The sequence below is a fragment of the Massilia sp. Bi118 genome (genome assembly GCF_918697865.1).
Taxonomy (GTDB): domain Bacteria; phylum Pseudomonadota; class Gammaproteobacteria; order Burkholderiales; family Burkholderiaceae_D; genus Telluria.
In genome coordinates this window covers 112,062-221,302 of the sequence record NZ_CAKKMV010000002.1, presented here as the reverse complement: position 1 = coordinate 221,302, position 109,241 = coordinate 112,062, and the positions used below count along the sequence as shown (strand labels likewise).

Annotated in this window: 113 protein-coding genes and 2 pseudogenes (2 of these 115 cut by a window edge); 55 read left to right on the top strand and 60 right to left on the bottom strand. The window is 65.6% G+C overall.

Going from position 1 to position 109,241, the window contains the following annotated elements; genetic code table 11:
- The 4 genes from ftsY to rpoH form a co-directional block, all read left to right on the top strand.
- On the top strand, positions 1-640 hold the 3' portion of the coding sequence (ftsY, locus tag LQV39_RS03680; RefSeq protein ID WP_230020388.1) for a signal recognition particle-docking protein FtsY. 590 nt of this gene lie to the left of the window's left edge; 640 of the gene's 1,230 nt are visible here — the last part of the coding sequence; its start codon lies off the left edge, out of view; the stop codon is at positions 638-640.
- Positions 641-646: 6 nt separating this feature from the next.
- Positions 647-1,318, top strand: coding sequence for a cell division ATP-binding protein FtsE (locus LQV39_RS03675; RefSeq protein WP_230020387.1), 672 nt, complete (start codon positions 647-649; stop codon positions 1,316-1,318).
- A complete protein-coding gene (gene ftsX / locus LQV39_RS03670) occupies positions 1,315-2,238 on the top strand; it encodes a permease-like cell division protein FtsX (RefSeq protein ID WP_230020386.1) in 924 nt (307 codons plus the stop codon). The genes LQV39_RS03675 and ftsX overlap by 4 nt, the downstream gene beginning before the upstream one ends.
- A gap of 417 nt (positions 2,239-2,655) precedes the next feature.
- Positions 2,656-3,546: an RNA polymerase sigma factor RpoH gene (gene rpoH, locus LQV39_RS03665; RefSeq protein ID WP_230020385.1), complete on the top strand. Its 891-nt coding sequence runs from the start codon at positions 2,656-2,658 to the stop codon at positions 3,544-3,546.
- Between the two features lie 130 nt (positions 3,547-3,676).
- Here rpoH and LQV39_RS03660 read toward each other — a convergent pair whose 3' ends face one another.
- Complete coding sequence (locus tag LQV39_RS03660) at positions 3,677-4,561, bottom strand: dienelactone hydrolase family protein (RefSeq protein WP_230020384.1); 885 nt, start codon at positions 4,559-4,561, stop codon at positions 3,677-3,679.
- Between the two features lie 97 nt (positions 4,562-4,658).
- On the opposite strand from LQV39_RS03660, the pseudogene LQV39_RS03655 reads away from it, so the two are divergent.
- Together LQV39_RS03655 and LQV39_RS03650 are read left to right on the top strand one after the other, a co-directional pair.
- A pseudogene (locus LQV39_RS03655) lies at positions 4,659-5,066 on the top strand (glutathione S-transferase family protein); the annotation flags it as partial.
- Positions 5,067-5,144: 78 nt separating this feature from the next.
- Positions 5,145-7,064: a DUF4214 domain-containing protein gene (locus tag LQV39_RS03650; RefSeq protein ID WP_230020383.1), complete on the top strand. Its 1,920-nt coding sequence runs from the start codon at positions 5,145-5,147 to the stop codon at positions 7,062-7,064.
- Positions 7,065-7,082: 18 nt separating this feature from the next.
- On the opposite strand, the gene LQV39_RS03645 is transcribed toward LQV39_RS03650, so the two are convergent.
- On the bottom strand, positions 7,083-7,550 hold the full coding sequence (locus LQV39_RS03645; RefSeq protein ID WP_230020382.1) for an MgtC/SapB family protein: 468 nt from the start codon (positions 7,548-7,550) through the stop codon (positions 7,083-7,085).
- A 102-nt stretch (positions 7,551-7,652) separates the two neighbouring features.
- On the opposite strand from LQV39_RS03645, the gene LQV39_RS03640 reads away from it, so the two are divergent.
- Complete coding sequence (locus LQV39_RS03640; RefSeq protein WP_230020381.1) at positions 7,653-7,907, top strand: hypothetical protein; 255 nt, start codon at positions 7,653-7,655, stop codon at positions 7,905-7,907.
- Here LQV39_RS03640 and LQV39_RS03635 read toward each other — a convergent pair.
- Positions 7,867-8,283 carry a DUF2141 domain-containing protein gene (locus LQV39_RS03635; RefSeq protein WP_230020380.1) on the bottom strand — a complete coding sequence of 139 codons (417 nt, stop codon included), beginning with the start codon at positions 8,281-8,283 and terminating at the stop codon, positions 7,867-7,869. The two genes, LQV39_RS03640 and LQV39_RS03635, sit on opposite strands and share 41 nt — an antisense overlap.
- 37 nt (positions 8,284-8,320) lie before the next feature.
- Here LQV39_RS03635 and LQV39_RS03630 point away from each other — a divergent pair, with 37 nt between their 5' ends.
- The gene (locus tag LQV39_RS03630; protein WP_230020379.1) at positions 8,321-8,863 is read left to right on the top strand and encodes a sterol desaturase family protein; all 543 of its coding nucleotides are present in this window, start codon (positions 8,321-8,323) and stop codon (positions 8,861-8,863) included.
- Here the strand turns inward: LQV39_RS03630 and crtB are convergent.
- The 5 genes from crtB to LQV39_RS03605 are packed head-to-tail and all read right to left on the bottom strand — an operon-like array spanning position 8,754 to position 14,730.
- A complete protein-coding gene (gene crtB / locus LQV39_RS03625) occupies positions 8,754-9,740 on the bottom strand; it encodes a 15-cis-phytoene synthase CrtB (protein WP_230020378.1) in 987 nt (328 codons plus the stop codon). The two genes, LQV39_RS03630 and crtB, sit on opposite strands and share 110 nt — an antisense overlap.
- Positions 9,737-11,251 carry a phytoene desaturase gene (locus LQV39_RS03620; protein WP_230020377.1) on the bottom strand — a complete coding sequence of 505 codons (1,515 nt, stop codon included), beginning with the start codon at positions 11,249-11,251 and terminating at the stop codon, positions 9,737-9,739. Before LQV39_RS03620 ends, crtB begins: the two co-directional genes overlap by 4 nt.
- Positions 11,248-12,423: a lycopene beta-cyclase CrtY gene (gene crtY, locus LQV39_RS03615; protein WP_230020376.1), complete on the bottom strand. Its 1,176-nt coding sequence runs from the start codon at positions 12,421-12,423 to the stop codon at positions 11,248-11,250. The genes LQV39_RS03620 and crtY overlap by 4 nt, the downstream gene beginning before the upstream one ends.
- Positions 12,420-13,739 (bottom strand): glycosyltransferase, encoded by a 1,320-nt coding sequence (locus LQV39_RS03610; protein WP_230020375.1) that lies wholly within the window; start codon positions 13,737-13,739, stop codon positions 12,420-12,422. Before LQV39_RS03610 ends, crtY begins: the two co-directional genes overlap by 4 nt.
- A gap of 16 nt (positions 13,740-13,755) precedes the next feature.
- Positions 13,756-14,730, bottom strand: a complete 975-nt coding sequence (locus LQV39_RS03605; RefSeq protein WP_230020374.1) for a polyprenyl synthetase family protein — start codon at positions 14,728-14,730, stop codon at positions 13,756-13,758.
- Between the two features lie 185 nt (positions 14,731-14,915).
- Here LQV39_RS03605 and LQV39_RS03600 point away from each other — a divergent pair, with 185 nt between their 5' ends.
- The 3 genes from LQV39_RS03600 to LQV39_RS03590 are packed head-to-tail and all read left to right on the top strand — an operon-like array spanning position 14,916 to position 17,436.
- A complete protein-coding gene (locus tag LQV39_RS03600) occupies positions 14,916-15,302 on the top strand; it encodes a hypothetical protein (RefSeq protein ID WP_230020373.1) in 387 nt (128 codons plus the stop codon).
- Positions 15,299-17,056, top strand: coding sequence for a gamma-glutamyltransferase (gene ggt, locus LQV39_RS03595; RefSeq protein WP_230020372.1), 1,758 nt, complete (start codon positions 15,299-15,301; stop codon positions 17,054-17,056). The genes LQV39_RS03600 and ggt overlap by 4 nt, the downstream gene beginning before the upstream one ends.
- Positions 17,057-17,067: 11 nt before the next feature.
- Positions 17,068-17,436 carry a hypothetical protein gene (locus LQV39_RS03590; RefSeq protein ID WP_230020371.1) on the top strand — a complete coding sequence of 123 codons (369 nt, stop codon included), beginning with the start codon at positions 17,068-17,070 and terminating at the stop codon, positions 17,434-17,436.
- Positions 17,437-17,443: 7 nt separating this feature from the next.
- Here LQV39_RS03590 and LQV39_RS03585 read toward each other — a convergent pair whose 3' ends face one another.
- From LQV39_RS03585 to LQV39_RS03575, 3 genes are read right to left on the bottom strand one after another with little or no spacing between them, the layout of a single operon-like run.
- The gene (locus LQV39_RS03585) at positions 17,444-18,865 is read right to left on the bottom strand and encodes a hypothetical protein (protein WP_230020370.1); all 1,422 of its coding nucleotides are present in this window, start codon (positions 18,863-18,865) and stop codon (positions 17,444-17,446) included.
- An 8-nt stretch (positions 18,866-18,873) separates the two neighbouring features.
- Entirely contained in the window at positions 18,874-19,758 is an 885-nt protein-coding gene (locus LQV39_RS03580; RefSeq protein WP_230020369.1) for an ABC transporter ATP-binding protein, read from the bottom strand.
- The gene (locus LQV39_RS03575) at positions 19,755-20,147 is read right to left on the bottom strand and encodes a GntR family transcriptional regulator (protein ID WP_230020368.1); all 393 of its coding nucleotides are present in this window, start codon (positions 20,145-20,147) and stop codon (positions 19,755-19,757) included. The genes LQV39_RS03580 and LQV39_RS03575 overlap by 4 nt, the downstream gene beginning before the upstream one ends.
- 140 nt (positions 20,148-20,287) lie before the next feature.
- Here LQV39_RS03575 and LQV39_RS03570 point away from each other — a divergent pair, with 140 nt between their 5' ends.
- Positions 20,288-21,439, top strand: coding sequence for a diguanylate cyclase (locus LQV39_RS03570; protein WP_230020367.1), 1,152 nt, complete (start codon positions 20,288-20,290; stop codon positions 21,437-21,439).
- 126 nt (positions 21,440-21,565) lie between these two features.
- Here LQV39_RS03570 and LQV39_RS03565 read toward each other — a convergent pair whose 3' ends face one another.
- The 4 genes from LQV39_RS03565 to LQV39_RS03550 form a co-directional block, all read right to left on the bottom strand.
- Positions 21,566-22,150, bottom strand: a complete 585-nt coding sequence (locus tag LQV39_RS03565; RefSeq protein WP_230020366.1) for a TerD family protein — start codon at positions 22,148-22,150, stop codon at positions 21,566-21,568.
- 33 nt (positions 22,151-22,183) lie between these two features.
- Entirely contained in the window at positions 22,184-22,882 is a 699-nt protein-coding gene (locus LQV39_RS03560; protein WP_230020365.1) for a TIGR00266 family protein, read from the bottom strand.
- 71 nt (positions 22,883-22,953) lie between these two features.
- The gene (locus LQV39_RS03555; protein WP_230020364.1) at positions 22,954-23,529 is read right to left on the bottom strand and encodes a TerD family protein; all 576 of its coding nucleotides are present in this window, start codon (positions 23,527-23,529) and stop codon (positions 22,954-22,956) included.
- A 121-nt stretch (positions 23,530-23,650) separates the two neighbouring features.
- Positions 23,651-24,721, bottom strand: a complete 1,071-nt coding sequence (locus LQV39_RS03550; RefSeq protein WP_230020363.1) for a DUF475 domain-containing protein — start codon at positions 24,719-24,721, stop codon at positions 23,651-23,653.
- A 109-nt stretch (positions 24,722-24,830) separates the two neighbouring features.
- Here LQV39_RS03550 and nhaR point away from each other — a divergent pair, with 109 nt between their 5' ends.
- Positions 24,831-25,739: a transcriptional activator NhaR gene (gene nhaR, locus LQV39_RS03545; protein WP_230020598.1), complete on the top strand. Its 909-nt coding sequence runs from the start codon at positions 24,831-24,833 to the stop codon at positions 25,737-25,739.
- A gap of 59 nt (positions 25,740-25,798) precedes the next feature.
- Positions 25,799-27,151, top strand: coding sequence for a hemolysin family protein (locus tag LQV39_RS03540; protein WP_230020362.1), 1,353 nt, complete (start codon positions 25,799-25,801; stop codon positions 27,149-27,151).
- On the opposite strand, the gene LQV39_RS03535 is transcribed toward LQV39_RS03540, so the two are convergent.
- A complete protein-coding gene (locus LQV39_RS03535) occupies positions 27,148-27,888 on the bottom strand; it encodes a hypothetical protein (RefSeq protein WP_230020361.1) in 741 nt (246 codons plus the stop codon). The genes LQV39_RS03540 and LQV39_RS03535 overlap by 4 nt on opposite strands.
- Before the next feature lie 164 nt (positions 27,889-28,052).
- Between LQV39_RS03535 and LQV39_RS03530 the strand changes: the two genes are divergently transcribed.
- From LQV39_RS03530 to LQV39_RS03500, 7 genes are all read left to right on the top strand, one after another.
- Positions 28,053-28,919, top strand: a complete 867-nt coding sequence (locus LQV39_RS03530; RefSeq protein ID WP_230020360.1) for an ABC transporter ATP-binding protein — start codon at positions 28,053-28,055, stop codon at positions 28,917-28,919.
- Positions 28,916-30,478 (top strand): hypothetical protein, encoded by a 1,563-nt coding sequence (locus tag LQV39_RS03525; RefSeq protein WP_230020359.1) that lies wholly within the window; start codon positions 28,916-28,918, stop codon positions 30,476-30,478. The genes LQV39_RS03530 and LQV39_RS03525 overlap by 4 nt, the downstream gene beginning before the upstream one ends.
- Before the next feature lie 14 nt (positions 30,479-30,492).
- The gene (locus tag LQV39_RS03520) at positions 30,493-31,566 is read left to right on the top strand and encodes a DUF5694 domain-containing protein (protein WP_230020358.1); all 1,074 of its coding nucleotides are present in this window, start codon (positions 30,493-30,495) and stop codon (positions 31,564-31,566) included.
- Positions 31,567-31,680: 114 nt separating this feature from the next.
- Positions 31,681-32,184, top strand: a complete 504-nt coding sequence (locus LQV39_RS03515) for a hypothetical protein (RefSeq protein ID WP_230020357.1) — start codon at positions 31,681-31,683, stop codon at positions 32,182-32,184.
- A gap of 17 nt (positions 32,185-32,201) precedes the next feature.
- A complete protein-coding gene (locus tag LQV39_RS03510; protein ID WP_230020356.1) occupies positions 32,202-33,239 on the top strand; it encodes a sensor histidine kinase in 1,038 nt (345 codons plus the stop codon).
- Positions 33,236-33,985, top strand: a complete 750-nt coding sequence (locus LQV39_RS03505; RefSeq protein ID WP_230020355.1) for a LytTR family DNA-binding domain-containing protein — start codon at positions 33,236-33,238, stop codon at positions 33,983-33,985. Before LQV39_RS03510 ends, LQV39_RS03505 begins: the two co-directional genes overlap by 4 nt.
- Entirely contained in the window at positions 33,985-35,154 is a 1,170-nt protein-coding gene (locus tag LQV39_RS03500) for an acyltransferase (protein WP_230020354.1), read from the top strand. The genes LQV39_RS03505 and LQV39_RS03500 overlap by 1 nt, the downstream gene beginning before the upstream one ends.
- Before the next feature lie 275 nt (positions 35,155-35,429).
- On the opposite strand, the gene LQV39_RS03495 is transcribed toward LQV39_RS03500, so the two are convergent.
- The 7 genes from LQV39_RS03495 to LQV39_RS03465 all read right to left on the bottom strand — a co-directional run bounded on the left by LQV39_RS03495 (position 35,430) and on the right by LQV39_RS03465 (position 40,790).
- Positions 35,430-35,636, bottom strand: coding sequence for a hypothetical protein (locus tag LQV39_RS03495; RefSeq protein WP_230020353.1), 207 nt, complete (start codon positions 35,634-35,636; stop codon positions 35,430-35,432).
- A gap of 68 nt (positions 35,637-35,704) precedes the next feature.
- The gene (locus tag LQV39_RS03490; protein WP_230020352.1) at positions 35,705-36,775 is read right to left on the bottom strand and encodes an AI-2E family transporter; all 1,071 of its coding nucleotides are present in this window, start codon (positions 36,773-36,775) and stop codon (positions 35,705-35,707) included.
- A 26-nt stretch (positions 36,776-36,801) separates the two neighbouring features.
- Positions 36,802-37,401: an SCO family protein gene (locus LQV39_RS03485; RefSeq protein ID WP_230020351.1), complete on the bottom strand. Its 600-nt coding sequence runs from the start codon at positions 37,399-37,401 to the stop codon at positions 36,802-36,804.
- Position 37,402: 1 nt separating this feature from the next.
- Positions 37,403-38,296 carry a heme o synthase gene (cyoE, locus tag LQV39_RS03480; protein ID WP_230020350.1) on the bottom strand — a complete coding sequence of 298 codons (894 nt, stop codon included), beginning with the start codon at positions 38,294-38,296 and terminating at the stop codon, positions 37,403-37,405.
- Positions 38,293-39,447, bottom strand: coding sequence for a heme A synthase (locus LQV39_RS03475; protein WP_230020349.1), 1,155 nt, complete (start codon positions 39,445-39,447; stop codon positions 38,293-38,295). The genes cyoE and LQV39_RS03475 overlap by 4 nt, the downstream gene beginning before the upstream one ends.
- A gap of 22 nt (positions 39,448-39,469) precedes the next feature.
- On the bottom strand, positions 39,470-40,024 hold the full coding sequence (locus LQV39_RS03470) for a redoxin domain-containing protein (protein WP_230020597.1): 555 nt from the start codon (positions 40,022-40,024) through the stop codon (positions 39,470-39,472).
- A gap of 28 nt (positions 40,025-40,052) precedes the next feature.
- Positions 40,053-40,790 (bottom strand): SURF1 family protein, encoded by a 738-nt coding sequence (locus LQV39_RS03465; protein WP_230020348.1) that lies wholly within the window; start codon positions 40,788-40,790, stop codon positions 40,053-40,055.
- A 36-nt stretch (positions 40,791-40,826) separates the two neighbouring features.
- Between LQV39_RS03465 and LQV39_RS03460 the strand changes: the two genes are divergently transcribed.
- Entirely contained in the window at positions 40,827-41,027 is a 201-nt protein-coding gene (locus LQV39_RS03460) for a twin transmembrane helix small protein (protein WP_230020347.1), read from the top strand.
- Between the two features lie 107 nt (positions 41,028-41,134).
- Here LQV39_RS03460 and LQV39_RS03455 read toward each other — a convergent pair whose 3' ends face one another.
- From LQV39_RS03455 to LQV39_RS03430, 7 genes are all read right to left on the bottom strand, one after another.
- Complete coding sequence (locus LQV39_RS03455) at positions 41,135-41,995, bottom strand: cytochrome c oxidase subunit 3 (protein ID WP_230020346.1); 861 nt, start codon at positions 41,993-41,995, stop codon at positions 41,135-41,137.
- Positions 41,996-42,062: 67 nt separating this feature from the next.
- On the bottom strand, positions 42,063-42,263 hold the full coding sequence (locus LQV39_RS03450; protein WP_230020345.1) for a DUF2970 domain-containing protein: 201 nt from the start codon (positions 42,261-42,263) through the stop codon (positions 42,063-42,065).
- Positions 42,260-42,793, bottom strand: a complete 534-nt coding sequence (locus LQV39_RS03445) for a cytochrome c oxidase assembly protein (protein WP_230020344.1) — start codon at positions 42,791-42,793, stop codon at positions 42,260-42,262. The genes LQV39_RS03450 and LQV39_RS03445 overlap by 4 nt, the downstream gene beginning before the upstream one ends.
- A gap of 1 nt (position 42,794) precedes the next feature.
- On the bottom strand, positions 42,795-42,929 hold the full coding sequence (locus tag LQV39_RS26340) for a hypothetical protein (RefSeq protein WP_290368547.1): 135 nt from the start codon (positions 42,927-42,929) through the stop codon (positions 42,795-42,797).
- A 1-nt stretch (position 42,930) separates the two neighbouring features.
- Positions 42,931-44,538, bottom strand: a complete 1,608-nt coding sequence (ctaD, locus tag LQV39_RS03440) for a cytochrome c oxidase subunit I (RefSeq protein WP_230020343.1) — start codon at positions 44,536-44,538, stop codon at positions 42,931-42,933.
- 24 nt (positions 44,539-44,562) lie between these two features.
- Positions 44,563-45,756 (bottom strand): cytochrome c oxidase subunit II, encoded by a 1,194-nt coding sequence (gene coxB, locus LQV39_RS03435; RefSeq protein ID WP_230020342.1) that lies wholly within the window; start codon positions 45,754-45,756, stop codon positions 44,563-44,565.
- Between the two features lie 347 nt (positions 45,757-46,103).
- Entirely contained in the window at positions 46,104-47,027 is a 924-nt protein-coding gene (locus LQV39_RS03430) for a methyltransferase domain-containing protein (protein WP_230020341.1), read from the bottom strand.
- 423 nt (positions 47,028-47,450) lie between these two features.
- Between LQV39_RS03430 and LQV39_RS26450 the strand changes: the two genes are divergently transcribed.
- The 3 genes from LQV39_RS26450 (at position 47,451) to LQV39_RS03415 (ending at position 50,014) form a co-directional block, all read left to right on the top strand.
- On the top strand, positions 47,451-47,861 hold the full coding sequence (locus tag LQV39_RS26450; protein ID WP_307727833.1) for a phosphoribosyltransferase family protein: 411 nt from the start codon (positions 47,451-47,453) through the stop codon (positions 47,859-47,861).
- A 27-nt stretch (positions 47,862-47,888) separates the two neighbouring features.
- Entirely contained in the window at positions 47,889-48,359 is a 471-nt protein-coding gene (gene trmL, locus LQV39_RS03420) for a tRNA (uridine(34)/cytosine(34)/5-carboxymethylaminomethyluridine(34)-2'-O)-methyltransferase TrmL (protein WP_230020339.1), read from the top strand.
- A 62-nt stretch (positions 48,360-48,421) separates the two neighbouring features.
- The gene (locus LQV39_RS03415) at positions 48,422-50,014 is read left to right on the top strand and encodes a CocE/NonD family hydrolase (protein WP_230020338.1); all 1,593 of its coding nucleotides are present in this window, start codon (positions 48,422-48,424) and stop codon (positions 50,012-50,014) included.
- A gap of 3 nt (positions 50,015-50,017) precedes the next feature.
- Here LQV39_RS03415 and rfaE2 read toward each other — a convergent pair whose 3' ends face one another.
- Positions 50,018-50,500, bottom strand: a complete 483-nt coding sequence (gene rfaE2, locus LQV39_RS03410; protein ID WP_230020337.1) for a D-glycero-beta-D-manno-heptose 1-phosphate adenylyltransferase — start codon at positions 50,498-50,500, stop codon at positions 50,018-50,020.
- A gap of 67 nt (positions 50,501-50,567) precedes the next feature.
- Complete coding sequence (locus LQV39_RS03405; protein ID WP_290368546.1) at positions 50,568-51,749, bottom strand: PilT/PilU family type 4a pilus ATPase; 1,182 nt, start codon at positions 51,747-51,749, stop codon at positions 50,568-50,570.
- Positions 51,750-51,869: 120 nt separating this feature from the next.
- On the opposite strand from LQV39_RS03405, the gene LQV39_RS03400 reads away from it, so the two are divergent.
- The gene (locus tag LQV39_RS03400; protein WP_230020336.1) at positions 51,870-52,820 is read left to right on the top strand and encodes a hydrogen peroxide-inducible genes activator; all 951 of its coding nucleotides are present in this window, start codon (positions 51,870-51,872) and stop codon (positions 52,818-52,820) included.
- On the opposite strand, the gene LQV39_RS03395 is transcribed toward LQV39_RS03400, so the two are convergent.
- Positions 52,798-53,364 carry a hypothetical protein gene (locus LQV39_RS03395; protein ID WP_230020335.1) on the bottom strand — a complete coding sequence of 189 codons (567 nt, stop codon included), beginning with the start codon at positions 53,362-53,364 and terminating at the stop codon, positions 52,798-52,800. The two genes, LQV39_RS03400 and LQV39_RS03395, sit on opposite strands and share 23 nt — an antisense overlap.
- A 143-nt stretch (positions 53,365-53,507) precedes the next feature.
- Here LQV39_RS03395 and ubiA point away from each other — a divergent pair, with 143 nt between their 5' ends.
- The 10 genes from ubiA to LQV39_RS03345 all read left to right on the top strand — a co-directional run bounded on the left by ubiA (position 53,508) and on the right by LQV39_RS03345 (position 59,000).
- The gene (gene ubiA / locus LQV39_RS03390; RefSeq protein WP_230020334.1) at positions 53,508-54,362 is read left to right on the top strand and encodes a 4-hydroxybenzoate octaprenyltransferase; all 855 of its coding nucleotides are present in this window, start codon (positions 53,508-53,510) and stop codon (positions 54,360-54,362) included.
- Between the two features lie 41 nt (positions 54,363-54,403).
- Positions 54,404-54,724: a YqjD family protein gene (locus tag LQV39_RS03385; protein ID WP_230020333.1), complete on the top strand. Its 321-nt coding sequence runs from the start codon at positions 54,404-54,406 to the stop codon at positions 54,722-54,724.
- Positions 54,724-55,119: a phage holin family protein gene (locus LQV39_RS03380; RefSeq protein WP_230020332.1), complete on the top strand. Its 396-nt coding sequence runs from the start codon at positions 54,724-54,726 to the stop codon at positions 55,117-55,119. The genes LQV39_RS03385 and LQV39_RS03380 overlap by 1 nt, the downstream gene beginning before the upstream one ends.
- On the top strand, positions 55,112-55,402 hold the full coding sequence (locus LQV39_RS03375; protein ID WP_230020331.1) for a hypothetical protein: 291 nt from the start codon (positions 55,112-55,114) through the stop codon (positions 55,400-55,402). The genes LQV39_RS03380 and LQV39_RS03375 overlap by 8 nt, the downstream gene beginning before the upstream one ends.
- A gap of 56 nt (positions 55,403-55,458) precedes the next feature.
- Positions 55,459-55,608: a hypothetical protein gene (locus tag LQV39_RS03370; protein WP_230020330.1), complete on the top strand. Its 150-nt coding sequence runs from the start codon at positions 55,459-55,461 to the stop codon at positions 55,606-55,608.
- A gap of 154 nt (positions 55,609-55,762) precedes the next feature.
- On the top strand, positions 55,763-55,930 hold the full coding sequence (locus tag LQV39_RS03365) for a hypothetical protein (RefSeq protein ID WP_230020619.1): 168 nt from the start codon (positions 55,763-55,765) through the stop codon (positions 55,928-55,930).
- Positions 55,931-55,943: 13 nt separating this feature from the next.
- Entirely contained in the window at positions 55,944-57,584 is a 1,641-nt protein-coding gene (locus LQV39_RS03360) for a phosphoethanolamine transferase (RefSeq protein ID WP_230020329.1), read from the top strand.
- 21 nt (positions 57,585-57,605) lie between these two features.
- Positions 57,606-58,133 carry an NUDIX domain-containing protein gene (locus tag LQV39_RS03355; protein ID WP_230020328.1) on the top strand — a complete coding sequence of 176 codons (528 nt, stop codon included), beginning with the start codon at positions 57,606-57,608 and terminating at the stop codon, positions 58,131-58,133.
- Between the two features lie 58 nt (positions 58,134-58,191).
- The gene (locus tag LQV39_RS03350; protein WP_230020327.1) at positions 58,192-58,665 is read left to right on the top strand and encodes an SRPBCC domain-containing protein; all 474 of its coding nucleotides are present in this window, start codon (positions 58,192-58,194) and stop codon (positions 58,663-58,665) included.
- Entirely contained in the window at positions 58,662-59,000 is a 339-nt protein-coding gene (locus LQV39_RS03345; RefSeq protein ID WP_230020326.1) for a helix-turn-helix transcriptional regulator, read from the top strand. Before LQV39_RS03350 ends, LQV39_RS03345 begins: the two co-directional genes overlap by 4 nt.
- Before the next feature lie 373 nt (positions 59,001-59,373).
- Here LQV39_RS03345 and LQV39_RS03340 read toward each other — a convergent pair.
- Positions 59,374-60,036: pseudogene (locus LQV39_RS03340) on the bottom strand (hypothetical protein); the annotation flags it as partial.
- Between LQV39_RS03340 and LQV39_RS03335 the strand changes: the two are divergent.
- Positions 60,035-60,790 carry a DeoR/GlpR family DNA-binding transcription regulator gene (locus LQV39_RS03335; protein ID WP_230020325.1) on the top strand — a complete coding sequence of 252 codons (756 nt, stop codon included), beginning with the start codon at positions 60,035-60,037 and terminating at the stop codon, positions 60,788-60,790. The pseudogene LQV39_RS03340 and the gene LQV39_RS03335 sit on opposite strands and share 2 nt — an antisense overlap.
- Positions 60,791-60,799: 9 nt before the next feature.
- On the opposite strand, the gene LQV39_RS03330 is transcribed toward LQV39_RS03335, so the two are convergent.
- The 3 genes from LQV39_RS03330 to LQV39_RS03320 all read right to left on the bottom strand — a co-directional run bounded on the left by LQV39_RS03330 (position 60,800) and on the right by LQV39_RS03320 (position 63,140).
- Positions 60,800-61,519, bottom strand: coding sequence for a hypothetical protein (locus LQV39_RS03330; RefSeq protein ID WP_230020324.1), 720 nt, complete (start codon positions 61,517-61,519; stop codon positions 60,800-60,802).
- Between the two features lie 89 nt (positions 61,520-61,608).
- Positions 61,609-62,430 (bottom strand): pyrroline-5-carboxylate reductase, encoded by an 822-nt coding sequence (proC, locus tag LQV39_RS03325; protein ID WP_230020595.1) that lies wholly within the window; start codon positions 62,428-62,430, stop codon positions 61,609-61,611.
- 8 nt (positions 62,431-62,438) lie between these two features.
- Positions 62,439-63,140, bottom strand: a complete 702-nt coding sequence (locus LQV39_RS03320; RefSeq protein ID WP_230020323.1) for a YggS family pyridoxal phosphate-dependent enzyme — start codon at positions 63,138-63,140, stop codon at positions 62,439-62,441.
- A gap of 156 nt (positions 63,141-63,296) precedes the next feature.
- Here LQV39_RS03320 and LQV39_RS03315 point away from each other — a divergent pair, with 156 nt between their 5' ends.
- The 3 genes from LQV39_RS03315 (at position 63,297) to LQV39_RS03305 (ending at position 67,413) form a co-directional block, all read left to right on the top strand.
- A complete protein-coding gene (locus LQV39_RS03315; protein ID WP_230020322.1) occupies positions 63,297-64,340 on the top strand; it encodes a type IV pilus twitching motility protein PilT in 1,044 nt (347 codons plus the stop codon).
- Between the two features lie 15 nt (positions 64,341-64,355).
- Positions 64,356-65,492 carry a PilT/PilU family type 4a pilus ATPase gene (locus LQV39_RS03310; protein WP_230020321.1) on the top strand — a complete coding sequence of 379 codons (1,137 nt, stop codon included), beginning with the start codon at positions 64,356-64,358 and terminating at the stop codon, positions 65,490-65,492.
- Between the two features lie 103 nt (positions 65,493-65,595).
- Complete coding sequence (locus LQV39_RS03305) at positions 65,596-67,413, top strand: L-lactate permease (RefSeq protein ID WP_230020594.1); 1,818 nt, start codon at positions 65,596-65,598, stop codon at positions 67,411-67,413.
- A 1-nt stretch (position 67,414) separates the two neighbouring features.
- Here LQV39_RS03305 and LQV39_RS03300 read toward each other — a convergent pair whose 3' ends face one another.
- A complete protein-coding gene (locus tag LQV39_RS03300) occupies positions 67,415-67,870 on the bottom strand; it encodes a hypothetical protein (RefSeq protein WP_230020320.1) in 456 nt (151 codons plus the stop codon).
- 34 nt (positions 67,871-67,904) lie between these two features.
- Here LQV39_RS03300 and LQV39_RS03295 point away from each other — a divergent pair, with 34 nt between their 5' ends.
- Complete coding sequence (locus tag LQV39_RS03295; protein WP_230020319.1) at positions 67,905-68,384, top strand: glutathione peroxidase; 480 nt, start codon at positions 67,905-67,907, stop codon at positions 68,382-68,384.
- 109 nt (positions 68,385-68,493) lie between these two features.
- On the opposite strand, the gene LQV39_RS03290 is transcribed toward LQV39_RS03295, so the two are convergent.
- The 7 genes from LQV39_RS03290 to LQV39_RS03260 all read right to left on the bottom strand — a co-directional run bounded on the left by LQV39_RS03290 (position 68,494) and on the right by LQV39_RS03260 (position 76,083).
- A complete protein-coding gene (locus tag LQV39_RS03290; protein WP_230020318.1) occupies positions 68,494-70,557 on the bottom strand; it encodes a glycoside hydrolase family 97 protein in 2,064 nt (687 codons plus the stop codon).
- Between the two features lie 156 nt (positions 70,558-70,713).
- The gene (locus tag LQV39_RS03285) at positions 70,714-71,295 is read right to left on the bottom strand and encodes a pentapeptide repeat-containing protein (RefSeq protein ID WP_307727832.1); all 582 of its coding nucleotides are present in this window, start codon (positions 71,293-71,295) and stop codon (positions 70,714-70,716) included.
- A gap of 3 nt (positions 71,296-71,298) precedes the next feature.
- Positions 71,299-71,613, bottom strand: a complete 315-nt coding sequence (locus LQV39_RS03280) for a hypothetical protein (protein ID WP_230020317.1) — start codon at positions 71,611-71,613, stop codon at positions 71,299-71,301.
- Between the two features lie 45 nt (positions 71,614-71,658).
- Positions 71,659-72,285 (bottom strand): hypothetical protein, encoded by a 627-nt coding sequence (locus LQV39_RS03275; protein WP_230020316.1) that lies wholly within the window; start codon positions 72,283-72,285, stop codon positions 71,659-71,661.
- Entirely contained in the window at positions 72,282-73,514 is a 1,233-nt protein-coding gene (gene glcF / locus LQV39_RS03270; protein WP_230020315.1) for a glycolate oxidase subunit GlcF, read from the bottom strand. Before glcF ends, LQV39_RS03275 begins: the two co-directional genes overlap by 4 nt.
- Before the next feature lie 2 nt (positions 73,515-73,516).
- Complete coding sequence (gene glcE, locus LQV39_RS03265) at positions 73,517-74,587, bottom strand: glycolate oxidase subunit GlcE (protein WP_230020314.1); 1,071 nt, start codon at positions 74,585-74,587, stop codon at positions 73,517-73,519.
- 14 nt (positions 74,588-74,601) lie between these two features.
- On the bottom strand, positions 74,602-76,083 hold the full coding sequence (locus LQV39_RS03260; protein WP_230020313.1) for an FAD-linked oxidase C-terminal domain-containing protein: 1,482 nt from the start codon (positions 76,081-76,083) through the stop codon (positions 74,602-74,604).
- 74 nt (positions 76,084-76,157) lie between these two features.
- Between LQV39_RS03260 and LQV39_RS03255 the strand changes: the two genes are divergently transcribed.
- Together LQV39_RS03255 and LQV39_RS03250 are read left to right on the top strand one after the other, a co-directional pair.
- Entirely contained in the window at positions 76,158-76,712 is a 555-nt protein-coding gene (locus tag LQV39_RS03255; protein WP_230020312.1) for a cob(I)yrinic acid a,c-diamide adenosyltransferase, read from the top strand.
- A gap of 2 nt (positions 76,713-76,714) precedes the next feature.
- Positions 76,715-77,890 (top strand): rhomboid family intramembrane serine protease, encoded by a 1,176-nt coding sequence (locus LQV39_RS03250; RefSeq protein WP_230020311.1) that lies wholly within the window; start codon positions 76,715-76,717, stop codon positions 77,888-77,890.
- 8 nt (positions 77,891-77,898) lie between these two features.
- Here LQV39_RS03250 and LQV39_RS03245 read toward each other — a convergent pair whose 3' ends face one another.
- On the bottom strand, positions 77,899-79,068 hold the full coding sequence (locus tag LQV39_RS03245; protein WP_230020310.1) for a GGDEF domain-containing protein: 1,170 nt from the start codon (positions 79,066-79,068) through the stop codon (positions 77,899-77,901).
- A 121-nt stretch (positions 79,069-79,189) separates the two neighbouring features.
- Between LQV39_RS03245 and LQV39_RS03240 the strand changes: the two genes are divergently transcribed.
- The gene (locus LQV39_RS03240; RefSeq protein ID WP_230020309.1) at positions 79,190-79,885 is read left to right on the top strand and encodes a 2OG-Fe(II) oxygenase; all 696 of its coding nucleotides are present in this window, start codon (positions 79,190-79,192) and stop codon (positions 79,883-79,885) included.
- Positions 79,886-80,007: 122 nt separating this feature from the next.
- Here the strand turns inward: LQV39_RS03240 and LQV39_RS03235 are convergent, their stop codons facing one another.
- The 4 genes from LQV39_RS03235 to LQV39_RS03220 are packed head-to-tail and all read right to left on the bottom strand — an operon-like array spanning position 80,008 to position 84,000.
- The gene (locus LQV39_RS03235) at positions 80,008-80,952 is read right to left on the bottom strand and encodes an MYG1 family protein (RefSeq protein ID WP_230020308.1); all 945 of its coding nucleotides are present in this window, start codon (positions 80,950-80,952) and stop codon (positions 80,008-80,010) included.
- 13 nt (positions 80,953-80,965) lie between these two features.
- Complete coding sequence (gene dxs / locus LQV39_RS03230; RefSeq protein ID WP_230020307.1) at positions 80,966-82,837, bottom strand: 1-deoxy-D-xylulose-5-phosphate synthase; 1,872 nt, start codon at positions 82,835-82,837, stop codon at positions 80,966-80,968.
- Positions 82,838-83,734 (bottom strand): polyprenyl synthetase family protein, encoded by an 897-nt coding sequence (locus LQV39_RS03225; RefSeq protein WP_230020306.1) that lies wholly within the window; start codon positions 83,732-83,734, stop codon positions 82,838-82,840.
- Positions 83,731-84,000, bottom strand: a complete 270-nt coding sequence (locus LQV39_RS03220) for an exodeoxyribonuclease VII small subunit (RefSeq protein ID WP_230020305.1) — start codon at positions 83,998-84,000, stop codon at positions 83,731-83,733. The genes LQV39_RS03225 and LQV39_RS03220 overlap by 4 nt, the downstream gene beginning before the upstream one ends.
- Positions 84,001-84,334: 334 nt before the next feature.
- Here LQV39_RS03220 and LQV39_RS03215 point away from each other — a divergent pair, with 334 nt between their 5' ends.
- The 3 genes from LQV39_RS03215 to LQV39_RS03205 are packed head-to-tail and all read left to right on the top strand — an operon-like array spanning position 84,335 to position 87,248.
- Complete coding sequence (locus tag LQV39_RS03215) at positions 84,335-85,459, top strand: aromatic ring-hydroxylating dioxygenase subunit alpha (protein ID WP_230020304.1); 1,125 nt, start codon at positions 84,335-84,337, stop codon at positions 85,457-85,459.
- Positions 85,459-86,379, top strand: a complete 921-nt coding sequence (locus LQV39_RS03210; RefSeq protein WP_230020303.1) for a DMT family transporter — start codon at positions 85,459-85,461, stop codon at positions 86,377-86,379. The genes LQV39_RS03215 and LQV39_RS03210 overlap by 1 nt, the downstream gene beginning before the upstream one ends.
- 11 nt (positions 86,380-86,390) lie before the next feature.
- Positions 86,391-87,248 carry a sulfurtransferase gene (locus LQV39_RS03205; RefSeq protein ID WP_230020302.1) on the top strand — a complete coding sequence of 286 codons (858 nt, stop codon included), beginning with the start codon at positions 86,391-86,393 and terminating at the stop codon, positions 87,246-87,248.
- A gap of 79 nt (positions 87,249-87,327) precedes the next feature.
- On the opposite strand, the gene LQV39_RS03200 is transcribed toward LQV39_RS03205, so the two are convergent.
- The 4 genes from LQV39_RS03200 to polA form a co-directional block, all read right to left on the bottom strand.
- On the bottom strand, positions 87,328-87,471 hold the full coding sequence (locus LQV39_RS03200) for a hypothetical protein (RefSeq protein WP_230020301.1): 144 nt from the start codon (positions 87,469-87,471) through the stop codon (positions 87,328-87,330).
- Between the two features lie 75 nt (positions 87,472-87,546).
- The gene (locus tag LQV39_RS03195; protein ID WP_230020300.1) at positions 87,547-88,248 is read right to left on the bottom strand and encodes a ZIP family metal transporter; all 702 of its coding nucleotides are present in this window, start codon (positions 88,246-88,248) and stop codon (positions 87,547-87,549) included.
- Between the two features lie 155 nt (positions 88,249-88,403).
- Entirely contained in the window at positions 88,404-89,243 is an 840-nt protein-coding gene (locus tag LQV39_RS03190) for a dienelactone hydrolase family protein (protein ID WP_230020299.1), read from the bottom strand.
- A 141-nt stretch (positions 89,244-89,384) separates the two neighbouring features.
- Positions 89,385-92,168, bottom strand: a complete 2,784-nt coding sequence (polA, locus tag LQV39_RS03185; protein ID WP_230020298.1) for a DNA polymerase I — start codon at positions 92,166-92,168, stop codon at positions 89,385-89,387.
- 142 nt (positions 92,169-92,310) lie between these two features.
- On the opposite strand from polA, the gene LQV39_RS03180 reads away from it, so the two are divergent.
- The 3 genes from LQV39_RS03180 to LQV39_RS03170 are packed head-to-tail and all read left to right on the top strand — an operon-like array spanning position 92,311 to position 94,576.
- The gene (locus LQV39_RS03180) at positions 92,311-92,796 is read left to right on the top strand and encodes a hypothetical protein (protein WP_230020297.1); all 486 of its coding nucleotides are present in this window, start codon (positions 92,311-92,313) and stop codon (positions 92,794-92,796) included.
- Between the two features lie 53 nt (positions 92,797-92,849).
- Complete coding sequence (locus LQV39_RS03175) at positions 92,850-93,809, top strand: homoserine kinase (RefSeq protein WP_230020296.1); 960 nt, start codon at positions 92,850-92,852, stop codon at positions 93,807-93,809.
- Positions 93,806-94,576 carry a BPSS1780 family membrane protein gene (locus LQV39_RS03170; protein WP_230020295.1) on the top strand — a complete coding sequence of 257 codons (771 nt, stop codon included), beginning with the start codon at positions 93,806-93,808 and terminating at the stop codon, positions 94,574-94,576. The genes LQV39_RS03175 and LQV39_RS03170 overlap by 4 nt, the downstream gene beginning before the upstream one ends.
- A gap of 29 nt (positions 94,577-94,605) precedes the next feature.
- Here LQV39_RS03170 and LQV39_RS03165 read toward each other — a convergent pair whose 3' ends face one another.
- Positions 94,606-96,936 carry a UvrD-helicase domain-containing protein gene (locus tag LQV39_RS03165; RefSeq protein ID WP_230020294.1) on the bottom strand — a complete coding sequence of 777 codons (2,331 nt, stop codon included), beginning with the start codon at positions 96,934-96,936 and terminating at the stop codon, positions 94,606-94,608.
- 175 nt (positions 96,937-97,111) lie between these two features.
- Between LQV39_RS03165 and LQV39_RS03160 the strand changes: the two genes are divergently transcribed.
- Together LQV39_RS03160 and LQV39_RS03155 are read left to right on the top strand one after the other, a co-directional pair.
- Positions 97,112-97,654 carry an SRPBCC family protein gene (locus LQV39_RS03160; protein ID WP_230020293.1) on the top strand — a complete coding sequence of 181 codons (543 nt, stop codon included), beginning with the start codon at positions 97,112-97,114 and terminating at the stop codon, positions 97,652-97,654.
- Between the two features lie 120 nt (positions 97,655-97,774).
- Positions 97,775-98,248 (top strand): hemerythrin domain-containing protein, encoded by a 474-nt coding sequence (locus LQV39_RS03155; protein WP_230020292.1) that lies wholly within the window; start codon positions 97,775-97,777, stop codon positions 98,246-98,248.
- A 139-nt stretch (positions 98,249-98,387) separates the two neighbouring features.
- Here LQV39_RS03155 and LQV39_RS03150 read toward each other — a convergent pair whose 3' ends face one another.
- The 5 genes from LQV39_RS03150 to LQV39_RS03130 form a co-directional block, all read right to left on the bottom strand.
- A complete protein-coding gene (locus LQV39_RS03150; RefSeq protein WP_230020291.1) occupies positions 98,388-100,481 on the bottom strand; it encodes a M13 family metallopeptidase in 2,094 nt (697 codons plus the stop codon).
- Positions 100,482-100,641: 160 nt separating this feature from the next.
- Positions 100,642-101,136, bottom strand: coding sequence for an outer membrane beta-barrel protein (locus LQV39_RS03145; RefSeq protein ID WP_230020290.1), 495 nt, complete (start codon positions 101,134-101,136; stop codon positions 100,642-100,644).
- A gap of 203 nt (positions 101,137-101,339) precedes the next feature.
- Entirely contained in the window at positions 101,340-103,160 is a 1,821-nt protein-coding gene (locus LQV39_RS03140) for a M56 family metallopeptidase (RefSeq protein WP_230020289.1), read from the bottom strand.
- A 283-nt stretch (positions 103,161-103,443) separates the two neighbouring features.
- Positions 103,444-104,550, bottom strand: coding sequence for an S-(hydroxymethyl)glutathione dehydrogenase/class III alcohol dehydrogenase (locus tag LQV39_RS03135; RefSeq protein ID WP_230020288.1), 1,107 nt, complete (start codon positions 104,548-104,550; stop codon positions 103,444-103,446).
- Positions 104,551-104,623: 73 nt separating this feature from the next.
- Positions 104,624-105,259: an ANTAR domain-containing response regulator gene (locus LQV39_RS03130; RefSeq protein WP_230020287.1), complete on the bottom strand. Its 636-nt coding sequence runs from the start codon at positions 105,257-105,259 to the stop codon at positions 104,624-104,626.
- A 349-nt stretch (positions 105,260-105,608) separates the two neighbouring features.
- On the opposite strand from LQV39_RS03130, the gene LQV39_RS03125 reads away from it, so the two are divergent.
- The 3 genes from LQV39_RS03125 to LQV39_RS03115 all read left to right on the top strand — a co-directional run.
- A complete protein-coding gene (locus LQV39_RS03125; RefSeq protein ID WP_230020286.1) occupies positions 105,609-107,189 on the top strand; it encodes a S8 family serine peptidase in 1,581 nt (526 codons plus the stop codon).
- Between the two features lie 85 nt (positions 107,190-107,274).
- On the top strand, positions 107,275-108,534 hold the full coding sequence (locus LQV39_RS03120; RefSeq protein WP_230020285.1) for a hypothetical protein: 1,260 nt from the start codon (positions 107,275-107,277) through the stop codon (positions 108,532-108,534).
- Between the two features lie 86 nt (positions 108,535-108,620).
- Positions 108,621-109,241: the 5' portion of a valine--tRNA ligase gene (locus tag LQV39_RS03115; protein WP_230020284.1), read on the top strand. It continues 2,178 nt past the right edge of the window; the window shows 621 of its 2,799 coding nt (coding positions 1-621); its start codon is at positions 108,621-108,623; the stop codon falls past the right edge of the window.

Here is a 109,241-nt window from a genome sequence, read left to right as displayed (position 1 = left end):
GCTGGAAAAACCGCTGGAACTGGGCCGCCACGAGCCGCTGGTGATGATGATCGCGGGCGTCAACGGCGCCGGCAAGACCACGACGATCGGCAAGCTGGCCAAGCACATGCAGCGCTTCGAGCAGTCGGTGCTGCTGGCCGCCGGCGACACCTTCCGCGCCGCCGCCCGCGAGCAGCTGATGGTCTGGGGCCAGCGCAATAACGTTACCGTGATCTCGCAAGCGTCCGGCGACCCGGCCGCGGTCGCCTTCGACGCGGTGCAGTCGGGCCGCGCGCGCGGCGTCGACGTGGTCATGGTCGATACCGCCGGCCGCCTGCCGACCCAGCTGCACCTGATGGAAGAGCTCAAGAAGATCAAACGCGTGATCGGCAAGGGCATGGAGTCCGCGCCGCACGAAGTGCTGCTGGTCATCGACGGCAACACCGGCCAGAACGCGCTGGCGCAAGTCAAAGCCTTCGACGACGCCCTGCAGCTGACCGGCCTGGTGATCACCAAGCTGGACGGCACGGCCAAGGGCGGCATCCTGGCTGCCATCGCGCGCACCCGCCCGGTGCCGGTGTACTTCATCGGCGTCGGCGAAAAGCTGGAGGACCTGCAACCCTTCAGCGCCGACGAGTTCGCCGAGGCGCTGCTGGGATAAGGCCAGATGATCGAATTCCAGTCCGTCTCCAAAAAATATTCCGCCGACGCACTTGCCCTGCGCGATGTGTCGTTCAGCATCGCCAAGGGCGAGCTGGTCTACCTGGCCGGTCCGTCCGGCGCCGGCAAGTCGACGCTGCTGAAGATGATCGCCGCCGTCGAGCGTCCGACCAGCGGCCGCGTCATCGTCAGCGGCCACGACATCGGCAAACTGAAGAAGGCCGGCGTGCCCTTCCTGCGGCGTAACCTGGGCCTGATCTTCCAGCAGCAGCGCCTGCTGAACGACCGGACCATCCTGGCGAACACCATGCTGCCGCTGATCGTTACCGGCGCCTCGTCCGCGCAGGCCGAGCAGCGGGCACGAGCCGCGCTCGACAAGGTCGGCCTGCTCGACCGCGCCAAAGCGATGCCGCTGGAACTGTCGGGTGGCGAGCAGCAGCGCGTGGCCATCGCCCGCGCCATCGTCAACCGTCCGCAGATCATCCTGGCCGACGAGCCGACCGCGAACCTCGACCGCGCCGCGGCCGACCGCGTGATCGACGCCCTGCACGCCTTCCACTCGGCCGGCGTGACCTGCGTGATTTCCAGCCACGACGAGCAGATCCTGGACGCCGCCGCGCGTGTGATCCGCCTCGAACATGGCGAACTGGTGGAGGCCGCGGCCGGGGGTGCGTCATGAATATCTGGTTCCGCCAACACCGCTTTGCCCTCGGCGCGGCCTTCGGCCAGGTGCGCAAGACGCCGGGCAGCTTCCTGTTCAACGTGCTGGTCGTGGCGGTGGCGCTGGCCCTGCCCTTTGCCGGCGTGACCCTGCTCGACAACGTGCGCCCGATGTCGGAACAGCTCTCGGTCGATCCCGAGATCAGCCTGTTCATGAAGACCGATGCCCCGCGCGAGCAGGCGCAGGCGCTGGCGCCGCAGCTGCGGCAGATCCTGAACGGCAGCCACGCCAAGATCGTTTTCGTGCCGCGCGAGCAGGCGCTGGAAAACCTGAAGGCCAAGAGCGGCCTGACCGACGTCATCGAGACCCTGGGCGACAACCCCTTGCCGGACAGCTATGTGATGAAGCTGGAAGGCTTCACCAGCCGTACGGCCGAGGCTGCCCGCGTCGAGGGCATCGCCGAGCAGATGAAAACGCTGCCGGGCGTGGACTCCGTGCAGGTCGACTCGGCCTGGGTCAAGCGCCTGGCTGCCCTGCTGGGCGTGCTGCGCCTGGTGCTGCTGCTGCTGGCGATCACTTTAGGCGTGGTCGTGATCGCGGTGGTGTTCAACACCATCCGCCTGCAGGTGCTGACCCAGCGTGACGAGATCGCCGTCTCCAAGCTGCTGGGCGCGACCGACAACTTTATCCATCGCCCCTTCTATTACACGGGCGCCCTGCTCGGCCTGTGTGCCGGCGCCGTGGCCCTGGGTGCGGTGTCCCTGGCCCTGCACCCGCTAAATGCGGCCATCGCCGAATTCGCGCGCCTGTATGCCTCGGAATTCCAGCTGTCGGCGCTGCCGCCGCTGGGCCTGGCCGGGCTGCTGGCCATCAGCGCCGGGCTCGGGCTGGTGGGGGCGATGCTGTCGGTGCAGCGGCATCTGGCGCGCTTGAACTAGTTAAATTTTTGTTATCCCATCCGCCGTTGGCCAGAAAAATCCACGGCGGAGACGGGATATACGCCTACAAATGTAAGTGCGCCACTTCACAGACCTCCCACCACAGCGCGCTTAACCTGTCTTCTACCGAATTCAAATAATACGAGCGTCACGATTGACCCGTATCAACGGTAACGCTCACATCTGCTCTACAGTTGAATCGAGACAAAAAATCGATTCCCAGAAGCAATACTTTGGCAGGACTTAAGGACGTCGTCGGGGATATGGAGGCTGCTAGCACTCACCTCAAGAGAGTGCTAATATTACGTCTAACCACTGTCTCGCATCCCGTAACAAGCCGTAAGAATTGCGCCTTCGGGGCACTCTTTCGGGCACATTGACGATGCAGCACAGAATACTCTACGAGGGAATATGACTATGTCCGCACAATCCGCATTGGTTCCCGCTGGCACCCGTGCTCTGGGACTGGGTTTCACCGGCAATCTCGGCAATATCGACGCCTATATCTCGGCCGTCAACCGTCTGCCGATGCTGTCCCACGAGGAAGAGGTCTCGCTGGCAAAGAGCTTGCGGGATAAGAACGACCTGGACGCCGCGCAGAAGCTGGTGATGTCGCACCTGCGCCTGGTGGTCTCGATCGCGCGCGGCTACCTCGGCTACGGCCTGCCGCACGCCGACCTGATCCAGGAAGGCAATATCGGCCTGATGAAGGCAGTCAAGCGTTTCGATCCGAACCAGGGCGTCCGCCTGGTCTCGTACGCCATGCACTGGATCAAGGCCGAGATGCACGAATACATCCTGAAGAACTGGCGTCTGGTGAAGGTCGCGACGACCAAGGCCCAGCGCAAGCTGTTCTTCAACCTGCGCAGCAACAAAGTGGGCCTGGACGCCATGTCGCCGCAGCAGGTCGCCGATATGGCGCAGATGCTTGGCGTAAAACGCGAAGAAGTCGTCGAGATGGAAACCCGCCTGTCGGGCCGCGACATCGCCCTGGAAGCGCCGACCGACGACGAAGACGACAAGTTCTCGCCAATCGCTTACCTGTCCTCGGATCAGCAGGAGCCGACCAAGGTGCTGGAAGCCAACGACGTGGTGCGCCTGCAATCGGAAGGCATCGAAACGGCGCTGGGCAAGCTGGATCCGCGTTCGCGCCGCATCGTGGAAGCACGCTGGCTGGCCAACGACGACGGCTCGGGCGCGACCCTGCACACGCTGGCCGAAGAGTTCGGCGTGTCGGCCGAGCGCATCCGCCAGATCGAAACGGCAGCGCTGAAGAAGATGAAAACGGCACTGGCCGCCTACGTCTAAGCGATCCACTCTCCAAAAGCAAAGGCACCCTCGGGTGCCTTTTGTTTTGCCTCAAATCGGGGTCAGAGCACTTTTTTTGGCAAGATGCGCAGGGATATATCCATAAAAAGTGCTCTGACCCCGAATTAATTTAGCCCAGCTTTTCCTTGAAGAAGGCCACCGTACGGCCCCATGCCAGCTTGGCTGCGGTTTCGTCGTAGCGCGGCGTGGTGTCGTTGTTGAAGCCGTGCTCGGCGCCGGCGTAGACGAAGTGCTGGTAGTTCACCTTGTTGGCCTGCAGCGCGGCCTCGTAGGCGGGCCAGCCGGCCAGGATGCGTTCGTCCTTGCCGGCGTCGTGGATCATCAACGGCGCGCGGATCTTCGCCGCCTCGGCCGGGCTCGGCTGGGAGCCGTAGAAAGGCACGGCCGCGGCCAGCTCGGGCAGCTGGGTGGCCAGGTAGTTGGCGATGCCGCCGCCGTAGCAGAAGCCGACCACGCCCACCTTGCCCGTCGCCTGCGGCAGCGCGGCCAGCGCGTGGAAGGCCGCGATGAAGTCGGCGCGGGTCTTGCCCTGGTCGAGCTTGGGGAACAGCGCGCGCGCCTTGTCCTCGTCGCCGGGATAGCCGCCGAGCGGGAACAGCGCGTCCGGCGCGTAGGCGATGAAGCCTTCCAGCGCCAGGCGGCGGGCGATGTCCTCGATGTGCGGATTCAGGCCGCGGTTTTCGTGCACTACCAGGATCACCGGCAGCTTGCCCCTGGCGTTGGCCGGGATCGCCAGGTAGCCGCGCACCGTCCCGTAGCCCTGCGGCGAAGGAAACTCCTGGTAGCTGGTCTTCAGGCGCGCGTCGCTTGCCGCCACCATGGGCGCGGCGAAGGATGGCGACAGCTGGGCCAGCAAGGTGGCCGCAGTGGCGCCGCCGACCGCGTAGCGTCCCGCGCGCGCGAGGAAGTCGCGGCGCGACAGGCGTCCGTGGACATAGCCGTCGAACAGCTTCAGCACTTCAGGATCGAAATCGGTGGCGGTCAGACGCGGCATCGTTGCACCCTCTCATGATGGTTGAATTGACAAGCATACGCCAACTCGGGTTAGAGTGGCCATCCCTCCGTCCGAACCCTGAAGAAAGCGCCCCCGCCCGGCCGATCCCATGGCCGCGCTGGATGTGCGCTTCCTCGACCGCTTCTTCGACCTGCATGTCATGTCGCCCGTCCAGCATGCCGTCGCCGGCGCCCTGAGCGGCGATGCCGCCAAGCGCAGCGAGGGCCTTGCGCACGCCACGGAAAAGCTGGCCTGGGCCTACGCCTGGCTTGAACAGCGGCTCATCGGCAAGAACTGGGCTGCCGGCGAGGACTTCAGCCTGGCCGACTGCGCCGCCGCGCCCTCGCTGTTCTATGCGGACTGGGTCCACCCGATGACGGCAGACTTTCCCGTGCTGCGCGCTTACCGTGCACGGCTGCTGGCCCGTCCGTCCTTCGCCCGCGCGGTGGACGAGGCGCGCCCGTTCCGGCACCTGTTCCCCATGGACGCGCCAAACCGGGATTAATCGAATAAAGGTGACAAAGCGCGGATTTTCCCCTGGGCAAGACGGGATATCCTTATGTTTTCCCAGCAAGGAGGCAGCGTGACCATTTCCATTCCGCCCATCGGCTCGATCCGCATCGACGGTACGCCCTTCGACGACAGCCTGAAGGGCACCCCGGCCAACGAAGACATCCACGGCGGCGCCGGCGACGACGACATCGTCGGCAATGGCGGCACCGACCTGCTCGATGGCGGCGCCGGCGACGACTACCTGCAAGGCGACAGCGGCAACGACACCCTGCTGGGCGGCGATGGCGACGACTTCCTGCTGGGCGAGGGCGGCAACGACAGCCTCGACGGCGGCAGCGGACTGAACGCCCTGGTCGGCGGCGAGGGCGACGACCATTACGAGATCCATAGCCCCACCGACCTGATCTTCGATTCCGGCGGCCACGACAGCGGCACGATCCGGGTGGACTGGTACAAGACCGACCCGACGATCGAGGACTGGACCTGGGCGCCGGGCGTCAAGAAGCTGCCTTACTGGATCGATGCCCTGGTCTTCGACGGCGTGCCCTTCGTCGCCGCGACGCTCGGGCCGGCGCACACGATCGGCTATGCCTTCGCGCAGACGCCGCCGAGCTTCTTCAGCGCCGACGACGGGAGCGGCTTCAAGCCCTTCAACGCCACCCAGATCACTTATACGAAGGCGGTGCTGGCCTACATCGAGACCGTGCTGAACGTGCACTTCGTCGAGACCACCGATACCGAGGGCGACGGCACCATCGTCTTCGCCAACAACAAGCAGGAAGACTCGGCCGGCTGGGGCTATGCGCTGCAGCCGGCCGGCGCGGGCAGCCGGGTACTGATCGCCACCTCCCCGCTCGCGCTCTCGCCCGCGCTTGACAATGGCCATGAATTCATGCGCGTCGTCACCCACGAGATCGGCCATGCGCTCGGCCTGAAGCACCCTTTCGCCGCCGACGATTCGCTCGGCCACCCGGACCTCGGCCCCTTCCTGCCCAAGGCGGACGACAACGTGCTGTATTCGATCATGAGCTACACCGGCATCGAGCGCAATCCGGGCACCTTCAGCCCTCTCGACATCGCGGCCCTGCAGTACGTCTACGGCGCGGCGAGCGGCTACCATGGCGACGATACGCGCTACACGATCGGCCGCGACTACCTCATGATCGGCGACGGCGGCGGCAACGACACCATCGACGGCGCGGCGCAGACCCAGGACCTGACCCTGTCGCTGGAACAGGGTGACTGGAGCCATGTGGGCGCCAAGGCAGAGACGATCACCGCGCAGGGCCAGATCACGATCGACATCGGCACCGTGATCGAAAACGCGATCGGCGGCTCGGGCAACGATCTTATCCTCGGCAATGCCGTCGCCAACAGCATCGGCGGCGGCGCCGGCAACGACCTGCTGCGCGGCGGCGGCGGCGACGACCGCCTGGATGGGGGCGCCGGACGCGATACGGCCGCCTATGAAGGGGCGCGGGCCGGCTACACGATCGCGCAGGCGGGCGCCGGCCTGCTGGTCACCGACAAGGCCGGCCTCGAAGGCAGCGACACCCTGGCCGGCATCGAGCGCCTGCTGTTTGCCGACGGCGCACTGGCGCTCGACATCGACGGCACCGCCGGCAAGGCCTACCAGCTGTACGCGGCCGCCTTCGACCGCGTGCCCGACGTCGGTGGCCTGGGCTTCTGGCTGTCCGCGCTGGACCGCGGCACTTCGCTGGTCGACGTGGCGACGGAATTCACCAGGGCGCCCGAATTCGTCAAGATGTACGGCGCCACGCGCAGCGCGGAGGATTTCCTGGTCAAGGTGTACGAGCACATGCTGCACCGCGCGCCCGACCCGGGCGGCTACGCCTACTGGCTCGAGGTGATGCAGAAGGGCGCGACCGAAGGCCAGGTGCTGGCGGCGATCAGCGAGAGCCCGGAGCTGCACGATCTGCTGGTCGGCCAGATGCGCGACGGGATCGTCTACCAGCCCTACCTCGCCTGAGCCCTGGCGGGCGGGTGCTCAGTCCTTGTCCTTGCGCCGCAGCAGGGACAGGATCGCGAACGCGAACACGGCGCTGACCACCGCCGTGGTCTCCCGGCCCATCCCGGCCGCCACCCCGACGGCCGCGGTCAGCCACACGCTGGCGGCCGTGGTCAGGCCCTTGATGTCGTTGCGGTCGCGCAGCTTGAGGATGGCGCCGGCGCCGAGAAAGCCAATGCCCGCCGTCACGCCCTGCAGCACGCGCGACAGGTCCTCGATCTTCATGCCGGCCTGCAGCGGGATCAGGACGAAGATCGCCGAGCCGAGCGCCACCAGCATGTGGGTGCGCTGCCCCGCCGGCGCGCCGATCGACTCGCGCTCATAGCCCAGCAGGCCGCCCAGTGCCACGGCGACGATCAGGCGCACCACCACGCGTGTGATGTCGTGGGCGTCGCCCAGGTCCGAGAATTCCTGCTGTATCGTGATCCAGCTTTGCTCCCACCACATCTTCCATTGCTCCCAAGGGTAATGGGGGCAATAATGCCAGTCGTTGCTCGTCCGTGGCGCGCAGGCGCGCTGCACGCGTCTCACTCAACTCAGGAACACACGATGTCCCGGCTCGAAAAAAAGTGGTGGTTCATTCTGGTGGTCAGCTTCATGACCGCTTTCACGACGCGTTATCTGCTCGACGCAGCCGGCCTGCCCCCGCTGCGCAGCTTCCAGCCTGCCCAGTTTGCCGTCTACCTGTTCTGCTTTTTCGGTGTCTGGCGCGGGTTCTCTTTCCTGGGCTGGCTGATCGCCCTGGTCCTCTCGCCATCGCTCGTCAGTGCAGCCGGACCGACGCCACCGTCACCTCATCCTTGACCTCGATGGCCGCGTCGTCGAAGCCCGGCGGCCCGAACTTGCCGCGTGCATCGCGGCTGAAACCGTAATTCTCCTTCGGGATGCCGATCAGGTTGCGGTCCAGCTCAGCGTTGCCGTTCTCGTCCTGGTAGACCAGCACGGCCCAGCTGCCCTTCGGCACATTCGGCACGGCGATCACGTTCTCGCCCTCGCGCGCGGGGCTCGATGCCGTGTAGGCGCACTGCTTGAGGAAGCGTTCCCTGTCGCAGACGGCGACCCTGAGCGTGCCCTTGCCGCCCTCCACCGCCGTAACGCGGACTTCGACGGTGGCGGCCGAGGCGCAGGCAGCGGCGGCCAGGAGCAGAACGCCAGTGAATAGCTGAATGAATCGGGTCATGCGTGTCCTTTTAAACGATTATGGTAGGCTGCTTTCCATGCTGCTCAACGCCCTCATCCTCATCGCTACCGTGGTCCTGATGGAAGTGTTTTCCATCGTCGCGCACAAGTACGTGATGCACGGCTTCGGCTGGGCGTGGCACCGCTCGCACCACGAGCCGCGCACGGGATGGTTCGAGAAGAACGATTTGTACGCCATCGTGTTCGCGGGCGTGGCGATCGCCCTGATCTACGCCGGCGCCACCCTGGGCCGGCATCCGCTGGAGTGGATCGGCGCCGGCATGACGGCCTATGGTTTCCTCTACTTCGTCGCCCACGATGGCCTGGTGCACCAGCGCTGGCCTTTCCGCTACGTGCCGCGCAGCGGCTACCTGAAGCGCCTCTACCAGGCCCACCGCATGCACCATGCGGTGGCCGGCAAGGACGGCGCGGTGTCCTTCGGCTTCCTCTACGCGCCGCCCGTGGACGTCCTCAAGCGGGAGTTGCATGCGCTGCACCGGGGACCGCTTCGCCAGCGGCGCCCGGACGCTGCCACAGGCCGGGCGGACGCGGCCTCCGCGCCTTCACAAGACGCGAACTGAGCGCCTGTACACCCCCTTCCATCAACAGGCGCAGCTTGGCCGCCTTCGAGGTGCCTGCGCGCTCATCCCAGGCCTGCGCGCCGCGCTGCTTCACCACGACGCCGATCTGGCGGTAGACCTTGCGCGCGGCAGCGATCGCCCAGGCGGAGCGCAGCGGCAGGTCCGCGATGCCGGCCAGGGCCGAGTCGTAATACGGCTCCGCGGCATCGACCAGGCGCGCCGCCACCGCCGCCAGCTTGATCCGGTGCTTGGGCAGCGCGATCTCGTCGAGCGGGATGCCCGCCTCGCGCAGCCACTGGACCGGCACATAGCAGCGTCCAACTTGCGCATCCTCGACGATGTCGCGCGCGATGTTCGTCAGCTGGAACGCCAGGCCCAGGTCGCAGGCGCGGTCCAGGACGCGCGGGTCGCTCACGCCCATGATGGCCGCCATCATCAGGCCAACCACGCCGGCCACGTGGTAGCAGTAGCGCAGCGTGTCGGCGATGGTTTCGTAGCGCGCGCCCTCGACGTCCATCGCAAAACCATCCAGGTGGTCGAAGGCGAAGCGCGGCGCGATCCGCGGCACCCCGGCGTGACGCAGCGCGACTTCCTGGAAGGCGGCAAAGGCGGGATCCCGCATGCGTTCGCCCGCGTAGGCGCGGCGGGTCTGCTCGCGCAGCGCGGCCAGCTTGTCCGCCGCGTCGTGCTGCTCGCGCTGCGCGGCATGGAAACCCAGCTCCTGGCCGTCGACCACGTCGTCGCAGTGGCGGCACCAGGCATAGAGCATCAGCACCTTGCGCCGGGTGTCCGGGTCGAACAGCCTGGCGGCGGCGGCGAAGCTTTTCGAGCCGACCGCGATGGTGTTTTCGGCATGGTCAAGAAGATCCTGGCTCATGCACGCACTCCTTCCTGCAGCGCCTGCAGCATCAATCCGGCGGTCGCCTTGGCCGAGCCGATTACGCCGGGCACGCCGGCGCCAGGATGAGTGCCGGCGCCGACCAGGTAGAGATTGGCCAGCTCGGCATCGCGATTGTGCGGGCGGAACCAGGCGCTCTGGGTCAGCAGCGGCTCCAGCGAGAAGGCCGAGCCATGATGGGCATTCAGCTGATCGCGGAAGTCCAGCGGCGTGAAGATGCGGCTGGTGACCAGCTGGCTGCGCAGGCCCGGCATGTAGCGCTGTTCGAGGTAGTCGAAGATGCGCTCGCGGTACTTCGGCCCCTCCTCTTCCCAGTCGATCGCCGCGTTGCCGAGGTGGGGCACGGGCGCCAGCACGTAGTGGCTGCCGCAGCCGGGCGGCGCCAGCGAGGGATCGGTGACGCAGGGGGCGTGCAGGTAGAGCGAGAAATCCTCGGCCAGGGTCTCGCCCTTGAAGATGTCCCGGATCAGCTCGCGGTAGCGCGGCCCGAAGCAGACCGTGTGGTGGCGCAGCTGGCTGTGGTGTTTGTCGAGACCGAAGTAGAGCACGAACAGGGAATTGGAAAACTTCTTCTTCGCCAGCGACTCGCCTTGCGCGAGGCCGCGCGGATGCTGGTTCATCAGCCTGGCGTAGGTATGGACCACGTCGGCGTTCGACGCCACCGCGTCCGCCGCGAAAGCGCGTCCGTCCGCCAGCCGCACGCCGGTGGTACGCATGCCGCTGACCTCGATCTGCGCCACGTCCGCGTTCAGCGCGATGCGCCCGCCAAGATCCTCGAACAGGCGTACCAATCCGCGCACCAGGGCGCCGGTGCCGCCGCGCGGGAACCACACGCCCCACTCGCGTTCGAGCGCGTGGATCAGCGTGTAGATCGAGGAGGTGGCGAAGGGATTCCCGCCCACCAGCAGCGAATGGAAGGAGAAAGCCTGGCGCAGCTGCTCGTCCTGGATGAAGCGCGACACGATGCCGTACACGCTGCGCCAGGCCTGCAGGCGCGCCAGTTGCGGGCCGGCGGCGATCATGTCGCGGAAGGACAGGAAAGGCACGGCGCCCAGTTTCAGGTAGCCCTCCGCGAACACCGCCTTCGAATAGGCCAGGAAGCGGCGGTAGCCTTCGACGTCGCGTGGGTTGCGCGCGTGGATCTGGCGGTCCAGCGCTTCCTGGTCGTTGGCGTAGTCGAAGTGGCTGCCGTCTTCCCAGCACAAGCGGTAGAAGGGCGACACCGGCAGCATCTCGACGTAATCCGCCATGCGCTTGCCGGCCAGCGTGAACAGCTCTTCGATGCAGGAGGGATCGGTGATGACGGTGGGGCCGGCGTCGAAGGTAAAACCCTGCTCTTCGTACACGTAGGCGCGACCGCCCGGCTTGTCGCGCTTTTCGAGCAGCGTGGTCTGTATGCCGCGGGCCTGCAGGCGGATGGCCAGGGCCAGCCCGCCGAAGCCGGCGCCGATGACCACCGCGCGGCGCGTGTCGATATTCCGTGCGTTCATTCTGCGTTTCCGATCTGGTGAGGGTGGATCTTGCAGGCGGCGATGAAAGCCTGGCCCACGGGCACCGGCGGCTTGCCGGACAGGAGGCGCGCCTTGTCCTGCAAACTGAGGCGGCCGGCATAGAAATGCCGGATCAGGGAGGCCGGCAGGCGGTAGAAGCGCTGCATCACGCGCCAGCGGCGGTCCGGGCTGCCCGCCAAAAACAGCATGCGGTTCAACAGGCGGAAGAAGCGCTGGCGCCGCCATTCCTGCGCCGCCTCGTCGCGGATGGCGGCGAACAAGCTTGGCGCATCGAGCGCGCGCATGCTTGCGATGCGCTCGGCGAGGCGCACCGCGTGCGGCAGCGAGTAGCCGGTGGTCGAATGGAACAGGCCGGCGCGCAGGCCGGCGCTGGGCTGGCCGGCCAGGTCGTCCCAGTAGGCGTGAAAATCGCCGGCCAGCACGATCGGCAGCCGGCCCTCTTCCTCGCGCAGTACTTGGTCGATGCGCCAGCCGCGCGCCTGTGCATAGGCGGCGATGTTGGCGCGCAGGCGTTCGGGCTCCCAGGCGGCGCTGTCGACGTAGTGGGTGTCTTCGATCAGCAGGCGGTGCGTATCGAAGGGCAGCACGTAGACGAAGCGGTAGCCGCCCTGCTGCTCGACGCCGGCGTCCATGATGATGGGCGCGCCGAGGCCGTGCGGCGCGGCCAGTAACACTTCCTGGCCGAGGAAGGTTTGCCAGCCCAGCGCCAGCCGCGAACTGGCGCGCATGCCGCGACCGTCGATCACGGCGCGCGCCGCCAGCACTTCGCCGCCTTCGAGCACGACGCTGGTCGGGCTGACGCTGGCGATGCGCGCGCGCAGGCGCAGCGCCGGCCCCAGCGCCGCTTCGACGACGCGTGCAAAATCCTGCGAGGCGATGCTGGCATAGCCGCCCTCCAGGGTGCGCCGCAGCTGCGGAAACACCACCTCGTAGCCCGGCCAGCGGTGCGACAGCAGGGGCGCGATCCAGGCCAGCTGGCCGGCGTCGAGATCGCTGTCGTGGAAGGACCAGGTGTGGTTGCCGCCCAAACGGTCCCCCTGCTCCAGCAGCAGGATGCGCAGCTCGGGCCGGCGCTGCGCCAGGCGCCAGGCGATCAGGCCGTTCGCGAGGCCGCCGCCGGCCAGGATCAGGTCCCAGGGCTGATCGCTCATGCCGGCGCTCTTGTTCCGCTATGCTCGCGCGCCTTCCGGTCCTCGCTGCGGCGCAGGCGCAGGGCCGCCTCGACGATGTCGGCCGCGCGCGGCGTGCCGCCGGCCTGGGCCAGGTCCTGCGCCAGGACCTCGAGCCGTTCGCAGAACTCGCCTTCCCGGAACAGGCGCCGCAGCTGACGTTCGAGCGTGCCGGCTCCGGCCAGGCGCGGCGAGGCCCGCAGGCCGATCCCGGCATGCAGGATGCGCGCGGCGGTGCCCGGCTGGTCGAAGGTGAGCGGCAGCGCCAGGATCGGCGTGCGCGCCTCGACAGCGTCCATCACTGTATTGATGCCGGCATGCGACACCACGGCGTCGGCACGCGCCAGCGCTTCCCGTTGCGGCGCAAAGGCGCAGACCCAGGTGGCGCCCGCCCGGGTCAGGGCATCTTCCTGGTCCGTATCGAGACCGCCGCAATGGGCGACCAGCAGCTGGGCGTCGAGCCGGCGGCATGCCTTGGCCACGCGCTTGAAGATGCCGAAGCGGTGGCCCTGCAGGGTGCCGAGCGAAGCGAACACGAAGGGCCGCCCGGGATCGACCTCGGGCATGGGCATGGGCGCGGCGGCGCCGGCATCGGCGGGCGCCCGCAGTGGTCCGACGTGATGGAAATGCGGCGGCAGCGCACGGCGCGGGAAGTCGAAGGAGGCGATGGTCTGGCTGACCTGGGCCAGCGGCGACAGGCATTCGTGCAGGCCACTGCGCTTGCTTAAACCGAGCCGGCGCGCCTGCTCTGCGATCACCGCACCGTGCGGGCGCATCATCCAGTCGTAGACGCGGGTGCTGCCCTCCGCCACCTGGTAGGCCCGCTCGCTGTTCTCGTACGCGAACGGCATCACGGCCAGCGGAATGCCGGGCTCGCGGTTGACCGGCATCGCACAGGCCACCGAAACGAAAGGCAGGCCCATGGCCTCGCCGACAAGACCGCCCGCCGCTTCCATCTGGTCTGCGATCAGGGCGTCGATGCGCAGGGTCTGCAGCGCGGCCGGCAGTTCGCGGCACAGCATCCCGGTGCCGCGCGCCATGTCGAGGATCACCTGGCGCAGGCCCAGCGGGCCGCCGGGATTGGCCGCGCGCCGCAGCGAGGCCGCCAGCGATCCGGGCGGATGGGTGCCGGCGCCCAGCGCATGGAAGCCGATGCGTGGATCCTTCAAATAGATACGCGCGTCCGCCCGCTGCAGGAAAGTCACGCGGTGGCCGCGCGCAATCAGCTCGAGGCTGAGCGCGGCCAATGCGCTGAAGTGGCTGTAGAAGGCCGGTGCGACCACGCCGAAGTGGGCCATGCCGCTTCCTCCCTTATCAGTGGCGCGCCAGGCTCACCCTGGCGCCGGCCGCATGCAGATGCGCCGGCGTGCCCTGGGCGTTCGGCGCGAAGGCGGCGCTGTCCTTGCTGCGGGCGAACAGGCCGGCGACGAAGCGGCGGGTGTGGCCGGCGCCGCCCAGGGCCGCATGCAGGTGGCGCTCGGCATCCTCGAGGTGGCGGTCGAGCCGGCGCCGCGCCTCCTCATGGCCGAGGGTGTTGACGAAGGTTGGCTTGCCGAGATCCTTGCCGGTGTCCTTGCCCGTGTGGGCGCTGTCGTTGCCGGGACCGTCCTGGAAATCGTCGCGGATCTGGAAGGCCTGCCCGGCCGCCAGCGCAAACGCGCGCAGCGACTCGGCCACGCAGTCGTCGGATTCGGCAATGATGGCGGCCATGTCGACCGCCACGCCCAGCAGCACCCCGGTCTTGAGTTCGTTGGTGACGGCGATCTCGGCGGCGGTGCGGCGCTCGCCATGCAGGTCCAGGAACTGGCCCTTGACCAGGCCCTGGTCACCGACCGTTTCCGACAATTTCGAGACCAGGCGCGCGCGGATCGCCGCCGGAATCTCCTGGGCCGCGGCCAGGATGCCGAAGGCGCGGCTGAGCAGGCCGATGGCGGCGAGGATGGCGACGTCTTCGCCGAAGCGCACGTGGATGGTGGGCTCGCCGCGGCGCAGCATGGCGTTGTCCATGCAGGGCATGTCGTCGAGGATCAGCGAGGCCGCGTGCACCATCTCGACCGCGCAGGCGACGTCTACCAGGGCCTTCGAATCGCAGCCGAGGTCGCGCGCGACCAGCATCAGCAGCAGCGGCCGCATGCGCTTGCCGGCGCCGAGCGCGCCCGCGCGCATGGCCAGGGTCAGCAGATCCGCCTGCTCCGGGCTTTGCACCAGGTGCCCGGCGATGCGTTCTTCCAGTTGCTGGCGCAGTTGGTCGATGCCGAACCCGCCAAAACGCCTACTCTGTGTCGTCATGCGCCTCTCTCTCTGCCGGATCGAATTTGATGAAATTGAGCCCAATCATACCGTAACGTATTAAAAAATAGTCAATATCTCCAACTGTGCGCGGCGGTTCCCCACACGTGCGCAACACGGCCGTACCCTGCTCTGCCTGGCATCTTTGCTATGATTGGCTTTCCGCAAATAACCGGAAAGATGCAATGAGGTTGCTCGCTCCGCTTGTTCTGATTGGCTTGACCGGATGCGCCAGCGCGCCGCTCAAGGACGGCACCTATCCGCTGCAGCCGGGCCAGCGCGTGGCTCTCTCCGGCAACACCACCCTCAGCTACGACAGCTTCAGCGACAGCCGCTGCCCGGCCAACGCGCGCTGCGTCTGGGCGGGCAAGCTGAGCTTCCAGTTCGCGCTGGAAGGACCGGACGGCCGCGAAGAATTCGCGCTCGGACCCGACCAGCTGTCCGCCAGACCCAAGGCCCTGCACGGCGCCCGCGTGGCGCTCGATCCGGCCAGCATCCCGCCCGTACGCAACACCACTGCGACGCGCCCCGGCGACGTCATTCCCGTCACGCTCAACATCACCAGCCCATGACCACATCCGCGAAAGCGCTCGCCGGCGCACTGATCCTGTCCATCGTTCTCACGCCGCCGCTGGCGTTCGCCAGGACGCCGGTCGCCACCGGCACCGGCGGCGCGGTCGCCACCATCAGCGAAAAGGCCTCCGAGTCGGCCATCGCCATCCTGAACAAAGGCGGCAATGCGATCGACGCCGCCGTCGCCGCGGCCGCCACCCTGGGCGTGACAGACCCGTTCAGCTGCGGCATCGGCGGCGGCGGCTTCATGGTCATCTACCTGGCCAAGGACAAGCGCGTGATCACGATCGACCACCGCGAGACCGCGCCCAGCTCCTTCAGCCCGGCCGTGTTCCAGGAAAACGGCAAGCCGGTCGACTTCGACACCGCGGTCGCCAGCGGCGCCTCGGTGGGCGTGCCGGGCACGGTGCGCGGCTGGCACGAAGCCCTGCAGCGCTACGGCACCATGTCCTTCAAACAGGTGCTGGCGCCGGCCATCGCCGTGGCCACGAAGGGTTTTCCGGTCAGTGAAACTTTTCACAAATTGACGGCCGAAAATGAAAGAAAATTTCAGCAATTCACGAGCACCAGCCAGCTCTACCTGAGGAACGGCAAGGCGATTGCGGCCGGCAGCACCCTGAAGAATCCGGACATGGCCAAGGCTTATCGGGAGATCGCCGCCCGCGGCTACAAAGCCTTCTACGAGGGACCGATGGCGAAGGCGCTGGTCGATGCTGTGAACCGACCGCCGCTGGCGAACGGCGCGCAAGCCCGCCCCGGCACCATGTCGCTCGCCGACCTGGCCAACTACGAGGCGCGCATCCGCCAGCCGATCCGCTCGACCTACCGCGGCTACGACATCTACGGCATGCCCCTGCCCAGCAGCGGCGGCATCGCGGTGGCCGAGGCGCTCAACATCCTCGAGGGCTACGAGCTGAAAGGCATGCCGCGCCCGAACGTCGAGCACCTCTACCTGGAAGCCAGCCGCCTCGCCTTCGCCGACCGAAACGCCTACCTGGCCGACCCCGAATACGTGGACGCGCCGGTCGACGGCATCCTGTCGAAGCAGTTCGCGGCCCAGCGCCGCTCGCTGATCCGCGCCGACAAGGCGGCCGCCGTGGTCCCGGCCGGCGACGCCTTTTTATACGAGAACGACCAGAGCTTCCCGCTGCGCCCGCAGCAGAAGCTGATCCAGGAAGGCACGCACACGACCCACCTGACGGTCTCGGACAAGGAAGGGAATGTGGTCTCCTACACCTTCACCATCGAGTCCTGGGGCGGCAGCGGCATCGTGGTGCCGGGCTATGGCTTCCTGCTGAATAACGAGATGACGGACTTCGACTTCACCGGCCCGGCGCCGAACATCCCGGAAGCCGGCAAGCGCCCGCGTTCCAGCATGGCGCCGACCATCGTGCTGAAGGATGGCAAGCCGGCCTTCACCATCGGCAGCCCGGGCGGCGCGACCATCATCACCACCGTGCTGCAGACCATCGTCAACCACATCGACCTGGGCATGAGCATGGACAAGGCGATCGACGCGCCGCGCCTGTCGCAGAGGAACGCGAAGGAGACGTCGGTGGAACCGGGCTTCGTGGGCAGCATGCAGGCCAGGGGGCTGGAGAATTTCGGCCACAAGTGGGAAACCAGCCCTGCGCCGGAAGAAATCGGCGCGGCGAACGCGATCGTGTTCAATCCGGATGGGACCGTGACCGCGGTCAGCGAAGGACACCGCCACGGCATCGGCACGGCGCTGGTGCAGAAGCGCGGACATTGAGGAGACCAAGCATGAGCATGCAGGATTACCTGAACAAGCTGAAGGCCGCGAAGGCGGACTACCCCTTCCAGCGCTGGGGCGAGAGCGGGCTGGATCAGTACACGCCGGAAGCCTGCGCGGCCTTCACGAAAATCTTCGACAAGCTGATCGCCGACCTGGGGAAGCTCGGCGTGAACGCGGACGACGAGGCCAAGCTGGCGGCCTTCGAACAGGCGGTCCTGGCCCTGAACGACATGGACGACGAGGACGACCGCCTGATCGAGACCGAGGAACGCGAGCAGCTCTGCGAACTGGTCAACACCATCGCCACCGCCGCCGGCCTCGATCCTTCGGAATACGGCAACGGCGAGGGGCCGGCCAGCGAATGGCGGGAGTGGTAAGCCTTTCCTAGTTCATCCGCCCAGCCGGGAAGGCCGGGCCGGATGCCATCATCCTGCGCCAGCCCAGCACCAGTATCAGCACGGCGCCGATGATGCCGACCAGCGCCAGCCAGACCGCGAACACGCCGCCCAGCAGGCTGAGGGCGAAGGCGATGCCCAGGTTGCAGGCGGCCTGCAGCCCCAGCATCATGAAGCGCGGCCAGCCGTAGTTCGGCAAGGCGCGCCCGAGGTCGCCCAGCAGGCCGGTCACCGCCAGCTGCCCGCCCAGGCAGCAGAATCCCACGTAGCGCGCCAGGATCTCGCCATTGGCGCCGATCAGCCAGGCCGACAGCAGGATCACGCCCACCAGCATGCCCCAGCAAAGCAAGGCAGTCTTGAGCAGGCCCGCGGCCAGGCGGCGGTTCAGCAGGGCCGTGCCGCCGGCCAGGGGCGTCAGGCGCAGCAAGGCCTGCTCGCCGCCGGTCTTGCGCAGCTGGTAGCCGAGGTGGGCGGTACTGAACATGACCATGAAGGTCGCCATCGACATGCCGAAGCCGAGCAGCCAGTCGCTGCCGCCGTAGGCCACCGGGCGGCCGAACAACAGCGGCACCAGGCGCAGTGCGAGGGCGGCGGCCAGGATGGTGGCAGCACCGACGACCCAGGCGGTCCAGTGGCCCGCGGGGCCGAGCGCATGCATCAGCATTGCGGCGGGCCTGCGCTGGCGGCAGTCGTGGCGCAGCGCCGGGCCGTAGGCAAGGCGGCTGCCCCAGGACATGCCCTGCCGCGGCGCCATCTCGCGCGATTCGACGCGCTTGATGGTCGCGGCCACCTTGCCATGGTCGTCCAGATGGCGGTCGCCACCGGCCGGGTACAGGCGCATCAGGGTCCAGGCCGACAACAGCACCAGCGCCACGCTTTCGATCGCCAGCCCCGGCCTGCTGGTCATGGCTTGCACCAGCTCCACCGGCAGCACGCGCCTGGAGATCAGCGGCCAGTTCGACGCCGTGATAATCAAGACCAATGCCTGGCGCATGCCCGCACGCATCAGGGCTGCGCCGAGCAGGTAGGTGGCGATCAGCGGAAAGAAGCGCCAGCCGCCGCAGGCGAAGGTCAGGCCGGCGGCAATCAGCACCCAGCCGCCGACCGCCATCTGCATCAGGCGGCGGCGCTGGCGCGGCACCAGCCGGGCGTTGGATGCGGAATTCATCAGGATCGAGGCGGGCAGGAACTGGACCATCCAGATCAGCACCAGCCAGCCTGCCGCGGCGCCTGCCTCGAATCTCGCGAAGGCCGCCGCCGGCATCAGGCCGATGAGGCGCGCAATCAGGCCGCAGACCATCACCAGCAGCGCCAGCCAGTTCAGCCAGCCGCCCGTATTCCCGTCGCGGCCGGTCACGGCCGCGGTCCAGATGCTGCGGTAATCCCGCCATGCGCTCATCTGCGCGTTCATGGATGCATTCACTGGTTCACCTCGCGGGTCATCTCGATGAACAGGTCTTCCAGGCTCAGGGACTCGACCCGCACGCCCGGCTTGCCGGCCAGCTGTTCGAGCTGCGCGCCGGCCGACTGCACGATCACGCTGGTCATTGCGCCTTCGTGGGTGCGCCGCAGTTCGCCGTCCAGCCGTCCCGCCGGCAGCGCATGCGGCGCGGCGACGATGCGGCGCGCGCCTTCCAGCAGGGCGTCGGTCTGGCCCTGCAGCGCGATCCTGCCGTCCTTCAGGAAGGCCAGGTCGAAGGCCACGCGTTCGAGGTCGGACAGGATGTGGGTCGAGAACACCACGGTGGTGCCGCGCTCGATCACCTGGTCGACCAGTTCGCGCAGGAAGTCGCGGCGGCCGACCGGGTCGAGCGCCGACACCGGCTCGTCCAGCACCAGCAGCTCCGGCTCGTGGGCCAGTGCGCGGATGATGGACAGGCGCTGCTGCTCGCCGCCGGACAGCTTCCTGATCGGGCTGTTGCGCTTGAGCGCGTCGAAGCCCCAGCGCGACAGCAGGCCCTCGACCTTGGCCTTGTTCCAGCGCGGGTACATGGCCTGGAAGTAGTCCAGCATCTGCACCGGCGTGAGCCACTCGAACAGGTCGGACTTCTGCGGCACGTAGCCGATGCCGGCGCGGGCGCGGTCCGACAGTGCCGCGACGTCGTCGCCGAACAGCTGGATGCTGCCGCCATCGAGTTCGCGCAGGCCGAGCATGCACTCGAGCAGGGTCGACTTGCCGGCGCCGTTGCGGCCCAGCAGGCCGATCACCTGGCCGGGGGCGACCTGCCAGTCGAGGCGGTCGAGCACCTGGCGGGCGCCGAAGTGTTTGGTGACGGACGACATCTGGACGAGCGAGGTACTCATGGAGCTTCCTTCAGGATGGTAGCGAACAAAGTCAGGACGGTGTCAGGGTCGAGCTCGAGCTGGCGCGCCTCGAGGGCGGCCCGCTCCAGCGCGGGGCGCAGCAGTTCCGCGCGGTCGGCCGGTTTAGCCGGCGCGAAATCGGCGACGACCATGCCCAGCCCGCGGCGGCGCGCCAGCACCCCGTCCATCTCGAGCAGGCCGTAAGCCTTGGAGACGGTCATCGGGTTCAGGGCCAGGCTCGACGCGATCTCGCGCACCGAGGGCATGGCGTCGCCCGGCTTGAGCTGGCCGGCGGCGGCCAGGCGGCGCACCTGCTCGACGAGCTGGCGGTAGATCGGTTCGGACGAGCCGGTCGCGATCGAAAACAGGTTGGCGGTATGGTCAGTCATGCTGTCTAGTGTATTAATTGAGTAATACAGTAATACTCGTGATTTGCTTCGTCAAGTTATTTTTGCAAGGTTAGAAAGCGTGATTATTTCTTTACATCAATCTGTCAAAATACCCGCCATCCCGTCGCCCAAGCATCGCCATGCCTTTTTCCTCCCTCGCGAAGATCGATCCGCTGACCGGCGAGTTCGCGTCACCTGCCAGCGAAGCCGCGTTTCTCCACCATCGCCTGCCGCAGACCCAGCCCCTGCTCGGCTTCACGCTGGTCTTCTGCACGCTCTTTTACCTCGCGTTTGCGCTCACCGACCTCGCCGCGCTTGGCTTCGGCCCGGACTTTCTGTCGCTGCTCGGCGCACGCATGGTGGTCGCATTCACGGCCGGCACTTGCGCCTGGCTGGCCTACCGGCGGCCGCTGACCGTGGGCGCGACGCGGCTTGCCGCCTCCGTGTCGGAAGCGGTGGCGCTTGGCTGCTTCATGTTCATCGCGGTGCACCGTCCACTGGAATTCCATTGGCACGCGATGTCGCTGGCGATCATGCTGATCGTCGTGTATCTGTATATCCCGAACAGTTTCGTCAACGCGCTGCTGCTGGCCTTCGCCGCCACTGCTTCCTTTCTCGCCATCGCCCTGCACCTGGGCCGGATGAGCGCCGCCGACGTGGTCACGATGAGCATGCTGCTGGTCCTCGCGAACGCCTTCGGCGCCCTGGCCGCGAGACGCTTCAACCGGGCTTCGCGCGAGGAATACCGCGCACAGACGGCGTTGCAGCACGCTGCAGAGCGCGACCACCTGACCGGCTGCCATAACCGGCGCTACCTGCACGACAAGCTCATGGCGCCGCTGGCGCAGCAGGCCCTGTGCCAGCACGCGCGCGTGACCGTGGTCCTGTGCGACATCGACAACTTCAAGCACATCAACGACAGCCACGGCCACGCCGACGGCGACGAGGTCATACGCGGCTTTGCGCGACTGCTGGCGGCGATGACGCGCGAGGGCGTGGACAGCGTGGTCCGCTATGGCGGCGAGGAATTCCTGGCGATCCTGCCCGGCGTCCCGCTCGATGAGGGCATCGCCTTCGCCGAACGTTTGCGCAGCCGGTTTGCCGCGGCCGTGACGCCATCGGGCGACGGCCTGGAGCGCATCCGCACGACCGCCAGCTTCGGTGTCGCGGCCGGCGCCGCCGACATGGACGAGGGCCCGGCGCTGCGCGACCTGATTGCGGCCGCCGACAAGCTGATGTACGAGGCCAAGCGTGCCGGCCGTGACTGCGTGCGCGCCATGCAGGTGCTTTGAGACCGGAAAAAAAAGACGGCTCCGCAAAGGGAGCCGTAAAAGAACCCGGACGCCAAGCCGCCCGGGCCGGGAACGCGCGGACGGAGACTGGTCCGCGCGGGGAACTACTGAAAACGGTTTATACAGTTACAGATGCGGCGTAATCAGCGGCATCAGGTCGTCGAAGGTGCGGCCGCTACCGTTCTCGCCGATCGCATGCATCTTCCATTCGCCGTTGTGGCGGTACAGCTTGGCCATGATCTGGGCCGTGTGCGAGCCTTGCACCGACAGGTCGTAGCGCGCGATTTCCTTGCTGCTGCCGGTGTCGAAGATGCGGCAGAAGGCGTTTTCCACGGTCGAGAAGTTCTGGCCGGTGAAGCTGTTCACGGTGAACACCAGCGACTTCACCTGCGGCGGCACGCTGCGCAGGTCGACCACGATCTGCTCGTCGTCGCCATCGCCGGCGCCGGTGCGGTTGTCGCCGGTGTGGACGATGCTGCCGTCCTTGCTCTTCAGCTGGCGGAACCAGACCACGTCGACCGGGCGGTTGCTTTCGTCGAACAGGACCACCGAGGCATCCAGGTCCACCGGCTGGCCCTGGCCGCCGCCGAAGCCGAAGAAGCCTTTACTCTTGGCGACGTCCCAGCCCAGGCCCATCGTGACGCGCGACAGCGCGCCGCCGGCTTCCTTCTCCAGCGAGATCTTCTGACCCTTTTGCAGGTTGACTGCCATGGCTTTACTCCTTTATGTATGTGTGAAGTCCGCTCAGCGCGCCGGCGCCTGCATCCAGGCCTTGAATGCGGCGCGGTTGCGCGAACAGACGTAAATCTTGCCGCGACCGGAGAAGCGCAGGACGATGCCTTCGCCGCTGGTCTGGCTGTTGATCAGGTTGCCCAGGAAGCCGCCGCTGGTGCCGGTCGTGATCGAGACTTCGTAGCGCAGGGTCGAGTCCCAGGCCACGACGTGCGAGTTGTCGATGATCGCGTCCTTGCCCGGTTCGACGTCCAGCATGCTCATCGAGCCGAAGCCCGACACCACCACCTGGCCGGTGCCCTGCGTCTCGGTGACGAAGAAGCCGCCGCTGCCCGCGAACAGGGCATTGCCCACGCTCTGGGTGCGCACCTTCAAGTCCACGCCGGAGCTGGCCGCGACGAAAGCGCCGTCGCTGATGATGAACTGGTTGCCGGCGCCGCAGTCGACGATCTGCATCGCCCCCGGCAGGGTCGGCGAGAGCAGGCAGTCGCCGTCGCCGCGGGTCGCCTCGATGTGCTGCTGGAAGAAGGACTCGCCGTTGGCGAAGGTGCGCATCAGGGCACTGCCCAGGCCACCGCGCATCTTGCCCTTGAGGTCGAGCGTCGATTCCATCATCACCATCGCGTCGGATTCGCAGTAGATGGTTTCGCCCTGGCGCATGGCCACGTGCAGGAAAGGGTCGACATCACCGGTCACGGTAAATTTTGGCATAGCTTGGCTTCCTTTTATTTTGGTGTTACCGCCCCGTCCGCGGACTCGAACGGGGCGGCGATAGCTGAGGCTTAAACGTTCACGCCGTAGTTCTTGGCGAGGGGGCCGAGGCCGCCGTTGAAGCCCTGGCCGACCGCGCGGAACTTCCAGTCCGCGCCGTTACGATATACCTCGCCGAAGATCATGGCCGATTCGGTAGAACCGTCTTCGGACAGGTCGTAGCGGGCGACTTCGCTCTGGTTGGCGTCGTTCACGCAACGGATGAAGGCCTTGCCGACCATGCCGAAGTTCTGGCGGCGGGTATCGCCTTCGTGGATGGTCACGGCCAGCACCACGCGGTCGACGTCGGCCGGCACCTTGCTCAGGTCGATGTTGATGCTCTCGTCATCGCCTTCGCCGGCGCCGGTGCGGTTGTCGCCCGAGTGGGTGATCGAGCCGTCGGCCGACTTGGCGTTGTTGTAGAAGATGAAGTCGGCATCCGAGCGCACCTTGCCCGACTGGTTCAGCAGGAACGCGACGCCGTCCAGGTCGAATGCGGCGCCATCGGTGGCGCGCACATCCCAGCCCAGGCCCAGCTTCAGCTTGGACAGGCCCGGTGCTTCTTTCGACAGGTTGACGTTGCCGCCTTTTTGCAGACTGATAGCCATTTGAATCTCCTTTTTGGTTGAACACCCTTGGTACTACTGCTGCGAACTGGTGTTCTGCCGTTCGCTGCAGATTCTTTGCGGATCACGCTGCGTGGGCTCGGGGAGCCCACGCACCACGTTGTCACTTCACGTCCACTAATTCCTTGTGGCCGGCACCCATCGCTTCCATACGCTTGCGGTAGCGGATCGAGCTCCACACCGAGGCGCCGATGAAGGCCACGCCGGCCAGGCCGGTCACCATCTCGGGCACGTGATACTTCATACTGGCCAGCATGATGAAAGCCAGGATGCCGATCGCGTAGTGGGCGCCGTGCTCCAGGTAGACGAACTGGTCGAGCGTGCCCTTGTCCACCAGGTAGACCGTCAGCGAACGCACGAACATCGCGCCGATCGCCAGGCCCAGCATGATGATCACGACGTCGTTGGTGATCGCGAAGGCGCCGATCACGCCGTCGAAGCTGAACGATGCATCCAGCACTTCCAGGTACAGGAAGCCGCCGATACCGCCGCGCTTGACCATGTCGCCAACCTCGCCGCCGCCCTCTTCCGACTTCTCGAGCATGTTCGACAGCACATCGACGCCGACGTAGATCAGGATGCCCCACAGGCCCGACATCAGCACCACCATCTTCTGGCCCTCGGCCACCATGGACAGGCTGGCCATCAGGGCGCCGATCGCGATCATCACCGAGATCGAGGACACCTTGCCCAGCGAACCGAGCTTCTCCTCGAAGTGGCCCAGCCAGTGGTGCTCCTTCTCGTCGTCGAACAGGAAGTTCAGGAAGACCAGCAGCAGGAACATGCCGCCGAAGGCCGCCACTTCAGCATGGTGGTTGGTCAGGTGCATCGAGTACTCTTTCGGGTTCTCCAGCGCCATCTTCCAGACGTCGCCCATGCCCAGGTCGGCCGCCACCGCGACGATCACCAGCGGGAACAGCAGGCGCATACCGAACACGGCGATGATGATGCCCACGCCCAGGAACAGCTTCTTCCAGAACTCGTCCCAGGTTTTCAGCACCGAGGCGTTCACCACCGCGTTATCGAAGGACAGCGAGACCTCCATCACGGCCAGGATGGCGGCGATGCCGACCGCGGTCAGCGCCGTCGCCCAACCGCCATGCGTGTAGCCCCACCATCCCGAGGCAGCCAGGCAGAGTGCGGTGACAATGAATGACACCCTAAAATGTTTCATCTTGGTTAACCCCTTGGTTTTATGTCGTTGTTGATATGGCGCAGTGTAGACAGGTGACGGGAAAGGAAAAAGCGAAGATAATGAGAGTATTACTTCGAAAAATACTGAGATAATGAAGAGTGACCTGAATTTCCGCCATCTCTACTACTTCTGGGTGGTCGCCAAGGAAGGCGGCATCACGCGCGCCGCCGAGCGCCTCGGCCTGGCGGTGCAGACCGTCAGTTCGCAGCTGACCCTGCTCGAGCAATCGCTGGGCAAGACCCTGTTCTCGCAGCAGGGCCGGCGCCTGGTGCTGACCGAGGCCGGGCGGGTGGCGATGAATTACGCCGACCAGATCTTCCTGCTCGGCCTGCAGATGCAGGAAGCGGTGACGGAGGCGGACAGCGGGCGCGTGCGGCTGTCGGTGGGCATCTCGGACTCGCTGCCCAAGCTGTCGGCCTACCGCATGCTGGAAGCGGCGATGAACATCGAAAAGAAGGTGCGCCTGGTCTGCTACGAAGACAATTTCGATGCCTTGCTGGCCGACCTCGCCCTGCACAAGCTGGACGTGGTGCTGACCGACCGCGAAGTGCAGCCGGGCAGCGCGCTGAAGGTGTTCAGCCACCAACTGTTCTCGAGCGAGATGCTGGTAGTGGGCTTGCCCGCGCTGGCGGCCGAGTGGGGAAAAGATTTCCCGAAGAATTTGAACGGCGCGCCCTTCCTGCTGCCGACGCGTAATAATGCCCTGCGCGGCAAGATCGACGAATGGTTCCTGCAGGTCAATGTAAAACCGGACGTGGTCGGCGAATTCGAGGACAACGCCCTGCTCAACACCTTCGGACGGCGCGGCCTCGGCCTGTTCTTCGCGCCGGCGGCCCTGGCCGCCGACATCGAAGCTCAGTTCGGCGCGGTGCAGGCCGGCGCGGTGCCGGGTGTGCGCGAGCAGTTCTACGTGATTTCGAACGAACGCAAGATCAAGCACCCGGCGGTCGAAGCGATTCTCGCAGCGGCGCAGGATGGCCTGAGCGCCGCCGCCTGAAATTGGCGGCTGGGCTGTACAATGGTGCCGGCATTGCCTGTTGATTAACCTACATCTGTATGCAAAATATATTATTTGTCGTTCTGGCGCTGCTGCTGGTGGCGCTGAACGGCTTCTTCGTGGCGGCCGAATTCGGTATCGTCACGCTGCGCAAAACCCGCGTGCGCGCAATTGCGAAAAGCGGCGGCCTGCGCGGCCGCATCCTCTACAAGGTCCATAGCCAGCTCGACGCCTACCTGTCCGCCTGCCAGCTCGGCATCACGCTGGCTTCGCTGGGCCTGGGCTGGGTCGGCGAACCGGCCTTCGCCCGCATCCTCGAACCGGCCTTCGCCCTGCTCGGCGTCACCAACGAACAGCTGATCCACGGCGTGTCCTTCGTGATCGCCTTCGGCGTGATCTCCTTCCTGCATATCGTGGTGGGCGAGCTGGCGCCGAAGTCGCTGGCGATCCGCATCCCGGAAGCAGTGGGCCTGTGGAGCGCGCTGCCGCTGTACGGCTTCTACTGGGCGATGTACCCGGCAATCTGGCTGCTGAACGCCAGCGCCAACATGGTGCTGCGCGTGGCCGGCCTGTCCGGCGCCGGCGGCCACGAGACCCATTACTCGAACGAAGAACTGAAAATGATCCTGCGTACGAACACCAGTACGACAGGCGAAAAGGAAAAGTTCACCCACGACGAGCGCCACATCCTGGCGCAGTCGCTGGAATTCGGCGAGCACTCGGTGGCGGACCTGATGCGGCCGATTAACGAGGTGAGCGCCCTGTACGCGAGCCGCTCGCTCGAACAGAACCTCGACACGATGCGCCGCAACCGCTTCTCGCGCTACCCCTACTTCGATGAGGAAGGCGAGGAAGTGCTGGGCGTGATCCACATGAAGGACCTGTTCTTCGCCCAGCAAGGCGGCAAGACCGTATCAAGCCTGACGGAATACCTGCGCCCGGTCGAGACCATCTCGGCGCGCACCCCGGCCCTCGAACTGTTCCGCCGCTTCCGCACCGGCGCGCCGCACTTTGCGCTGATCGGCGAAAAGGGCAAGCGTCCGGTCGGCTTCATCACGCTGGACAACCTGCTGGGCGCCATCGTGGGCGAGATCCGCGACGAGTTCAAGGTCAACGAGAACGACTGGATCCGCCAGGCCGATGGCACCTTCATCGGCAAGGCCAGCCTGCCCATCGTCTCGCTCGAACGCGTGATGGGCATCGACATCGACAACGAGGCGATGGGCCTCGATGAGGTCGAATCGGTGGGCGGCCTGCTGATGGCCAAGCTGGGCGACATCCCCAAGCAGGGCCAGCGCATCGAGTTCCCGCGCTTCGACGTGGTGGTCAAGAAGACCAACGGCCCGCGCATCCTGCTGGTGAAGGTCATACCGCGCCTCGAGCGGGGCGCGGATGAGGACGACCTGGATTAAACCGTCTCGTGCCAGGTCGCTTCGGACGAGTAAGCGCCCTGCCACTTGCAGTACATGCCGTCGTATTCCGCGACGGTCCTGGCGCCCTGCTTCAGCGTGTAGTGGAACTGCTTGCAGGGCGTCTCGCCGACCGGCTGCTCGCCGATGGCAGTGATGCTCACGCTGTACTTCGTCCCCTTCCAGCCCAGGCTCTTGCCCTTCTCCAGGGCGATCAGCATCTTCGGGAATTCCTTCGCATAGTCGCCGCCGTTCCTGACCAGCGAACGGCCGCCCCAGGCGTCGAAATACTTGCCGCCTTCGCAGTCGTTGCACGGATAGGCGCTGGCTTCGCGGAAAGCGCTCTTCGCGGCCTGGGCCTGCTTGAATTCGAAATCGCCGAAGCGGCCGACCGGGCATTGCGTGTTTTCCGGCCACAGGATGGCGGGCTCGAAATCATCTGGTTTGGGGCCGACGCTGAGGTTTGCCCCCTTGATGCGCTTGCAGCCGGGCGGCAGCGCGGGTGCGGCCGCGACCGTGGGCGCTGCGGCGGCGGCCAGGGCGGCGGCTGGATCGGCGTCCGCTGCGGCAGGCGCCTTCGCCGCCTCGGCATTCGGCGCCATCGCCTTGGTGGCGGAGTTGGTGACGAGGTTCTTGGCCACCTCGCCGGCGGCGGATTTCAGGAAGTCGCCGAAGGACTGGGCCTGGGCGTCGATGACCAGGCAGGTGGCCAGCATCAGGGTCGAGAGATATTTTTTCATACCGCCAGTGTAGAAGCAGGCGCGCCTGAAAGTCCGGCCACACCGAGGGGGGAAATTCGGCGCCCTTGCCGTTCATACCGCAAAACATACAGCCTGTCGCATCGCGGACACCCGGACGCTTGCCCCGGCCTACAGTAGCGTATCCCCACTGGTCGGAGCGCATCATGCTGGAACTGCAGGACGTCACCAAATCCTTCGGCAAACAGGTCACAGCGGTCGCCGATTTATCGCTGCGCCTGGAACCCGGCGTGGTCGGCCTGATCGGCCACAACGGCGCCGGCAAGACCACGCTGATGCAGATGATCGCCACGCTCACCAAACCGACCAGCGGCAGCATCCTGTTCGATGGCCAGGACATCGTCGCGAAACCGGAGACGATCCGGCGCCGCCTGGGCTACCTGCCGCAGGACTTCGGCGTCTACCGCAACGTCTCGGCGCTCGAATTCATGCAGTACTTCGCCGCCCTCAAGGGCGTGCGCGATCCGGCCCGCATCCGCCGCCTGCTCGAACTGGTCAACCTGCACGACCAGGCCGGGCGCCAGGCCAGCACTTTCTCGGGCGGCATGCTGCGCCGCCTCGGCATCGCCCAGGCCCTGCTGAACGACCCGGACGTGCTGGTGGTCGACGAACCCACCGCCGGCCTCGATCCGGAAGAACGGCTGCGCTTCCGCAACCTGCTGGCGGAGCTGGGCTTCAACAAGCTGGTCATCATCTCGACCCACATCGTGTCCGACGTCGAGAGCATCGCCGGGCGGTTGGCCATCATGCGCAACGGCAGCCTGGTCGCCTGCGACACGCCGGATGCGATCCTCGGCCGCGCGCGCGGCCAGGTATGGTCAGCCAACGTCGACCACGACGAATACGAGATCCTGCGCGCCACCACCCACGTGCTGCACGCCGCGCGCCAGGGCGGGCGGATGGCGCTGCGGATCGCCCATCCCAGCCTGCCCTGCTCCGGCGCGACGCCGTCCGAGCCGAGCCTGGAGGAAGCGCTGATGGCGCAACGCTATGCGGTGAAGGAAGCCGCATGAGCGCGTACGCGGTCCGCACGCTGGCCTTGCTGGAAGCGCGGCTGCGCCTGCGCCGGCTGTCGACGCTGGCGACGCTGCTGGTCGTGGTGGCGATCAGCTGGCTGGTGATTTCCGATCCGGCCGGCGGCCACACCTTGATCTCGGCCGGCGGGGCGCGCGTGCGCTACACGAGTTCCGCGCTGGCGCTGGGCAGCGCCTCGCAGGCGACCCTGCTGTTCGCGCTGGCCGGCTTCTACCTGCTGCGCGGACGCATGGGCGAAGACCTGCGCAGTGGCCTGGGCGGCGTGATCGGCGCCAGCCAGGCCGGCAACGCCCTGTGCATCATCGGCCGCTGGTGCGGCGGCGTGCTCTACCTGGCCGCGCTGGCCGGCGCCTTCATGGCCACCGTGCTGGTCTGCCACGCCGTGCGCGGCGAGGGGGCGATCGAGCCGCTGGTCTACCTGCAGACCTATCTGCTGGTGCTGGGTCCGATGATCCTGTTCACGGCCAGCTGCGCCACGCTGTTCGACAGCTGGGCCCCGCTGATGGGCAAGCGCGGCGACCTGCTCTACTTCCTGCTCTGGGTCGGCCAGATGGCGATGCTGCCTGCGGTGACCGAAAGCGCGGGTCCGCCGGCCGCCATTCCCGTCGACTTCAGCGGCATGAGCGCCATCGTCACCCTGTTCTCGCACCACCTGGACATCCACAGCATCATGCTCGGGATCGGCGATTTCGATCCGAAGCTTGCGCCGATCACACTGCCTTCCTGGATGTGGGACGGCGCGACGATCGCGACCCGCTGCGTCACGACCTTGCTGGCCTGCCTGCCGCTGCTGCCGGCGGTGCGCCTGTTCCACCGCTATTCGCCCGACCGCGTCAGGCCGGCACGCTCGCGCGCACGGCGCTCGCCGCTGGCCCTGCTCAACGGCTGGCTGCGCCCGCTGGCGCGCTTGACGCAGCCGCTGTTTGCGCTGTCCGCGCGCCTGCCCGGCATGGCCGGCCAGGCCCTGGCCGACGTTGCCCTGACCCTGGCCTCGGCGCCGGCGGCGATCGCCCTGCTGCTGGCGGCATCGGTGGCGGCGCTGGCCGTCGACCTGCATGCGCTGCCGCCGCTGGCGCTGGCCTGCGTGGCCTGCTGGGGCGTGCTGGTGAGCGACCTGCCGACCCGCGACGGCGATGCCGGCTGCGCCCTGCTTGGCGCCGCCCTTCCCGGCGGCAGCGCGCGCCGCTACTGGCGCCAGCTGGCGGCCATCGTCGTCCTGGGCCTGATGTTCACCGGCGTGGCCATGCTGCGCCTGGGCGCATCAAGCCCGCTGCGCGCCGGCGCCCTGCTGGCCGGCGTGCTCGCACTGGCCGCCCTGGCCAGCCTGCTGGGCCGCAGCAGCGGCACCGGACGCACCTTCCTGGTGCTGTTCCTGCTCGGGCTGTACATCGGCGTCCAGGTCAACAACGTGGCGCTGGCCGACGTCGTCGGCTTCCACGGGACGGCGACCGCGGCCTCGGTGCTGACCTGGCTGGCCGTGGGCATCGCTGCCGCCTGGGGCGGGCATCTGTGTAATCGCCACCGCAACTTCTCATGAAAGGAAACGATCGAATGCTGAAACGAGCAATCGGCCTGCTGGCGGCCGCCGCCATGCTGTGCGCCGCCACCACGCACGCGCAGAACATCTTCGACCCGAGCAAGCTGAAAGGCCCGGCGAAGGGTGTGCAGAACGAGGTGCTGGTGCTGGGTACAGCCCACCTGTCGGGACTGAAGGAGCCTTTTCAACCCGCCAGCCTGCGCCTGCTGAACGAACGACTGGCCGCCTGGAAGCCGCGCATCATCGCCATCGAGGCGCTGTCCGGCATGCAGTGCGACCATGCGCGCCGCTTCCCGCACCGCTACAAGGACACCGTAAGTGACTACTGCTGGGACCCGGCGCCGGCGCGCGCCGCCACCGGCATGGACGTGCCCGCCGCAAGCGCCGAAGCCGAACGCCTGCTGGCCGCCTGGCCGGCCTCGCCTTCCCCATCGCAGCGGCGCCGCCTGGCCGCCGTGTTCCTGGCCGGCGGCGAGCGCGCCTCGGCGCTGGTGCAGTGGCTGCGCCTGCCGGAAGCCGAGCGCCACGCCGGCGATGGCCTCGACGCGACCCTGGTCGCGGTGCTCGAGAAGCAGCGGAGCCGGCGTAACGAAGACACCCTGATCGCAGCGCCGGTGGCCGCCGCGCTGGGCCTGGAGCGGGTGGTCGCGATGGACGACCACACCTCGGACATCATGGTCGCGGACGAGAAGGGCTGGGGCGAGGCGATCGGCAAGGCCTGGAACAACGCCACCAACGCCAGCCGCAAGCAGCGCGACCAGGCCCTGCACGCGAAGCTCGGCGATGCCGAAGGCGTGCTGGCGATGTACCGCGTCTACAACGAGCCGGCCCAGGCGAAAGTCGTGTTCGACGGCGACTTCGGCGCGGCGCTCGAGGAAGGCTCGCCGCAGCAGTTCGGCCGCCAGTACGTGGGCTACTGGGAGACCCGCAACCTGCGCATGGCCTCGAACATCCGCGACGCCATCGCAGGGCAGCCGGGCGGCCGCACCCTGGTCATCGTCGGCGCTTCGCATAAAGGCTACCTGGAGGCTTACCTGAACCAGATGCACGATGTCCGCATCGTCGACGCCTTGCAGGTGCTGCGCTAAGGCTGACCGCTCACGGCGCACCGTTCACCGCAAGCCATGCACGGGTCGGCGCATTCCGCTGGACCGCCGGCCCGCTGCCCTCTAGCTTGGGAACTTTCCACCACAGGAGTTCCCATGCGCGCATTCCTTTCGCCCATCCTCCTCGCCGCCTCCCTGGCCGCCCCGGTGCATGCCGCCGACGCCGTCAAGGACAATGCCCACGCGGCCGATGTCGCGGCCATCAACCAGGTCGTCGAACAGTTCAAGGCGGCCATCATCGCCCACGACGGCAAGACCCTCGGCAGCCTGTTCCTGCAGGACCACGACAGCTGGCTGTCGGTGGCCGCCGTGGACGACGCCACCTGGGCCACCGTCAAGGCGCGCAATCCGAAGGCGCGAAAGGTGATGCCGGACAGCTGGAGGAAGTTCGCCGAGTTCGTGCAGAACGCACCGAAGCCGATCGAAGAGCGCTTCTACAACGTGCGCATCGACACCAACGGCGCCGTGGCCTCGGTCTGGTTCGACTTCGACTTCCTGCAAGACGGCAAGGTCACCAACCGCGGAAGCGAAACCTGGCAGCTGGTGCGCGCGGAAGACGGCTGGAAAATCAGTTCGATGCTGTTTTCGATGGGCCGCTAAGGCATTAGAATCGCTGCATGAAAGTCGAAACGCCGCTGCTCGTCCCCGTGCTCGCCGCCCTGCCGGTGTGCGCCTGCATGGCCATCCTCGGGCTGCCGTCCGTCGGCCACGGCTACGCCACCGCCTTCCGCACGCTCTACTTCGTCGCCTGCCTGGCATGGCTGGCGCCGCTGGCGATGCTGCAGCGGGCGGCGTGGCGGCGCGAGTGGCGCTGGCTGCCGACGGCCCTCGTCCTGCTGGCGGCGAGCTATGCGATGTCGGTCTTCAATTCCCTGCTCGGCCAGCGCCTGGCCATCGAACTCGGGCTGGAAACCGGCTACCAATGGGGCCTGCTGTTCGCGGGGCTGGACAGCTGCTGGCTGGCCCTGATCGCGTTCTGTGCGGTGCACGCGGTGGCGGCCTACTATCTGTCGCTGCAGCGCGCCCAGCTCCACCTGGCGCAGGCGCAGGCGGCGGCCCGCGACGCCGAATTGCGCGCGTTGCGCCTCCAGGTCAATCCCCACTTCCTGTTCAACTCCCTGAACGCGATCTCCGCGCTGGTGTCGAACCAGGCCAACCGCGAAGCCAATCGCATGCTCGCCTGCGTGTCCGACTTCCTGCGCGCCACTCTCGCCCACGACGGCCGCCACGAGCACTCGCTGGCCGAGGAACTGGCGCTGACGGAAGCGTATCTGGAAATCGAAAAGGCGCGCCTCGGCGAACGCCTGCGCCTGACGATGAAGGCCGGCCCCGACCTGCTCGACAACGCCGTGCCCTACCTGATGCTGCAGCCCCTGGTCGAGAATGCGATCCGCCACGGCATCGCGCCCCTGGCCATGCCTGGCCGGCTCGACATCCGCGTCGAGCGCGAGGCCGCTCGCCTGCTGGTCGAGGTGCGCAACGACGGCCGCCAGCCGGTGCAGGAAAGCGGCGGCGGCATCGGCCTGGCGAACGTGGGCCAGCGCCTGCGCCACCTGTACGGCGACGCCCAGCAGGTCGATGCCGGCTGGGACGAGGACGGCCGCTTCGGCGTGCGCATCGCCCTGCCCCTGCGCTGCGTGGACGCCGCCGCATGAAGATCCGCGTCGCCATCGTCGACGACGAACCGCTGGCGCGGCTGGCGGTCAAGGTCCGGCTCGCGCAGCGCGGCGAATTCGAGCTGGTCGCGGAATACGGCGACGGCGACAGTGCCGCCGCAGGCATCGCGGCGCTGCGCCCGGACCTGGTGTTCATGGACGTCCAGATGCCGGGCAAGAGCGGCATCGAGGTGCTGGCCTCACTGCCGCCGCGCCAGCGTCCGATGGCGGTCCTGCTGACCGCCTGGGACAATTTCGCGCTGCAGGCCTTCGACCTGGCCGCCATCGACTATCTGCTGAAACCCGTCGACGACGAGCGCCTGGACGAAGCCCTGGACCGCGCGCTGCGCGCCTGGCCCTATCGCCGCAACGATGCCGCCACCCCGGCGCCGGCGCAATGGACGCGCAGCTTCACGGTGCGCAGCGGCGCGCGCACGCTGCTGGTGCCGGCCGCCGAGGTCGAGCGCATCGAGGCCGACGGCGACTATGCCACCCTGCACAGCGCCGGCAAGACCTGGCTGGTGCGCGAACGCCTGCATACGCTGGCGACGCAGCTCGATCCGCACGTGTTCCAGCGCGTGCACCGCTCGACCATCGTGCGGCTCGACATGATCGCCGAGCTGCGCGCCCTCACCAACCGCGACGCCCTGCTGCGCCTGCGCGACGGCAGCCTGCTGCGCGCCAGCCGCACCTACATGCCGGCGCTGGCGGATGCACTCGACCACCTCAACAAGAAAACCGCCTGATGCACCCTGCTCTAGAAAACACCCGGCTCAAGGGCCTGGACACCTTGCGCGCGCTCGCCATCGGGCTGGTGCTCATGTCGCACTACAACGGCTTCGTCGCCCGCGATTCCATCTTCGGCTTCATCGGCGAGGTCGGCTGGGCCGGCGTCGACCTGTTCTTTGTCCTGAGCGGCTACCTGATCGGCAACCAGCTGCTGACGCCCGCCGCGCGCGGCGAACCCTTGTCGCTGAAGGCCTTCTTCGCGCGCCGGCTGCTGCGCACGCTGCCGAACTATTACGTGGTGCTGGCCGTGTACCTGCTGCTGCCGCACAGCGTCATCTGGGGCAAGACCATGGCGCCGGCCTGGCGTTATCTCAGCTTCACCCAGAACTTCGGCCTGCGGTACGGCGAGACCTTCACGCATTCGTGGTCGCTGTGCATCGAGGAGCAGTTTTATCTTGTGCTGCCGCTGGCGGTGCTGGCGCTGGTGGGCAGGCGGCGTTCGCCGCGCCTCCTGTGGTGCGCCATCGCTGCTGCCATCGCGGCCGGCATGGTCTACCGCGGTCTGGCTTTCATCAACGGCCAGGAAGCTTTTGCGGCGCCGGTGTACTACGCCACCTTCGCCCGCTTCGACGAACTGCTGCCGGGTGTGGCCATCGCGATGCTGAAGAATTTTCATCCACGGCAGTTCGAACGCGTCCTGAAGCACGGGAATGCGCTGCTGGCGCTTGGCATCGCCATGGCGGCGGCGGTGCTGTACGGCGTGAAGAACGAGGCGCCAAGCGCGTACCTGGCCTCGACCTTCGGCTTCTCGCTGGTCGCCATCAGCTTTGCCCTGCTGACCTGCGCGGCGCTCAGCCCGCGCTCGCTGCTCAACCGCGTCCGGATTCCCGGCGCGGCCAGCCTGGCGCTGTGGTCGTATGCGGTTTACCTGGTGCACAAGCCGGTGTTCATGGCGCTGCGGCCGGAACTGGAACGCCGGGGTATCGATCCGGCGGCGCCCTTGACCATCGTGGCGGTGATGGCGGCCGGCGTGTTCGGCGGCTGGGTGCTTTATCGGGTGGTGGAGACGCCGTTCATGCGGCTGCGTGCGCGGTGGTTTCCGGCGGCGGGATCAAAGCCTCTTTCTGTTTCCGCTAACGATTGGGCCGATAATGAGAAAGTGGGGCATGTCTCCAATCCGGGCTGATATGCCGTAGTGAACGATATTGCTGTAGCGGCATGTGTTCCTATGCGCTTGTCCAAGTAGTTTTGCCCGTCCACGTTCCGTGGACATGTGCATAATCTTGGACAAGCGAGCTGAAAAAGTCGAGGTTCACACGTAGTGATCTCTAACGACAAATTTGACGCGACCACGTCGCCCAAGGTGTCAGGTAAGGTTGCCAGGCTGGCGAATTTGCGCCGCGATTGATCAGACAGATACCCAGACCGGCATGGAGGGACCCAGCCTATCCAATTGCTGCCTCAGTCCTTGCGTGCATCGATGCAAAGCTTGAGGACGCCTTCGAGCAAGACCCACCCCAACATCGCGATGCCGAACGCCTGGAACCGCGGCGAGTCCTTGGCCATGAACAGCGCCGCCAACAACATCATCGGACCGCAGCGATAGCGGAAGCTCCTGGTCAGCAGGACGAGTCTGTCAGCGAACGTCGGTTCACTTGGAAATTGCATGCTGTTCTCCTCCGTAGCTCCCAACGATAGCATGCCTTTTACGGGAAAAAATGCACCAAATCTCACGACTAAGGCTCCGCTTGTCCCTCCTGCTTCACGATCGGATTCCGCGTATGCGTCCACCCACTCATCAAGGAATACCCCACCGCCAGCAAAGTCGGCCCAATGAACAAGCCGACAAACCCGAACGCGATCACCCCGCCCAGCACGCCCAGTAAGGTCAGCAGGAACGGCAGGCTCGACCCGCGGCTGATCAGCATCGGCCGCACCACGTTGTCGACGCCGCTGATCACGAAGAAGCCCCAGACCAGCATGAAAATGCCCCAGCCGGTGCTGCCCTGGGCGAACAGCCAGATCGCCGCGCCGCCCCAGATCACGGGCGGGCCGACCGGTATCAGGGATGAGACGAACACCAGCACCGACAGCAGCAGCACGGCCGGCACGCCGGCGATGGCGAAGCCGATCGCCGCCACCAGGGCCTGGGCCAGGGCCGTGCCCAGCAGGCCGTACATCACGCCGCGCACGGTGTTGGCGACGGTGTCGGTGACCGCCTCGGCCTCCTCGTTCATGATGCGCTTCATGGCGGCGGCGATCACGGTCTTCAGCGCTTCGCCGTCGCGGTAGAAGAAGAAGCTCACAAAAGCCGCCAGCGCCATCTGGACGACGCCGGTGCCCAGTACGAGGCCGCCGGCCACCAGTACATTGCGCGCCGGCTCGGCCATGCGCTTCGCGAGCTCCATCATGCGGTCGCGGCTGGCGAGGAGTTCGTTCAGGTAGACGTGCAGCTGTTCGCCGACCAGTGGCAAGCCGCGCACCCACGCCGGCGGGTGCAGGTCACCGGCGCTCAGCTTGCGTAGTTCCTCGAAGGCGGCAGCGGCGTTGTCGGCGAGGTTCCAGGCGACCAGGGCCAGCGGGATCACCACCAGCAGGGTCAGCGTGAGAGTCATGGTCAGCGCGGCCAGCGTGCGGCGGCCGCGCATGCGCAGTCTTAGCCGCAGGTAGAGGGGCCAGGACGAGATGACGACGGCGGCCGCGAACAGGATCGCAGCCAGGAAGGGACGCAGGACATACAGGCAGCCGAGCGTGAGGAGGATGACGGCAGCGGCGCGGGTTGTATTTTTTCCTGGTCGCTGATCCATCCCTTACCCCGATATCGTTGGCGATATCAGGATAATAGCTGCTTGATGTCGTGGACGATTGCGTCAGCCCCACCGCCGTGGCGGATGAACAGGCGCAGCCTGCCGTCCCTGTCGAACACATAGCTGCCGGCCATGTGGTCGATGGTGTAGCTGCCCGGGTCCTTGCCCGGCACCTTCGAATAGAACACCTTGAAGTCCTTGGCGGTCTTCGCGGTCTGCTCCGGCGTGCCGTACAGGCCGACGAAGCGCTTGTCGAAGGCCGGCACATAGCTGGCCAGCAGCGGCTGGGTGTCGCGTTCGGGGTCGAGGGTGATGAACAGCACCTGCACCTGGTCGGCCTGCGGGCCGAGCTTCTGCATCACGCCGGCCATTTCCGCCATCGTGGTCGGGCAGACGTCCGGGCACTGGGTGTAGCCGAAGAAGACCACCACCACCTTGCCCTTGTAGTCGGCCAGGGTGCGCGGCTTGCCGGTGTGGTCGGTGAGCGAGAAGCCCTTGGCGTAATCGAGGCCGGTGACGTCGGTGTTCTGGAAGCTGCCGGCCTGCTTGCCCGGCAGCTTGTCGCATGCGGTGACGGAGAGCGCCAGGGCGCAGGCGGCGACAAGCGTGGGCAGCAGTTTTTTCATCTCAGAACTTGAAGTAGTGGTCGACCAGCAAAGCAGCGAACAGCAGCGACAGATAGACGATGGACCAGGCGAAGGCCTTGCGCGCGATCTGGTCGCTGTAGCGCTTGTGCACCAGCCAGCCGTAGCGCAGGAACACGGCGTTCAGGCCGATGGCCGCCGCCAGGTACAGCAGGCCGCTCATGCCGACCGCGAACGGGAACAGGGTGCAGGCGGCCAGCGCGATCGAGTACAGCCAGACCTGCTGGCCGGTGTACTTCATGCCGTGGGTGACCGGCATCATCGGCAGGCCGGAGCGCACGTAGTCGTCGCGGCGGTACATGGCCAGCGCCCAGAAGTGCGGCGGGGTCCAGACGAAGATGATCAGCACCAGCAGCCAGGCTTCCATCGGCACGGTGTTGGCGACCGCGGCCCAGCCCAGCGCCGGCGGCATCGCGCCGGACAGGCCGCCGATCACGATGTTCTGCGGCGTGTTCGGCTTGAGCAGGACGGTATAGATCAGCGCATAGCCGACGAAGGTGACGAAGGTCAGCCACATGGTCAGCGGATTGACCATCGTGTACAGGACGCCCATGCCCAGGCCGCCGAGAATGGCGGAAAAGATCAGGGTCTGGGTGGTCGACAGTTCGCCCATCGCGGTGGCACGGCGCGCGGTGCGGGCCATGCGGGCGTCCACTTCCGCCTCGATCAGGCAGTTGACGGCAAAGGCGGCGCCGGCCAGCAGCCAGATGCCGAGCGTGGCCCAGAACAGCACGTGCCAGCCTGGGAAGCCGTCGGTGGCCAGGAACATGCCGATCACGGCGCAGAACACGGCCAGCTGGGTGACGCGCGGCTTGGTCAGCGCCCAGTACTGCGAGATGCGGCTGGGCGGTTTATGGGTTGCGGTTTGGGTAATCATGAATGGCCCGCGGACGCCGCTGCTGCGTGAGCATGGGTCGGCGACTTCGATCCGAGTTGATACTGTACCTTGTAGTTTAACATGGTCACCAGCAGGACAAGGAGCGCCGCCCCGGCGTTATGCAGCACGGCGATGGCAAGCGGGAAACTGAAAAACACGGTCGCGATACCCGTGAAGGCCTGCGCCGATAATACTAGAACAAGGTTGCGCGCGGTGCCGTGCAGGCCCGGCAAGCGCCAGGCGCGCCAGGCGGCAAGGCCAAGAACCAGCACCACCACTGCGGCAAAGTTGCGGTGCACCCAGTGGATGGCGGTCAGGGCCGAGAACGGCAGGTAGTGGCCGGCGGCGGTTTTGCCGAGCTCGCGCCACAAAGTGAAGCCGTGTTCGAAGTCCATGTCTGGGACAATTTGTCCTTGGCAGAGTGGAAAGTCGTTGCAGGCAAGCGTCGCATAATTGGTACTTACCCACCCGCCCAGGGCCAGCTGGACCAGCAGAACGGCTCCGGCCAACCAGGCCAGCGGCCGCAAACGGCGGAGTTTCAAGGCATCGGCAGGGGCCAGCGCCGGCGCCGGATGCAGAAGATAATCCTCGCGGCCGCCCAGCCAGGCCGCCAGGGCGAGCAGGGTTATGCCGAACAACAGGTGCAGGGTCACGATGACCGGCTGCAGCTTCAGGGTCACGGTCCAGGCGCCGAACGCGCCCTGCACGCAAACCCAGACGAACAGCAGGGTCGGCAGCCAGGGCGAGGCTGCGCGCCCCTTCGAGCGGCGCCATGCCAGCCAGGACGCCACCATCAGCCCGATGATCAGGAAGCCGATGCCCATCGCCAGGAAGCGGTGGATCATTTCGATCCAGGCTTTCATTTTCGTCACCGGACCGGTCGGCATCAGGGCCTCGGCGGCGGCGATGTGTTCGTGCGCCAGGAAAGGATTCGCTTCGCCGTAGCAGCCCGGCCAGTCGGGGCAGCCCAGGCCGGAATCCGTCAGGCGCGTGAAGCCGCCGAACACGATCAGGTCGAAGGTGAAGAAGACGATGACCCAGGCCAGCTTGCGGTAGCGGCGGGAGCCGGTCGCCATCCAGACCATGGACAGCGGCACGGAAGCGGCCAGGATGCCGGTCAGGGCCAGCAGGATGAAATTCGAGGCTTGCATTCTTGACTCAGTTTCAATGCGCTCAGCCGACCGCGGAAGCCTTCAGCAGCTTGTAGATATCCTTGTGCACCTTGCGCGGCTCCGGGTCCTTCGGGAAGCGCATCATCAGGTGACCCAGCGGGTCGATCATGTAGATGTGGTCGGACACGCCGGTGCCTGGATCCACCGGCAGCCAATTTTTGACGGCCTGCGCATCGGCGCGCAGCATGTGGGTGCCGTCGAATTCGCGGATCACGATGGTGTCGAGCGGCTCGCTATCCGTGATCAGCCAGACCCGTTCGATGCGCTCCATCTCCTTGCCCTGCATGGTGCGCAGCTGGCGCATCGCGAACAGCTGCTTGCGGCAGGCTTCGTCGCAGGCGCCCGGCGCCGCCATCAGCATGATCCACTTGCCCTTGAACTGCTCGAGCGCGGCCGGCTTGCCGTCCAGGGTGGTGGTTGCCATCGCCGGAATCGGGTGCGCGCGCTGGTCGATCAGGGTGCCGTAGTTGTTGCGCTTTTCCGGCTTGAGCACGTAGAAGGTGAAGTACGACGCGATCATCGGCGAGGCGCAGACCAGCAGCACCAGCCAGAGCATCCAGCGGCCGCGCTTGCGTTGTTTGGGTTCAGCCGGATTGTTTGGTTTTGCTTCTTCCACTTCGAAATCCTGTTATCACAAAAAATAGGAAGGCCATCGCGGCCAGTGCGTACCACTGCACGGCGTAGCCCTTGTGGCGGGCTATGTCCGTGCTGGGCGCGGGCCAGTCGCGCAGCAGGCCCTCGCCGGGGGTAGCCGGACCAGTCTGTTCGACCACGACCGGCAGCAGGTCCAGGCCGCTGGCGCGCGCCACCTCGCCCGGCCCGGTGTTCTGCACGATCGCCTCCGGTTGCAAAGGCGCCGGCGTCCCCAGCTGCATCACGCGGGCCAGCTGGCGCACCGCCCTGCCCTCGATCCTCACTGGTCCAGCCGGCGTGGTGTATGGCGGCAGGCGGTCGTGCTCGGCCATATTGCGCGGCAGCCAGCCGCGCGCGACGAGGACGGCCTTGTTCGATCCCGCTATTTTAAACGGCATCAGCAGAATGAATCCGGTGCGGCCTGCCTGCGGCCGGTTGTCCAGGAACAGCGGCCAGTTGGGGACGAATTCGCCCTTTACCAGAACGCTGTGGAACTCGATGCGCGCGGGGTCGACCGGGCTGCCGTCCAGCGTTAGCGGGGCTGCAGCCATGCCCTGCTCGAGCCTGGCCTGCAGTACGGTTTTCTCGGCCGCGCGGCGGGTTTGCCAGTTGCCGAGCGCGATCCCGAGCAGCACGAGAATGAGGGTGGCGAGGAAAGGAATGGTCCTGAAACGGAAGCGAAGTCGCATACAATTGAATATCACTTTGCCATTTCAGGACACACCATGAAGATCGTCGTCGCCATCGCTTTCGTGCTCATCATCGGCAGCCTGGCCTCCGCCCTGTTCTTCCTGATGCGCGACAAAGGCCGCAGCAACCGCACCGTGCAGGCGCTGGCGATGCGCGTGGGCTTGTCGATCACGCTGTTCTTGCTGGTGCTGTTTTCGTACAAGATGGGGTGGATACAGCCTACGGGGATTCGCTAAAAGCCGTCGTCCCCGCGAAGGCGGGGACCCAAGTTCTGCCTGAGCTAACGAAACGCATGCAAACTTGGGTCCCCGCCTCCGCGGGGACGACGTTTTGAAGCCTCGGATTACAGCCAGTACACAACCACGTACAAACCCAGCCAAACCACATCCACGAAGTGCCAGTACCACGCAGCCCCCTCGAAGGCAAAGTGGTGCTCCGGCGTGAAGTGCCCTTTCAGTACGCGGTACAGCACCACCGACAGCATGATCGCGCCCATGGTCACGTGGAAGCCGTGGAAGCCGGTCAGCATGAAGAAGGTCGAACCGTAGATGCCCGAGGTGAGCTTCAGGTTCAGTTCGGTGTAGGCATGGTGGTACTCATAGGCCTGGAAGCCCATGAAGACGGCGCCCAGCAGGATCGTGGCGAACAGCCAGATCGCGGTTTGGGCGCGGTGGCCGGCGCGCAGGGCGTGGTGAGCGATGGTCAGCGTGACGCCCGAGGTCAGCAGCAGTGCGGTGTTGATGGTCGGGATCGGGAACGGGCCCATGGTGTTGAAGGTCTCGACGGTGCCGGCCGGGCCGATGTTGCCCCAGTGGCCCGCGAAGTCCGGCCAGATGACCTTGTGGTCGAGGTCCGCCAGCCACGGCATGGTGATCGACCGCGCGTAGAACAGCGCGCCGAAGAAGGCGCCGAAGAACATCACTTCCGAGAAGATGAACCAGCTCATCGACCAGCGGTAGGAGGCGTCGATGCGGGCGCCGTACTGACCCGATTCCGATTCGCCGATGGCGTCGCCGAACCAGAAGTACAGCACCACCAGCATGGCCAGGATGCCGGCGACGCACACGCCCGGCCCCCAGGAAGCGCCATTGACCCAGCCGGCGGCGCCGGCCATGGTGGCGAGCATCGAAAAGCCGCCAGCCATCGGCCACCGCGAGGGGCCGGGGACGAAATAGTACGGCGCAGCATTGTGTGGCGAACTCATTCTCATCTCCTCAAACGAACTTCTGATTTGTCGAATTTCCGATACCGCTCGATTCTTTACTTTTTACTTATTTGGCGACCGCCATCCGCACCACGAACAGCAGGATGCCGATGAAGATCGCCACGCCGATCAAGCCGCCCAGGATCACATGGACCGGGTTCAGGTTGGCGGCGTCGTGCTCGTAATCCTTGCGCTTGCGGACCCCGAAGAAGGACCAGAACACGGCCTTCATCGTGGCGCCGAAACCGGCTTTTTTCGGCCCGCTCATTGGCTGGCCACCGCGCCGCCCACCTCGAAGAAGGTGTACGACAGCGTGATGTTCTTCACTTCGCGCGGCAGCGCCGGATCGATGAAGAACACGACCGGCATCTGGCGCGCCTCGTTCGGCTTCAAGACCTGCTCCTTGAAGCAGAAGCACTCGACCTTTTTAAAATGCGGCATCGCCGACTGCGGCGCGTAGCTCGGGATGGCTTGCGCCTTCACGGTGCGCGCCTGGGTGTTGACGACCTCGTAGACCACGGTCGCCATCTCGCCCGGGTGCACGTCGATGCTGCGCTGGGTCGGACGGAAGCGCCACGGCCCCTGCGCATTGCCGTCGAGTTCCACGGTGATGGTGCGCGCCAGGTCGACCTGGGTGTTGGCGGGCCGCTCCACCGTGCCGTCCTTCTGCGTCAGCACGTTGATCCCCAACACCTCGCACACTTGGCGGTAGACCGGCACCAGCGCATAGCCGAAGCCGAACATCACGCAGGCCACCACCACCAGCTTGACGAAGGTAGTGCGGTTCAGCTTGTTCATCTCAGTTCAGCCAGAGCCGCTTGACGAACAGCAGCACGAAGAAGAACAGCGCGAGGCCGCCGACCAGCAGAGCGGTGCGCCTGTTCTTCCTGCGCAGCGCCGCGTCGCGCTCGTGGCCATGTTCAGCCATCATCATCTCACTTCACCAGCGGCGGGTTCTCGAAGGTGTGGAACGGGGCCGGGCTCGGCACGGTCCACTCCAGGCCTTCCGCGCCTTCCCAGGGCTTGGCGTCCGCCTTCTGGCCGCCGCGGATGGTCGGGATCACCACGAAGAACAGGAAGTACACCTGGCTCAGGCCGAAACCGAAGGCGCCGATCGACACGATCTGGTTGAAGTCCGTGAACTGCACGGCGTAGTCGGCATAGCGGCGCGGCATGCCGGCCAGGCCCAGGAAGTGCATCGGGAAGAAGGTGATGTTAAAGGTCACCAGCGAGGCCCAGAAGTGCACCTTGCCGCGGAATTCCGGATACATGTGGCCGGTCCATTTCGGGGCCCAGTAGTAGAAGCCGGCGAACAGCGCGAACAGCGAGCCGGCCACCAGCACGTAGTGGAAGTGGGCCACCACGTAATAGGTGTCCTGCACCTGGATGTCGATCGGGGTCACGGCCAGGATCAGGCCGGTGAAGCCGCCCATGGTGAACACGAAGATGAAGCCGACCGCGAACAGCATCGGCGTCTCGAAGGTCATCGAGCCCTTCCACATGGTGGCGACCCAGTTGAACACCTTCACGCCGGTCGGCACCGCGATCAGCATGGTGGCGTACATGAAGAACAGCTGCGAGGTCACCGGCATGCCGGTGGTGAACATGTGGTGGGCCCAGACGATGAAGGACAGGATCGCGATCGACGCGGTCGCGTACACCATCGATGCATAGCCGAACAGCGGCTTGCGGGCGAAGGCCGGGATGATCTGCGAGACGATGCCGAAGGCCGGCAGAATCATGATGTAGACCTCGGGGTGGCCGAAGAACCAGAAGATGTGCTGGTACATGACCGGGTCGCCGCCGCCTGCCGCATTGAAGAAGGAGGTGCCGAAGTGGCGGTCGGTCAGGGTCATGGTGATGGCGCCTGCCAGCACCGGCATCACGGCGATCAGCAGGTAGGCGGTGATCAGCCAGGTCCAGCAGAACATCGGCATCTTCATCAGGGTCATGCCGGGCGCGCGCATGTTCAGGATGGTGACGATGATGTTGATCGAGCCCATGATCGACGACGCGCCCATGATGTGCAGGGCGAAGATCGCCATGTCCATGCCCGGGCCCATCTGGGTCGACAGCGGTGCGTACAGGGTCCAGCCGGCGGCGGTGGCGCCGCCCGGCACGAAGAAGGACGTGGCCAGCAGGATCGCGGCCGGCGGCAGCAGCCAGAACGAGAAGTTGTTCATGCGCGCGAAGGCCATGTCGGAAGCGCCCACCTGCAGCGGGATCATCCAGTTGGCGAAGCCGACGAAGGCCGGCATGATCGCGCCGAACACCATCACGATGCCGTGCATGGTGGTCAGCTGGTTGAAGAACTCGGGACGGAAGAACTGCAGGCCGGGCTGGAACAGCTCGGTGCGGATCATCAGCGCCAGCACGCCGCCCGAGAGCAGCATGGTGAACGAGAACCACAGGTACAGGGTGCCGATGTCCTTGTGGTTGGTGGCGAACAGCCAGCGGCGCAGGCCGGTTGGGTGGTCGTGCGCATGGTCGTGCGCGTGGTCATGACCGTGCAGGTCGTGTGCGTGATCGATGCTGGAACTCATTTCTATGTCTCCGATTCCAAACGCTTATTTGCCGCGGGCGGCCAGGACTTCCGACGGCTGCACGATGTTCTGTTCGGCCTTGTTGGTCCAGTTGTTACGGGTATAGGTGATCACGGACGCGATGTCGGAATCCGACAGTTGCTTCCATGCCGGCATCGCGCTCGGGAACTTGCCGCTGTGCTTACCGTTCAGCAGGACGTTGATCTGTTCGGCTTTATCGCCCAGCACGACCGGCGAGCCGACCAGCGAAGCAAAGGCGTTCGGCACGCCCTGGCCGCTGGCCTGGTGGCAGGCCACGCAGTTGGCGGCGTAGACCTTCTCGCCCTTGGTCTTCAGTTCGTCGATGGTCCAGACCTTGCTCGGATCGTCGGCCAGGGCCGCCATTTCCTTCTTCTTGGTGTTGACCCAGGCGCTGTAGTCCTCGGCCGAGACGACTTTCACGACGATCGGCATGAACGCGTGCTCCTTGCCGCACAGCTCGACGCAATTGCCGCGGTAGGTGCCGACTTTTTCGGCCTTGAACCAGGCGTCGCGCACGAAGCCCGGGATCGCGTCCTGCTTGACGGCGAAGGCCGGGATCGTCCACGAGTGGATGACGTCGTTGGCGGTCAGCACCAGGCGCACCTTTTTGTTCACCGGCACGACGACTTCGTTGTCGACTTCAAGCAGGTAGGTCTCGGTGCGCGCGGTGGTCGGCGCCACGCCCGGCTCGCCAACGGCGCTGCGCGGGGTCGACAGGTTGGACAGGAAGGAAATGCCCTCGCCTTCGCCCTTCAGGTAGTCATAGCCCCATTTCCACTGCATGCCGGTGACCTTGATGGTCAGGTCCGGGTTCGAGGTGTCCTTCATGGCGACGACCGCGTGGGTGGCGGGCAGCGCCATGCCGATCACGATCAGGAAGGGAACGACCGTCCAGGCGATCTCGACGGCGGTGGATTCGTGGAAGGTTGCCGGTTTGTGGCCCAGCGATTTGCGGTGCTTGAACACCGAATAGAACATGACGCCGAACACGGCGAAGAAGATGATCAGGCAGACGATCATCATCCAGTTGTGCAGGCTGTAGATATAGTCGCCGATGCCCGTTACGGCAGGCTGCATGTTGAGCTGGTGTTCCGCCGGCCGCCCGATCACCTCGGGCTCGGCCCACGCCAGGACGGGCAAGCCGGCCCCTGCCGCGAGACCGAAGGTCGCCGCTTTTAATCGCTTTGCATAAGTCATGTTGTCCCCAACCACCCAAAAAAAATGAATTTTCCTAAGAGGCCGGCACTTCCATGAACGAACTGCCGCCGCTCCCGAAATCCTTCCTGCAAACACCGACCATCAGGGACGACACGTACCAAGATGAATCTGCTTGCTCGGGCTCCGGACCGCAAAACACGGTTTCCGAAGCCTTTGGTGTTGCTGCAACCAGTTCGACTTCACGCTGTTTTTGCTTAAGTTTTTAGCGTGATGACTACGTAAGTCGAAAAAAGTGTCATTGATTATACTGAAATCGCTAATTTTTATTCAAGGAAAATTACTCCACCGGCATGGCTGTTGCATGATGCACTGCGGCAAAGTTCCCTTTATTGGGGGCGCGGCGGCTGCGGGCGCGGCTGGAAGCGCACGATGGCTTCCCCTGCGGCCGTGGTCTTCGGCGCCGGTCGGAAGGCGTGGCCGTAGATGAGCTCGAAGCTGAGGCCCAGCTTGCCGTCCGGGCGGCGCTGGCTTTCCAGGGCGTCCAGCATGCGCTGCCAGGCGGCGCGCCCGACCAGGCCGCGGCGGCGCGTGGCCAGCGGATTGCCGCCGAAGGCGCGCACATCCCGCAGCAGCGCCTCGGCCGTGTCATAGGTGACCGTGATCGTTTCCATGTCCATGACGGGCGTGGTGAAGCCCGCCTCCACCAGCTGGTCGCCGAAGTCGTGCATGTCCACGAAGGGCAGCGTGTGCGGGGTTTCGTCCATCGCCGCAAAGGCATTGCGCAGCTCGCGGAAGGTATCCGGGCCGAAGTTCGAGAACATCAGCAGACCCTCCACGCGCAGCACGCGCCGCCATTCCGCGAACACGCGGTCCGGCTGCGGATGCCAGTGCAATGCCAGGTTCGACCATACGAGATCGATCGAGTTCGGGCCGAGCGGCAGTTGGCCGAAGTCCGCGCAAACCAGGTCGATGCCGCTCTTGGCCGGCAGCAGGCGGCTGAGGAAGGAGCGCGGCGCCTGGCTCGCGTCGCCGGCCGAGCGCAGCATGGCCGGCACCGCGTCCAAGCCGATCACCTGGGCGGCCGGATAGGCCTTTTGAAGCTGGGCCAGGTCGGCGCCGGCGCCGCAGCCGGCATCCAGCACCTGCTGCGGCGAATTCTTCACCAGCGACAGGCGCTCGAACATGCGGCCGGCGACTTCGCGGCGCAGGAAGTCGGAGGGAGCCACCCGGGCCGGGTCGGCAAACAGCTGGCAGACGCGCGCCTGGTCGATCGGCGCGCTCATTTTGGAGGGGGTCTGGGATGATGCCATGATTAACTGCGGTCAAATGGGATGATGGCGGAAGTGTACAGGATAGAGCCTCGACCGATCGGACACCCCATGCCTGTGCCGCTTTCCTCACGCCTGCTGCAACTGCTGCTGCCCTCGAGCTGCGCCCTGTGCGGCGGCGGCTGCGCAGGCGTCGTCTGTACACCCTGCCGGGATCATTTTTGCTTGCCAGTCACAAATCGCTGCGCACGCTGCGCCAACCCATTACTGTCATTCCCGCGAAAGCGGGAATCCATACTGAGCCCGCAAAACAACAGTCATGAAAGCACCTGCGAAGTCTGCCAATCCTATCCCCCCTCCTACGACGCCACCATCTTCGCCGTCGACTACACCCCGCCCCTCGACCACCTGGTCCTGCAACTCAAATTCAGCGCCCGCCTCCCCCTCGCCCCCTGGTTCGCGGAGTTGCTGCGTGACGCCATCCTCGCCAGGCCCAGCTTGCCGCTGCCTGACCTGCTGTGCCCGGTCCCGCTGGGCCCCGCCCGCCTGGTCGAACGCGGCTACAACCAGGCGCTGGAAATCGCCAGGCCGCTGGCCAGGCTGCTCGGCGTCGCCCTGCATCCCGCGCTGGCACTGCGCCAGCTGGACACCCGCGCCCAGTCCGGCGTCTCGCCCTACGAGCGCGCCGAGAACATCCGCGGCGCCTTCGCCATCGCCGACCCGGACCTGATCGAAGGACGCCACGTCGGCCTGGTCGACGACGTCATGACCAGCGGCCACACGCTGGAAGAACTGGCGGCCGCCTGCAAACGCTTCGGCGCCGCGCGCGTGAGCAACCTGGTGTTTGCGCGCACGCCGCCGCAACGGTCTTTATAATGGGCGCCTTCACGCAAGGAGAAAGTCTTGTTTCACGTCGTCCTGGTCGAACCCGAGATCCCGCCGAACACCGGCAACGTCATCCGCCTGTGCGCCAACACGGGCGCGCAGCTGCACCTGATCGAGCCGCTGGGCTTTCCGCTGGACGACGCCAAGATGCGCCGCGCCGGCCTCGACTACCACGACTACGCGACCATGAAGGTGCACAAGAACTGGGACGCCTTCCTGGCGGATGCGAAGCCGGACACCTCCCGCATGTTCGCCATGACCACCCACGGCTCGTCTCCCTTCGGCGACGCCGCCTTCCAGCCCGGCGACGTGTTCGTGTTCGGCGCCGAATCGCGCGGCCTCGATCCGGCGCTGCGCGAATCTTTCCCGCCGGCCCAGCGCATCCGCCTGCCGATGATGCCGGGGAACCGCAGCCTGAACCTGTCGAACACGGTGGCGGTGGTGGTGTATGAGGCCTGGCGCCAGAATGGGTACGCGGGCGGCGCATAAGCACCCGGCTGGGCCTGACTGCAAGATTTACCAGCTATACCCAGGAGGGGTCGGCGGCTAGGATGAAGACTTTCCACTTCATCAAGCCGCTACCGATGCACAAACTTCTTGCTTTCCTCCTGCTGGCCGTATCCGCAACGGCGAGCGCCGCCGATATCTTCGTCTTCTCCAACGAGCCGGGACCTTACCCGGTCGGCGTGCAGGTCAAGGCGCAATACGATTACTCCCGGGTCTACCTCCCAGCCATCAACATGGTAACGGGCCAGCCCGAGACGCACGAGCGCGCGCGGCCGATCCAGGCGGTTATCTGGTACCCGGCCAGGGCCAGGGGCAAGCCGCTCACCTGGCGCGACTACGCCGCCACCTGGGCGACCGAAGACACGCCCTGGCTGTCTGCGGCCGAGGTGCAGCGCGCGACCGATTCGGCACTCGCCGGCCTGCCGCCGGCGCTCGCCCGCCAGGCGCAGACCCAGCCGATGTGGGCCAGCAAGGATGCGCCCGCCGCAAGCGGCAAGTTCCCGGTCGTGATCTATGCGGCCAGCCACTCCTCCTATGCGACCGAAAACGCCGAACTGTGCGAATACCTGGCCAGCCACGGCTACATCGTGATTGCCAGCCGTTCGATGGGCGCGCGCAGCAAGGCCATGACGGACGACCTCGAAGGCCTGGAAGCGCAGGCCGCCGACATCGGCTTCCTGATCGGCCAGGCCCATGCCATGCCGCAGGCCGACATGTCGCGCATCGCCGTGGCCGGCTTCAGCTGGGGTGGACTGGCCAACGTGCTGGCGGCCGCCAGGGATGACCGCATTCGCGCGCTGGTAAGCTTGGACGGCTCGGTGCGCAGCTATCCGCACTACGTCGACGGCGGCAAGGACGCCGCCAGGTACGCTACCCCGGCACGGCTGGCGGTGCCGATGCTGTTCGTGGGCCGCGAACGCGAGTCCGTCGAGGAACTCGTGAAGAGCAAAAAGAAGCTCGACTACAGCCTGTTGAACGAGATGACCTATGCGGACATGACCATCGTGACCATGCGGCCGATGACGCATGGCGACTTTGCCTCGGTCAGCCTGCACTTCGCGAACGACAAGCGCTTCAAGGAATATTCACGCGACGAAGTCTCGCTGGCGCACAGCTGGACGGCGCGCTACGTGGCACGCTTCCTCGACGCCTACCTGAAGAACGACGCGCAGGCCATGGCCTTCCTTGACAACAAGCCCCCGGCCAACAAGGCGCCTGCGCACATGCTGTCGGTGGAACGCCGCAAGGGCAGCGGGACGCCGCCGACGCTGGAAGCCTTCGTGCGCACGCTGCAATCGGGCGGCTACGAACACGCGCAGGCGGTCTACGACAGCATGCATGCGGCGAACCCGGCGTTCACGCTCGATCCGGTGTGGTTGAATATCTACGGTTACGACTTGCTGCGCAGCGGCCGCAAGAAGGAATCGGTATCGATCTTCCGGCTCGGCACGAAGCTGGCCCCCGACTGGGACAACATCGCCGATAGCCTGGCCGAAGCCTACGAGGCCGTCGACGAACGCCAGCTGGCGATCGGGCAGTACCGCCGCGTGCTCGAACTGAATCCGGCACATGGGCATGCGATCGAGCGCCTGAAGGTGCTGGGCGCGGGGACGCCGGCCAAGGCCAGCGGCGGTTGAAGCTTATCCGCCGAACTGGCGGATTTTTGCGACCAGTTTTGTGGTCGAGCGGTCGTGCGCAAAGTCGATCGCAACCGCCTTGCCGCCCTGGGCGATGACTTCCTTCCCTTCCGGGATCTCGGTCATGACGTAGTCGCCACCCTTGGCGTAGATGTCGGGGCGGGCTTCCTGCACCACTTCCAGTGCGGTGTCCTCGTCGAATTCGACGACCAGGCTGACCGACTCCAGCGCGGCCAGCACGGCCATGCGATCTTCCATCTTGTTCAGCGGGCGGTCGTCGCCCTTGCCGAGACGTTTGACGGAGGCGTCGGTGTTGACGGCGACGACCAGCGAGGCGCCCAGTTCTCTGGCCTGGGCCAGGTAGGTGACGTGGCCGCGGTGCAGGATGTCGAAGACGCCGTTGGTGAGGACGATGGGTTTCGGCAGCTGGGCGACGCGCTGCTGCAGCTCTGCGCGGGTGGTGAGTTTTTGTTCGAAGGTTGGCATAGGTAGATGAACTTGGATCCCCGCCTTCGCGGGGAGTTGTTTCCGGCAATGCCGGGAACGACAAAAATCAATTATCGCCCTCTTCCTTCTCTTCATCCAGCATCATCGACAGCTCGGCCTTCGACGCGCCGCCTTCGACACCCGGACCGCGGCGTTCGCCCGACAGCTTGATCTGCAGGCGCAGGCCGTTGGCCGAGTCGGCATTGCGGATCGCTTCGTCGTAGGCGATGTAGCCGGCGTTGTACAGCTCGTACAGCGCCTGGTCGAAGGTGCACATGCCCAGCTCGCGCGACTTGTGCATGATCTCCTTGATGGCGTGGAAGTTCCCCTTCAGGATCATCTCGCTGATGGTCGGCGTGGTCAGCAGAATCTCGATGGCGGCCTTGCGGCCCTTGCCGTCCTCGGTCCGGATCAGGCGCTGCGACACGATCGCGCGCAGGTTGGCCGACAGGTCCATCAGCAGCTGCGGCCTTCTCTCTTCCGGGAAGAAGTTGATGATCCGGTCCATGGTCTGGTTGGCGTTGTTCGCGTGCAGGGTGCCCAGGCACAGGTGGCCAGTCTCAGCGAAGGCGATCGCGTGCTCCATCGTCTCGGTGTCGCGGATCTCGCCGATCAGGATCACGTCCGGCGCCTGGCGCAGCGTATTCTTCAGCGCGTTGTGCCAGGAGTGGGTGTCGACGCCGACCTCGCGGTGCGTGACAAGGCAGTTCTTGTTCTTGTGGACGTATTCGACCGGGTCCTCGACCGTGATGATGTGGCCGGCCGAGTTGGCGTTGCGGTAGTCGATCATGGCCGCCAGCGTGGTCGACTTGCCGGAGCCGGTGCCGCCGACGACCAGCACCAGGCCGCGCTTGGTCATCACGACATCCTTCAGCACATCCGGCAGGTCGAGCTTCTCGAAAGTCGGAATCTCGGAGGCGATGGTCCGCACAACCATGCCCACGCTCTGCTGCTGCACGAAGACGTTGACGCGGAAGCGGCACACGTTCGGCAGCGAGATCGCAAAATTGCACTCCATCTCGGCCTCGAACTCGGCGCGCTGGCGCTCGTTCATCAGCGACAGGGCCAGCGCACGCGTCACCTCGCCGGTCAGGCGCTGGCTGCTGAGCGGCTTCATCGCACCCTGGTGCTTCATGCTGGGCGGGAAGTCCGCGGAAATGAAGAGATCGGAGCCGCCTTGCTGCTGCATCACGGTCAGCAGCTTGTGCATGTATGCCTGGGCTTCCGCCGGGCCGAAGGTGGAGGACATGGTGGCCTTTTTATTAACGCTGGGCAACATTGCCCTGGACGGCCCATTATATCGACTGGTTTATCGGTAAAATAGTGCTCAATATCTCAAGCCGGCGGCACTGTTGTAATCCGGAAGCCTATGACCCTGACCGAACTTAAATATATTGTTGCTGTCGCACGCGCCCGCCATTTCGGCCATGCCGCCGAAGCCTGCTTTGTTGCACAGCCAACCTTGTCTGTCGCCATCAAAAAGCTCGAGGATGAACTGGGCGTGACGCTGTTCGAACGCGGCGGCTCGGAAGTCTCGGTGACGCCGCTGGGCGCGCAGATCGTGGCCCAGGCCGAGCGCGTGCTGGAGCAGACCGCCGCCATCAAGGAGCTGGCCAAGCAGAACAAGGATCCGCTCTCGGGTCCGCTGCGCCTGGGCGTGATCTACACCATCGGCCCCTATCTGCTGCCGCCACTCGTCAAGAATTTGATCGACAATGTGCCGCAGATGCCGCTGGTGCTGCAGGAGAATTTCACGGTCAAGCTGCTCGACCTGCTGCGCCAGGGCGAACTCGACGCCGCCATCATGGCGCTGCCGCTGCCGGAACACGGCATGGCGGTGCAGCCGCTCTACGACGAGCCCTTCGTGGTGGCGATGCCGCGCAACCACCCCTGGGCCACGCGCAAGGACATCTCCGCCGAGGACCTCAAGAGCGAGACCATGCTGCTGCTGGGCGCCGGCCACTGCTTCCGCGACCAGGTGCTGGAAGTCTGCCCGGAGATGGCGCGCTTCTCGTCCTCGCCCAGCGCCGGCAACGGCATGCAGCGCACCTTCGAGGGCTCCTCGCTGGAGACGATCCGCCACATGGTCGCCAGCGGCATCGGCCTGACCGTGCTGCCGCGCGCCTCGGTGCCGGACATGAAGGACCCGAACGGCATGCTGACCTTCGTGCCTTTCCAGGAGCCGGCGCCCTCGCGCCGCGTGGTGATCGTCTGGCGCAAGAGTTTTACCCGCCGCGCCGCCATCGACGCCGTGGTCAACGCGGTGGCCGATTGCCGGCTGCCGGGCGTGGAGATGGTCACGCTCCAGGCCGCGGCTTGAGCCTGGTCTGAACGGCCGGGGCCGAGACGGCGGTGGTTGCCGTCGCTGCCGCCGGCTCCGGATGAAAGCCGGGCAGCCGGCAGGCGCCCGGTGCGGCAGCCTTGCGCGCCGCGATATTTTCCAGCAGCTCCGCGCTGCGCCGCGGCGCTGCGATGCCCACCGTACAGCGCACCGGTTCCCACGTCGCGCCGACCTGCCTGAATTCCATCGTCTGCACCTGGTAGCCGCGCCCGCCCTGCTCGACCGCCACCACGGCCGTGTCGCCGTTGACGGCGCCCAGCGCAAAACGGCGCTGCGGCAGGCCGCCCCCGGTCACGTCGCCGGCATTGAAGCGGTCGCCGCGGTCGGCAATTCCGCCCTCCTCGCCCAGCCCCACGCCCAGCAGGGCCTGTACGCCGGCCGGCAACTCGCGCAGCGACTGCGCTTCCGTCCAGTCGGCCTCGATCCGGTCCGCCCTGGCCTCGCCCGACCTGGAGCCCGCATCGGCCAGCGCACAACAGCCTAGCCCGATACCGGCCGCCACCACGATACTTGCGAACTGCATGCCTGCCTCCTCATGGTTTTTTTGCCATCGAAAGCCGGGATCGTAGCCCGGCCGGGTTCGCCATACTTTGTGCATAGTCCATCGTGCGCCATGAACAGGCTAAAATCCTGAGCTTGCAAATTTTCAATTAGATAGAACACGCGATGAACAAGCTGGCGCTCTACTTTCGTCTGATCCGGGCCGACAAGCCGATCGGCATCCTGCTGCTGCTGTGGCCTACGCTATGGGCCTTGTGGATGGCATCGAACGGCCATCCGGATCCGGCGATCCTGGTCATTTTCGTCCTTGGCACCGCGCTGATGCGCTCCGCCGGCTGCGCAATCAATGACTATGCCGACCGCGACTTCGACCGTTATGTGAAGCGTACCGCCGAGCGCCCGCTGACCAGCGGCCGCATCAAGGGATGGGAAGCGATCATGGTGGCGGTGGCATTGGCCCTCGTCTCCTTCCTGCTGATCCTGCCGCTGAACACGCTCACCAAAGAACTGTCCGTGGTGGCCGTGATCGTGGCCGGCAGCTATCCCTACTTCAAGCGCTTCTTCGCGATTCCGCAAGCGTATCTCGGGATCGCGTTCGGCTTCGGCATCCCGATGGCCTTTGCCGCCGTACAGAACCAGGTCCCGGCCGTCGCCTGGTGGCTTCTGGTGGCGAACGTGTTCTGGTCGGTGGCCTACGACACCGCCTATGCGATGGTCGACCGCGACGACGATATCAAGCTCGGCATGCGCACCTCGGCCATCACCTTCGGCCATTTCGATGTCGCCGCCATCATGCTGTGCTATGCCGCCGCGCTCGGCATCGACCTGGTGTGCGGCTGGATGCTGGGCTTGCGCTGGTGGTTCCTCGGCGGCGTGATCGTCGCGGCCGGCATGGCGATCTACCACTACACCCTGATCAAGGACCGCGACCGCATGAAGTGCTTCGCTGCGTTCCGTCATAACAACTGGTTGGGCGCCGCACTGTTCGCAGGTGTCGCGCTAGACTATGCATTCGGTTAATATTGTTAGTAATACACAACCCACATCGACGAGGTTCACCCATGATGGAAAAAATCCCGACCCAGACCGGCGCCCGTGACCAGCTGCTGTCCGACCTGAAGACCGTGATCCAGGACGCCGAAGCCTGGCTGCGCCACAGCGGTTCGCTGACCGGCGAGGAATTCAAGGCCGCCAAGGCCAAGTTCGAGCGCACCATCGTCAAGGCCAAGGACGACATCATCCGCCTGGAGCAGGCCGTGGTCGAGAAGACCAAGGTCGCCGCCAAGGCCACCGACGAGTATGTGCAGGAAAATCCATGGAAGTCGGTCGGTATCGGCGCCGCCGTCGGTGTCGTGATCGGCATGCTGATCGCCCGTAAATAATGGCCTTGTTTTCGGCAGTAGGCCGGATCGCGTCGACCCTGGTGGCCATGGTCGGCACGCGGCTGGAGCTGGCCGCCGTCGAATTCCAGGAAGACGCGCGCCGCCTGCTCGGCTACCTTGCGTGGACCCTGCTCGCGGTCTTCCTTGCCGCAGGCAGCACGATGCTGGTGGCGCTGTTCGTCATCCTGCTGTTCTGGGATACGTACCGGTTGCAGGCGGTGGCCGGCATGGCCGTGCTGCTGGCCGCCGGCGCCGGCCTCATCGTGATGTCGGTGCGTTCGAAACTGAACGCCCATACGCCGCTGTTCGCGGATACCCTGGCCGAGCTGCGCAAGGACGTCGAGTACGTGCGCCACACGGCGGCCACTGCGCACGCGGGAGCGATCGATGAATAAGCCGACTCTGGCCGAGCGCCGCAAGGAACTGATCGAACGCTGCGCCGAGCAGCGCACCGGCCTGGCCTACGAACTGCAAGCGCTGCGTCCTGCCGCCGTGCTGGATCATCCGCTGGCCGGCTACGTGGTTGGCCACAAGAAGCTGGTGCTGGGCGCGCTCGGCGCCGGCCTGGGCCTCACGCTGCTGCGCCGCAAGCGCGTGCTGGCGCTGGCAGGTTCGGTCATGCCGGTCTGGCGCATGGCACAGCGTGGACTGGCGTTGCTGGCGCAGTTCCGGCGCTGAGCCGCCTGCACGCCAGCCTTGACGGTCATGCGTGCTGCGTTGCAAAATGTTGGGCCATGACCGAATCCCTTGCCACGCTCATCCTCGACGCCGCCGTGACGCGCAGCCTTGACTGCGCACGCTTTGCAGCGCAGAGCCTGAAAGCGGTCTCCTATCCCGGCTCAGAGCTTCCTCGCGGCTATTTCTGCTCGGTTACGCCTCCGTAACCCCTTCTTTTTCCGATCCGGGACGCGTTGATGCCGCGCATGCGACATCGACTGCTCCATAGCCTTCCGTTTGTCTCGCCCTGATCCAGTGCCTGGAGCACGGCGCTCATCGGTTTCACGTTTCGCTCGGCCGCATCGGCCGAAAGGTACACGCATGCTCATACAAACCATTCGCCGGGACTGGTTCTCGAATATCCGCAACGACCTCCTTGCCGGGACCATGATCGAGGTTACCGGCCTGAACGAGGCCAGCGCCACGATGGTCGACAAGTTCGCCTTGCACGACAAGGACGGCGCCGCTGGCATGTTGATCGGCCATTGAGAGGAGAATCACGATGGAGAGCGAGAAGAAGATCCTGGCCGGCGCGGCGCCGGCACTGCCCCGCGCCATTATCCGCGCCGTCATCACCATCCTGGGCCTGGCCCTCTACTGGCAGCTCGGCATGCAAGACCTGCACAGCCTCGCCAAGGCGGCAGCGTTCAGCCTGATCGCGAATGCCGGCCTCGCCGGCCTGCAGCTGCTGCGATGCGGCCGCACTCTGGTGGCCGGCCTGGCCATGGCGCTCAACAGCCTGGTCCTGCTGAACGCGGCCGTCGAAGGCTTCCTGTTCTGGCTGTACGGCCTGGCGCCGAAGAACATCGTGGTCGCCGATGCGCTCCTTGGCAGCAACGCCAACGAAGCGCGCGAATTCATCGAGACCTACTGGCTGCACCTGTCGCTGGTGACGCTGCTGGTGGCCGCGCTGATCGCGCTGCTGTACTGGGTGGAGCGCAAGCTCGGTCGCGCCGCAGGCGAAGAAGCCCTTGCGAACCGGCGCGACCGCTGGCTCGGCACCGGCATGCTCGCGCTGTTCGCCGCCCTGCACCTCAACGCCACGATGGCGGAAGAAAATCCGCTCGTCTACTGGCCGGGCTACTTCATGGATTACCAGCAGCAGCGTGTATTCCTGGCCGGGGTGAAGCGCAAGGTTGCAAGCGATCTCGCGGCTGCGCAAGCCTACGCGGCGGCCTACGTCGGGCCGCCCCGGCAGACCCTGGTGCTGGTATTGGGCGAAAGCGTCAACCGCAGCAACTGGTCCCTGTACGGGTATCAGAGAAACACCACCCCCGGACTGCTTGCGCGGCGCGGCGACATGCTGGTATTCAGGAACGTCCTGTCATCGGATGCCGCCACCGTCCAGTCGCTGCTCAAGATGCTGACGCCCGCCACGCTCGACAGTCCCGACGCCTGGCTGACCGAACCCAATGTGCTCGCGCTGGCGCGCACGGCGGGCTACCGCGTGACCTGGCTATCCAACCAGGAGATGGGAGACGGCCCGATCCAGATCATGGCCGAGCACGCGCACGAGCAGGTTTTCGTGAACAAGGGCCATGGCCGCGCGGCGCGCAGCCTGGACGAACGCCTGCTGCCGCACCTCGCCCGCGTCCTGGGTGATCCAGCGCCGCGCAAGCTGGTCATCGTCCACATGCAGGGCGCACATCTGCGTTACGACCTGCGCTACCCGCCAGCCTTCGACCGCTTCTCCGGCGCCGACGATGCCGTGGACGATGCCCTGGATGAGGCAGGCCGCCCATACTGGATCCGCACGGCGCGCAACCAGTACGACAACGCCATGCTGTACACGGACCACGTGCTCTCGTCGATTCTGGAAAAGGCAGGGCAGGCGGAACCGGCAGGACCGGTCTCGGTGCTTTACGTATCCGATCATGGACAGGAAGTGGGACACTACCGCAATTTTGCAGGGCACTCCTCGACCGACCCGAGCGGCTATCAAGTACCGCTGTTATTGTGGACGAATCGGCGTTCGCAACGCCAGGCCCCTCTTCCGGGGATCGAAGGACGCGAATATCGCACCGATCACCTGGACCATACCCTGCTCGGCCTGCTTGGGATACAAACGCACTTTTACCAGCCCCGGCACGACATCCTGAGCCCGCAATTCACGCGCTTGGATGGGTCTTCCGGCCAGCCCTAGCCATTTCAGCCATATAAATACATGCTTCTCTACACATTGACCCATCCAGATGCCGGCGTGATCGACGGCGTGATACGCGAGCGGCAGGCCGTGCGTGCGGTCGTGCTGCATGGCAGGGAGATACTGTTGCTGTACACGCGCCGCTACAACGACTACAGCTTCCCCGGCGGCGGACTCGATGACGGCGAAAGCCCGGAGGACGGCCTCGTCCGTGAACTGCAGGAAGAGACTGGCGCCACGGGAATCGCGGTAGGACCTTACCTGGGGTATGGCGACGAATACCGGCCCCCCCAGAAAGCAGGGCATGACCTGCTCTTCATGCGTTCGCACTTCTACGCATGCCGCGCGGACCGCCTGCTCGGCAATGCCGCGCCTGAAGCATATGAGGTGAAGAACGGAATGGTGCCCAGGTGGGTCGATATCGACGAAGCCATCGCGCACAATGAAGCGGTCTTGCGCGACAGGCCGCCGAGCATGGGAATGTCGATCCAACGCGAAACCTTGATGTTGAAGTATGTTGCGCGGCACTTGCTCCGTGGTGTTCCGTAAGCCCTCGAATCGCTGTTCCGCGCGATACTGAAGTCCCAACTTCAGTATGGAGATCGTCATGACCGCGCCATCCGTCCAGCAAGACAGCTTCACCATCGAGCGTTTTTATCCAAAACAGCCTGCCGCCGTGTTCGCGGCCTTTGCCGACCCCGGGCGCAAGCGCCGCTGGTATGCCGAAGGCGAGACCCACGACGTCGACGACTTTGTCATGCAGTTCGAAGTCGGCGGGCAGGAAAACCTGTCCTCGCGCCTGAACGCCAGCACGCCATTTGCCGGCGTGCCATTGGTACGCCGCGGCAGCTTTCTCGACATCGTCACCGACAGCCGCATCGTGAGCGCGGCCACGATGGAAATCGGCGGCAGGCGCATCTCGGCCTCGCTGGAGACCTTCGAATTCGTGCCGGCCGACGGCGGCACCCGTCTCGTCTTCACCCACCAGGCCGTGTTCTTCGAGGGCGCCGATGGGCCGCAGATGCGCAGGCAGGGCTGGGAACTGCTGCTGGACCGGATGAGCGCGGAACTAGCGCGATGAGCACCGCCGCCGCGTTCCCGCTTGCCGACGCCGACCGCATCTTCATCGCAATGGGCGACGCCACCCGGCGCGCGATCTTCCGGCTCCTGTCCGAAGGACCGCAGTCGGTCAGCGCGCTCGCCAAAGCGCTGGAGATCACGCTGACCGCGGTGGCCCAGCATCTCGAGGTGCTCCAGTCCTGCCGCCTGGTCCGCACGCAGAAGACGGGGCGGGTGCGCCTGTGCGCGATCGATCGCCAGGGCCTCGATGTGCTGGACGAATGGATCGCCATGAACAAGCGCATGTGGGATGCGCGCTTCGACCGGCTTGGCGCCGTGCTGGACGATCCCGCGTAAGCTTCCCTCATCAGGCCAAGGGAATGTCGGCGAGCGAACGATAAACCCGCTTGCCCAGCGCACGGGCGGTGTCGACCATCAGGTCCGCACCGCTCGAGGCGCCGCCGATGCGCAGCACGGCATCGCAGCGCGCCAGCAGGCGCTGTGCGTGCGGGTGGAACAGCGCGTCGTACACGGCGTCGCCCTCGTGCTGCGAACCGGCCAGGCGCACCGTCGGCAGCCCCAGCCACTCGCCCAGCACCGGCAGGTGCCCGGCCTCGTACAAGGGCAGCACGCAGGCTTCCATCGCCGCCACGTTGCGCGCGATGCGTTCGGGATCGCCCTCCGTGCCCGAGCGGTAGGGACCGGCGATCAGGATCATCATGCCGGGCGGCGCGAACAGGTGCAGCTGCGCGTACTGCAGCAGCATGATGGTCTTGCCGTCGACGATGCCGCTGCCGCTACTGTTGCCGATGCGCGCCATGGCCTCGTCGATGCCGAGTTCCAGCACCTCCAGGTCTTCGCCCTCTTCCACCAGCCCGCCGCCGGCGCCGACGCGGTCGCCCGGCTCGTACTCGGCCACGAAGAAGTGCAGGCGCTCGGTCACGCTGCCGGGGCTCATGAAGGCATCCCACAGGCGGCACACGGCGCCGACGCGGTAGCCGGTTTCCTCCATCACCTCTGCGCGGATGCGCTCTTCGGGATGCGCGCCGTCGAGCAGCCCGGCCGCCGTCTCGACCAGGAAGCCGTCGTGGCCGTTCACAAAGGCCGGCAGGCGGAACTGCCGCGTCAGCACCACCTTGCGCCACGCGCGGTTGTAGAGCAGCAGGGTCGCGCCATTGCCGCGGTCATAAGTCTCGCGGGTCTGCTCGGCCCACTCGCCGGCCCGCGTGCGCAGCGCATAGGTGGTTTTCTTCAGCACGCCCCGATCGTCCGACAGCAGCTGAACTTGCCCGATTTTCACACGATCCTGCACGCCACTCTCCTTTGCGCTTGAGTTCTCGTAAACTATCGTGCAAACTCGTGCAAGGTCAAGAATTATATGAAAGCCATCCATGCTGACTAGCCAGCGCAAGAATTACCTGATGGACGTGTTGAAGCGCGACGGCCAGATCGTCGCCACGAAGCTGAGCGCCGAACTCGGCGTGTCCGAAGACACGATCCGGCGCGACCTGCGCGAGATGGCGAAAGAAGGCCTGCTCCAGCGCGTGCATGGCGGCGCGCTGCCGGCCAGTCCGGCGATGGGCGACTTCGCCGCGCGCCAGCACATCGCCTCGAACGACAAGGCGGCGATCGGCCGCGCCGCCGCCGCGATGGTGCAGCCGGGCCAGGTCGTGTTCGTCGACGGCGGCACCACCTGCGCCCAACTCGTGCGCGCCCTGCCGCGCCAGCTAAGCGCGACCGTGGTCACGCACAGCCCCTCGATCGCGATCGAGCTGATGGAGCATCCGAATATCGAGGTGATCATGCTGGGCGGACGTCTGTTCCGCCATTCGATCGTCGGCGTCGGCGCGGCCACGCTGGAAGCGATCGCGCAGATCCGCGCCGATACCTACTTCATGGGCGTGACCAGCCTGCACCCCGAACTCGGGCTGTCGACCGGCGATTACGAGGAAGCCTGCGTCAAGCGCGCGCTGTGCAAGGCGGCCGCCGAGACCATCGTGCTGGCCTCGTCGGAGAAGCTGGCGACGGCCTCGCCCTACCGCATCGTCGGGCTGGCGGAGATCAGCGGGATCGTGCTGCCGGCGCAGACGCCGGACGAGGTGCTGCGGCCGTACCGCGATCGCGGGATCGCGCTGACCCTGGCCTGAGCGGCCGCTTTAGAGCACGGGCTGGCCGTTCAGCGTGTAGCTGATGCGCGCATTGTCGGACCAGGCCTTGTCGCCCAGCGCCGGCTGATGCTTGTCCTTTGCCGCATGCACCAGGCGGCGCGTACCGTCCTCGATCGTCACGGTATCGTATTTCCCGGACGGTTCCTCGACCTTGGCGGCTTCCAGCTTGTCGCAGACCTTGAAGCCGAAAAGGCTTGCCGCCGCCAGCGCAGCCCGGAACTTGAGCCCTTCCGACTTCGCCATCTCCATCTGCACCGAGCAGGCCAGGCGCAGGTCGCCCATGCGCCGCACGCCGTCCGGCAGGCCGGGCGAACGCACCTGCACCAGCGGGTGATTGAATTCGCCTTTCGGGAAATTGCGGTTCACGACCACCATCGAGTCGTCGTCCTCGGCCAGGGTGCCGCGCTTCAGCGCAAAGGTGGTATTGGATGGCATGGGCAGCGGAACGTGGTGATCCGCGCCGACGATCTCGACCTGATTGCCGACCTCTGCCGCATCCACTTTCGGCAAGCGGAACGTCAGCTTCGCGCCCGGCGCTTCTTCGGCCGCGCGCTTCTCGAAGGTGCTCAGGGCTTTTTCCAGCAACTGGAAGCGCCAGGCCATGGGCTTGGCTTCCTCCGAATCGGTGCGATGGCCGATGTTGATCGAATCGGCGGCGTGGGCGCTGCCGGCGGCGGCCAGCAGGATCAAAAAGGAACGGATGCGCATGCGAGAACCCTGGTTGATTAGATGCTGAACATTAACACGTCAGCAACTTATTCAAACAGGGTCTTCCGACGAATGGTTGAATTCGTGGCTTAAACGGCGTCCTTGCCAAGCTCGTCACCCAGCTCGCGGCCGCGCGCCGCCGCCGCTTTCATCGCATCGACGATGGCCTGCTTCACGCCCGCCTGCTCCATGCTGGTGATGGCCGCGTAGGTGGTGCCGCCCTTCGAAGTCACGCGCTGGCGCAGCACCTCGACCGGCTCCTCGGACTGCGCCGCCAGCTGGGCCGCGCCGGTGAAGGTGGCGATGGCCAGCTCCCTGCCCTGCCCGGCGGTCAAGCCCATCTCCAGCGCCGCCTGCTGCATCGCTTCGAGGAAGAAGAACACGTAGGCCGGGCCGCTGCCCGATACCGCCGTCACCGGATCGATGGCGTCCTCGCTGTCCAGCCACACGGTCTTGCCGACCGCGCGCAGGATGCTGTCCGCGGCCTGCTTCTGCGCCTCGCTCACGCCGGCCATCGCCACCATGCCGGTGATGCCCTGGCCGATCAGGGCCGGCGTGTTCGGCATGGTGCGCACGATGGCGCCGTAGCCGCCCAGCCAGCGCGACAGGTCCGTGCCGCGGATGCCGGCCGCGATCGACAGCACCAGCGGGCGCGCCGCCAGTTGCGACTGCAGGCGCAGCGCCACCTCGCGCATCTGCTGCGGCTTCACGGCCAGTACGATCACATCGCTGCCTGCCACCGTGGCGCCGATCTCGGGCGAAGTCGTCACGCCGTACTGGCCGCGCAGTTTTTCCAGCGCTTCCGGGTTCGGATCGATCACGTGGATGTCGCCGGCTTGCGCGACCTTGCCGGCCAGGCCGGCGATGAGGGCGGTGGCCATGTTGCCGCCGCCGATGAAGCTGATTTTCATAGTCATCTCTATTCGTAGTGGCGGGCGCCGAAGATGGCGCTGCCTACGCGCACGATGCTCGCGCCTTCCAGCACCGCCGCGCGCATGTCGCTCGACATCCCCATCGACAGGGTGTCGAGATGGATGCCGGACTTGACGATGTCCTGGGCCAGTTCGCGCAGGCGTGCAAAGGGGACGCGCTGCAGCTCCGGGTCAATCTGGGGTTCGGGGATGGCCATCAGGCCGCGCAGGCGCAGGTTCGGCAGCGCGGCCACGGCCTGGGCCAGCGCCGGCAGCTCGTCGGGCGTGACGCCGCTCTTGCTGGCTTCGCCGCTGATGTTCACCTGCAGGCAGATGTTCAACGGCCCCAGTTCGGGCGGACGCTGCTCGGACAGGCGCTGCGCGATCTTGAGGCGTTCGACCGTGTGCACCCAGTCGAAACTGGCGGCGATCGGACGCGTCTTGTTCGACTGGATCGGACCGATGAAGTGCCATTCGAGACGGGTATCGGGTAGCGCTTTTGCGACAGCCGCGATCTTGTCGACGCCCTCCTGCAGGTAGTTCTCGCCGAAGGCGCGCTGGCCCGCTGCGACGGCTTCCAGCACCGCCTCAGCAGGGAAAGTCTTGGAGACGGCCAGCAGCTGGACCGTCGAACGCGGCCTGCCGGCAGCCTCGCAGGCCACCTGGATTGTCGCTTCGACAGCTTGCAAGTTCCCGGCGATTGTGGACATAATGGTTTTCTACAGGAAATATTTTCGCTCTAGCCGAGCGCTGGACAGACACCGTCATTCCCGCGAAGGCGGGAATCCAAGTTCTGCATGCGCTGACGATACGCCAGCAACTTGGGTCCCCGCCTGCGCGGGGACGACGTTTGATATGGATTATAAATGGACATCTCGGAACTCCTCGCTTTCTCGGTCAAGAACAAGGCCTCGGACCTGCACCTGTCGGCCGGCCTGCCGCCGATGATCCGCGTGCATGGCGACGTCCGCCGCATCAACCTGCCCGCGATGGAGCACAAGGACGTGCACAGCATGATCTATGACATCATGAACGACGGCCAGCGCAAGCAGTACGAAGAGATGCTGGAGTGCGACTTCTCGTTCGCGATTCCTGGTCTGGCGCGCTTCCGCGTAAACGCCTTCAACCAGGAGCGCGGCGCTTCCGCGGTGATGCGTACCATCCCGTCCAAGATCCTCAGCCTGGAAGAACTGAATGCGCCGAAGATCTTCGGCGAACTGGCGATGAAGCCGCGCGGCCTGGTGCTGGTGACCGGCCCGACCGGCTCCGGCAAGTCGACCACCCTCGCCGCGATGATCAACCACCTGAACGAGAACGAATACGGGCACATCCTCACCATCGAGGACCCGATCGAATTCGTCCACGATTCGAAGAAGTGCCTGATCAACCAGCGCGAAGTCGGCCCGCATACCCTGTCCTTCAACAACGCGCTGCGCTCGGCGCTGCGTGAGGACCCGGACGCGATCCTGGTCGGCGAGCTGCGCGACCTCGAGACCATCCGCCTGGCGCTGTCGGCGGCCGAGACCGGCCACCTGGTGTTCGGCACCCTGCACACGTCGTCGGCGGCGAAGACCATCGACCGTATCGTCGACGTCTTCCCGGCCGAGGAAAAAGAGATGGTGCGCGCGATGCTGTCGGAATCGCTGCAGGCCGTGATCTCGCAGACCCTGCTGAAGACCAAGGACGGCTCCGGCCGCGTGGCGGCGCACGAGATCATGATCGGCACGCCGGCGATCCGCAACCTGATCCGCGAAGCCAAGATCGCGCAGATGTATTCAAGCATCCAGACCGGCTCCAGCGTCGGCATGCAGACCCTGGACCAGAACCTGACCGACCTGGTGCGCCGCAACGTGATCTCGTCTGCCGCCGCGCGCTCGGCCGCCAAGATCCCCGAGAACTTCCCTGGCTAAGAATCGAGAACGACGATGGAACGCGACCAGGCCTCAAAATTCATGTTCGACCTGCTGCGCCTGATGGTCAGCAAGGGCGGCTCCGACCTGTTCATCACCGCCGGCTTCCCGCCCGCGATCAAGATCGACGGCAAGATGACGCCGGTCTCGAACCAGGCCCTGCAAGGCGGTCACACGGCCGACCTGGCGCGCGCCATCATGAACGACAAGCAGGCCGCCGGCTTCGAGCTATCGAAGGAAGCGAACTTCGCGATCAGCCCCGGCGACCTGGGCCGCTTCCGCGTCTCCGCCTTCATGCAGATGGGCTGCGTGGGCATGGTGCTGCGCGTGATCACCACCACCATTCCGCGCTTCGAAGACCTCGAACTGCCGGACGTGCTGCGGGACGTGGTCATGACCAAGCGCGGCCTGGTCATCATGGTCGGCGCCACCGGCTCCGGCAAATCGACGACCCTGGCCGCGATGGTCGGCTACCGCAACGAGAACAGCTACGGCCACATCATCACCATCGAAGACCCGGTCGAATTCGTGCACCCGCACCGGAACTGCGTGATCACGCAGCGCGAAGTGGGCGTCGACACCGACAGCTTCGAAGCCGCGCTGAAGAACTCGCTGCGCCAGGCGCCGGACGTGATCCAGATCGGCGAGATCCGCGACCGCGAGACCATGGAGCACGCGATCGCCTTCGCCGAAACCGGCCACCTCTGCCTGGCCACCCTGCACGCCAACAGCGCCAATCAGGCCCTGGACCGCATCATCAACTTCTTCCCGGAAGAGCGCCGGCAGCAGCTGCTGATGGACCTGTCGCTCAACCTGAAGGGCCTGATCTCGCAGCGCCTGATTCCTCGAAAAGAGACCAAGGGCCGTGTGGTGGCGATCGAAATCCTGCTGAATTCTCCCTTGATTTCGGACCTGATCTTCAAGGGCGAAGTCCACGAGATCAAGGAGATCATGAAGAAGTCGCGCGAGCTCGGCATGCAGACCTTCGACCAGGCGCTGTTCGACCTGTACGAGGCGGACAAGATCTCGTACGAGGATGCGCTGCGCAATGCGGACTCCGTCAACGATCTGCGACTGAACATCAAGCTGAACAGCAAGCATGCGAAGAACCGCGATTTGTCGGCCGGGACGGAACATTTAGGCATCGTCTGAGCCCGCCGGTTCGCCGCGCACAATTGAGAAATAACTAAAAGTCCGCTTGCGCGGCACCTAATTTCATACACGTAGACCGATCGATCATCCGAGGAGAGCGATGATGTGGAGTCAAGTGTATAACCCGTTGGGCAACGTCGTCCTGTCGACGCTGGCGGCAGCCGTTCCGGTTGCCGTGATGCTGGTGTCGCTGGCTTTCCTGCACATCAAGGCGCACATCGCCGCCCTGCTCGGCCTCGCCGCCGCGCTGCTGGTGGCGATTTTCGCGTACGCGATGCCGGCGCCCACCGCGCTGGCCGCCGCCCTGTACGGCGCCGCCAACGGCCTGCTGCCGATCGGCTGGATCATCCTGAACGTGATCTTCCTGTACCAGCTCACCGAGCGCAAAGGTTACTTCAAGATCCTGCAGGAATCGATCACCGGCATCACCACCGACCGCCGCCTGCAATTGCTGCTGGTCGCGTTCTCCTTCGGCGCCTTCTTCGAGGGCGCGGGCGGCTTCGGCACCCCGGTGGCCGTGACCGGCGCCATGCTGATCGGCCTGGGCTTCGCGCCGCTGGCGGCTTCCGGCCTGTCGCTGATCGCAAACACGGCGCCGGTGGCCTTCGGCGCACTCGGTTCCCCGCTAATCGCGCTGGCCGGCGTTACCGGCCTCGACCTGCTGCAGCTGTCGGGCATGGTCGGCCGGCAGTTGCCCTTCTTCTCGGTGCTGGTGCCCTTCTGGCTGATCTGGGCCTTCTGCGGCTTTGCCGGCATGGCCGCCATCTGGCCGGCGATCCTGGTGGCCGGCGTCACCTTCGCCGTGCCGCAGTACCTGATCTCGAATTTCCATGGCCCCTGGCTGGTCGACGTCGGCGGCTCGCTGCTGTCGATGCTATGCCTGACGCTGTTCCTCAAGGTGTGGAAGCCGGCTGCCATCTGGACCGATACCGCGGGCAGGCTCAAGGCCGATTCCGGTACCGATGCCTACGCTGGCGCCGGTGCGGGCGCCGCAAGTGCGGGTGCGGGTGCCGGCGCGAGTGCGGGCGCCTACGCTGGCGCCGGTGCAGGTGCGGGGGCTGGCGCCTATGCCGGCGCCGGCGCCGGTGCTGCTTATGCCGATGCGAACGGCAACGGCGGCGGTGCGCCGGGCCGTGCATCGCAAGTCCACAACCATCCGCGCGCGGCCGTGCTGAAGGCCTGGCTGCCGTGGCTGATCCTGTCGGTGCTGGTGTTCCTGTGGGGCATACCCGAGTGGAAGAAAATGCTCGACGGGATTTCCGTATTCAAATACGAATGGCCGGCCCTGCACAAGCTGGTGCAGAAGATGCCGCCGGTGGCCACCAAGCCCACCGCCGAGGCTGCCGTCTACACGCTCAACTGGCTATCCGCCACGGGCTCCGGCATCCTGGCCGCCGCCGTCATCTCCGGCCTGGTCATGGGCTACAAGGTGCGTGAACTGTTTTCCGTGTACTGGGCCACGCTCAAGATCATGCGTTTCTCGCTTCTGACGATCGCCGCCATGCTGGCGCTCGGCTATACCACGCGCTATTCCGGCCTCGACTCGACCCTCGGCCTGGCCTTCGCAAATACCGGCGTGCTGTATCCCTTCTTCGGCACCCTGCTCGGCTGGCTCGGTGTCGCGCTGACAGGATCGGACACTGCCTCCAACGTGCTGTTCGGCGGCCTGCAGAAGACCTCGGCCACCCAGCTCGGCCTGAGCCCGATCCTGATGGCGGCGGCCAATTCCTCGGGCGGCGTGATGGGCAAGATGATCGACGCCCAGTCCATCGTGGTGGCCTCGACGGCAACCAAATGGTATGGCCACGAAGGCGAAATCCTGCGCTACGTGTTCTTCCATTCGATCGCGCTGGCCTGCCTGGTCGGCATCCTGGTCACGCTGCAGGCCTACGTGTATCCCTTCACCCTGCTGGTGAAGTGAACTAGAGCGCCGGCCAGCGCTGCACCAGCCCGAGCAAATGCACCATGCCGTAAGCGAGACAGATGAGCGAGCTCCAGACCACGAAGGGCGTGAGCCTGCCGCCCTTCGCCAGCACCAGTGGCGCATAGCCCAGGCCGCGAACGATGTAGATGGCGGTGATGGCCACCAGCGCCGTCTTCAGCATGGGCAGCGCGCCGATGACCCCGGCGCCGGCCAGGGCGTAGGCAGCCCAGAGGCCGAGCACTGTGGCAATGCCAAGCGTGACCAGCGCCGGGTAGGCCTTGCCCTGTGCGGCCGCGCGCGCGAACTTCTCACCCGCGCCGAAGAAGCGATACCAGGCCGGCCCGCCGGCAATGATGCACAGGTGGAGCAGCGCGGCGATGGCGCTGAGCGCGGCGCCGACGGCGAGCGGAAGGTTCACGGCTGCTTGCATCGTCTCCCTTTCGATTACACTCATGCATGTACATTAACGCACTATGCGGGAGACTGTCATGAACGTATACGACTTCCAGGCCAACGCCCTCGATGGCAAACCGGTCGACCTCGCCCAATACCGCGGCAAGGTCCTCCTCATCGTCAACACGGCCAGCAAATGCGGCTTCACCCCGCAGTACCAGGGGCTGGAATCCGTCTACCGCGAGTTGCACGGCCGCGGCCTGGAGGTGCTGGGCTTCCCTTGCAACCAGTTCGGTTCGCAGGAGCCGGGCTCGGAAGAAGAAATCGGCGCCTTCTGCGAAAAGAACTACGGCGTGAGCTTCCCGATGTTCGCCAAGGTCGACGTCAACGGCGATGCCGCGCATCCGCTGTGGAAGCATTTGAAGGGCGAGGCGCCGGGCGTGCTGGGCACTGAGGGGATCAAGTGGAACTTCACCAAGTTCCTGATCGGGCGTGACGGCAAGGTGGCCAAGCGCTATGCGCCGACCACCAAGCCGGAGGAGATTGCGGGGGATATCGAGAAGCTGCTGGGGTAGTACTTGCTGCGCACGCTTGGGTGATCAACAAAGCATCTTGATCGTCTTGTTCATATTTTTCCCCCGTTCACGTTACGTGAACGGGGGAAATTGTTGAAAACTTTGCTTATCACTTCGGCGACAACCTGATCGCCTGCCCGCCACCCGGCGCCAGCTTCAGCTGCAGCACATCCTTCGCCGTCACCGTGCGCGTCTCGGTGACGAGATCGAAGCGGTGCTCATTCCGGTAATCCGCCGCATCGCCATCGCGATAGATCTCGGCCACATACTGCTTGCCCGAATCGAGGAAGGACAAAGGCAGCGACAAAACGCGCGCCGCCCCATCCGTCACCGCGCCCACATACCAGTTGTCCGACTTGCGGTCCTTGCGCGCGATGCTGGCGTATTCGCCCACCGCGCCGTTGATCACGCGCGTCTCGGCCCAGTCGGTCGGCACGTCGCGGATGAACTTGAAGGCGGCCGGGTACTTTGCGTAGTTCTCCGGCAGGTCGGCCGCCATCACGATCGGCGAGTAGATGAGGACGAAGTTGGCCAGCTGCTTGGCCTGGGTCGAGTTGAACACCTTGCCGTCCGCGCCTACCAGGCTGAGGATGCCCGGCGTGTAGTCCATCGGGCCGCTCAGCATGCGCGTGAAGACCAGCTTGGCCTCGTGGTCGACGGCGTTCGGCGGGTTGCCCCAGGCGTTGTATTCGACGCCGCGCGCGCCCTCGCGCGAGATCCAGTTCGGATACGTGCGGCGCAGGCCGGTGTCCTTGATCGGCTCGTGGGTGTCGACGGCGATCTTGTAGCGGGCAGCCTCGGTCACGGCCTTCACGAAGTGGCGGACGCCTTCCTGCGAATCGTAGTGGCCGTAGTGGACCTTGCCGTCCGCACCCTGGAACTGCATGCTGCCGGCTTCGTGCACGTAGCCGGACTTCACGCTGTCCACGCCCAGCTTCGCATACAGTCTATAGGCCGCATCCATCTGCTTTTCGTAGGCCGGCAGGTTGGCGCCGGTCTCGTGGTGGCCGATCAGGCGCACGCCCTTCTCTTTCGCGTAGGCGGCCAATGCCGGCAGGTCGAAGTCGGGATAAGGCTTCGTAAAACTGAAGTCCGCGCCGCCATGGCCCCAGTCGCTTTCCCAGCCCTGGTTCCAGCCTTCGACCAGCACGCCGCGGAAGCCGTTCTGCGCGGCGTAGTCGATGTACTTCTTGACGTTGGCGGTGTTGGCGCCGTGCTTCGGACCCGCGTTCCAGCTGGTGTGCTGCAGGTGCATGCTCCACCAGACGCCGACGAACTTCGACGGGTGGACCCAGGACACGTCGCCCAGTCTGTTCGGCTCGTTCAGGTTCAGCTCGAGGTCGGACATGTAGAGGCTAGGGGCGTCGTCGGCGATGCGCAGCGTGCGCCACGGCGTCGTGAAGGCGCCATGCTTCACTACCGCCGGTCCGATGCTCGACGGCGCCAGCTGCGCGCGCAGCTTCTGGCCTTCGACCTTGCGCACCCACATCGAGGCGTAATCGACCAGCGCCGCCTCGTGCAGGGCGACGTGGGTGCCGTCCGCCAGGCGCAGGGTCAGCGGGGTGTTGGCGGTGCCGATTTCGGCCAGCGGCGCCTTCTGGATCTGTTCTTCGAGGCCGGGCAGCTCGCCGGCCGGAATCCACCAGGCCGTGGCCGGCTGGGCGACCGCGAATTCGGTCAGCTCGTCGAGGATGGCAGTGTCCTTCAGCTGCGGCTGGGCCGGGAATTCGTAACGGAAGCCGACACCGTCGTCGTAGATGCGGAAGACGATCGTGAGTGCGCGGCCGCTCCGGTTCTTCTGTTCGACGTCGACCCGAAGTTCGCGGTAGTGGTTGCGCACGTAGCGGCGCTCGCCCCAGGGCTGTTCCCAGGTATCGTCATGCTCGCTGGTCTTTTGCGCTTTCAGGCTGAAGCCGCCGTCCAGCTTGGGGGCGTTGGCGAGGTTGAAGCCCAGGCGCGACAGGCCGATGACTTCCTTGCCGCGGCGCTTGATGTCGTAACCCAGCTTGCCGGCGCCGTCGATCTGGACCTCGACCTGCAGCACGTCCCCGGGCGAGGCGGCGCTGGCCACCACGGCCTGCGCCCATGCGGCCTGGCTGCTCAGGCTGAGTGCGGCCACCAGGGCCGCGGCAAGCGAAGGGAAATTCGGTTTGAAGCTGGGACGAACGCGCATCGCTGACACCTCCATTGAAGAGATGTAATTTTACTACAGCAACTGCGTGAATAACTCAGGCGACGTTCAAGCCGAGTGTGCGCACCAGCTCTGCTGCCTGGCGCGGCGAGATGGTCGCCCCGGCAAACTGCTTGGCATTCAACAATTTGAGTCCGCCTACATCGGCCTCGCGCAAATCGGCCTGCTCGAAGCGCGTGTCCTTGATGTGGGCATCGCGCAGGCTGCCGCCTCGAATACGGCTTCACGGAAGTCGCAGCCCGACAGGTCGGCATCCGAAAAATCCAGCCCGGCGAGCCTGGCCTTCCTGAAGGACATGCGCCGCAGGTCGGCGCCGACCAGCAGGCAATCGTCGAAGGACAGGCCCAGCTGCGACACTTCCTCGAAACTGGCGCCGGTCAGTTTGCAGCCGCGGAAGCTGCATGAGACCAGCTTGGCGCGGCGCCAGATGGCGTTGTTCAAATCGCAGGATTCGAAGCGGGCGTCGACCAGGTCGGCGGCCTCGAAATCGGCATGGCCGCCGCGGCAGCGCCGCCAGCGCGTGCGCGCCAGCCTGGCCGCGTAGAAGGAGGCCTCGAGCACGGCGCAATGGGAGAAGCTGCAGTCCTCGAGGTTCAGTCGCGACAGGTCGGCCTGCTGGAAATCGCATTCCTCGAACGCCAGCAGCACGCCATCGGCGAGCAGCTGTTCGATGCGGGCGCGGGTGATGGTTTCGCCGCTAAGAGTGATCGTTTTCTGCATGCTTTAACGGGTCTCGACGCGTGCCGACGAATGAATGGTGCAGCCGCGGTGCACGTTCTCCAGGAAGCGAATCGCCTCGCCCAGGCGCGCCGTGGCGGGCAGCATGCGGCCCAGCGCTTCGTTGTCGGTCAGCTGGTCGATGCCGAAGGCCATGGCCCGCGACACCTCGCGCGCCTCGCGGCCGTCGCTGTTGTAGAGCGCATCGTAGACGCCGATCTCTTCCCACAGCGAGACGTAGCCGGGGCCGATCGAATCCTGGAACGCAACCGAGGGCGCCGCGTCCTCGTCCTGGGAGATCAATCGAAACACGAAACTCATGGGCACCTCCGCCTTACAGCTTAAAAATATCGGGCGCAGATGCTATCACGGCGTCCGTTTTGGCGTCGGACGCGCCCGTGCCTTCGGCGGGCCGTCGTCGGCAACGATCGCCACCGACCCCAGCGCCTGCAGCTCGGCCTTGGGCGAGGCCGAGGTGGTCAGCATGAATTCCATCTTGCGGCGCGCGCCCGGCGGCGCCCAGGTGGACGAGACGGTGCGCATCTTGAGCTTGTCGAGGCTCAGCTCCTCGCGCACCGGCCCGCGCTTCGCCACCATCGGCTTGGGGGCATCGGCGACGATGTCGAGGAAGCCTTTCTCGACCGCGACGGTATTCGCACGGTGCGCATGCAGCAGGCACAGGTTCTTCCCGGCCGGCAGGGCCAGCACGAAGTTGCCCATCTTGCCCTTGTACGGCACCGGCCACGCGTCGCCCGCCATCCCGGACAGGAACAGCTTCGCGTGTTCCGGCGCCAGCTTCGGCACCTTCTCGCGCAGCAGGCGCGCGCGGAAGTCCTCGAGATCGCCGAAGTGGCGCACGCAGATTTCGACGTAGAGGTTCAGGAAGCCTTCCGTGTTCTCACTGGAAGGCGCCGGCTTGTGCGGCTTCTTGTCCGCTGCGGCGGCAAGACTGCAGGAGACGGCCAGCAATACGGCGACCAGGCGCCGCATCATGCCGCCACGCCGGCAAGCGCGCGGTCGACCAGCTCGATCCAGTGCCTGACCGGCGTCCCGGTCCCCGATTGCAAATGGCCGATGCAGCCGATATTCGCAGACACGATCTCCTTCGCGCCGGTGGCTTCCAGGCTGGCCAGCTTGCGGTCGCGCAGTTCGTGCGCGATCTCTGGATGCAGCACCGAATAAGTGCCGGCCGAGCCGCAGCACAGGTGGCTGTCCGCGCACAGCACCACGTCGACGCCGGCGGCGCGCAGCACGCCTTCGACCTTGCCGCGGATCTGCTGGCCGTGCTGCAGGGTGCAGGGCGGGTGGAAGGCGATGCGTTCCTGGATGCGGCCGGCCATGCGCGCGTTCAGTTCGCCCTCGAAGTCCTGCATGATCTCGGACAGGTCTTTCGTCATCGCCGAGATGCGCTCGGCCTTGGCCGCATACGCCGGGTCCTGCGCCAGCAGGTGGCCGTATTCCTTGACGGTGACGCCGCAGCCGGAGGCCGTCATCACGATGGCTTCAACTTGATCGACATACGGCCACCAGGCGTCGACGTTGCGGCGCATGTCATCGAGGCCGCCGTCCTGGTCGTTCATGTGGAAGCGCACCGCGCCGCAGCAGCCGGCCTTGGGCGCTTCGAGCAGCTGCACGCCCAGCGAATCCAGCACGCGCGCGGTGGCGGCGTTGATGTCGGGCGCCATCGCCGGCTGCACGCAGCCCGCCAGCGCCAGCATCTTGCGCGCGTGCTCGCGGCGCGGCCACGGACCGGCGGGACGCGCCGGCTGCAGCTTGTCGCGCAGGCTGGAGGGCAGCAGCGGCCTTACCGCCTGCCCTGCCTTGAAGGCCGGCTTGAACAGCCCGCCGCGCGGCAGGAACTCTTTCAGCGTCGTGCGCTTGACGCGATCCTTGAACGGGCGCGGCACGCGTTCCTCGACCACCCTGCGGCCGATGTCGGCCAGGCGGCCGTACTTCACACCGGACGGGCAGGTGCTTTCGCAGTTGCGGCAGGTGAGGCAGCGGTCCAGATGCAGCTGGGTCTTGCGGGTCGGCTCCACGCCTTCCAGCACCTGCTTGATCAAATAGATGCGGCCGCGCGGGCCATCGAGCTCGTCACCCAGCAGCTGGTAGGTCGGGCAGGTAGCGGTGCAGAAGCCGCAGTGCACGCAGGCGCGCAGGATGGCTTCCGCCTCCTCGCCTTCTGGCGTGCCCTTGATGAAATCGGCAAGGTTCGTTTGCATAATCAGTACATCCGGCCGGGGTTGAAAATGTTCGACGGATCGAATCCGGCTTTTAAACGTTCATGGATTTTCACGACGGCCGGCGCCAGCGGCTGGAACACGCCGACGCTTTTATCGCCGCCGCGGAACAGGGTCGCGTGGCCGCCGCATGCCGTCACGGCGGCGCGGATACGCTGAGCGGTAGCGGCATCGCCGTCCGCGCGCAGCCAGCGTTGCGCCCCGCCCCATTCGATCAGCTGGGGACCTTCGATCCCGATGGCGGCAGCGGTCGATGGCACCGACAAACGCCACAGCGGCGCGTCGCCCTCGAAGAAGGCATGACGCTGTTCGCGCAGCGAGGCCCAGAAAGCGGCGCAGTCCGGCATCGGTTCGCCGCCATGCGCCGTGCCCAGCGTGCGCACCGCCGCGTCGACCGCGGCCTGCGCGCCCGACAGGCGCAGCGCCAGCACGCCGTCGAGCCAGCAGCTGCCCGAGATCGGCAGCGGCTGGCCGCCCCATTCGTTCAGCTTGCGGATGGCGTCGACCTCGCTCATCGCAAAGCGCAGCGTGGCTTCGCGGTAGGCGACCGGCAGAACTTTCACCGATACCTCCAGCAGCAAGCCGAGCGTGCCCATCGAGCCGGCCAGCAGGCGCGAAACGTCGTAGCCGGCCACGTTCTTCATCACCTGGCCACCGAAAGTCAGCACCTCGCCCTTCCCGTCCAGCAGCTTCGCGCCGAGCACGAAGTCCCGCAGCGCGCCGCTGTTGGCGCGGCGCGGCCCGGACAGGCCGGCGGCGATCGCGCCGCCCAGGGTCGCGCCATCGCCGAAATGCGGCGGCTCGAAGGCCAGCATCTGCTTGCGCTCCGCCAGCGCGGCTTCGATCTCGCCAAGCGGCGTGCCGCAGCGCGCCGTGATCACCAGCTCGGTCGGCTCGTAGTCGACGATGCCGGCATAGGCGCGGGTGTCGAGGGTCTCGCCCTCGAGCCGCTGCCCGTACCAGTCCTTGGTGCCGCCGCCGCGGATGCGCAGCGCGCGTTTTTCAGCGGCCGCGGCGCACACCTGTGACTGGAATCCTTCAAGAATCTGCTGCATGTTGGTTCGGTCTTTCAAAAACGCGGCAGGTCCGCGAACGGCAGCATGCCGCCGCTGACCCGCATCTTGCCCATCTCGGCGCAGCGCTGGAGCGTCGGCACCGCCTTGTTCGGATTCAGCAGCATGCCTGGATCGAAGGCGCGCTTGACCGTGAAGAAGGCTTCCAGCTCCTTCGCGCCGAACTGCACGCACATCGAATCGATCTTCTCGACGCCGACGCCGTGTTCGCCGGTGATGGTGCCGCCCACTTCCACGCACAGGGCCAGGATGGCGGCGCCGAAGTCCTCGGCGCGCTGCAGCTCGCCCGGCTTGTTGGCGTCGAACATGATCAGGGGGTGCATATTGCCGTCGCCGGCGTGGAACACGTTCGCGCAGCGCAGTCCATAGGTGTCCTGCATCTCCTCGATGCGGGACAGCACGTGGGCCAGGTGCTTGCGCGGGATGGTGCCGTCCATGCAGTAGTAGTCAGCCGAGATGCGGCCCGCGGCCGGGAAGGCGTTCTTGCGGCCGGACCAGAAGCGCAGGCGCTCGGCCTCGTTCTGCGACACCGCGATGGCGCTGGCGCCGGCCTGCTGCAGCACTTCCGTCATGCGTTCGATTTCCTCGGCCACTTCGAGCGCGGTGCCGTCCGCTTCGCACAGCAGGATCGCGGCTGCGTCGAGGTCGTAACCGGCCTTCACGAAAGGCTCGACCATGCGCGAAGAAGTCCGGTCCATCATCTCCAGGCCGGCGGGGATGATGCCGGCCGCGATCACGCTGGCCACCGCATTGCCGCCCGTGACCACGTCGTCGAAGGAAGCCATGATGACCTGGGCCAGCGCCGGCTTCGGCACCAGTTTCACCGTGACTTCGGTGACGATGCCGAGCATGCCCTCCGAGCCGATGAAGACGGCCAGCAGGTCCAGGCCCGGCGCATCGAGCGCTTCGCCGCCCAGCTCGATGACGTCGCCATCGATGGTGCAGACGCGCACGCGCAGCACGTTGTGCACCGTGAGGCCGTACTTCAGGCAGTGCACGCCGCCCGAGTTCTCGGCGACGTTGCCGCCGATGGTGCAGGCGATCTGCGAGGACGGGTCCGGCGCGTAGTACAGGCCGAAGGGCGCGGCCGCTTCCGAGATCGCCAGGTTGCGCACGCCGGGCTGGACCACGGCGGTGCGCGCATAGGGCTCGACGCGCAGGATGCGGTTCAGGCGCGCGGTCGAGATCACCACGCCATCGGCCAGCGGCTGGGCGCCGCCGGAGAGGCCGGTGCCGGCGCCGCGCGGCACGATCGGCACGTTCAGCTCGCGGCAGACTTTCAGGATCGCCAGCACCTGCTCCTCGTTGTCGGGCAGCGTGACGACCATCGGCAGCTGGCGGTAGGCCGCCAGGCCGTCGCATTCGTAGGGCCGGGTGTCTTCGGGATCGTGCAGGACGCAGCGCGCAGGCAGTACGGCGCGCAGGGCTGAGGCCACCTGCCGGCGGCGCTCGGGGTCGACGGGAATCGCAGAGATCATAAGCCGATTGTAAGCACTATTGCACTTTTTTGGCGTATGCTCGCGCTATCTTTTTTTATAGGCGGGGCATAAGCATGGGCAATCGACTCTCGAAAATCGCGACCCGTACCGGCGACGACGGCAGCACCGGTCTCGGCGACGGCAGCCGCACCGGCAAGGACAGCGCGCGCATCGCGGCGCTGGGCGACGTCGACGAGCTCAACTCCTTCGTCGGCCTGCTGCTGTGCGAAGACATGCCGGCCGAACTGCGCGAGGAGCTGGTCTCGATCCAGCACGACCTGTTCGACCTGGGCGGCGAGCTGTGCATCCCGGGCTACCAGATGATCAAGGACGAACACGTGGCGCGCCTCGACGGCCTGCTCGAGAAATACAATGCGGACCTGCCGATCCTGAAGGAGTTCATCCTGCCGGCCGGTTCGCGCGCCGCCTCGCTGTCCCACGTGTGCCGCACCGTGTGCCGCCGTGCCGAGCGCAGCATCGTCGCCCTGTCGAAGTCGGACACGATCAATGCCCAGCCCCGTCAATACGTGAACCGGCTGTCGGACCTGATGTTCGTGCTGGCGCGCGTGCTGAACCGCCATGCCGGCGGCAGCGACGTGCTGTGGAACCACGAGCGCAAGCGCGGCTGAGAATGACGCTGGCTGTCCAGGAAAAGGCCGAGGTGTTCGCGGTCCGCTTTTACCGCGGCGGGCCGAACTGGCCGTCGAATCCCTTCCGCCTCCAGGGCCCGGGGCAGCTGGTGGTCGAGGCCGACTTCCTGGTCCTGCGCGGCAGCATCCACCGCAGCTTCCGCTTTCCGAAGAAGGCGGAGCAGCGCCTGCGCAAGGCCGACGTCGTCAACGTGCGGACCTGGGGCGAGGACGTCATCTTCGACCTGGTCGACGTGGACGGCGCGCAGGAAGTCGGTTTTTCCGCCGCCGGCCGCGAAGCGGCGAAGACCATCGCCGCCGCCCTCCCCGTGCGCCGCACGCCCGAATTCGAAGCGGAGGCGCATGCCGAACGCGAAGCCTTCCACGACCGCATCGACTACTGGAGTCCGTCGACGCCGGTGATCTGGACGCTGCTGGGCGCGAACATCGCGATCTTCGTCCTGATGTGGCTGGAGCGCCAGGGCTTCGGCGCGCCGACGTTCAAGCCGCTGCCGGGCTGGAGTTCGGCCGTCGGCTGGCAGGGTCATCTACAGTTGTGGAAGCAGGGCCTGCTGAATGTGATCGGCGGCGGGCAGTGGAAGCTGCAGCTGGCGTCCTTTACCGGCTGGGGCCCGGAAGTGCATCCGACCCTGCCCCAGCTGCAGCTGGTGAACTGGGGATCGAACCTGCCGAGCCGGACACTGCGCGCCGGCGAATGGTGGCGCATGTTGACTTCGGCTTTCCTGCACGGGAACCTGCTGCACCTGGCGATGAACATGTTCACGCTGTGGCAGGCGGGCCAGCTGGTCGAGCGCATCTTCGGCAGCCTGCGCTTTGCCGGCCTGTACCTGCTGGCCGCGATCGGCGGCAGCGCGGGCAGCCTGCTGTGGGGCCTGTTGTCGCACCACCCGGTGAACAGCGTCGGCGCCTCGGGGGCGATCTTCGGCATCATCGGCGGCCTGTTCGCCTTCATCGGCCGCGAGCACAGCGGCGTGCCGCCGACCGTGGTACAGGACCTGCGCGCCTCGGTCGGGCCCTTCCTGTTATTTAATATCGGCGCCGGCTTCCTGTATCCGCACACCGACAACGCAGCCCACATCGGCGGCCTGGTCGGCGGCTGGCTGGCCGGCCACCTGCTGGCGCGCTCGCTGCACGTGCCCGGGCAGCGCGCGGCTTGAGGACAGGCTTACGATACCAGCTGCTTGCGGTGGCGCTTCGAGGCATACATGTCCTGGTCGGCCTGGTGCAGCAGTTCGCCGGCGCTGGCGGCGTCGTGCGGACACAGCGCGGCGCCGATGCTGACCGACACCCGCAGATGCTGTCCCTGGTACTCGACCGGCTCGGCGATTGCGGCGCGCAAGGCGGCGCTCATGCGGCGCACCACCAGGTCGCCGTTGGCGTCGGCCAGCGGCACCGCCACCACGAACTCGTCGCCGCCCAGGCGCGCGGCCAGGTCGGAGGTACGGATCGCACCGCGGATACGCTCGGCGATCACGGCCAGCATATGGTCGCCGGCGGCGTGGCCGTGGCGGTCGTTGACCGGCTTGAAGCCGTCGAGGTCGAGGAACAGCACCGCCACCGCGGCCGCGCCCTGGCGCGCCGCCAGCAATTCATCCAGCCGGCGCAGGAAGCGCACCCGGTTGGGCAGGCCGGTCAGCGGGTCGTGCTCGGACCGGTGCTGGCTCTGGCGCTTGGCTTCTTCTTCGAGCTTCAGGTCGTGCGCCAGCGCGTTCTTGAGCAGGAAGGCCTGGCGTGAAAAGCGTTCGCGCAGAACCAGGGACGTCATCCCGACCAGGTTCGCGACCGCGAGAAAAAAACTGTTCTGCACCAGCAGCGGCCATTGCCCGCGCTCGATCATCCCTTGCACGAAGACGGCTTCCGCCACATAGCTGCCGACCACGGCGATGCCGGTGATGGCCGCGTACAGCGGGCGCAGGTAGGTCCAGGCATACAGCGCCATCGACACGATCAGCAGGCCGGCGTAATACGTGCCCCAGGCCAGGTCGGAGGGACTCGACTGCGTGATGATGGCTTCGATGCCGACGCTCCAGCCGATCGCAGTCGCGCACATGCAGAGCGTATAGTTGCGCAGGAAGGCCTGTGGCCGCAAGCGTACGGCGGCCGTGACCACCAGCGCGGAGATCACGACGATGGCGCGCACTGTCCAGGCGCCGCGCACATTGCTCGGCAAGGTGACGGCGTCGAGGCAACCGAAGCACAGCACCAGGACAGAGCACAATATACTGGCGACATACAGCATGCGCACCTTGTCGCCGGCCAGGTCGGCCTGGTAGGCGTCTTCGAGGGCTGGCGCAAACCGCGCGGGGGTAGCAAAGGACTGGATGAACCGGAGCACGGAAAAAGGCATAACGGCATGAAGGGAATCCATAAGCGTAACGCATAGCGAACATGCAAGCTATCTCAACCGGCCTGAACGTGACGTTTCCGACACAACACTTATAATTCTTGAAAGAATCATGACTGACGACTTCATCGGCATCTACGACCATGCGCTGAGCGCCGCGCAGTGCGCTCACATCCTCGAGCGCTTCGAGGCCAGCGACAAGGTCGTGCGCGGGCGTACCGGCAACGGCGTCGACGTCGCCAAGAAGGACAGCTGGGACCTCACCCTCACCCAGCACCCGGAATGGCAGGACGTGGCCGGGCTGATGTCGGCCGCCGTGCGGCGCCACCTGGCGCAGTACGTGGACCGGTACCGCGCGCTGGTGCTGGGCGCGCTGTCGCCGATGGTCGCGCATCCGGAAACCGGCCAGCCGGTCGCGCTCTCGCTCGACAACTTCGACGCATGCGGCCGCCCGCACCTGGACGCGCTGGTGCAGGCGATGTACCGTTGCGGTCCGATCAACCTGCAGAAGTACCTGCGCGCCAGCGGCGGCTACCACCACTGGCATTCCGAGATCTATCCGCAGAACGCCAGCTGCGAGACCCTGCACCGGGTGCTGCTGTTCCAGTTCTACCTGAACGACGTGGCCGAAGGTGGGGAGACGGAATTCCTGTACCAGGGCAGGAAGGTTGAAGCAAGAGAGGGCAGACTGATCATCGCCCCGGCCGGTTTCACGCACACGCACAAGGGGCATGTGGCGCATAGCGGGGACAAGTATGTGGCGACTTCGTGGATTCTTTACCGGCGGGCGGAGGAATTGTTCAAATAACGTCGTTCCCGCGCAGGCGGGAACCCAAGTTTGACGAACACTTGCAAACGCTAGCGGTTTGCCACGAACCTGGATTCCCGCCTTCGCGGGAATGACGGCTTATGGTGCGGGGAACGACGGGATTAAATTTCGACTTCTTTCAACGCCTGCAAGGCCATCGCATGAATACCCTCATACGACTTGGCAGCCGCAATGAAGCGCCCGTTATGGCAGAAGCCGGCGTCCGCCACGCCGGTGACGGCAGCCAGGTCGGCGTCGCGCAGGCCGGCCCAGGATGCCGGCAGATCGGCGCGCGCTTCGAAGGTGTCGACCGTGGCCGGCACCGTGTGCAGCATGTAGCGCTGCTCGCCGATGTTGTGGCTGATGACGAACAGGACCTTCGGCATCTCCTTGCGCACCACCGAGCTCCAGGGCAGCGCGCCGTTCTTCAGGTACAGCAGGCGCCCGTCTTCCAGCGTCTCGGCGCCGCGCACCTGCTCCAGCGCCAGCATGGCGCCGACGCGGTACTTGACGGCGTTGGCCATCACGTCGGTGAGGAAGTCCATCGCGCGGTGGAACTGGCTGAGGCGGTAGACGTCGGCGGCCTCGCCGTAGCCCAGCCTCTCCTCGTCCATCCAGTTCAGGTTATAGCCGGAGACCACCGCCGACATGCCGTAGCCGCCGGGCGCGTTCTTGGCCGCGCCGACGTCCGACAGGTCGAGGTATTGCACGATGTCGGCATCGATGGCGTAGGCCATCTGCTGGGCGGTGTCGTCGCTCAACTGGTGGCCGGTGTGCTTGACGGCCAGCGCGGCGACGCAGCGGCCGCCGTATTCGCGCCAGACCAGGCCGGCGCTGGCATAGGGCACGCCGCTGGTGCGCGCGCCGCTGAAGCCCTTCTGGTGGTGGTCGAAGCGGCCGGTTGCCGGGTCCCAGATGCCGCCGACGTCGATCACGATGTCGCCGCGGTCGATGATGGCCTGGTCGCGCGTGCGCACCAGTTCGGCCTCGGGATGCAGGACCTTGATGACGGCGACGGCCCAGGCGTCATCCGCATGGAATTTGCCGCCGTGGGTGACGATCAGCATGGCTGGGTGCCGCTCAGTTGTTGTTGACCACGAGACGCGGCTCGCCGATCCCGAAGCGCTCGCGGATCGATTTGCCGATGCCGTGCGCGTCCAGGCCGACGGAGGCCAGCAGCACGCCCGGGTCGCCCTGGTCGATGAAGGCGTCCGGCAGGCCCAGGATCAGCAGCGGCTTGACGATGCCTTCAGCTGCCAGGGCCTCGGCGACAGCCGAACCGGCGCCGCCCATGGTGCAGCCCTCTTCCACCGTCACCAGGTAGTCGTGCTCCTTCGCCAGGCGTTTTACGAGCTCGACGTCGAGCGGCTTCACGAAGCGCATGTCGGCCACGCTCGCGTTCAGGCCCTCGGCGGCCTTCAGGCTCGGGGCGACCATCGAGCCGAAGGCCAGGATGGCGACGCCCTTGCCTTCGCGTTTCACCAGGCCCTTGCCGATCTCGATCGAGCTCAGCTCCTGCTGCAGGGCCGCGCCGACGCCGGCGCCGCGCGGATAGCGCACCGCCGCCGGACCCGGGAAGTGGTAGGCGGTGGTCAGCATCTGCCGGCATTCGTTCTCGTCGGACGGCGCCATGACGACCATGTTCGGGATGCAGCGCAGGTAGGCCAGGTCGTAGTTGCCGGCGTGGGTCGCGCCATCGGCGCCGACCAGGCCGGCGCGGTCCAGGGCGAAGGTCACGTCCAGGTTCTGCAGGGCCACGTCGTGGATCAGCTGGTCGTAGCCGCGCTGCAGGAAGGTCGAGTAGATCGCCAGCACCGGCTTCACGCCCTCGGTCGCCATGCCGGCGGCGAAGGTGACGGAATGCTGTTCGGCGATGCCGACGTCGAAGTAGCGCTCCGGGTACTGCTGGTGGAAGCGCACCATGCCCGAGCCTTCGCGCATGGCCGGCGTGATGCCGATCAGGCGCTTGTCGACGGCTGCCATGTCGCACAGCCAGTTGCCGAACACCTCTGTATAGGTAATCTTGGACGGCGCGGTGGCCGGCTTGATGCCTTCGCTCGGATTGAACTTGCCGGTGCCGTGGTACAGGATCGGCTCGGCCTCGGCCAGCTTGTAGCCCTGCCCTTTTTTCGTCACCACGTGCAGGAACTGCGGGCCCTTGAGCTTCTTGATGTTCTGCAGGGTCGGGATCAGCGAGTCGAGGTCGTGGCCGTCGATCGGGCCGACGTAGTTGAAGCCGAATTCCTCGAACATCGTGGCCGGGACCACCATGCCCTTCGCGTGTTCTTCCAGCTTTTTCGCCAGTTCCAGCATCGGCGCCGGCAGCACGCTTTTTCCCACGTTTTTGGCGGCAGCGTAGAACTGGCCCGACATCAGGCGCGCCAGGTAGCGGTTCAGCGCGCCCACCGGCGGCGAGATCGACATGTCGTTGTCGTTCAGGACCACCAGCAGGTCGACGTCGTCCTCGACGCCGGCATTGTTCAGGGCTTCGAAGGCCATGCCGGCCGTCATCGAGCCGTCGCCGATCACCGCGATCGCCTTGCGCTTCTCGCCCTTGATCTTGGCCGCCTGGGCCATGCCCAGCGCCGCCGAAATCGACGTCGACGAGTGGGCGGTGCCGAAAGTGTCGTACTCGCTTTCGTCGCGCTTCGGGAAGCCGGACAGGCCGTGGTGCTGGCGCAGCGTCGGCATGCGGTCGCGGCGCCCCGTCAGGATCTTGTGCGAATAGGTCTGGTGGCCGACGTCCCACACGATGCGGTCTTCCGGCGTGTTGAACACGTAGTGCAGCGCGATCGTCAGCTCGACGGTGCCGAGGTTGGAAGACAGGTGGCCGCCGGTCTTGGACACCGAATCCAGCAGGAACTGGCGCAGTTCGGTGGCCAGCGGGGTCAGCTGGGTGCGCGGCAGCTTGCGCAGGTCCGCGGGGTCGTTGATGGTATCTAGCAGTTTCATTTAGGCCTTCCGCTGCACGATCAGGTCCGCGAGTTCGCGCAGCCGCAGTGCTTGTTCTCCGAACGGCGTGAGCGCCTCATGCGCCTGCCGCCGCAGTTGTTCGGCCAGCGCCTTCGACGGCTCCAGCCCCAGAATCGATACGTAAGTCGGTTTGTTCGCCGCGGCGTCCTTGCCCGCGGTCTTGCCGAGGGTCGCAGAATCCGCGGTTGCGTCCAGCACGTCGTCCACCACCTGGAAAGCCAGGCCGATGGCGCGCGAATACGCCTTCAATGCGTCCAGCTCCTGCGGCGAGAGGTCCTTCCCGCACAGGGCGCCCAGCAGCACCGACACGCGCAGCATGGCGCCCGTCTTGAGCTGGTGCATGCGCTCGAGTTCTTCCAGCGTCAGCTTGAAACCGACGCTGTCGAGGTCGATCGCCTGGCCGCCGCACATGCCGGCGGATCCCGCCGCCTCGGCCAGCAGGCGCAGCATCGTCACCAGGCGGGCGGGGGCGACATCGCCGGCGCCGGCCAGCACCTCGAAGGCCTGGGCCTGCAGTGCATCGCCGACCAGCAGCGCGGTCGCTTCGTCGTAGGCCACGTGCACGGTCGGCTTGCCGCGGCGGAGCGCGTCGTCGTCCATGCAGGGCATGTCGTCGTGGACCAGCGAATACACATGGATCATCTCGACCGCGCAGGCGGCGCGCGCTACGGCGTCGTCGGCGGCGCCGAACAGTTCGCCGGCCGCATGGGCCAGCAGCGGGCGCACGCGCTTGCCGCCACCCAGCGTGGTGTAGCGCATCGCTTCATGCAGCTTGGCGGGCTTTGATTCCGCCGCCGGCAGGAAACGGCCGAGGGCATCCTCGGTGCGGGCCTGCACGCCTTCCATCCAGCTGCGGAAGTCCTGCTGCGTGCTCATTCGTCATCCTCGCCGTCCGTGCTGAAGGGCTTGAGCATCTCGCCTTCGAGCACCTTGACCTGCGACTCCACCTTCTCCAGCTGGGCCGCACAATAACGCACCAGTTCGGAGCCGCGCGCATAGGCGGCAACCGACGCTTCCAGCGGCAATTGGCCGCCTTCCATCTGCGTCACCAGCTGGGCAAGCTCGGCCATCGCCTGCTCGAAAGACTCGGGCGGGAGGTTCGCTGGCGCTACGGCGCTCTCCGCGCTTGTTTTATTTGGCATAATGGTTCGATCGGTTCGGGGCGAGGCGCAATAGTCTAATCGCTTATTGTAAACAATCCTACCCCTGCATGACGCCGCGTCTGCGTCCGGCATCTTGTAAGCAAAGACACATTTTATCGCAAAGCGCTTCCCGATTAATGAAAACGATGCCTTCCAGGCAATTTTTATGCACGCACGCACCACAACCGCGTGCAGGGCCAGTCCACGGCTGAGCCTTTACAGGCTATAATCTCCGGTTCTGTCTCCGAAATACCGTATTCCGTTTATCACTCCGGAAATGCTGGTTCTCGGATTCTTTCTCTTCTTTGGCTGAAATCTGTAAAGGGGGGTTGGGATGTCCGATCTGGCTACCCACGCCAAGCTGGCGCGCTCGTGCGCCCAGCTTCCGGTAAATGTCTACTTCGACCAGGCGCTGCTGCAGCGCGAAATGCAGGAACTTTTCCTGAAGGGCCCCCGCTACGCCGGGCATGAACTGATGGTGCCCGAAAAGGGCGATTTTGCGACCCTGAAGTCGGAGAACGAGGGTCGCATGCTGGTGCGTAACGCACAAGGCATCGAACTGATGTCCAACGTCTGCCGCCATCGCCAGGCGCTGATGTTCAATGGCCGCGGCAATGCCAAGAACATCGTCTGCCCCCTGCACCGCTGGACCTACGACCTGAAGGGCGAACTGATCGGCGCGCCGCATTTCGCCGACACGCCCTGCCTGAACCTTTCGAAGACGCCGCTGCAGAACTGGAACGGCCTGCTGTTCGAGCAGAACGGCTATGACGTCATGGACAAGCTCAAGCACCTGTCGGTGACGAAGGACCTCGATTTTTCGGGCTACATGTTCGACCATGTGGAAGTGCACGAGTGCGACTACAACTGGAAGACCTTCATCGAGGTCTACCTGGAGGATTACCACGTCGAGCCCTTCCACCCGGGCCTGGGCAACTTCGTCAGCTGCGACGACCTGCGCTGGGAATTCGGCACGGACTACAGCGTCCAGACCGTCGGCGTGCACCGCGGCCTGCAGAAGTCCGGCTCGCCCGCGTATAAAAAGTGGCAGGAACAGGTCCTGAAGTTCAACAATGGACAGGCGCCGAAGTATGGCGCGATCTGGCTGACCCTGTACCCGAACATCATGGTCGAGTGGTATCCGAACGTGCTGGTGGTGTCGACCCTGTGGCCGATGGGCCCGCAGAAGACCCGCAACGTGGTCGAGTTCTACTACCCGGAAGAGTTCGTGCTGTTCGAGCGCGGGTTCGTCGACGCCGAGCGCGCGGCCTACATGGAAACCTGCGTCGAGGACGACGAGATCGCCCTGCGCATGGATGCCGGCCGCAAGATCCTGCTGGACCGCGGCGTCAACGAGGTCGGCCCCTACCAGTCGCCGATGGAAGACGGCATGCAGCACTTCCACGAATGGTACCGAAGTAAACTGGACAGACTCGACCTCATCGCACCAGGAATGTAATGCCGCCAGCTTTATGGATGTTGTTTGCCAGCTTCGCGTTTGCCGCCATGGGCGCGGGCGTGAAGCTGGTCTCCCCTTACTACTCCACTTCTGAAATCGTGATGTACAGGGGCCTGGTCGGCACCCTGCTCCTGTTCCTCATGATCCGCCTGCAGGGCGGCACCCTCAAGACCCTCTTCCCCAAGCAGCACCTGGTGCGCAGCCTGGTCGGCGTGACCTCGCTGTGGATGTGGTTTTACGCGATCGGCAAGCTGCCGCTCGCCACCGCCGTCACCCTCAACTACATGGCGCCGATCTGGCTCGCCGCCTGGATGTTCCTGATGGGCTGGTGGCATGCGAAAGGCCAGACGGAATGGCCGCTGGTGGTGGCGATCGGCATGAGCTTCGTCGGCGTGACCCTGGTGCTGCGCCCTGCCGTCGAGATGAACGAATGGCTGGGCGGCGCGGTGGGCGTGATGTCCTCGATTATCTCGGCGATGGCCTATATGCAGGTGCGTAACCTGGGCCAGATGGGCGAACCCGAATACCGCGTGGTGTTCTATTTTTCGCTGACCACGACCGTGGCCGGCTTCTTCGGCACCCTGCTCGAGAACGGCGTCGCCGCGCCCTTCCATGCGCATACCTGGCACAGCGGCCTGCTGCTGCTGGCGATCGGCATCCCCGCCCTGCTGGCCCAGATGGCGATGACGCGCGCCTACCGCCTCGGCAAGGTGCTGGTGGTGGCCAACCTGCAGTACACCGGCATCATCTTCTCCAGCCTGTGGGGCATGCTGCTGTGGGGCGACGTGTTCGACTGGCACGTGTGGCTGGGGATGGGCGTGATCCTGGTCTCCGGCATCGCCGCGACGTTCTACAATACGAAGAGCACGGCGCGCGGCGCCGTCGTCAAGGATACCGATCCGATCGCCAGCGAACTATAAGGAGACTGCTTATGTACACGACCCTGATCGAAGCCGCCGCCCTGGCACCCCATGTGAACGACGCCGACTGGGTGATCGTCGACTGCCGCCACGACCTGGCGAACCTGGCCGCCGGGCGCGAAGCCTATGCGGCCGGCCACCTCCCGAACGCGCTGTTCGCCGACATGGAGCACGAGCTGTCCGGTGAAAAACGCGATGCGAACGGCGCCTTCCGCGGCCGCCATCCGCTGCCGGAAAAGGATGCCTTCATCGAGCTGCTGCGCAGCTGGGGCGTGAACGAGAATACGCAGGTCGTGGCCTACGACGCCCACGGCGGCATGTACGCGGCGCGCCTGTGGTGGATGCTGCGCTGGATCGGCCACGAAGCCGTGGCGGTGCTGGATGGCGGCGTGCCGGCGTGGCAAGCGGCCGGCCTGCCCTTGTCGACCGATGCGCCTTCTTCACGCGCGCCCGGCACGATCACGGCGCGCGCGCCGCTGGTGACGACGGTGGACGTGAATACGGTCCTGCACAATGTGGAGCATGGCGGCCGCCAGGTGGTCGACGCGCGTGCGCCGGACCGCTTCCGCGGCGAGAACGAGACCATCGACCCGGTGGGCGGCCATATCCCGGGCGCGAAGAACCGCTTCTTCAAGGATAACCTGCAGGCGGACGGGCGCTTCAAGGCGCCGGATCGGCTGAAGGCGGAACTGGGGGTGGCGGTGGGCGATCCGAAGAAGGCCATCATGCAGTGCGGCTCCGGCGTCACGGCCTGCCACAACCTGCTGGCGCTGGAAGTGGCGGGCCTGCCTGGCGCAGCCTTGTATCCGGGATCGTGGAGCGAGTGGAGCGCGGACGCCGCGCGGCCGGTGGGGACGGGCGCTCAGTGAGCGCACGTCCGGCGATCAATGATTCCATGGTGGGCACGTTTGTATTAAGCCCCCCGGCCTCAATACCCCACCCTACCGCTTAATGGTTCATGTCGTAGGGCGCCGGCAGGAAGTCCGCCAGCGTAAATACGAGGACCGACAACACCAGGATACCGAGCACGAAGCCGAACCGCGACGGCTTCTCACGCAGCGCCACAACCACTTGATTGACCAGCCTTGCCATTGCTGCCTCCACATAGCGAACGACTCAGCATAGGCCGGTTCGAATTCCCATGTCAATATGGGAGGACAATAAACCTCAGTGTCCGTGCGTCAGGAGCAGCACGATGACCACACCCAGCCCGATCAGCAATACCTGCGGAATCGACTCGCGCACGGTGGCGCGCCGCTGCATCTGCGGCATCAGGTCGCTCACGGCGATGTAGATGAAGCCCGAGGACGCGAACACCAGTACGTAGGGAATCAGGCCGCTGGCTTGATCGAGCGTGTAATACCCAAGCAGTCCGCCGACCACCGCCAGCAGGCTGCACAGCAGGTTGAAGACATAGGCGCGCAGGCGCGAAAAGCCCGCGTTCAGCAGCACGATGAAGTCGCCGATCTCCTGCGGGATCTCGTGCGCGATGATGGCGACGCCGGTCACGATGCCCAGCTGCGGATTGGCGAGGAAGGCGGCGGCGATCAGGATGCCGTCCGTGAAGTTGTGCATGCCGTCGCCGATCAGGATCATCCATCCCGCCTTGCCCGCCTGGTGCGCGTCGTGCCCGTGCGCGTGGTGGTGGCCGTCGCCCTCGTGGTGGTGCGAATGGCGCAGCAAGGCCACCTTCTCCAGCAGGAAGAAGGCCAGCAGGCCGCCCAGCAGGGTCGCGAACAGGCCGCGTGGATCGACGCCCGACTCGAAAGCCTCCGGCAGCGCGTGCAGCAGCGAGGTCGCGAGCATGATGCCGACCGACAGGCTGACCATGCGCTCGACCACCTTGGCCAACAAGGTAAAGGAAAACACTGCCGCAGCCGTGATGCTGACGACGCCCGCCAGGCCGGTTGCAAGTAGGATGGAAATGAGAACGGGGTCGATCGTGAAGCCTCTTCTTGTTCTTTGTGCGCCGCATGCGGGCGCCAGCCCGGCATTTTACCGTGCCGGGCCGTAAGCCGTGCGAATCAGGCCACGCCGTGCTGCCTGAACCAGGCCAGCGCGCGCGTCGAGCCGTCCTTCGCGTCCTTCTCGTTGTAGCTCGGACGGTAGTCGGCGTGGAAGGCGTGGCCCGCGTCCGGGTACACCACGAAGGTCGATCCACTCGAACCCTTGGCCAGCGCCGCCTTCATCTTCTCGACGGTGTCGAGCGGGATGCCGGTGTCCCTGGCGCCGTACAGGCCCAGCACCGGCACCGTCAGGCTTGGTGCGATGTCGACCGGATGCTGCGGCGTGTTCGCGGTCGCGTCGCCCTGCAGGCGGCCGTACCAGGCCACGCCGGCCTTGACCTTGGGGTTGTGGATCGAGTACATCCAGGTGACCCGCCCGCCCCAGCAGAAGCCGGTGATGCCCAGCTTGTCGACGTTGCCGCCGTTATTCGCGGCCCAGGCCACGCAGGCATCGAGGTCGCCCATCACCTGCGCGTCGGGGGTCTTCGAGATGATGTCCTTCATGAGGGTGGCGATGTCGCCGATCTTCGACGGGTCGCCCTGGCGCACGAACAGCTCCGGCGCCAGCGCCAGGTAGCCCTGCTTCGCGAAGCGGCGGGCGACGTCGGCGATGTGCTCGTGTACGCCGAAGATCTCGGAGATCACCAGGATCACCGGCAGGTTCGATTTGCCCTCGGGCTGGGCCCGGTAGACGGGGACGGTCTGGCCGTTCACGTTCAGGTTGACGGTACCGGCGGTGAGGCCTGCGGTATCGGTCTTGATCACGGACTGCGCGGCGACGGGCAGCGTGGCGGCGGCGAAGCCGGTGCCCAGCGCTACCTTCAGGAAGTCGCGACGGTCAATTACGAGATCGTTCATGGGCAATCCTCCGGTCGGGGTAACAAAGGATTGCTATCTTAATGCATACCGTGGGCTCGGGGAGCCCACCCTACATCTAGGCAACGCCGTAGGGTGGGCACCCCGTGCCCACGCATGACGTTAATGGGGGGAGCCGCACACTCAGTGCGCCTCTTCCCAGTTCGCCCCCACCCCCGTCTCCGCCACCAGCGGCACCTTCAGCGTCGCCACGCCCGCCATTAACTCCGGCAACTTGGTCTTGACCAGTTCCAGCTCCGCTTCCGGCACATCCAGCACCAGTTCGTCGTGCACCTGCATGATCATGCGGGTGCCAAGCTTTTCCTGTTCGATCCAGTCCTGCACCGCGATCATGGCCAGCTTGATCAGGTCCGCCGCCGTGCCCTGCATCGGCGCGTTGATCGCCGCGCGTTCGGCGCCGGCGCGGCGCGGGCCGTTCGGCGAGTTGATCTCCGGGAGCCACAGGCGGCGGCCGAACACGGTCTCGACGTAGCCGCGGGCCTTGGCCTGCAGGCGGGTCTCGTCCATGTACTGCTTGACGCCGGCGAAGCGCTGGAAGTAGCGCTCGATGTAGTTGCTGGCGGCGCTGCGCTCGATGCCCAGGTTCTGGGCCAGGCCGAACGCGCTCATGCCGTAGATCAGGCCGAAGTTGATGACCTTCGCATAGCGGCGCTGCTCGCTCTCGACGTCCTCGGGCGCGATGCCGAAGATCTCGGCGGCGGTGGCGCGGTGGATGTCTTCTCCTGCGGCGAAGGCGCGCAGCATCGCTTCGTCGCCCGAGATGTGGGCCATGATGCGCAGCTCGATCTGCGAATAGTCGGCCGACACCAGCACGCTGCCCGGATTCGCGATGAAGGCTTCGCGGATGCGGCGGCCTTCGGCGTTACGCACCGGGATGTTCTGCAGGTTCGGATCGTTCGAGGCCAGGCGGCCGGTAATCGCCACCGCCTGCGCATAGTTGGTGTGCACGCGGCCGGTGTTCGGATTGACCATCTTCGGCAGCTTGTCGGTGTACGTTGACTTTAATTTCGACAGGCCCCGGTGCTCGAGCAGGATCTTCGGCAGCGGATAGTCTTCCGCCAGCTTCTGCAGCACCTCTTCGTCCGTCGACGGCGCGCCGGTGGCGGTCTTCTTGATCACCGGGAGCTGCAGCTTGCCGAAGAAGATCTCGCCGATCTGCTTGGGCGAACCGAGGTTGAAGGGGCCGCCGGCCAGTTCGTAGGCCTGCTGCTCGAGTTCCGCGATGCGCACCGCCAGTTCGCTGGACTGCGCGGCCAGCTTGCCGGCGTCGATCAGCACGCCATTGCGCTCGATCTTCTGCAGCACCACGGAGGTCGGCAGCTCGATCTTGCGGTAGATGTAATTCAGGCCTTCGTCGCTTTCGACGTGGCCGATCATCGTTTGATGAAGGCGCAGGGTGATGTCCGAATCCTCGGCCGCGTACTCGGTGGCACGCCCCAGCTCGACCTGGTCGAAGCAGATCTGGTTGACGCCCTTGCCGCACACGTCGACGAAGGGAATCGTGGTGTAGCCCAAGTGGCGCATCGCCATGGTGTCCATGTCGTGCGGCTTGTGCGACTCGAACACATAGGATTGCAGCAGGGTGTCGTGATTGACCCCGCGCAGCTTGACGCCGTGGTTCTCGAAGATGTGGGCGTCGTACTTCAGGTTCTGGCCCAGCTTCGGCTTGTCCGGGTTTTCCAGCCAGGCCTTCATGCGTTCGAGGACTTCTTCGCGGTTCAGCTGCTCGGGCACGCCGGCATAACGGTGCGCCAGCGGGATGTAGGCGCCCTTGCCCGCCTCGACCGACAGCGAGATACCGACCATCTCGGCCGTCATCGGATCGAGCGAGGTGGTCTCGGTATCGACCGAGGTCAGTTCGGCCTTGTCGATCGCTTCCAGCCAGCGCTCCAGCTGCTCGATGGTGGTGACGGTCTCGTACTCGCCCTTGATGACCGCCATGCCGGGCAGCGTGCCGTTCGCATCGGCCGCGCCTTCCGGCGAATTGAACAGCGGCGCCTGGGCCGGCTGGGTGCCGGGCGTGACGAAACGCCCCGGATTGCCGCTGTTCGGGCCCATCTCGCGCAGCATGGTCTTGAAACCGTAGCGCTGAAAGAAGTCGCGCAGCGCTTCCTTGTCTTCCGGGCGGCCGACCAGGGTTTCCTCGATCGACACCAGGTGGCCGGACAGGTCGCAGTCGCACTTCACGGTGATCAGCTCGCGGCCTTTCGGCAGCCATTCCAGGGCCGCCTGCAGGTTGGCGCCGACCGCGCCGCCGATGGTGTGGGCGTTCTCGATGACGCCGTCCAGCGAGCCGTGCAGGGTCAGCCACTTGACCGCGGTCTTCGGGCCGCACTTGCTCACGCCCGGCACATTGTCGACGGTGTCGCCGATCAGGGTCAGGTAATCGATGATGCGGTTGGGCGCCACGCCGAACTTGGCCAGCACGCCGGCTTCGTCGAGCTTTTCGTTGCTCATCGTATTGATCAGCATGACCTTGTCGTTGACCAGCTGGGCCAAATCTTTGTCACCGGTCGAGACCACGGTGTTCATGCCGCGCGCGGTCGCCTGGCAGGCCAGGGTGCCGATCACGTCGTCGGCCTCGACGCCTTCGACCATCAGGATCGGCCAGCCCATGTGGCGCACCACTTCGTGGATCGGTTCGATCTGCTTGCCCAGGTCCTCCGGCATCGAGGCGCGCGTGGCCTTGTACTCGGGGTAGAGGTCGTCGCGGAAGGTCTTGCCCTTGGCGTCGAACACGCAGGCGATGTAGGCGGCCGGGAAGTCGGCGCGCAGGCGGCGCAGCATGTTGACCATGCCGTGCATCGCACCGGTCGGGTGGCCGTCGGGGCTGCGCAGGTCGGGCAGCGCGTGAAAAGCGCGGTACAGGTAGCTGGAGCCGTCAACGAGAAGCAGGGTATTGTCCATGGAGGGTCGAGATGAGCAAAGGTGGGCCATTATCGCAGAATCGGCATCCCCTCCATATGGGGCCGGTTCACACTTTTCACATGCTTTTTACTGGCGGGCAGCGTCGTTTGTTACAATGAACTAAACGACAAAGGTGACCACCATGCCACGCATCCCTACCCGCCTGCCCCTCCTCGCTCTGCTTCTGGCCGCGCAGGCCGGAATTGCGTCGGCCCAGCAATCGACGCAGCCAGCGGCGCCGCAATCGAACCAGCAGCCAAGTAAAAGCGAGGCCCCGCCCAAGCTCGAGCGCGTCGAACCGGGCAGCGATGTACCGGCCACCAACATCCCTTCGCGCACCCGTACCCAGATCAAGGAAACGCGCGGTGACGGCGGGCAGGTGACCGAAGTCGAAGTGAACAGCAGCGGCAGCCACTACTACATGAAGCCGAACAACCCGCCCGGCGCAGTCCCGGCCGGCCCAGGCGCCACCGCAACCCGCGCGCCGCAATGGAAAGTGGGCGAATTCGACCTGTCGGGCAAGCGCAAGGCCGCGAGCGAGACCGGGACCAACACGCCGACCACCGCCGACGCACCGCCGCCGCCGGCGCTGCCGGCCAACGCGACCGCCGGACCCGAGAAGAAATGACGACCGGCCGCCTTCGTGGGCGGCCGCCACAGCTACCCAATATTTCGTGAACGATGGCAGTTTTCACCTCGGTCACACTGGACGACCTCAGCCAGTGGATCAAGCAGTTTCCCTTAGGTAAAGCCCTGGCGCTCAAAGGCATCGCCAGCGGCATCGAAAACAGTAATTTCTTCCTGACGACCGAGCGCGGCGAATTCGTCCTGACGATCTTCGAGAACCTCGATTTCGAGCAGCTGCCCTTCTACGTCCAGCTGATGCGTCATCTGGCGGAACGCGGCGTGCCGGTCCCGGCGCCGGTGCCGAACGACCGGGGAGAACTGGTAGTGGCGCTGCACGGCAAGCCGGCCACCATCGTCAGCAAGCTCGATGGCAGCTCGCAGATGGATCCGCAACCCGTGCATTGCGCCGAAGTGGGCGCCACGCTGGCGAAGATGCATCTGGCCGGCCAGGACTTCGCGCTGCGCCAGCCGAACCTGCGCGGCCTGGACTGGTGGGTCGAGACCGTGCCCAAGGTCCTGCCCTTCCTCGACGCCGATAAAGCCGCGCTGCTGGAATCGGAGCTGGCCTTCCAGCGCGGCTTCGCGGCCGGTCCGGTCTATGCCAAGCTGACCCAGGGCCCGGTCCACGCCGACCTGTTCCGCAACAACGTGATGTTCGTCGGCGAGCGCCTGAGCGGCTGCTTCGACTTCTATTTTGCGGGCTGGGACAGCTGGCTGTTCGACATCGCCGTCACCGTCAACGACTGGTGCATCGATCTCGAAAGCGGCCGCCTGGACGCGGACCGCGTGCTGGCACTGACCCGCGCCTATCACGCCGTGCGTCCCTTCACCGAAGCCGAAGCCCAGGCATGGCAGCCGATGCTGCGCGCCGCGGCGCTGCGCTTCTGGCTGTCGCGCCTGTACGACCTGCACCGTCCGCGCGAAGCCGAGATGCTGACGCCGCACGACCCCACCCACTTCGAACGCGTGCTGCGCGAGCGCATCGCGGTTCCCGCGCCGGATCTCACCGCATGAACAATCTGCCCGCACTCACCGGCTGGGCCTGGCTGAAACGGGGCATGGCCCTGTTCCGCAAGCAGCCCGCCGCCCTCATGTCCCTGCTGTTCGCGAACATCCTGCTGGCGATCGGCATCAGCGCCCTGCCCTTCATCGGCCCGATCCTGGTGGTGGTGCTGATTCCCTCGTTCACGATGGCCTTCATGCAGGCCTGCCTGATGATCGACAACGGCGACCGCGTCACTTTAGGGGTGCTGCTGACGGGCTTTCGCAAGCCGGTGCTGGGCGGCCTGTGCAAGATCGGGGTGATTTACCTGGGCGTGTTCCTGATCCTGGCCCTGGCGACGCTGCTGATCGCGCCGGATTCGCTGCGCCAGCTCCCGGGCGACATCAAGATCGGCCCCGGCGACAAGCTGCCTTTCACGGCCTCCGACTTCATGGCCGCCTTCGGCCTGCTGATCCTGGAGACGGTGCTGCTGCTGTCGCTGTGCTTTACGGCGCCGCTCACCTACTGGAAGCACATGGGCCCCGGCAAGGCCACCTTCTACAGCTTCTTCGCCGTACTGCGCTCGGCGCGCGTGTTCGGCGTGCTGGTGCTGTGCTGGTTCGGCATCTTCCTCGCCGCCACCTTCCTGGTGGTGAACCTGTTCAGCACGATCATGCTGGCGCAGGTGGTCCTGATGTGGCTGATGTTTTTGTTTATTCTCTTCTGGCAGTGTGCGATCTATGCCGGGTACCGGGATATTTTCGGCAAGCCGGGCGACAAGGATTTGCAGCCGGCGTGACAGCGTGGGCTCGGGGAGCCCACGTCACCTCACCTGGGCACTTTCTCCAGCTTGGCCACCGACAGGTCCAGCATTTTCATCCCCGCCCCGCCAAAGTTGATCAGTGCGCGCGGGCTGCCTGCCCCGCCCTCGATATTCACGATCACGCCCTCGCCGAAGCGCGCGTGCGACACCTGCTCGCCGATGCGCCAGCCGATGCCCTCGCCTTTACTATTATTACTGCTGGACTTCTGCTTGATCTGCAGGGCGATCTGGTTGTCGCTGCCGCCTTCGCGGAAGTTGGCGTCGTCCCAGGCCGTGGTCGAGTTGCGGCCGCCGAACCACTTCGTCTGCACCCGCGGCGACAGCCACTTCAGCGACTCTTCCGGCAACTCGTCGAAGAAGCGCGACTTCATGTTGAAGCGGGTCTGGCCGTGCAGCATGCGCTGCTGGGTAAAGCTCATGTACAGGCGCTTGCGCGCGCGCGTGATCGCCACGTACATCAGGCGCCTTTCCTCGTCCACGCCATCCAGCTCGCGCGAGCTGCTCTCGTGCGGGAACAGGCCTTCTTCGAGGCCGGTGATGAAGACCGCGTCGAATTCCAGGCCCTTGGCCGAGTGCACCGTCATCAGCTGCATGGCGTCCTGGCCGGCCTGGGCCTGGGCGTCGCCGGCTTCCAGCGAGGCATGGGACAGGAAGGCCGACAGCGGCGACATCACGGTCGCCAGCGGGGCATCGGCGTCGAGCAGCTCGATGCCGTCGACGTTGACGATGGCCGTGCCGCTGCTCGCCGCCGCCTGCGGGCCCAGATGCGCCGGCGCCGTTACGCCGAAGCCCTCTTCCTGCACGAAGTGGGTGGCGGCGCTGACCATCTGTTCCAGGTTCTCGATGCGCTCGGCGCCTTCCTTTTCCTTGCCATAGTGGTCCAGCAGCGTGCTGCGCTCCAGCACCACCTTCACCATTTCGGGCAGCGGCAGCTGCTGGGTCTCGAAGCGCGCGCTCTCGATCAGCTTGACGAAGTTGGCGAGCACGGTGCCGGCCTTGCCGGTCATGTGCGGCACCGCCGCGTACAGCGACACGCCATAGCTGTCGGCCGCCATCTGCAGCTGCTCGATCGAGCGCGCGCCGATGCCTCGGGTCGGGAAGTTCACCACGCGCAGGAAGGCCGAATCGTTGTGCGGATTGTCCATCAGCTGCAGGTAAGCGATCGCGTGCTTGACCTCGGCGCGCTGGAAGTAGCGCAGGCCGCCGTACACGGTGTACGGAATGCCGGCCGCGAACAGCGCGTGCTCGATCACGCGGCTCTGCGCGTTCGAGCGGTACAGGATCGCGATCTCGCTGCGCGGCACGCCCTCGCCCATCAGGCTCTTGGCCTCGTCGATGATCCACTGCGCCTCTTCCAGGTCGGAGGAAGCTTCGTAGATGCGGACCGGCTCGCCCTGGCCGGCGTCGGTGCGCAGGTTTTTGCCGAGACGCTGCTTGTTGTTGGCGATCAGGAAGTTGGCGGTGTCGAGGATGTGACCGTGCGAGCGGTAGTTCTGCTCCAGCTTGATCAGGTTCTTCACCTCGAATTCGCGCTCGAAAGCCTGCATGTTGCCGACGTTGGCGCCGCGGAAGGCGTAGATGCTCTGGTCGTCGTCGCCCACCGCGAAGATCGCGCCGCCGGCCGGCTCATGGTGCCCCGCCAGCAGCTTCAGCAGGTTGTACTGCAGATCGTTGGTGTCCTGGAACTCGTCGACCAGGATGTGGCGGAAGCGCATCTGGTAATGCTGGCGCAGCGGGTGATTACGCTGCAGCAGTTCATAGGCGCGCAGCAGCAGCTCGGCAAAATCGACCACGCCTTCGCGCTGGCACTGCTGGTCGTAGGCGTCGTACAGCTCGACCATGCGCTTTTGCACGTGGTCGTAGGCCTCGCAGTCGGCGGCGCGGCGGCCGTTGTCCTTGGCGTTGTTGATGAAGTACATCAGGTCTTTGGCCGGGTACTTCTCGTCATCGACATTCAGCGCCTTCAGCATGCGCTTGATCATCGACAGCTGGTCCTGCGAATCCAGGATCTGGAAACTCTGCGGCAGCGCGGCGTCGCGGTGATGCGTACGCAACAGGCGGTTGCACAGGCCGTGGAAGGTGCCGATCCACATGCCGCGCGTGTTAATCGGCAGCATCGCCGACAGGCGGCTCAGCATTTCCTTGGCCGCCTTATTGGTGAAGGTCACCGCCATGATGCCGGCTGGCGAGACCTGGCTGGTCTGGATCAGCCAGGCGATCCGGGTGGTCAGCACGCGCGTCTTGCCCGAGCCGGCGCCGGCCAGGATCAGGGCGCTCTGGGACGGCAAGGTGACCGCGGCGAGCTGTTCGGGATTCAGGTTGTCGAGGAGATTCATGCGGGCATTATAAACGTCGGGATCGGCCGAAGCAGGCTTTCGGCTGCAAATTTACTGGTTATATATACAGTATCACAACAGTTTCCTGAAGGCTCGCTAGCGCCCTGCAAATCCGACTTGCCTTAACGTAGGTGCAGATGTGTTTTCAATCTTTACTCGTAACAAGGAGGCAACAATGCTGAATCGAGTTGTTACTGTGGCCGCGCTGGCGGTGGGCGGCATGATGCTGTCGAAGAAAATGAAGAACCGTGGTTCGGGCATGGATTCCGCAGTCATGGAGTCCATTGAAATCAATGTGCCGGTCCGCACTGCGTACAACCAGTGGACCCAGTTCGAAGACTTCCCGCAATTCATGGCCAGCGTGCACGAGATCCGCCAGCTGGACGACAAGCACCTGCACTGGAAGGCCAATGTGGCCGGCGAAGAAAAGGAATGGGACGTCGAGATCACCGAGCAGATCCCGGACAAGCGCATCGCCTGGCAAAGCACCACCGGCGTGCCGAACGGCGGCGTGGCGACCTTCCACAAGATTTCCGACAACGTCTGCCGCGTGGCCGTCCAGATGGACTACCAGCCGGAAGGCGCCCTGGAAAAACTCGGCGATTCCTTCGGCGCCGTGCGCATGGAACTGCGCGGCAACCTGCAGAAGTTCAAGGAAATGCTGGAATCGCGCGGCAAGGAAAGCGGCGCCTGGCGCGGCAGTATCGCCCAGCACTGATTCCTGGCCGATCATGCAGACGCCGCCTGCCGAGGCGGCGTTTCTTTTGCCGCGCCTAAATGGATGTGCGCTGTTTTCCGCCAAGAGTAGGATGGCATTCCCTTTGAGGAGGAACCCATCATGGACAATGCCGACGATCCGATCCAGATGCTGGTGCGCGACCACGACACGGTGCGCAAGCTGGCCGACAAATACCTCAACAGCAGCGACATCGAGGTCAAGAAACAGGCGGCCACCCAGCTGCTGCAAGCCATCCACACCCATTCACGGCTGGAAGAGTCGATCTTCTATCCGAACGTGCGCTGCCTCGACGACAACCTGGTGCGCCATTTCGAGCAGGACCATTTGAAGGTCGACGACCTGCTGGCCACGCTGCAGGGCATGGCGCCGGACGAACCGCGCGCGGAACCGATGATGCGCGAGATGCTGAAGTCGGTGCTGAACCATATCGAGGAAGAGGAAGGCGAGCTGTTCCCGCGGCTGCGGCAGTCGAGTGTGGATATGGCGGATATTGGTTTGCAGATGCAGGCTTTCGAGGCGAACCTGGTGCATATGCAGGGGCAGGCCAGCGACCGGGGGTCGCGGCGGAGATAAGAACACGTACTTGTAAACGTCATCCCCGCGCAGGCGGGGATCCAAGTTTGCGTACGCTAACGTGACGCTTGCAGAACTTGGGTCCCCGCCTGCGCGGGGACGACGCGGTAAGCGCGGGAATGACGGCTTTGAGGCTAACTTACCAAACCCGGCACCGCTTCTCCTTCACCATCGGCTGCCCGGCCTTGCACTGGAAAGCCTGCTGGAACTGCGGCATGTTCACCACCAGGCCATTCACCCTGTAGCGGCCCGGCGAGTGGGGGTCGGTCATGGCTTTGACGCGCAGGTTTTCCGGGCGGTCGTTTTCGCAGGCCCATTGGGCGTTGCCGACGAAGAAGCGCTGCTCCGGCGTCAGGCCGTCGCGGAGCTGCTGAGGCTGGGCCTGCTGCGGCATGCTGGCCATCTCTTCCTTCCACGCCATCCAGCCCAGGATCAGGCCGCCCAGGTCGGCGATGTCTTCGCCCAGGGTCAGCTTGCTGTTGATCTTGATGTCGTCCACCACCGTGTACTGCGCGTACTGGTCGACGATGCAGGCGGCGCGCTCTTCGTATTCCTTGGCGTCCTTCCTGGTCCACCAGTCCTTCAGGTTGCCCTTGGCGTCGAACTGGCGGCCTTCATCGTCGAAGGCGTGGGTCAGTTCGTGGCCGATGGTGCCGCCGGTGTTGCCGTAGTTCGGCGCGTCATCCATCTTCGGGTCGAACAGCGGCGGTTGCAGCACGCCGGCCGGGAAGTTGATGTCGTTCATCTGCGGATTGAAGTAGGCGTTCACCGTCGGCGGCGTCATGCCCCATTCACCGCGGTCGAGCGGCTTGCCGATCTTGGCCAGGTCGCGGCGCGTCTCGAAAGTGTTGCCGCGCTCGACGTTGCCGGCAAAGTCGTTCGGCTTCACCACATAGCTGCTGTAGTCGCGCCACTTGTCCGGATAGCCGATCTTGTTGACGATCGCGGCCAGCTTTTCCTGGGCGCGCTTCTTGGTCTCGGGGCTCATCCAGTCGAGCGACTCGATGTCCTTCTTCATCGCCTCTTCGACCTGGCGGGTCATGTGCAGCGACTTTTCCTTCAGCGCCGGCGAGAACGCGCGGCTGACGAATTCCTGGCCCAGCGCTTCGCCCAGCTGGCGGTCGACCAGGGTCACGCAGCGCTTCCAGCGCGGCTGCTGTTGCTGTACGCCGCGCAGGGTCTTGCTGAAGAAGTCGAAGTGTTCCCGGTCGAAGTTCGAGGCCAGCGCCGGCGACATATTGCGCGCCACGTGCCAGCGCAGGTAGGTACGGGTGGCATCGATGTCGGACGTCTTCCACATCTTCGCCAGCGCCTTGAAGAAGGCCGGCTCGGTGACGTTGAAGGTCTTTTGCTTGCCCTGGCCGATCTCGCCCAGGTAGGCGGGCCAGGAGAAGCCCGGGGTCAGCGCCTGCAGGCCCTTCGCATCGACCTTGTGGAACAGCTTATACGGATCGCGCTTGTCGACGCGCGACAGCGAGGCCTTGGCCAGCTCGGTCTCCATCGCCATCACGCGGTCGGCCTGGCGCTGCGCCTGCTCCGGGCTGTCGCCGAGCAGCTTGAAGGTATTGGCGATGTGGGCCACGTACTTGGCGCGGATGTCCTTCGATTTGGCGTCCGTCTTGAGGTAGGAATCGCGGTCCGGCAGGCCCAGGCCGCCGGCGGTCGCGAAGGCGATCACGCGGGTCGAGTCGCCGAAGTCCTGGCTCGAACCGAAGCCGAAGAACAGGCCCTGGTCGGCCAGCGCCAGGTGCAGGTGCGCCAGCACGCGCGGCAGGTCCTTGTTGGAGCGCAGCGAGGCGATCTCGTCGAAATAGGGCTTGAGCGGCTCGGCGCCGCGCGCTTCGATGGTGCGCTCGTCCATGCAGGCGCCGAAGTAGTCGCCGATCTTCTGCTGGGTGGCATTGCGGCCCTCCTGGCGCTTGGACAGGTCTTCGAGAATGCCCCACAGGAAGCGCTGGTTGTCCTGCGCCAGCTTGCCGTAGACCGACCAGCGCGCCTGGTCGGCGGGGATCGGATTGTTCTTCATCCAGCCGCCGCAGGCAAACTGGTAGAAATCGACGCAGGGATCGGCGCTGCGGTCCATCGCGCTCGGGTCCAGGCCGGGCGTGTAGGGAAATTCCGTGGCCGGACGCTCGGCCTTGGCGGCGGGCGCGGCGGCAGGAGTGCTTTGGGCATGCGCCAGCGCAGCGGCGCCGGCAAGGGATAAAACGGCAGCTAGGCGGGCTGGGCGCATATTTTCGGGCTTTATATAAAATAAATGAAAAGATAAACGCCCGTATGCTGCCACAGCGTCCGGAAAAAATAAATGGCACATGCTTCCGTCAATGGAAACATGTGCCACGGCCGGCATAAAGCGGCGATAAAAACGCCGCGCTTATTTAATCAAGGCGCATTTAGAACTTGAAAACCATGCCGACGTTGTAATGGGTCGTATCGCTGGACGGCTTCTGCACTTCGACGCGGCCGGAAATGGCCGGGGTGAAGTTGTAATTCAGGCCGACGCCATACAGGCCGCTGCTGGTATCGTCGCCGTAGGTAGCGCCGGCGAAGCGGGCTTCGCCGCGCAGCTGGTTGTAGCCCAGGCGGCCGTAGACGTCGAGCTGCGGGCTCAGCGGATAGAAACCGACCAGCGACACGTGGGTCTGCTTGGCCTTGACGTCGACGCCCGCGACATCCCATTTGCCCAACTGGCGATAGCCAAGCTCGACGGCGAAATTCTGGTTGAAGCCATAACCCAGGAAGCCGCCGAAGCCGGCTTTGTTATCGCCGAAATCGTCGATCTTGGTCGAACCCACATCCACGCCGCCGTAGAAAGCGGTGGGGCCGGCGGCGAAAGCGGAAGAGGCCACGAAGGCCAGTGCTGCGGCAGCAGCGATTTTCTTGATCATATAATCCCTGACTATTGGTGTTGTTTTGAATAGCACCGGAACATTTTTATTTTCGGTTGCTGTGCAGAAATTATATAGATCGTAACGCCGAGTGCACGACAAGAGTGCAAGCAATTGTTTCTATTTATATGCATTAATTAATTAAAAAAGCCGGAAATGGAGGACATTTCCGGCTTTTCTTTCAATAACCAGCGTTATCCAGATCAGCCCTGCCCCGGCGCCTGCTGGGCCAGGCCCCTGGCCATCGCATCGCGGATCAGCACACGGATGGCCTTGTCGGCGGTCTTGCTCTCGCGATCCATCTGCTTGCCGAGCACATCCATCTTCTTGCCCAGCTCGTCCATCGGCTTGCCGGCCTCGTTCATGCGCTTGCCGACTTCTTCCATGCTGGCTTGCGCGCGGCGCTGGGCTTCGCTCTCGTGGGCGGCGCTCATCTGCTCGCCCAGCTGGTTCATCTGCCGGCCCAGCTTGTTCATCTGCTCGCTCAAGCGGTCGCGCTCGGTGTCGCTGCCGGCCTTGCCCATCTGCTGGCCCACGCTGCTCATCTGGCGGCTCAGCGCATTCATCTTGCGCTCGATCTCATGCACTTTCGCTTCGTCGGGCCGCATGCCGGTGGCCGCCTGCTCCATCTCCTTGCCCAGCGATTCCATTGCCTTGCCGTGCGTGTCCATCTCCTTGCCGTAGACCTCCATCTGCTTGCCCAGCTCGTTGACCGGCGCCCATGCCGCGTGCGCCTTCGCCAAGGTGGCCGGGTCCTGTACGATCCAGGACTTGCCGCCGTCGCGGAACCACAGGAACTCGCCCTGTATGCTGCGCTTGAGCTGCTTGATGGACTTCCAGTCGGCGCTGTTGCCCGTCATGTTGAAACTGTCCTTGCCGTCGCCGACCAGGGCGTAGGATTCGCCGCGCTCTTCGCGCAGGGTCACCTGGACCGCGGGCTTTGCCTGTGCGGCGGGTTTCGCCTGCACGGCCGTGGCGGGCTGCGCTGCCGGCGCCGCCGGCGTGGTGCCGGCGTGGGCGTGGATGGCCGCGGTCAGGGCCAGGCCGAGTGCCGGCAGGGCCAGCTTCCAATTCAGGGGTTCCGCTTGCGGGCGAACCAGGCGTTTGATGCGAGACATGAGCTTTCCTTTCTCTCCAATTGCCCCAGGGGCGAGTGGTGGGGATGAGAGCTGGAACAGATCCAGCTCGGATAAAGCAAGCGCGAGACGCCGCGGTTCGCCCAGCGCGCTTGCGGCCAAATCGTCGGCGATCAGTTCCCGCTCGACCCGGATGCGGTGCGACAGCCACCACACCGCCGGGTGATAGAACAGCAGGATCTCGATCGCACTCTGAATCAGGTTGATCAGGTAGTCGTGGCGCCGCACATGGGCCAGCTCGTGCGCCAGCAGGGCCTCCAGCAGCTGTGGCGCCATGCCGGTGGCCAGCGAGGCCGGCACCAGCACCAGCGGCCGCAGGCAAGCTGCCGTCACCGGGCTGGCCAGATCGTCCACCAGTCCCAGGATGACTTTGCGCCCGATGCCGAGGCGCGCCGCCAGGCGGTCCAGCACGGCCTGCCATTCGGGGTCGAGCCGGTAGGCGCCTGGACGGCTGCGCCGGCGCACCCAGGCCAGGCCCAGCAGCAGGCGCAAGGCCATCAGCGCGGCGCCCGCCGACCAGCACAGGATCACCAGCGGCAGGCGCGGCTGCACAAGCTCGCGCCAGCCCGACACGCTCCAGGCTGCCGTCCCTGCCGCGGCATGCAGCGAGTCCTGCGCTGACGTGGACGGCAAGGCCTGCAGCAGCGCCGGCGGCAGCGTCATCGCGCTGCCGGCCTCGCCCTGCCCCAGCACGCGCGCCAGCATGCCGGCCAGCGGCAGCGCCGCGCACAGCAGCAGGGCAATGCAGGCGACCAGGTAGCGCCACTGCGGACGCGCCTTGCCGAGCAGACCCAGCAGCACGGCGGCGACGCAGCCGAGCAGCGCACCCTGCCAGACGAAGTCCAGCAGCGCCCAGGCCAGGCCGGACATCCAGGCTGCGGCGCTCATCGCGCGTCCTTCCAGTGCAACTTGCTCATGCGGTTTCCTTTCGACGAATCCAGAATAGGCCAGCTAGAAAAATTTGTCTAGAACTTTTTTTCTAGATACGGGCGAATGATTGATGAAGGCAGGATAGGGATTGCGGGGGACGGGGGCCAGCTTGCTGCGACAGGCTGCGGAATTGCGGGAATGGACGGAAAAAAGCCGGCGTGGTGCCGGCTTGACTTGGCCCCCCGCCTTCGCGGGGGCGACGGTTCACGCGTGCGGGTGCTTAGCCGCGCGGGCGATGCTCTTAGTACACCACGACGGAGCGAATCGACTCGCCCCGCTTCATCAGCTCGAAGCCCTCGTTGATGCGATCGAGCGGCAGGTGGTGCGTGATCAGATCATCGATGTTGATCTTGTTCTCCATGTACCAGTCGACGATCTTCGGCACGTCGGTGCGGCCGCGGGCGCCGCCGAAGGCCGAGCCTTTCCAGACGCGGCCGGTGACCAGCTGGAAGGGACGGGTCGCGATTTCCTTGCCGGCTTCCGCCACGCCGATGATGATCGACTGGCCCCAGCCTTTATGGCAGCACTCCAGCGACTGGCGCATGGTGGTGACGTTGCCGATGCATTCGAAGGCGTAATCCGCGCCGCCGTCGGTCAGCTGGACGATGGCGTCGACCACGTTCTCGACCTGGGTCGGGTTCACGAAGTGGGTCATGCCGAACTTGCGCGCCATCTCCTCGCGGCCCGGGTTGATGTCCACGCCGATGATCTTGTCGGCGCCGACCATCCTGGCCGCCTGAATGACGTTCAGGCCAATGCCGCCGAGGCCGAACACGACCACGTTGGCGCCCGCCTCCACCTTGGCGGTGAAGATCACGGCGCCGATGCCGGTGGTGACGCCGCAGCCGATGTAGCAGACCTTGTCGAAGGGGGCGTCGGAGCGGATCTTGGCCAGCGCGATTTCCGGAACCACGATGTAGTTCGAGAAGGTCGACGTGCCCATGTAGTGGTAGATCGGCTTGCCGTCCAGCGAAAATCGAGAAGTAGCATCGGGCATCAGGCCGCGACCTTGTGTGGAACGGATGGCCTGGCACAGGTTGGTCTTCTGCGACAGGCAGAATTTGCACTGGCGGCATTCCGGGGTGTACAGCGGGATGACGTGGTCGTCCTTGCGCAGGCTGGTCACGCCGGGGCCGACGTCGACCACCACGCCCGCGCCTTCATGGCCGAGGATGGCCGGGAACAGGCCTTCCGGATCGGCGCCCGACAGGGTGTACCAGTCGGTGTGGCAGATGCCGGTGGCCTTGACCTCGACCAGCACCTCGCCCGCCTTCGGGCCTTCGAGCTCGACTTCCTCGATGGTCAGCGGCTTACCCGCCTGCCATGCAATCGCTGCCTTGGTTTTCATGTCGCGTTGTCCTTCCAGTAGCTTGATAAATGGTTTGCCATCATACCAAGCCGGAAGGGATCGCGTGGCGGCCCTACTTCCTTAGCCGCGCGGCAAACGCCCCATGCAGGCCGTTGAGCAGCTCCTCGGCCGCGACGATCTGCTCGGCCACTTCGTTGACCTTGCGGCGGCTCGAGCGCGCGTGGTCGCGCAGGACTTCGAAGGCGGTGTTGCGGTCGGTCTGGTAGCGCGCCATCAGCAGGCCCACGGCCAGGCTGGTCTCGCGGCCGGCGGCCAGGGCCGCGTTCAGGTTGGCCTCGGTGCGGCGCAGCTGGCGGATCTCGTCGGCGCGCGCCAGGCCGGCCTCGAAGGCCGGCAGCAGGCGGCCCGCGTCGACGGGCTTGACCACGAAGCCGACCGCGCCGTGGCTGGCGGCCTGGCGCGCGGTCTCGGCGTCGTCCACCGAGGACAGGAACATGAAGGGCACCTCGGTGTGATCCTTCAGGCGCTGCGCGAGTTCCAGTCCCGACATGCCGGGCATGGTGATGTCGAGCAGGGCCAGGGCGATATCCGCACCGCGCTCCTGCACGCGCTGCACAGCTTCGGGCGCGGAGCCGGCGCCGACGGTGTCGTAACCGGCGTGCTGCAACACGGTGGAAATGAAGTCGAGCAGGAGGGGATCGTCGTCGACAAGCAGGATCAGCCGGCGGGGGGAAGCGGATGCGGTCATTGTTTTCGTGTTCTCGCAACTAAAAGAAGGGGCGACCGCCGGACTTCACAAAACCTTCACAAATCGGATTTCGGCGGCCAAAAATATAGCACGTACATTTGTGACAAATCTAGATTTTCATCAATTGAATCATATGCACAGACGATCACGCAACACTCCCTGCGCACGATTGAAAATGTTTTGCATATGCATAAGTTCCCTCAATAAACTGGCTCGGCTGTTATTACGGGACGCTGGGCCCGGCCTCCCGCGAGAACAGTGATGTATCGGTCGTTAAGGCAGTAAAACCACAAGGCGCGCGGCCACGAGCCGCGCTCTATAACGATAAGTATTAACGGAGAAAACACCGATGAATCAGAAACACACTCGCGCAGCAAAGAAGTTCGTTCCTGCCCTCACCCTCTGCGCTGCGGCGTTGGCAGTGGTCTTTGCTAGCAGCGCCTCGGCAGCCGCGCCGGACACCACCCGCGTGATCGTCGCCTTCAAGCCGGGCGCCAAAGCGGCCATGAAGTCGGTGGTCGCGGCCGCCAAAGGCTCGGTCAAGCACGAAATCTTCGGCATGGACGCGATGGCGATCGAAGTGCCGGCCGTTGCCCTGAAAGGCCTGGAAAACAATCCGAACGTCGAGTATATCGAGGAAGACGTGGTCCGCAAGCCGTTCGCGTTGACCACCCCGTCGACCGGCACCCCCTACACCCTGGGCCAGCAGGTCCCCTACGGCATCAAACTGGTGCAGGCCGACCAGCTGCCGGACACCAACACCAACAACCGCAAGGTCTGCATCATCGACTCGGGCGTCGACTTCAACCATGAAGACCTGAAGGACAACGGCGCCAACGTCACCGGCGAGTACGACTCCGGCACCGGCTGGTGGTACACCGACGAAACCCACCACGGCACCCACGTGTTCGGCACCATCGCCGGCGTCAACAACGGCATGGGCGTGGTCGGCGTGAACCCGAACAAGCACCTCAAGCTGCACATCGTGAAGGTGTTCGGCAATGCCGGCGCCTGGACCTATTCGTCGACCCTGGCCTCGGCCGCCAACAAGTGCGGCGCGGCGGGCGCGAACGTCATCACCATGTCGCTGGGCGGCGGCGCCAAGAGCTTGACCGAGCAGCGCGCCTTCGACAGCTTGCAGACCAAGGGCGTGCTGAGCATCGCCGCGGCCGGCAACGACGGCAACTCGACCACCTCCTACCCGGCCGGCTATACCAGCGTGATGTCGGTGGCTGCAGTGGACGAGAACAAGGCCTGGGCCACCTTCTCGCAATACAACAAGGATGTCGAGATCGCCGGTCCGGGCGTGGCCGTGCTGTCGAGCGTGCCGATGGGCGTGGGCCAGGATCCGGTCCTGTCGGTCGGTTCCTCCACCTACGCACCGACGGCGATGGAAGGCTCGCCGGTCAAGACCGCGACCGCCGCGCTGGCCGACTTCGGCATCGGCGACACGGTCAACACCGCGGTCTCCGGCAAGGTCTGCCTGATCCAGCGCGGCACCGTCGACTTCGCGACCAAGGTCCTGAACTGCCAGAACAGCGGCGGCGTCGGCGCGGTGGTCTACAACAACGTGGCCGGTCCGGTGGCGGGCACCCTGGGCACGACCGTGACCAGCATCCCGTCGGTCGGCGCGTCGGATACCGAAGGCGCGGCGATGAAGGGCCAGCTGGGCCAGAGCGCGACCGTCGGCATCAAGGCATCGAACTACGCCTACTTCGACGGCACCTCGATGGCGACCCCGCACGTGTCGGCCGTGGCTGCCCTGGTGTGGAGCTACTTCCCGACCTGCACCGGCGCCCAGATCCGCACCTCGCTGAACAACAGCGCGCTCGACCTCGGCACCGCCGGCCGCGACACCAAGTACGGCTACGGCCTGGTGCAGGCCAAGGCTGCTTACGACCGTATCAAGTCGCTGGGCTGCGGTAAATAAGACGTAGGGTGGGCACTCCGTGCCCACCGCATCAAAGGGCGCTTCGGCGCCCTTTTTTTCGTGGAAAACACGCTACCATTGGACCATGAACGTCCTTTACCGCCATCTGCTGCTTTGCCTGCCGATTACCTTGGCCACGCCTGCCGCCTCGGCCCAGGCCAGCGGCGAAGACGAGCCCACGCGCGCCCTGCAATTCTCCTGTGTGTATCGGGACGCCAAGGGCGCGGAGACCGAATCGGCCACCATCGGCAATGACCTGCGCGAGACACAAGCGCCGGGCCAGGCGGCCCGTATCGCCGTGCTCCAGCGCACCCGGTCCGGGCAACAGGCCGAGCGTATGACGGTCCGCGCCGGCGAACTGGCCGAGTGCCGCTTCCCATCGGGGCGGCGCGTGCGCGTCAAGGTCGGCGAGGAAACCGGCAATCCCTACGGTATGTGCGGCGCCGATCCCGAGGTGTTCATGTCGGTCTGGGTCGACGGCAAGAAGCTGGAGTCGCGGCGCTGGTTTGCCGGCCACTGCTATCGCGATGATCCCGGCAATCCGGACCTGCATCTCCGTTTCGAATTCACGGGTGCGCATTCCCTGGCGCAGCGCTGCGAAACGCGCGCTTCCGCCGCGGGGCTGCGCAAAACCGCCTGCACCGGCTATCCCGAGCTGACCAGGCTGGCGCCAGACACGCGCGAGTACCCACCCGAGGGCGTCCGTCCTGCGCGCGCGGGCGAGGTCGAACTGCTGTCCGGGACCGGCCAGGTGTGCACGGCGGTGCTGGCCGCCCTCAGGCAGGACTTCGCGCTGTTCTCGAACGGCCTGCAGCCCGGTTCGCCGCTGACCGCCCCGGCCTGGTCCGATCCCGACGGTCCCGACGAAGCCCGCTTGCCGAAGCAGCTGAGGAACGGCGACTACGGCATCTTCGACCTCGACAACGACGGCAAGCCCGAGCGCGTCCTGCGCAAGGAGTTCGACGACAACTACATGGCCGGCAACCTGCTGCTGGCCCGCTACGGCAGCAGAGCCGCGCCGGCCTGGGATCCTGCGGGCGAAGATCGCGGCATGACCCTGCTGCCCTGCCGGATTGGCGCCCCATCGGCCGCGCTGCGGCGCTGCGTGCCGTTCGCGCAGAATGGAGAAGCCGAAGGCGATTTCTCTGCCGACGCCGGTCCTGGGCAAGAGGCGGTGACTTTCCGTGGCCGCTACCTGCGCCTGGAACCGTTTTTCTTCCAGGGCAGGACCTGGCTCGGCGTTGCCGGCATCGGCCAGCGCCACCATGCCGCCGTGCTCGAACCCCGGCCCAGCGGCGCATTCCGGCAAGCCTGCCTGTTCCGCCAGGTGCAAGAGAATTTCTGAAGGGCCTCCGATTGCCGGCGCACTCCTTGCGCCGTCATCTATAATGGTCGTTTCCGCATACAAAACACCCGATACCAAGCCATATCATGGAATTAGCCAAGTCTTTCGAGCCAGCCGATATCGAACAATTCTGGCGCACCGAATGGGAACAGCGCGGTTACTTTGCCGCCACCACGGACGCCGACAAGCCTTCGTTCAGCATCCAGCTGCCGCCGCCGAACGTGACGGGCACCCTGCACATGGGTCACGCCTTCAACCAGACCGTCATGGATGGCCTGACCCGCTACTACCGCATGCGTGGCTTTAACACGGCCTGGATCCCGGGCACCGACCACGCCGGCATCGCGACCCAGATCGTGGTCGAGCGCCAGCTGGACGCCCAGAAGATCTCGCGCCACGACCTCGGCCGCGAAGCCTTCGTGGAGAAGGTCTGGGAATGGAAGGAAAAGTCGGGCAGCACCATCACCGGCCAGATGCGCCGCCTGGGCGCCTCCGCCGACTGGAACCGCGAATACTTCACGATGGACGAGCCGCGCTCCGCCACCGTGTCCGAAGTCTTCGTGCGCCTGTACGAGCAGGGCCTGATCTACCGCGGCAAGCGCCTGGTGAACTGGGACCCGGTGCTGGGCACCGCCGTCTCCGACCTCGAAGTGGTGTCGGAAGAAGAAGACGGCTCGATGTGGTACATCCAGTACCCGCTGGCGGAC

Excerpts from the sequence above, each read along its gene's own strand:
- LQV39_RS03675 (WP_230020387.1), top strand. The coding sequence starts at position 647 with ATGATCGAATTCCAGTCCGTCTCCAAAAAATATTCCGCCGACGCACTT.
- ftsX (WP_230020386.1), top strand. The coding sequence starts at position 1,315 with ATGAATATCTGGTTCCGCCAACACCGCTTTGCCCTCGGCGCGGCCTTC.
- rpoH (WP_230020385.1), top strand. The coding sequence starts at position 2,656 with ATGTCCGCACAATCCGCATTGGTTCCCGCTGGCACCCGTGCTCTGGGA.
- LQV39_RS03660 (WP_230020384.1), bottom strand. The coding sequence starts at position 4,561 with ATGCCGCGTCTGACCGCCACCGATTTCGATCCTGAAGTGCTGAAGCTG.
- LQV39_RS03645 (WP_230020382.1), bottom strand. The coding sequence starts at position 7,550 with ATGTGGTGGGAGCAAAGCTGGATCACGATACAGCAGGAATTCTCGGAC.
- LQV39_RS03640 (WP_230020381.1), top strand. The coding sequence starts at position 7,653 with ATGTCCCGGCTCGAAAAAAAGTGGTGGTTCATTCTGGTGGTCAGCTTC.
- LQV39_RS03635 (WP_230020380.1), bottom strand. The coding sequence starts at position 8,283 with ATGACCCGATTCATTCAGCTATTCACTGGCGTTCTGCTCCTGGCCGCC.
- LQV39_RS03630 (WP_230020379.1), top strand. The coding sequence starts at position 8,321 with ATGCTGCTCAACGCCCTCATCCTCATCGCTACCGTGGTCCTGATGGAA.
- crtB (WP_230020378.1), bottom strand. The coding sequence starts at position 9,740 with ATGAGCCAGGATCTTCTTGACCATGCCGAAAACACCATCGCGGTCGGC.
- LQV39_RS03620 (WP_230020377.1), bottom strand. The coding sequence starts at position 11,251 with ATGAACGCACGGAATATCGACACGCGCCGCGCGGTGGTCATCGGCGCC.
- crtY (WP_230020376.1), bottom strand. The coding sequence starts at position 12,423 with ATGAGCGATCAGCCCTGGGACCTGATCCTGGCCGGCGGCGGCCTCGCG.
- LQV39_RS03610 (WP_230020375.1), bottom strand. The coding sequence starts at position 13,739 with ATGGCCCACTTCGGCGTGGTCGCACCGGCCTTCTACAGCCACTTCAGC.
- LQV39_RS03605 (WP_230020374.1), bottom strand. The coding sequence starts at position 14,730 with ATGACGACACAGAGTAGGCGTTTTGGCGGGTTCGGCATCGACCAACTG.
- LQV39_RS03600 (WP_230020373.1), top strand. The coding sequence starts at position 14,916 with ATGAGGTTGCTCGCTCCGCTTGTTCTGATTGGCTTGACCGGATGCGCC.
- ggt (WP_230020372.1), top strand. The coding sequence starts at position 15,299 with ATGACCACATCCGCGAAAGCGCTCGCCGGCGCACTGATCCTGTCCATC.
- LQV39_RS03590 (WP_230020371.1), top strand. The coding sequence starts at position 17,068 with ATGAGCATGCAGGATTACCTGAACAAGCTGAAGGCCGCGAAGGCGGAC.
- LQV39_RS03585 (WP_230020370.1), bottom strand. The coding sequence starts at position 18,865 with ATGAACGCGCAGATGAGCGCATGGCGGGATTACCGCAGCATCTGGACC.
- LQV39_RS03580 (WP_230020369.1), bottom strand. The coding sequence starts at position 19,758 with ATGAGTACCTCGCTCGTCCAGATGTCGTCCGTCACCAAACACTTCGGC.
- LQV39_RS03575 (WP_230020368.1), bottom strand. The coding sequence starts at position 20,147 with ATGACTGACCATACCGCCAACCTGTTTTCGATCGCGACCGGCTCGTCC.
- LQV39_RS03570 (WP_230020367.1), top strand. The coding sequence starts at position 20,288 with ATGCCTTTTTCCTCCCTCGCGAAGATCGATCCGCTGACCGGCGAGTTC.
- LQV39_RS03565 (WP_230020366.1), bottom strand. The coding sequence starts at position 22,150 with ATGGCAGTCAACCTGCAAAAGGGTCAGAAGATCTCGCTGGAGAAGGAA.
- LQV39_RS03560 (WP_230020365.1), bottom strand. The coding sequence starts at position 22,882 with ATGCCAAAATTTACCGTGACCGGTGATGTCGACCCTTTCCTGCACGTG.
- LQV39_RS03555 (WP_230020364.1), bottom strand. The coding sequence starts at position 23,529 with ATGGCTATCAGTCTGCAAAAAGGCGGCAACGTCAACCTGTCGAAAGAA.
- LQV39_RS03550 (WP_230020363.1), bottom strand. The coding sequence starts at position 24,721 with ATGAAACATTTTAGGGTGTCATTCATTGTCACCGCACTCTGCCTGGCT.
- LQV39_RS03540 (WP_230020362.1), top strand. The coding sequence starts at position 25,799 with ATGCAAAATATATTATTTGTCGTTCTGGCGCTGCTGCTGGTGGCGCTG.
- LQV39_RS03535 (WP_230020361.1), bottom strand. The coding sequence starts at position 27,888 with ATGAAAAAATATCTCTCGACCCTGATGCTGGCCACCTGCCTGGTCATC.
- LQV39_RS03530 (WP_230020360.1), top strand. The coding sequence starts at position 28,053 with ATGCTGGAACTGCAGGACGTCACCAAATCCTTCGGCAAACAGGTCACA.
- LQV39_RS03525 (WP_230020359.1), top strand. The coding sequence starts at position 28,916 with ATGAGCGCGTACGCGGTCCGCACGCTGGCCTTGCTGGAAGCGCGGCTG.
- LQV39_RS03520 (WP_230020358.1), top strand. The coding sequence starts at position 30,493 with ATGCTGAAACGAGCAATCGGCCTGCTGGCGGCCGCCGCCATGCTGTGC.
- LQV39_RS03515 (WP_230020357.1), top strand. The coding sequence starts at position 31,681 with ATGCGCGCATTCCTTTCGCCCATCCTCCTCGCCGCCTCCCTGGCCGCC.
- LQV39_RS03510 (WP_230020356.1), top strand. The coding sequence starts at position 32,202 with ATGAAAGTCGAAACGCCGCTGCTCGTCCCCGTGCTCGCCGCCCTGCCG.
- LQV39_RS03505 (WP_230020355.1), top strand. The coding sequence starts at position 33,236 with ATGAAGATCCGCGTCGCCATCGTCGACGACGAACCGCTGGCGCGGCTG.
- LQV39_RS03500 (WP_230020354.1), top strand. The coding sequence starts at position 33,985 with ATGCACCCTGCTCTAGAAAACACCCGGCTCAAGGGCCTGGACACCTTG.
- LQV39_RS03495 (WP_230020353.1), bottom strand. The coding sequence starts at position 35,636 with ATGCAATTTCCAAGTGAACCGACGTTCGCTGACAGACTCGTCCTGCTG.
- LQV39_RS03490 (WP_230020352.1), bottom strand. The coding sequence starts at position 36,775 with ATGGATCAGCGACCAGGAAAAAATACAACCCGCGCCGCTGCCGTCATC.
- LQV39_RS03485 (WP_230020351.1), bottom strand. The coding sequence starts at position 37,401 with ATGAAAAAACTGCTGCCCACGCTTGTCGCCGCCTGCGCCCTGGCGCTC.
- cyoE (WP_230020350.1), bottom strand. The coding sequence starts at position 38,296 with ATGATTACCCAAACCGCAACCCATAAACCGCCCAGCCGCATCTCGCAG.
- LQV39_RS03475 (WP_230020349.1), bottom strand. The coding sequence starts at position 39,447 with ATGCAAGCCTCGAATTTCATCCTGCTGGCCCTGACCGGCATCCTGGCC.
- LQV39_RS03470 (WP_230020597.1), bottom strand. The coding sequence starts at position 40,024 with ATGCTCTGGCTGGTGCTGCTGGTCTGCGCCTCGCCGATGATCGCGTCG.
- LQV39_RS03465 (WP_230020348.1), bottom strand. The coding sequence starts at position 40,790 with ATGCGACTTCGCTTCCGTTTCAGGACCATTCCTTTCCTCGCCACCCTC.
- LQV39_RS03460 (WP_230020347.1), top strand. The coding sequence starts at position 40,827 with ATGAAGATCGTCGTCGCCATCGCTTTCGTGCTCATCATCGGCAGCCTG.
- LQV39_RS03455 (WP_230020346.1), bottom strand. The coding sequence starts at position 41,995 with ATGAGTTCGCCACACAATGCTGCGCCGTACTATTTCGTCCCCGGCCCC.
- LQV39_RS03450 (WP_230020345.1), bottom strand. The coding sequence starts at position 42,263 with ATGAGCGGGCCGAAAAAAGCCGGTTTCGGCGCCACGATGAAGGCCGTG.
- LQV39_RS03445 (WP_230020344.1), bottom strand. The coding sequence starts at position 42,793 with ATGAACAAGCTGAACCGCACTACCTTCGTCAAGCTGGTGGTGGTGGCC.
- LQV39_RS26340 (WP_290368547.1), bottom strand. The coding sequence starts at position 42,929 with ATGATGATGGCTGAACATGGCCACGAGCGCGACGCGGCGCTGCGCAGG.
- ctaD (WP_230020343.1), bottom strand. The coding sequence starts at position 44,538 with ATGAGTTCCAGCATCGATCACGCACACGACCTGCACGGTCATGACCAC.
- coxB (WP_230020342.1), bottom strand. The coding sequence starts at position 45,756 with ATGACTTATGCAAAGCGATTAAAAGCGGCGACCTTCGGTCTCGCGGCA.
- LQV39_RS03430 (WP_230020341.1), bottom strand. The coding sequence starts at position 47,027 with ATGGCATCATCCCAGACCCCCTCCAAAATGAGCGCGCCGATCGACCAG.
- LQV39_RS03415 (WP_230020338.1), top strand. The coding sequence starts at position 48,422 with ATGAAGACTTTCCACTTCATCAAGCCGCTACCGATGCACAAACTTCTT.
- rfaE2 (WP_230020337.1), bottom strand. The coding sequence starts at position 50,500 with ATGCCAACCTTCGAACAAAAACTCACCACCCGCGCAGAGCTGCAGCAG.
- LQV39_RS03405 (WP_290368546.1), bottom strand. The coding sequence starts at position 51,749 with ATGTCCTCCACCTTCGGCCCGGCGGAAGCCCAGGCATACATGCACAAG.
- LQV39_RS03400 (WP_230020336.1), top strand. The coding sequence starts at position 51,870 with ATGACCCTGACCGAACTTAAATATATTGTTGCTGTCGCACGCGCCCGC.
- LQV39_RS03395 (WP_230020335.1), bottom strand. The coding sequence starts at position 53,364 with ATGCAGTTCGCAAGTATCGTGGTGGCGGCCGGTATCGGGCTAGGCTGT.
- ubiA (WP_230020334.1), top strand. The coding sequence starts at position 53,508 with ATGAACAAGCTGGCGCTCTACTTTCGTCTGATCCGGGCCGACAAGCCG.
- LQV39_RS03385 (WP_230020333.1), top strand. The coding sequence starts at position 54,404 with ATGATGGAAAAAATCCCGACCCAGACCGGCGCCCGTGACCAGCTGCTG.
- LQV39_RS03380 (WP_230020332.1), top strand. The coding sequence starts at position 54,724 with ATGGCCTTGTTTTCGGCAGTAGGCCGGATCGCGTCGACCCTGGTGGCC.
- LQV39_RS03375 (WP_230020331.1), top strand. The coding sequence starts at position 55,112 with ATGAATAAGCCGACTCTGGCCGAGCGCCGCAAGGAACTGATCGAACGC.
- LQV39_RS03370 (WP_230020330.1), top strand. The coding sequence starts at position 55,459 with ATGACCGAATCCCTTGCCACGCTCATCCTCGACGCCGCCGTGACGCGC.
- LQV39_RS03365 (WP_230020619.1), top strand. The coding sequence starts at position 55,763 with ATGCTCATACAAACCATTCGCCGGGACTGGTTCTCGAATATCCGCAAC.
- LQV39_RS03360 (WP_230020329.1), top strand. The coding sequence starts at position 55,944 with ATGGAGAGCGAGAAGAAGATCCTGGCCGGCGCGGCGCCGGCACTGCCC.
- LQV39_RS03355 (WP_230020328.1), top strand. The coding sequence starts at position 57,606 with ATGCTTCTCTACACATTGACCCATCCAGATGCCGGCGTGATCGACGGC.
- LQV39_RS03350 (WP_230020327.1), top strand. The coding sequence starts at position 58,192 with ATGACCGCGCCATCCGTCCAGCAAGACAGCTTCACCATCGAGCGTTTT.
- LQV39_RS03345 (WP_230020326.1), top strand. The coding sequence starts at position 58,662 with ATGAGCACCGCCGCCGCGTTCCCGCTTGCCGACGCCGACCGCATCTTC.
- LQV39_RS03335 (WP_230020325.1), top strand. The coding sequence starts at position 60,035 with ATGCTGACTAGCCAGCGCAAGAATTACCTGATGGACGTGTTGAAGCGC.
- LQV39_RS03330 (WP_230020324.1), bottom strand. The coding sequence starts at position 61,519 with ATGCGCATCCGTTCCTTTTTGATCCTGCTGGCCGCCGCCGGCAGCGCC.
- proC (WP_230020595.1), bottom strand. The coding sequence starts at position 62,430 with ATGAAAATCAGCTTCATCGGCGGCGGCAACATGGCCACCGCCCTCATC.
- LQV39_RS03320 (WP_230020323.1), bottom strand. The coding sequence starts at position 63,140 with ATGTCCACAATCGCCGGGAACTTGCAAGCTGTCGAAGCGACAATCCAG.
- LQV39_RS03315 (WP_230020322.1), top strand. The coding sequence starts at position 63,297 with ATGGACATCTCGGAACTCCTCGCTTTCTCGGTCAAGAACAAGGCCTCG.
- LQV39_RS03310 (WP_230020321.1), top strand. The coding sequence starts at position 64,356 with ATGGAACGCGACCAGGCCTCAAAATTCATGTTCGACCTGCTGCGCCTG.
- LQV39_RS03305 (WP_230020594.1), top strand. The coding sequence starts at position 65,596 with ATGTGGAGTCAAGTGTATAACCCGTTGGGCAACGTCGTCCTGTCGACG.
- LQV39_RS03300 (WP_230020320.1), bottom strand. The coding sequence starts at position 67,870 with ATGAGTGTAATCGAAAGGGAGACGATGCAAGCAGCCGTGAACCTTCCG.
- LQV39_RS03295 (WP_230020319.1), top strand. The coding sequence starts at position 67,905 with ATGAACGTATACGACTTCCAGGCCAACGCCCTCGATGGCAAACCGGTC.
- LQV39_RS03290 (WP_230020318.1), bottom strand. The coding sequence starts at position 70,557 with ATGCGCGTTCGTCCCAGCTTCAAACCGAATTTCCCTTCGCTTGCCGCG.
- LQV39_RS03285 (WP_307727832.1), bottom strand. The coding sequence starts at position 71,295 with ATGCAGAAAACGATCACTCTTAGCGGCGAAACCATCACCCGCGCCCGC.
- LQV39_RS03280 (WP_230020317.1), bottom strand. The coding sequence starts at position 71,613 with ATGAGTTTCGTGTTTCGATTGATCTCCCAGGACGAGGACGCGGCGCCC.
- LQV39_RS03275 (WP_230020316.1), bottom strand. The coding sequence starts at position 72,285 with ATGATGCGGCGCCTGGTCGCCGTATTGCTGGCCGTCTCCTGCAGTCTT.
- glcF (WP_230020315.1), bottom strand. The coding sequence starts at position 73,514 with ATGCAAACGAACCTTGCCGATTTCATCAAGGGCACGCCAGAAGGCGAG.
- glcE (WP_230020314.1), bottom strand. The coding sequence starts at position 74,587 with ATGCAGCAGATTCTTGAAGGATTCCAGTCACAGGTGTGCGCCGCGGCC.
- LQV39_RS03260 (WP_230020313.1), bottom strand. The coding sequence starts at position 76,083 with ATGATCTCTGCGATTCCCGTCGACCCCGAGCGCCGCCGGCAGGTGGCC.
- LQV39_RS03255 (WP_230020312.1), top strand. The coding sequence starts at position 76,158 with ATGGGCAATCGACTCTCGAAAATCGCGACCCGTACCGGCGACGACGGC.
- LQV39_RS03250 (WP_230020311.1), top strand. The coding sequence starts at position 76,715 with ATGACGCTGGCTGTCCAGGAAAAGGCCGAGGTGTTCGCGGTCCGCTTT.
- LQV39_RS03240 (WP_230020309.1), top strand. The coding sequence starts at position 79,190 with ATGACTGACGACTTCATCGGCATCTACGACCATGCGCTGAGCGCCGCG.
- LQV39_RS03235 (WP_230020308.1), bottom strand. The coding sequence starts at position 80,952 with ATGCTGATCGTCACCCACGGCGGCAAATTCCATGCGGATGACGCCTGG.
- dxs (WP_230020307.1), bottom strand. The coding sequence starts at position 82,837 with ATGAAACTGCTAGATACCATCAACGACCCCGCGGACCTGCGCAAGCTG.
- LQV39_RS03225 (WP_230020306.1), bottom strand. The coding sequence starts at position 83,734 with ATGAGCACGCAGCAGGACTTCCGCAGCTGGATGGAAGGCGTGCAGGCC.
- LQV39_RS03220 (WP_230020305.1), bottom strand. The coding sequence starts at position 84,000 with ATGCCAAATAAAACAAGCGCGGAGAGCGCCGTAGCGCCAGCGAACCTC.
- LQV39_RS03215 (WP_230020304.1), top strand. The coding sequence starts at position 84,335 with ATGTCCGATCTGGCTACCCACGCCAAGCTGGCGCGCTCGTGCGCCCAG.
- LQV39_RS03210 (WP_230020303.1), top strand. The coding sequence starts at position 85,459 with ATGCCGCCAGCTTTATGGATGTTGTTTGCCAGCTTCGCGTTTGCCGCC.
- LQV39_RS03205 (WP_230020302.1), top strand. The coding sequence starts at position 86,391 with ATGTACACGACCCTGATCGAAGCCGCCGCCCTGGCACCCCATGTGAAC.
- LQV39_RS03200 (WP_230020301.1), bottom strand. The coding sequence starts at position 87,471 with ATGGCAAGGCTGGTCAATCAAGTGGTTGTGGCGCTGCGTGAGAAGCCG.
- LQV39_RS03190 (WP_230020299.1), bottom strand. The coding sequence starts at position 89,243 with ATGAACGATCTCGTAATTGACCGTCGCGACTTCCTGAAGGTAGCGCTG.
- polA (WP_230020298.1), bottom strand. The coding sequence starts at position 92,168 with ATGGACAATACCCTGCTTCTCGTTGACGGCTCCAGCTACCTGTACCGC.
- LQV39_RS03180 (WP_230020297.1), top strand. The coding sequence starts at position 92,311 with ATGCCACGCATCCCTACCCGCCTGCCCCTCCTCGCTCTGCTTCTGGCC.
- LQV39_RS03175 (WP_230020296.1), top strand. The coding sequence starts at position 92,850 with ATGGCAGTTTTCACCTCGGTCACACTGGACGACCTCAGCCAGTGGATC.
- LQV39_RS03170 (WP_230020295.1), top strand. The coding sequence starts at position 93,806 with ATGAACAATCTGCCCGCACTCACCGGCTGGGCCTGGCTGAAACGGGGC.
- LQV39_RS03165 (WP_230020294.1), bottom strand. The coding sequence starts at position 96,936 with ATGAATCTCCTCGACAACCTGAATCCCGAACAGCTCGCCGCGGTCACC.
- LQV39_RS03160 (WP_230020293.1), top strand. The coding sequence starts at position 97,112 with ATGCTGAATCGAGTTGTTACTGTGGCCGCGCTGGCGGTGGGCGGCATG.
- LQV39_RS03155 (WP_230020292.1), top strand. The coding sequence starts at position 97,775 with ATGGACAATGCCGACGATCCGATCCAGATGCTGGTGCGCGACCACGAC.
- LQV39_RS03150 (WP_230020291.1), bottom strand. The coding sequence starts at position 100,481 with ATGCGCCCAGCCCGCCTAGCTGCCGTTTTATCCCTTGCCGGCGCCGCT.
- LQV39_RS03145 (WP_230020290.1), bottom strand. The coding sequence starts at position 101,136 with ATGATCAAGAAAATCGCTGCTGCCGCAGCACTGGCCTTCGTGGCCTCT.
- LQV39_RS03140 (WP_230020289.1), bottom strand. The coding sequence starts at position 103,160 with ATGAGCGCCGCAGCCTGGATGTCCGGCCTGGCCTGGGCGCTGCTGGAC.
- LQV39_RS03135 (WP_230020288.1), bottom strand. The coding sequence starts at position 104,550 with ATGAAAACCAAGGCAGCGATTGCATGGCAGGCGGGTAAGCCGCTGACC.
- LQV39_RS03130 (WP_230020287.1), bottom strand. The coding sequence starts at position 105,259 with ATGACCGCATCCGCTTCCCCCCGCCGGCTGATCCTGCTTGTCGACGAC.
- LQV39_RS03125 (WP_230020286.1), top strand. The coding sequence starts at position 105,609 with ATGAATCAGAAACACACTCGCGCAGCAAAGAAGTTCGTTCCTGCCCTC.
- LQV39_RS03120 (WP_230020285.1), top strand. The coding sequence starts at position 107,275 with ATGAACGTCCTTTACCGCCATCTGCTGCTTTGCCTGCCGATTACCTTG.